Below are 115,343 nucleotides of genomic sequence, written 5' to 3'. Positions count from 1 at the left end.
CGATCGATTCCAACTCGTCGGCTGAGGGCGTCTGGATTTTCCCGAACTGCTTCCACGCTTGTGCATCTGTTCGCAAGTAGATTTCATGGAACTGTGAGATGTGTTCCGAGATCAACTGATGCACACTTCTTCGAACGCTCCCTTTATCGAGTTGGTGCATCAGGTTTTTGAGCTCTTGAAGCTCTCCTTCCCGGAGGACATGATCAATCGCCCGATCTTGAAGGTGCTCAGCTTCGATCTCATCCATCAACCTCCAACCGGGGGGAAGTCGCAACTCCAAAGAGAAGGAGCCGGCCAACCGTGAAAAGAAACCGTCAAGGGTACTGATTCGCAAGCGATGCAGATTTTGAGTCAATACTTTCAGGAGAGTCAGGCAATCCTTCTGAGTAATCTCGGGCGAACCGGTGAATGATTTTAAACTTTGGAAGTCAGCATCATTCAGCGCTGCCTGAGCAAGCCGCAATAGAATCCGATCTGTAATTTCTGCTGCCGCTTTCCGCGTAAATGTCGATGCCAGAATTTTGTCAGGCGTCGATCCTCGTAACAAGGTGAGAAATCGGTTGGAAAGCTGAAACGTTTTCCCCGTTCCCGCAGAGGCTCGGATAACCAGTTTGCGGTCGTCTTCCGGCAAATACGAGTGTGACTCCATTGCATGAATGGGAGAAGGTTTTTCTGGTTGATTCTTGACGAAGCCCTTTTCGTCGTCGAACAAGCTGCGTTGATTTGAGTGACTCATACGACCGCCTCCCTGCCGAAAACATCGTCCTGACAAATGCCGGAAAATTCCTGAAACCAGGTGATTGGCTTGTCGAGCTCGACCCAGAATTCTTCATTGATGATGTTCTCTGCAATTTTGCGAGCGACATCATCCGCTTCTTTCAGCTCGTCCTCTCCCCATTCGGCAATCTGATCTCGGATTTGTGGTGTTGTTCTCGGCAACGTGATGTAACCGAGCCTCACTTTTCCCTGCACGCCAAAGGGCTTCGCAAGATGTCGATACAGCGGAAGCTGCAAGTCGACCCACTCATCCTTGTGTCGATGTGTCTGTTCGGGGGACTGGGCTTTATCGCTGGTTTTATAATCGAATATGACCCATTCATTCAGCTTTGGATGATAATCAACCCGGTCGATTCGACCACGCAATGTGATAGGTGAACCGTCAGTGAGATTGAGCGTTGCATTTTTTCCGAACCCGATTTCGGTGTATTTCATTTCCCAACCTTGGCGAACCCAGTCGGCTTGCCATTGCGCAAAGATTTTCAATCGATGGCGGATTTGTTCAACCTGAATATGCACAGGGAACAGCGGGTCACTGCCGTATCTTTTGTGAACAAGCTGGTCGAGTTGACTGTTTAAAAACCGCGAGACTTGTACGGGGTCGGTTTGTAATGTTTCGTCGCTTTGTCCGAACTCCTGCAGCACATCGTGGATCAACGATCCAAAGCCTGCGGGATCGAGTTCGACGACGGAGTCGCTCACTTCGCCCAGCTTTAAAACGTGACGCAGGTAGTATCGATACGGTGAAACCAGATAATCTTTGAACTCTGTGACGCGGAACGACCGCTTCGGTTCATCCATTTTGACAGGCTTGGGAATCCGAAAGTCATGGTCTTCCCGTTGAGTGGAGAAGCCTGTTTTGATTGCTGGTAAGTCTTCCTCGCGATCGTCAAAAAAACGTACGATACGATGTGCAACTTTTTCGGGAGAGGCAGCGAACAGCAGACGACTGGGGGTGAGTGGCTCCTTACGAGCATCACGCTTGGCAGCGATGAGCTTCACTCGCTTTCGAGAGTGCAGAAGGACGCTGATTGCGTACGCGTCACGCGCGTAGCGTCGCTGGTTATCTTCAATCCCTAAATGTGTTCGTAAGCGGTTCGGCAAAAATAGATCGTGGTTAACGGCAGAAGGAATAAAGCCTTCGTTCATTGACGTTAAGATGGCAACGGGAGCATCGTCCAACGGAAGGTCGAGCCAACCAGAAAGTTGAACCGCATGCTCATCGACTGGCGCGGCCAGAAATTCGCTGCGGAGTTCGTCCAAAGTCAGCTCAATTGCCTGTTGTGCGGTGACGACCTGCTCAAGGGCTGCCGGGACGCGTCCGTGCTCCAAAGCAGCTTCGTGGATCTTTTGAGTTGCTTGAAGCAGCAGGCGGTCTTCTTGAACATCTGGGTTCAAATCTCTGCCGCCGTAAACCTGTAATAGAAATTTTCGCAGTGGTCCGACCCAGTCAGCCAAAGGTCGCGAAGACTCTTGGAACGGTTTGAGGAGTTCACCGATCACTCTCACGAGTTCTCGAGCGGTTTTTGCTGATCGACCTGATCCTAAGATAACCTGTGTGCGACGTTGAAGATGCTCAGTAACGTTTTCGTCCCAGCACGTCAGCCAATTGACGGGGAAGTCTTGTTGGCTGATCCAACTTGAAAGATCTGGATGTCGGATTAATTCCGAGAAATGGTCTGTTCGGTCCGCTTCCAGATAACTCGCGACACATTGCAACAGCCGATACGGTCCCGATTGCGGAAGTGTCTGTTCAATGACCCAATTCGTTGAGACCCCGGACATTGCCAGAAATCGTTCGATGTGCGGGACGATGCGATCGTCCGGAACGCCAATAGTGATTTCATCGATGGAGAAATTTGCTCCACAAGCTTCAAGCTCCAGGGCAACCTGTTCTGCCTGCTCTTGCGGTCCATCGACCACTTGAATTTGTGTTTCTTCGATCTCAATTGTGAAGTCATTCCATTCACCCGGCTGTAAATTTCCGAGTGGTGCAAACCGACTGGATTCTTCCGGCGGTGCATGAATCACAACATGAACATGTTCGGCGACCTGCTTCAGCATCGACTGCAATGTGTGATTCAGGTCCACTGTCCCGACCAGGAAAATCTCGGCGTCTGTTTGGCATTCGTTGCGGTCAATCGCAAACAAGCGGGCTGTTTGCTGATCCCAGAGTCCTGCTTCATCCAATTGTTGCAGGTACCTCTTCTGGACTTCTGCCAGAACGTTCCAGCGATCAGTTTCGTTAAAAGATTCAAGCGATTGGCCACGCTCAGCGACGTCAGAAAAGCTGAGACCGTCGGCAGCCAACTCTCGATGCTGTCGACGAAGAAGTTCACCAAGCCGCAACCAGGCATCTACGTCGTAATCTTCAGGAGGTTGAGGAATGACCACTTCCAGCTGATCTCGCTGAAGTCCTTTTAATGCCTCTGCCCAGGCAAGTTTCTGAGTCAGAGGTGAGGCGAATGGAAATTTCGGGAGATAGAGAAACTCGGGGAGTGTTCCAACGGTGATGATCCGCGGAGGGATTGCTTCACCTGCCGACTTGTCTGTCAAAATTTCCAGAAAACGTCGACCCGCCTGTCGACCGGGAAAGACAACAATGACATTTGAGAGGTCTACTTCTCGCCCGTCTCGGTAACGTTTAATCAACTCCTCGACAAAAGCTGGCAGAGCTGGTTGTGACCAGTTGAGAAATAGCCGTTCGTTGTTCATTCTCGTGTCCGTGAGATTCTGGCTTCAGTGAAAGTGAACGAAGTCGTTTCAATCACGATAGCGTTTAATGATGTCGCCATATGCGTCGATGCGGCGATCTCGCAAGAATGGCCAATGCGTCCGTTGTTCGTTGAGCATCGCAAAGTCACACTCAGCCATTAAGATCTCAGGCTGATCGACACTCGCTTTCTTCAGAATCGTCCCGCTGGGATTGCAAATGAAACTCTGTCCCCAGAATTCAATTCCCCCTTCTGAATCGCCCTCGTGCCCGATCCGATTCGCTGATGCCACGTAGACGCCGTTTGCAATTGCGTGGCTTCTTTGAATCGTTTCCCAAGAGTCGTGCTGTGCGGTGCCATACTCCGCTTTTTCTGTAGGATGCCAACCGATTGCAGTCGGGTAAAACAGAATTTCTGCCCCTGCGAGTGCCGTCAATCGAGCTGCTTCCGGATACCATTGATCCCAACAAATCAGCACACCCACATTCCCAAACTTCGTTTCAAAAATCTTGAAACCAAGATCACCGGGAGTGAAGTAGAATTTTTCGTAAAACAACGGATCGTCAGGAATGTGCATTTTGCGATACATTCCCAAATTCGATCCATCGGCATCAAGGACAACTGCCGTGTTGTGATAAAGACCAGCTGCGCGTTTCTCAAAGAGCGAAGCGACAATCACGATGCCGAGTTTTTTTGCGAGTTGTGAAAACGCCTCCGTGCTTGGTCCTGGAATCGTCTCCGCCAAGTCGAACTTCGCATGATCTTCACTTTGACAAAAGTACTGCGACCGGAACAATTCCTGTGTGCAAACAATTTGCGCCCCTTGCCTGGCAGCCTGCTCGATATCAGCAATGGTCGCTTGCAAGTTTTCCGTCGGGTCGAGAGTCGCCGCTCGCTGAATGAGTGCGACGTTGACATTTCTTGATTGAATTGGCATCGGAGTGATTGTCTCAGCTTCTTTTGGCTTTGTGTTTCTGGGGAGCGAAATGATCTTCCTGATTTATCAGGGACAGCTAATCGACTTCAGGGGGAACCGCCCCGTATGTCCAGGGAGCGGTAAACTCTGCTCGTAAAGGTCGAGTCGGGATTTTTCCTGGCTTGAATCTCTTTGAGAGTTCAACCGCAGCGTCGACCATTTTTTGACCTGCAGTAATTTCCAGGTTGCTGTAACCCGTCAATCTCGTTTCATAACCGCCGCCTCGTGGTCCGAAAGATTCTTCTGTTGGAACATATCCGACGCAACCGTTCGCCAATGAAACCGGGAAAGTCAGCGGAAACGGACTGCCCGCTTTGATATCCAAGCCGAACTGACAGAAGAACTCCGCTGGATCGGTGAGCAAGACAACGGGCCCAATCTGAATCGCCTGCACTTCAACATCCGCAACAGGTTCCTTCTTCAGAAGTGCATCGAGTAAGACAATCTCTTTGGCAAATGCCCACTCTGTTGCACCAACTTCGGCCGGTTGTTGTTTGACGAGTTCCAGACTTTTTGTCACGCGCTCTGGCCGAGGTGCTCTACGCGAAATTTTGAGCAGGGTCGAATCAAAATTGATCGGCGTGAGTGTTCCAGGTTCTTCTCGCAGAAGCACTTTTACGGCTTCTGCTCCTACTGTTCCTCCAACGAATCGAGATGACTGCTCCGCCTTTCGACCTTGATACTTCGTCAAGTTCTCGACTTGGGTGACATCTCCAGAGGCTCCAGCCAGAAAGACGACGACGACTTCATCACCGAAAACGCCACGGATAACCTGTTCCACGTAATAAATATAATTCGCAGAGATGCCGCCCGGGCTTGCTGTTGCGTGGCAGACGAAGTTAACAAGGCAGCCGGTCAAGTTGCCTTCAGCATCCCAGGCACCGATGACTCCCACTTCTGGATCGACAGGCCCGGCTGGCTCAATAATGTCCGGGTTCCCGGGACGAGGATGAGTTTGAGTGAGGCCTGATGTCATTCGGAAACGGCGATTGAATGCGACTCCTTCAGCTTTCCCTTTCCCGACACTACATTGAGTACTTCGTTGGTCTTCATTCGCGGCACAAACGGCATCCACAATTTGATTTTCAACGTGCACGAGATATTTTGGGTCAGCAGCCGATGACTTTTCGTAGGCCAGTTCCTGAACAAGTTCAGATGCATGGTCAAATTCTCCCGGATAAATCATTCCGGTCGGGCCCGATGAATGTGAATGTGTCGCGTGAATGAGAATAGCGCCAGCTGGAATTCCGCATTTTTCTTCGATCCGCTTCCGAGCCGTAAGAACCAATTCGCGACGGACCAACAAGGCATCAACCGAAACAACCGCGACGCGGTTTGTTCCATCACGAAACACCGCAGCCCGAACCTTGCATGGGTCATGTAAGCTTCGATGGAAAACCTTTCCGTAGCCCCCTGGTCGCTCCATTCCGATCTCAGGAGTAATGTCCCGCTCAGCGAATCCGGCGTGAGTAGTCGGCTCTGCAACGGCATCTTGCGAGAAGCTCTCTTGAGGGAGGAGAGTCAGAGATGTGAGTAAAATCATCAAACGCATGGAAGACATCATTGGCTCTTTCAAAAATCTGGTGAGTTCGCTGGCTAACGATAGCGAGGTCACTGAGATGACTTGTCTGTTCAGTGGATTGTAACCACGGATGGAGCGAATTCTACGAATAGAGCATCTTTCGCTTTGGTGTGCAGGCTCTGCTTCGTGGCGATCAGCAATTTTAGAACCAGTCCGAAAACCTCTGGAATCGTCGCTTTTCTCAACGTTTAAGAGAGCGATTTCAAGTTTCAGGACCAGTTCTATTGATGAAATGTGTGCTTCACGGGCACACGATAGAGCAAACTGCTCCAGAAAAAAACTTGCACGCTCTTCTTTGAAAAACGCGAATTTGAATTTGATTTCGAAAATGATTTGACCAAAGCAGATGAAACCTGGAATGAAAGATTCAATTCAGCGGATGTCCCTCGAATTGAATCTTCAAATAGTTTTGCAGTGGAACTGGTTTCCGCTTATCTCAAATTTAAGTTCCAAATTTTCTTGGTAGACCGACTCAATAAATCCGCTGCGAAATTCGTCTTGGATTTTTAAGCAGGCTTCAGCGATGTTGAAAGGCCCTTCCTTGAAAAAATCCAACCATTCTGTCGACGTTCTACCATCTGCTTGATTCATTACGTTGAGGTTCCCGTCACCGTCAGCTGATAATCTGCTTGATCGGTTGTACTGGTTCGACACCAACAAGTTTTTGATCGAGGCCGCTGAAGAAGTAGCTGAGGCGGTTGGGATCGAGGCCCATTTGGTTCAGGATTGTGGCATGCATGTGTTTAACATGAAGGCGGTTTTCAACAGCCTCTGCGCCGAGTTCATCTGTCGAACCGTGACTGACGCCGCCTTTAATACCACCACCCGCCATCCAGGTAGTGAAACCGTACGAGTTATGATCTCGTCCAGTTCCTTTCGCGTATTCAGCTGTCGGTTGACGTCCAAATTCCCCGCCCCAGACAATCAGCGTTTTGCTGAGAAGGCCCCGTTGTTTCAGGTCTTGAAGAAGGCCAGCGATCGGTTTATCAGTTTCGGCAGCGTGAAGATTGTGGTTCTTCTCCATGTCGGAGTGTGCGTCCCAGTTGTCATCGTTATGATTTCCGCCTGAGTAGATTTGAATAAATCGTACGCCACGTTCGACAAGCCGCCGTGCCAGAAGGCATTGTCGTCCGAAATGTGCCGACGTCGGATTATCCATGCCGTAAAGCTTTTGCGTCGCCTCTGTCTCCTCGGCGATATTCACCGCTTCCGGAGCATGAGCCTGCATATTGTATGCAAGTTCATAGCTCGCAATTCGGGCTGCAAGATTGGAATTGTCTTTGCGCGAATTCAGGTGTTCGTCGTTGTATTCTCGAAGGGTGTCAAGCATTACTCGCTGTGCTTCGACGGACATTCCTTGAGGTGGCTTCAGGTTCAGGATGGGATCGCCCTTGGATCGCATGACCGTCGCCTGGTAGGACGCTGGCATGTATCCCGAACTCCAGTTTTGCGAACCGGAAATTGGTCCGCCACGTGGATCAAGCATGACCGTGAATCCGGGGAGATTGCTGTTTTCTGTACCAAGCCCATAGTTCAGCCAAGATCCGAGACAAGGTGAACCACTCAGAACTTTCCCGGAGTTCATCATTAACATCGCAGATCCGTGGATCGGGCTGTCTGCTGTCATTGAGTGAAGAAAGGCAATGTCATCAACTTGCTCGCCGAGGTGTGGAAATAAGTCGCTGACGTACTTTCCACATTCTCCATACTGTTTGAACTTCCAGCGAGGTTCGATCAAACGTCCTTGATTGCGATGCCCGCCGCGACCAAACGTTTTGACTTCGACGGTCTGGTTGTCTCTTCCATACATTTCAGGTTTGTAATCGAAAGTGTCCATGTGGCTGGGGCCGCCATACATGAACAGGAAGATGCATGCCGTAGCATCGGGATCGTGGTGTGGCTGCTTGGGAGCTAGCGGATTTTCGAACTGAGTGACACCATCCGCTGCAACGGACTGTTTTGCGAAGAAATCCTCATCTAACATTCCTGCCAGTGCCGTCCCGGCAAATCCTGCTCCTGTTTGCCAAAGAAATTCGCGACGAGTTCTTCCGCAGAAATTTTGTGGCTTCGACATGAATTCCTCTGAGTGCAACCAAGTTTATTAATAAAGAGACTAACTCGTTCTAACAAAACCTGCACGTGGGCTTGAAAGCCCAGTGAATCAAAACGATTTCAGAGGTATTGTTAGCGATTCTAAATTCATTTTGGGAGATGCGACTGAAATAGACACTCCCTCAACGGGACAGCTTCTTCGATCTCATTCATATTATCAACAGGATTGCGATTCAAGTCCAGTTGCGAACCTTGAAGAAGCAAAGTACAAACGGTTTTTGATGTTCTTTCATGAGCCACGTTCTTGAATAAGCGACCAGAATGCCTCTTAGAATTCGCCTTCATACTGAATCCTCGATTCCAATTGAGGTTGATTCTCTGAAACTCGAGACAATACGAGAACAGTCTGCGAAAGAGGTCGCGAAGACTCTTGTCTATCGTGGAAATGAAAAAATTCCGTGTGGCGATTTCTTTGATGTATCCGACTCAGCCGCAGACGACAATACGGTTCTCTGGGAGGGAAACCTCCACAAAATCAAACTGATTGGCTCTCATCATTCAAGCGGAACGATCCGTGTCGAGGGAAATGTCGGAATGCACCTTGGTGCTGGGATGACAGGTGGCAAGATTATTCTCCACGGAGATGCCGGTGATTGGCTCGGCGCGGAAATGCGGAGTGGGACCATTCACGTACATGGCAACGTCGGAAACCTGGCGGGCGCGGTGTATCGCGGTGGGCGAAGAGGAATGCTCGGTGGCGAAATTCTAATTGATGGAAACGCAGGAAGCGAGATTGGTCACACCATGCGTCGCGGATTGATCGCCGTTGCTGGAAACACTGGCGATGCTGCTGGTGTGGGGATGATTGCCGGATCAATTATGATTTTCGGGGAGCCGGGAATTCGCAATGGTGCTGGAATGAAACGCGGGACAATTGCGTTGTGTCAACCGGGAGGACAGCCAGCAATTCTGCCAACATTCAAAAAGGCGAGTCTCTACCAACCATTGTTCTTGCAGCTCTATTTCCGACATCTTCAGGAAGCGGGATTTCCCGTCCCTGAAGAGTGCCTGACTGCGAATTATCAACGCTATTGCGGCGATCTGCTGGAACTTGGCAAAGGCGAAATCTTCACGCACGTCAGTTAAGACGGAACGGTAGAAGCTTTCGGTGCAATGCCTGCTGCAACAGTTGTTATCTGGAATACGGAACCTGTCTTAGGGAAGTTGAACACCAAGAACCCAGACGGGACTTTTTCCGCATTCATAGGTCTTCAGCTTGGTGAGAATCCCTGTTGATGAATTGCGACGATACACAACCAAGGTGTTCGCACCCTGTCCTGCCGCGACGAGATAGTCTTCATTGCCCGGGATCAAATTGAATGAGCGAGGAGTTTTAGCTGTCGAAACCTGACCGAGTGATGTCAGCTCCCCTGATGCTGCGTCGATTTTGAACTGCGCGATGCTGTCATGTCCTCGGTTGGAAGCATAAAGAAAGCCACCGTCAGCACTGATTTCAATGTCAGCACACGACCCCTGCGAGAGGTCCCATCCGTCTGGATGTGTCGACAAAGTTTTCTGTTTTTCCAGTTGCCCGGTTTTTGCGTCAAACAGGCAATGAGTCACGCTCTTGCTTTGCTCGTTGACCAGATACGCCCACTTTCCATTTGGATGGAATTGCATATGTCGCGGACCTGCCCCTTCTGCTCCGGGGAGAGTCGTTGGATCATTAAACCGAAGTCGCCCTTTGTCTGCATCAAATAGAAACTGCTGGACTTTGTTGAGTTCTCCCGCATGAGGGACAAATGCGAAGTCGTTGTTGGGGGAGGTTTGCACACAGTGAGCTTTTTGCCCAGTCACAATTTTCTGGACAGGTTGGCCTGTCACTTCTCCATCTTTGATTTTGCTCACAGTCACAAGCCCTTCTCCGTAATAAGCTGCGAGTAACCATTTTCCAGCCCGGTCTGCGTAAATGTAAGCTGCGCTTCCGGCACTGGGAGCACTGGAAAGATGGGTGAGCAGGCCGGTTTTGGGATCAACAGAGAGCGTGGCAAACTCGCCTTTTGACCTGATCGAAGCGTATAGTCGAGTTTGATCTGAACTCAAGCTCAGGCAACCCGGTGTCCCTTCGAATTCAACTTCTCCAGTGCGAGAGAGTTCCCCGGTTTCCTCATCGAGTGAAAAAATCCCGATGATGTTGTCCTGGCTTTCAGAAACATAAACATAAGTGCCAGCGTGTAAATGACTCATTGTAGATACTGTCAAAACAAGAAAAGTGATCATCAATTTCATGAGGTATCGCTCTCGGGTTTGTACGTCTGGGTTTATCTCGCTGATTGAAACGTGGTGACCGTGGATCAAAAGTGAAATCACTTCGCCCATCACCCGCTTCAAGACATTTACGAATCATGTTGAGTGACTCAACCTCTGATTTGTTTCAGGTGTGAGTTTGCGGTCTCCAAGTATGGCAGGTTCTCTTCAGTGGTTCGACCAATGTCCCCCATTCTCTTTTGCTCGTGATGCGGAGTGGTAAGGAAACGGGGCATCATTGTGAGGGAAAATTTGCAGCGAACAGCCTTTTGAGTTTGGCTTGCAATTCAACGTTTCAATGTTACCGGCAAGAAATGTCGGCGGTGATAGTTGACAGGGAATTTTTCTGACTCGAAGATGGCGTACCGCCCTCCCCTATCGGTCATCTCAAAATCCTCCATCTAAAATCAATTCTTTCAAATAGAGTTCCTGAATTATGAGCCAAGACGTAAATAAACTCCAGCCAGTCTCTCGCCGTTCATTTCTGAAGAGTTCCGTCGTTGCAGCTGGAACAACTTCGTTGTTGGCGAAAACGCTCAGCGCAGAGGCAACTGAGGGAAAGCAACCGTTGATGGCCTATGTCGGGACTTTCAGCGCTCCTCTTAAAGATGTGTTACCGACACAGGTCGACCTTCCGCCGGGGAACGGGCGAGGAATTCATCTCTTTCAGGTCGACCGTCAAACTGGCGCATTAGCTGAGGCCGGTATTAATGAAATGGGGACGAGTCCAAGTTGTTTAGCAGTGAATGCTGACGGAACTCGAATGTATTCCGCAAACGAAACGGACCATGTCGGGAAGACGAAGGAAGGAACAGTCAGTTCCTTTTCTATCAATCCGTCCGATGGAAAGCTGACGCTTCTCAATACGGTTCCATCGGGAGGCGCCGGGCCAACTTATGTCAGCATTCATCCATCAGGACGACACCTGTTCGTCGCCAACTACTTCGGAGGATCTGTTGCTGTTCTTCCAATTCAAGAAGATGGGCAACTCGGCAAAGCGACGGATGTAAAAGTCGATTCCGGAAAGATCGGCCCGACTCGTGCCACCAATGCACCTAAAGGAAGTTTTGCATTCAGCGGGCATGATCGAACACATGCTCACATGATTCAGTCAGATCCGTCAGGGCGTTACGTTTTGCATGTCGATTTGGGACTCGACTTGATTTACGTATGGAAGTTCGATGAGAAGACTGGCCGCCTGACACCAAACGACACGGCGACAGTTTCCCTTCCACCGGGAGATGGGCCACGCCATTTCCATTTCCATCCGAATGGAAAATGGTTTTATTCCATTCAAGAAGAAGGCTCAACAATTGTCTTCTTCGATTACGACTCAAAATCCGGGACATTGTCAGAGCGGCAAACGATTTCCACGCTCCCGCCGGAGTTTGCAGGGAGCAACTTCTGTTCAGAAATTTTGGTTTCGAGCGACGGAAAATTTGTCTACGCCGGCAATCGACTGCATGACAGTATCGGAATCTTTGCTGTCGGCCCCGATGGTCAACTGAGTTTCACTGGAGAGGTATGGACAAGAGGCAACTATCCCCGCAGCTTCAGCTTTGATCCAACGGGTCGCTTCTTGTATAGCTGTAATCAACGGGCGGACAACGTTGCAGTCTTCAAAGTCAATCGAAAAACAGGCGGGCTGAAGTTCACCGGCCAGTACGTCCCGGTCGGGAATCCATCTCACCTCGTCTTTGTGGATCTGCAGTCTTCTTGAGAATGGTGTACGCGTTCTGTATCAGAAGAGTTACACCACTACGGATTACGCTAGCCGCTGAGGAAGTCAGTTCAAGGCATTGAGGAGAGTTTGACCTGCTTAGCAGGTCAAACTCTTTTTGAAGGAACAAGTTGAACTGCTGTTCGAATCGCGGAGACCATGCCCGCTGTCTCCACCAGATTCTTGCCAGCGATGTCAAAAGCGGTTCCGTGGCTGGGGCTCGTGCGAACAATCGGCAACCCAAGTGTCACGTTCACCGCGCGTTGAAACGCAATCAGCTTGAGAGCGATGTGTCCCTGGTCGTGATACATTGCGACAACCCCATCGTATCGCCCCGCCACTGCTTGCTGAAGTAGTGTATCTGCTGGGAACGGTCCCATGGCGTTGATGCCAGTCTCAGTTGCATGTGAGACCGCTGGAAATATGAGTGTCGCTTCTTCATTCCCGAATAAGCCGTTTTCTCCCGCATGTGGATTCAACGCACAGACTCCAATTCGCGGGGCCTGACATCCAACTCGCTGCAGAAAGGAAGCAATCAGAGAAATCTTTTCGGCAATTGCTTCTGTTGAAAGCAAATCAGGGACGCTGGCAATGGAAGTATGCAATGTGACATGTGCGACGCCGAGACCGTACGGACCTCTGACGACTTCTCCCGCTGGCAAATAAAGCATCATCGCAAAATCTTCAACACCGCACTCCTTCGCCAAGATTTCAGTGTGCCCAGGATAGTGGTGTCCGGCGAGGTGCAGAGCTTCTTTATTCAACGGAGCGGTCACGATGGCATCGATTTGGTTCGCTAGTGCTGCCTGAGTCGCTGCCACGAGCCAGTCATAAGCTGCCTGCCCAGCAGCGGCATTCAGCTTCCCAACTGGAACAGACGCGGTTTCTGCACTCGTCGGGTTCCAACACGAAATGGCATCGGAATCCTGTGCTTCAGCGATCCCCTCAAGATCAGATACGACGCGGACTTGCGGTGCTTTCTCGTACTGTTTGAGGGCGCGCTCTAAAACCTGTGGATCTCCAACGACGACTGGGGTACACAATTGTTGAACATCAGTCGCAACAACTGCCGCAGCGACAACCTCCGGTCCCACACCCGCTACATCCCCCATCGTTAGTGCAACGACTGGTTTCTTCTGTAAGGCATAGTAGTTCTGTTGTGTGCTGGTCATCAATCAAAACATTCAAGCTGAGACAACGGGATTCCCGCGATGTCTTTTTCGGAGAGGATTGGCGGTTGATCGAGTCTCCAATCGATTCCGATGTCAGGGTCGTTCCAGAGTAACGTTCTTTCGAATTCTGGATGATACAGGTCAGTGCATTTGTAGAAGAAGTCTGCCGATTCACTAAGAACCTGAAATCCGTGTGCGAATCCCTCGGGGATATACATTGAACAACGATTCTCTGCGGAGAGAACCTGTCCGACCCAACGCCCGAATGTAGGCGAACTTTTGCGAACATCCACAGCGACGTCAAAGACCGCACCAGACAGGACGCTCACTAACTTGCCCTGTGGGTGTTGGATTTGAAAGTGCAAACCACGCAACACGCCCAGCTGCGACCGCGAGAGGTTGTCCTGGACAAACTCGGCTTGTAAACCTGCATCGCGAAACGTCCCTTGATGGTAAAGCTCCAGGAAAAAACCTCGTTCATCACCAAAAACGTTCGGCTGAATCAGTTTGACGTCTGGAATGCTTAGTTCGGTGATCTCCATATCCCAGTGATTCCCATTTAAGCGATCTGTTGAAGAAGTCGAATCAATATCGGAAAATAGGAATTGTATTGTCGCTGGCAATTTAAGTTAACTTCAACAGCGTTTCGAATTGAATTTTGAGAAAGCATTCCGATGCCGACTGTTTTTATCCCAGCCTCTTTACGGAAACATACTGGGGATGTCCGATCTGTTGTTGTTTCAGCTGGAAATGTCCGGGAAGTGATCGAAGAATTGGAGAAAAAATTCCCGGGAATCCGCGAGAAGATTTGTGAGGACGGACAGTTGCGAAAAGGGTTGTCTGTCGCCGTCGACTCGCGTGTTTTAAGCCATGGAATGCTGGAGAAAGTCTCTTCTGACAGTGAGGTACACTTCGTCCCTTCCGTATCGGGAGGCTGAACTCAACAAGAAGAATTCGACAAAACAGTAGAAATATGCGTATAATGATGGTTGAGATCTTCCCGACTTAGTCTCTACATGTTGCCCGCCTCGCTCTAAGTCGATTTCCTTCCTTCCGAATTTGGTGAGTCCTTGATTCGTGTCCGTTGTCGACATTGTGGTTCTCGATTCCAGCTCCGCTCTGAGGATGCTGGCAAGAAAGGGATGTGTCCTAATAAAGAGTGTCGACAGCCGTTTCGTGCACCAGCAAGCATTCCTGAGGAATCCGTTAAACCTGCGAAATCATCTGGTCGGATGCCGGCACGAAAACGCCCGGGCAAAAAACAGCCAGCTACAAGTCGACCAACGCCGAAAAGAAAGCAGACTCGAGGTAAACGGAAAAGGCGACAAAAACGATCGGTCTATCCGGTTGTTGCCGCAACTTGTTTTGGAGTTGTGTTCCTGCTCGGATTCTTCACGTTCTGGTTCCGTTCAGATAATGGGGATGCTGACCGAGGAACCATTGTCGCTGCTGACCAACTGAATCCACTCGCCAAGGTCGACTTCGAGAAAGAGATTACACCTTTCTTTCAGAAGTATTGTCTCGATTGCCATAGTGCGGACTTTCAGGAAGGTGACTTTAGTTTTGACCGCTACGCTGATGGCGATTCCATTAAGCGTGATCGTGAAATTTGGACAAAGGTTCAACAGCTCGTCAGACTGGGCGCCATGCCCCCAGCCGATTCGGATCAACCGTCCAAAGACGAGAGCCAGAAGATTATTGACTGGATCGATTATCAGCTCTTCTTTGTCGATTGTTCAGTCCCACATGATCCCGGACGTGTCACTGCAAGGCGGCTCAATCGGACGGAGTTTAACAACACCGTTCGAGATCTTTTAAACGTCGATTTCAGTCCTGCAGACGACTTTCCTTCTGACGATGTCGGTTACGGGTTTGACAATATCGGCGACGTCCTTTCTGTCCCGCCGTTGTTGATTGAAAAATACCTCACAGCTGCTGAGCAAATCGCAGAAAAAGCGATCATCACTCAACACCCGAAGTATATTTCGAAGCGAGCGTTCGGGAAGGAGTTGAAAGAAGAAGGTGCCGTCTCAAGTCGAGGAGACGGTAGTAAAGCAATTGTTTCCCGGGGACGAGTTTACCATCAGTTCAATTTACCTGAATCGGGAACTTATCGCCTGATCATCGAAGCTTCAGCAGATCAGGCGGGGGATGAACTCGCAAAGATGGAGTTGAAACTCAATGAGCGTGTCCTGAAGGTTCAGGAGATTCAAGGACATAGGGAAGAGAATCTGGTCCAGTTGGAATTCGAAGGGAGCGCAGGAAAGCAAACGCTCTCTGCTGCTTTCATTAACGACTTCTTTAACCCGAAAGCAGAGAAGCAAAAAGACCGCAACTTGATGGTGAGATCCCTTCGAGTTGAGGGGCCACTCGGTATTCCTGATTCGGTGCGGGAGTCAAACTCGCTGCTCAAAGTCTACCCTGAAAACGGCGTGTCAGTTTCCCACGCTGCTCAATCCAATTTTCGAGAGTTTTTGCCACGCGCGTTTCGACGACCTGTGACAGAAGCGGAAATCACTCAATACGTGTCGTTTGTCGAGATGGCCTCTGAGCGCGGAGCCTCATTCGCAGAGTCGATGCGCATTGGTTTACAGGCGATTCTTGTCTCACCGCACTTTCTCTTCCGTGTTGAAGAGAGTCGACAACAAGTTGGTGAGATGGAACAGCTCGACGATTTCGCACTCGCGACCCGCATGTCGTACTTCATCTGGAGTAGCTTACCTGATGAAGAATTGTTTCAACTCGCAAAAGAGAACCGTCTCCATGAGCCACAAGTTCTGAAAGAACAGACTGAGCGGATGCTGGCTGATCCGAAGTCTGAAGCACTTGTCAAAAATTTCTCCGGACAGTGGTTAGGTCTTCGCAAGTTGACGACGAACGAAGTCTCTCCCGATACTGCACTCTTCCCCGATTTTAATGAGAAACTTCGCCTGGACATGTGGAAAGAGACGGAGTTGTATTTCGGATCGATCGTGCATGAAAATCGAAGTCTCTACGACTTGCTCGATGGTCGATATTCGTTCCTGAATGAGCGGCTGGCGAAACTTTACGGGATTGAAAACATCAAAGGGGAGGATTTCCGTCGTGTTGAATTTAAGAATTCACAGCGGCTGGGGGTTCTCACACATGCCAGTATTTTGACGCTCACTAGCTATCCTGACAGAACTTCACCCGTGAAGCGTGGTCAGTGGGTTCTCGAAAACTTTCTCAACGATGCTCCACCAAATCCACCCCCAACAGTCCCCGGAATTGAAGAGACACAGTCGGCAAATCCGAATCTCTCCTTCAGGGAACAATTGGAAATTCACCGGAAAGATCCTGGTTGCGCAGCGTGTCATGTGACAATGGATGAAATTGGGTTCGGTCTCGAAAACTTTGATGCCATTGGGCGATGGAGAACACAAGACGGAAAATTTGAAGTCAACGCGAGCGGGACTCTCCCGACTGGTGAGTCTTTTAATGGTCCAGAAGAAATGATCGCTGTTCTACGAAGTCGAAAAACACAGTTTGGACGATGCGTAGCAGAAAAGATGCTAACATATGCGCTCGGTCGAGGACTAGAATATTATGATCGATGCGCTATTGACAAGATTATGATCGATCTCGATAGCGATGACCGATTTTCCGTACTTGTCACCGGAATCATTCAGTCGGCGCCGTTCCAACTGCGTCGAAACAACAAATAGTTGAAGGAAAACGGATCAATCAGCCGACGTTCAATGTAAGAAATGCGGCGAAGGCTCCGTCTTAATAGCTGATCTTTGTCGTGACACACGACAGAGTAGTTTTGAAAGGTATTCCAATGAAACCGATTTCACGAAGAACGATGCTCCAAGGTGTTGGTGCAACACTTGCCTTGCCTGTTCTGGATGCAATGCTTCCAAACGCAGCCTGGGCAGCGCCTGAGCAACTTGTGCAAAACCGGATGGGATTTATCTTCTTCCCAAACGGCGCCATCATGAAGGACTGGACCCCTGATGAAGTTGGCGAGAAGTTTTCACTTCCCAAAACATTGAAGCCTTTGGAAAAGCATCAAAAAGATTTTCTCGTTCTATCAGGACTCGCCCAAACCAAAGCCCGTGCAAACGGAGATGGCGGTGGTGACCATGCGCGTAACTCAGCAGCATTCTTGACAGGAGCACAGCCGAAGAAAACGAGCGGTGCCGATATTCAAGCTGGAGTTTCGGTCGATCAAATCGCAGCTGCAAAGATCGGAACTCAAACAAAACTTCCATCACTTGAACTCGGTATCGAACCGGGGCGGCAAGCTGGTCGTTGTGATTCGGGATATAGCTGTGCATATGTTTCCAATATTTCCTGGAAAACCCCGCACACCCCGATGGCCAAAGAAGTGAATCCGAAGCTGGTTTTCGAACGGATGTTCGGAAGCGGCGAAGATCAAAAAGCGATGGAAGAACGAAACTTCTACCGCAAAAGTATTCTCGACTTCGTCGCAAGTGATACGAAGCAACTCAAGAATAAGCTTGGTCGAAACGATCAGCGAAAACTGGATGAATACTTCGCCAGCGTTCGTGAGATTGAACAGCGTATCGAACGTTCTGAAGCTGAAGCCGATCTCGCACGTCCAGATGTCGAGATTCCAGAGGGTGTGCCGAAAGATTGGGCAGAGCACGTACGAATGATGTACGACCTGATGGTGCTCGCATTCCAGACAGACACAACCCGTGTCTGTACTTTCATGCTCGCAAATTCCGGCAGCAACCGAAGGTTCAATGAAATCGGAGTCAACTCCGGGCATCACCAGATTTCACACCACCGGAACGATGAGGCCCTTGTTGCTAACCTGCAAAAAATTGATGAGTACTCCGTCAAGCAGTTCAGCTATTTCCTAGACCGGATGAAGAGTGTCAAAGAAGGCGATGGGACTTTGCTGGACAACTCCATGTTGCTGTATGGATCTGCCATCAGCGATGCCAACCGACACACTCACCACGATTTACCAATTCTGTTGGCTGGTCAGGGAGGCGGAACTGTTAAAACGGGGCGGCATCTTCAGTACGAGAAAGAGACACCGATGAACAATCTCTTCTTGTCGATGCTGGATCGAATGAACGCTGGAGTCAAAGAATTTGGTGACAGCACCGGACGGCTCGATCAATTGTCATAACGGTGAGTCTGACTTCACCCATAGTTAAAAAACCCTGCGTCGAAGTTGAATTCGACGCAGGGTTTTTGCGAATACTTCAAGAAGTCGTTCCCGATTCATCAGAAGTCGATCGTCTTAAACTCTACGAGCTGACGCGTCCTTACACTTGCAAAATCCAGGGCGAGGTCTGTGTCTATTTATAGTGTCCTGCGTTCTGCTGATTTCATTAAGCTGCATGCTCTCGACGAGCATGCTTTGAAGAATCGATGGGTTCCGCTCAGTGAGTGATTGGACTCTCACTTCATCATGTTGTACTTCTTCATTTTGTTGTAGAGGGTCACTCGACTGATACCGAGTTCTTTGGCAGTGTTGGTTCGCGAGAAGTTATTCTTGAAGAGAGTCTGCTCGATGATCTCCTTCTCGCTGCATGCAACTTTTTGTTCAAGAGAATGGTCATGATCCTTCTGGCTGTGTTGTCCTAATCGGACAGATGGATCATTTGTTGGCCCGACCTGACCGGAAAGAATGTTTGGCGGGAGATGTTCACGGTTCAGGATGCCGTCCTTGCAATAAATGACCGCTCGTTGCATGACGTGTTCGAGTTCACGCACATTTCCCGGCCAGGGATAGCTGAGTATCGAATCAAGGAGCGAATCATCGATGCGATGTATTGGAATCCCATGTTTCTCCTGAAACTTTTTGATAAACATCTTGCACATTGGGATGACGTCCACTTTCCGCTTTCTCAGTGGCAGCAACTCGAACTTCATCATGTTTAATCGATAGTACAAATCTGGTCGAAATCGCCCCTGTTCAACCAGCGGTTCCAGGTCCAGGTTACTGGCGACGACCAGTCTGGCTTGTGACTGAAGTGTTTGATTCGAGCCGACCGGCTCAAACTCTCCTGTCTCAATGACTCGCAGCAACTTGACTTGTTGTTCCGGTGCAAGAACATCGATTTCATCGAGAAGAATCGTCCCTTTCCGAGCAGCGATGAACTTGCCTTCTTTATCAGCATGTGCACTGGTGAACGATCCTTTGACATGTCCAAAGAGTTCGCTTTCGATCAGGTCGCGTGGGAGTGCTCCGCAGGCAACGTGTATAAACGGTTCATCTCGGCGTGGAGACGCTTCGTGGACGAGGTTTGAGAGAAACGTTTTTCCCGATCCTGTTTCTCCAATTAACAAGATAGTCACATTGTGAGAGCCTGCGACCATCAAGTCTTCCAGCATTTGTTTCATTTCTGGCGAGCGCGTTTCAAAGTTTCGCGTAATGCCGGGAAACACAGCTTCGCCGAATCCAGAAGTGACGATCGGTGATGGACTCTCTGGTGCTTCCGTCGTGATTTCAGGTGGAGAAGCATTCGCGGGAGTCTCTTCATTTAGAGTCTGTTCTTCGGCGTTCTTCTGCTCAAGGCAACGCTGAAGAGTTTTTGTGACAGATTCTACAGAGATAATTCCGCTGAGAGGTTCGACATGTTTTGAATCGATGTGTGGCTGAAGCAGTGCAGGAACTTCGTTCCCCACAAACGCTAATGACACCGTTTGTGAAGAGTTCTGTTGTAGGTGGTTCAGAACCCGGTCGATCACCGCTCCATCACTGAATTCCCAACGCTGATCTGTCACCAACACGTCGATCTTCTCATCAACAAGCAACGGCAAGATGCTTGAGAGGTGAGTGGAAACCATGATGTCGTAATCTTTTTCGAGAACGTTTCGGAGTTGGCTTCCAAAGTTTTCATCGGGGCTGGAGAAAAAGAGTTTAAGTCGAGGCATCGGAATAATCTTTCGATGTAACTTGCGACAGAACATTTGTGAGAGCTGCGTACGATGTGAAACAGTCTGTCAGGCTGCATTCACATCAAGTCAACATCTCTTAATGATCAACTTCAGTGCCAGTGAGTCCGAAATCGGTGATCAGAAACGAAATCGTGTTCAATTCTTTTGACGACGTTCAACAACGACCCGGCGCATCCTTTGGAAATGTGCTCGTATTTCCAGAAGAAACCCATATTGAGAGCAATCTCTCAGCGCTAAGAGAACTTGGGAAAGAGCTCGAAAGTCACAGGAATATTAGAATGGTGATCTACGTCAACGTGGCGTTTAGGCATCATGAAGCAACACTCGATGCTGTCTTTTTGCAACAAGGAATCGTGCAGAGCTTCCAATTGTTGGCCAGAATATTGAGATAAAAGCGAAATCAATCAGCGGAGCGGTGCTTCCAGGCTCATGGGCTGACCGCATGCAAGCTGGATGATGCAATTTATCCACTCCCCTCTCCCTGCGCATTCGTCTGGGGGCCTTTGGTTTCTCCGAAATGTTTCGATCTTAGACAGTTTGCTCTACCGTGTGCCCGTGAAGAACGTATTTTTCCAGTAAAAATGCTGTTCGCCACGAGGCAGAACCTGCAAACCAATTCGAAAGATGCTCTAGCGAGGGCATGTCGATGAAACGTTTAGCTGTGGACAATAGTTCACATGACTGGTGATCCTCAGGAAAGAGATCGAACTCTACGAGGCAAGTTTGAATTTCGATTTCTGCGGAATCTTTCAGTTCGTGAACGATGATTTCGTGTTGAACAAATTGATGCTGGCGAGCGAATGATGAATGGAACTCAGTTTGTTGGGCGAATGCATTTGCTCCATTTATTCAGTGAACTCAGCCTCTCCGCTCGAAATGCATTTGACTCTCTCCCTGCTAGTGAATCTTTCACGCAGACTGTTTGCTGAAAGACGACACACCGGACGAGCAATGGAGAGATTGGGTGATCTGCGAGATTCACACAGCCTGCGGAGTCTTCTGACGCTGTTTGCAAATTTAGAAGATGAGTTTCGATAAATTCAAATCGTTGCTCCACGAGGGCGCGTGCGATTTAATTTTGAAACTTCTTTCGCGGCATTTTCAATGCCTGTCGTGCTGGCGAGGATCGATCCGAAGGTCACTTCGAGGACCTTACAAGTCGCTCTTCACGATGCAGAGTATAACGACCAGTCTTAGATCGCTCGGGGACTGGGATGCTACTGAGTCGCCAGATCAAGATGAATCTGCGGCAATGTTTGCGTAGCGACGTCGGAGCAACATTTACGGTTTATGAGCGAGGTGTTCCAAGCGTGAGAGAGCTGGAACTGTTGCGAGTTGTCTGTGTCCGGGAAGAGAGCTTTTCATATTATGAATAGCTCATTTCCGCGAGACAGATTGCACTTTTCAGAATGCCCTAGTAGACGTTGGCCAGAATGTCTTCTGATCCTGCAAAACTTTCATCGATCTCAGCTTGTCCGTCATCAAGAATTTCAAAACAAAGCCCGTCACCTTCGACAGAGACAATTGTCACTGTATACTCGCCAACATGAATCGTTTCGCCAACGGATAGTTCGATCAGATGTTCTTGCACAGTTTGTCTCCGTAGAACCGGATGAGATGTCATCAATGTGCGCATGACAGAAAGAGTCAGGCGAAACGGACTATACACCGGAGTTACAAACTCGCCAACTGAAAAACGACAAGCTGTTTCAAAATCCTTCAAAGATTTTCAAACTTTCATGACTCATGAACAAAAAGACATCTGGATGAAAATTCGAACTCAAGCTGCTGATTTTCGTGTCGAAGAAATTAATTCGATCCCAATTGGTCGTGACGGAAATTACGGCGTTTACGAAATGCGAAAAACAGGCTGGAACACACTCGACGCATTGAAGAGCATTGCCATTCAATGGAAGCGTTCACCTAAAGAATTGGCGCATGCTGGATTAAAAGATCGTCACGCCATTACGTCTCAAGTGATTACAATCTTCGATGGTCCAAGTCGCAACTTTGAAGATCATCAAGTTGCGCTTGAGTACCTGGGACAGTCAACAAGAGCCACGGTGGCAACAGACATTGTAGCGAATCGCTTCAGTTTAGTTCTCCGGTCACTCTCGTCTGATGAAGTGAACTCTGCGAAAAAGGCGCTTCCTCAAATTGCAGCCACAGGCTTGGCAAATTATTTTGACGATCAACGATTTGGTTCCTGGATTCCGGGACATCCGTTTATCGCTGAACATTGGATACGTGCCGATTACGAAGAAGCATTGCGGCTGAGTTTCGCGGAACCACATCCGATGGATGACGGAGACGAGCGAGAGCAGAAAGACATTTTGCGAAAACACTGGGGCGATTGGAAGCTTTGTAAACAGAAGCTCAGTCGTTCGCATCGCCGGAGTATCATTACGTTTCTGGATGATCGAAAAGATGACTTTAAAGGTGCCTGGGCTTGTGTCAATGCAGAAATGCGTGGACTCTACTTAACTGCATTTCAAAGTGATTTGTGGAACCATATCCTCAATAACTTTTTCCAGGAAACTTTCACCGACGATCAGCTCATACGATTTCGCATGAAGACAGGCGAACTCTGTTTACCAACGACAATGACTGCCGAGCAGAAACAACGTCTGCATAGTGCTGAAATCCCATTGCCTTCTGCGCGAATCAAAAACCTTGATGAATCGCTGCGCCCACTTGTCGAAAAGTCGTTAGCTGAGAAAGGCTGGAAACTGGAAGAACTCAAAGTTCGTCATCCACGTGACCGCTTCTTTCCGAAGGCTTCGAGAGCAGCCATGATTCCCGTCGCTGATTTGGAGTCTGAGTTCGGGGAAGATGAACTCTCTCCGGGTCTGGCGAAACTCAATGTTCAATTCACTTTGCCTCGGGGATGTTACGCAACGATGCTAGTGAAGCGTTTGATGATTGCGGAATCTCAAACGCAGAACTGACGATCTCTGGAATCGCGATCAATCGTCCTGTTTCCGTTGCCACAAAAGCCCAGTTCGTTTCTGCACGGGCAACGAGTTTTTCGGTCTTGCTGTTGAGGATTTCATATTTCCGGAGCGATGAATACTTCTTCATATCGTGAACCCAGGTTTTGATTACAACAGCATCTCCCTGAAAGACAGGTCGGCGATATTCGATGAAGTGCGATCTCACGACCCACGCCCAGCCATGCTCTTTGTACAGGTTCGTGTTCCAGCCTTGTACGTCTGAATGTGCGATAGCGGCGTTCTGCAACCACTTCAGATACGAAATATTATTCGCGTGCCCCTGACCGTCGATGTCTGTTTCGGTGACTTCGTGCTCAAACAAATATAGAGCGGGCATGATGACGTCTCCAGTAATGAGGCGATGTATTCGACAGTGGAATGTTTATTCGTGGGCAGTATCATACTGCTTTTCATTTGTCTCTGTTTCCTTCACCGACGCTCCGAAGTCGATCGTCGCTGACGGGAAGTTTTATGACGCTGCAGGTTCAGAAGACATTTGCACAAACTCTCAATGTGACGCAAGTCATGTTTTGGTAACTTTTGAACTTACGAAGATTCCGCGAAAGGGATCGTTGATGACTGACTCAGCACTTCAAGGTCAACTTGAGTCAATCGCTGACTGGCTGTTTGATTCCCAGTCAGCGATTGCGTTTACCGGTGCAGGGATTTCGACAGAAAGTGGGATTCCTGATTTCCGTTCACCGGGCGGTGTCTGGTCGAAGAATCGTACTGTCTACTTCAATGAATTCCTCAGTTCGGAAGCGGATCGATACGAATACTGGCGACAGAAATCGCAAACGCATGTCGAGTTTGAGGCTGCATCTCCAAACGCCGCACATCGCGTGTTGGCAGAATGGGAGACGGAAGGAAAACTTTCTGCAGTTGTCACTCAAAACATTGATGGTCTGCATGTTGAAGCGGGTAGCCATAACGTACTTGAACTTCATGGGACTGCTCGAGAAATCAGTTGCCTGAGTTGTGAGAAACGCTGGCCTGCTGACCCGTGGGTTCAAAAATATCTTGAAGAAGATCGAGTTCCTAATTGCCCGGATTGTAAAGGGCTTTTAAAGCACGCAACCGTTTCGTTCGGCCAGGCGTTACCCGAGGATGTTTTAGAACGTTCAATTACATTGGCAAGCAACGCAGACCTCTGCTTCGCCTGCGGTTCATCTCTTGTTGTCTATCCTGCTGCCGGGATTCCTGAAGTGGCAAAGAGAAATGGAGGTAAGCTGGTCATCATCAACCGTACGGAGACTCCGCTTGACCACCTTGCGGATGTCATCATTCGTGAGCCGCTCGGATCAACGCTGTCTCAGATCCATCAATTTTATATGGATCGTTGCTAGAGCATCTTTCGAAATGGTTTGCAGGATCTGCCTCGTGGCGAACAGCATTTTTACTAGAACCAGTCCGGAAACTTGTGGAATGGTGGCTTTTCTCAGTGTTTGAGAGCACAAGTTCAGGTTTCAGGATCAGCTCTAGAGAATGCGTTCTTCACGGGCAAACGGTAGAGCAAACTGCTCTAGAGAAAGCGAACCAGTCTTCCTTCCTGGATTGTTGTCAGTTCCGAAACTGATTCATCTTTCTTCAAAGAAAATTTGTGCAGTACAAGAGCGAGCGCGTGGATCATTTTTGGAACTGAGTCTTGGCCATTAATTTCTGCTCGCGAGGAGCTGTTTGTAAAGTCATGAAAACGAGCTTCATCGGAATGACAGTCATTGAATTGCGTTCTCTTCATTCAGAGACTCTCAAGGTTTCTGAGCAATGGAGTTTGAGCATTGATTGAACAGGATCAGCTTTCGAACTCTGGTCTTCATCGAAATCTCCGGCGTCCAGTCGTCTGGGTGGTGACGGCGTTGTCGATTGGGATTGTGACGGATCATTTCTCATCGCTGAGTTTGCCAGTGTGGGGAGGATTATTTGTTGTCAGTACTTTGGTGGCATTGATCAGCTTACCGTTTCAGAGATGCTCCTTCGTTGCATCGTTAGCAACGTTGCTTCTGCTCGTTGCAGTCGGTGGCGGGCGAAATCAGTTTTTTCATCACCATCGTCAAGCTGACAATATCCTGAGATATTCCACTGAGGAGTCACGGTCGGCGAGAGTGTCAGGCGTGATCGTATCAAGCCTCGATCTATATGAATCAGAACGTGGACCACGAATCCCTTCCTGGCTGGAAGTCGACAACAGCCGCTTCGTACTTAAGTGTGAACGATTACAAGCGGGGGACGAATGGAAAACTGTCTCGGGGCGTTTAAGTGTGGACGTCAAAGGTCATCTCGTCCATGCACGCATTGGCGATCGAATCGAACTTCTCGGGAAACTCTCCCGTCCTCAGCCAGTAAGGAACCCCGGCGGCTACGACTTTCAGACGGCTCTTTCACGTCAAGGGATTGATGGGCTGTTTCGGGTGAGCCACCCACAGGCGGTACAGGTTCTCGAAGATTCCGGTCCATTCCGGTGGCTGATTCCGCGATATCGAGAAACAACGCGTTTGCGTATCAAACAGCTATTCGTCCAGAACCTGTCGGAAGATTCATGTCGGCTTGCACTCTCGTTGCTTCTGGGGGATCGCACTCAACTTCAAGACGAGATGCGCGACCGTTTTGTTGATAGCGGGACGATGCATCTGCTGGCGATTTCGGGGTTGCATGTAGGGATTCTGGCCGGGCTGATTACGATCGTTTGTCGGGTCTTTGAATTTTCGCCGCGAACGACCATAACTTCCCTGATCTTGATCGTCATTCTATACGCAATGTTGACGAATCATCGCCCGCCGGTTCTGCGTGCCTCGATGTTGATTACAGTGATTTGTCTGGGGACAGCTGGAAATCGACGAATCGATCCGTACAGTGCGCTGGCGTTTTGTGCAGGGATTCTCTTGCTTTGGAATCCCGGCAATCTGTTTGATATCGGAGCGCAGCTTTCGTTTCTCGCAGTCGGAGGCATTGTCTGGAGCAGTCGGGCTTTGGAGGCGAATCCCTTTCGGGCACAATCACTTGGCGTTCCTGTTGCCGAAGAATGGCGTTGGGTGGGACGCCTGTCACCCGTTGCAAGTTACCTGTATCAGGGATACGTAGTGACCAGTGCCATTTGGCTTGTCACTTTACCACTGACTGTGGCGACGTTTCATCTGGTGACCCCCATCGGATTTGTTTTGAATGCGTTGCTCATTCCATACATTGGTGTCGTGCTTGGCCTGGGATATTTCTTTCTGTTTTGCGGGCTTCTGATTCCCTCGCTGACTCTCCTGGTTGGCGGCTTGTTCGATTGGTCGATGCAAGGTTTGCTTTGGATTGTTGATTGGGCTCATCACGTACCGTTGGGACATTTCTATTGTGGAGCGACTCCAGTTTGGTGGTTAGTCGTTTACTACTTACTCATCGCGTGGAATTGGAATCTTTATGGTTCGCGACAGTTCGTTCATGGACGGTGGAAAGTTCTTTCGGTTTGGATCATGGTCGGATTCGCGATCGGTCTGCAAACTCCGCAGCGTGATGGATTAAGGTATACGGTCCTCTCTGTCGGCCATGGATTGGCGACGGTTCTTGAACTTCCCGGTGGGGAAACCGTCCTCTATGACTGTGGCACTTTTGGAGATGGACGACGAGCTGAGAGGACCGTCGAGCAGTATTTGCGTTTACAGAAAATCAGTCACGTCGATGCGGTCATGATTTCACATGCAGATCATGATCACTTTAGCGGACTCTTTAAATTGTTTGAGCGTTTTTCAATCGGAACTCTGATTGTGACTCAGCAGTTTCTGGACTTTGAGCAGTCAAATGTTGAAGAGGTTTGCACAGCCGCAGCGATGCACGGGATTCCGATTCGGATCGTTTCTGCAGACGATGAAATTGGATTTCAGAAAACAGGAGATGCTGTTCAGTTCAAAGTTCTACACCCATCGAGTTCGTTTCATTCCAAATATGACAATGCGAACAGTCTAGTTCTGTCTCTGGAGTATGCGGGGCATCGCATGCTCTTTACCGGTGATTTAGAGAGAGACGGAGTTGAAGCAGTGTTGCGCAAATCGACAGAGCCTTTTGATGTCGTGATGGCTCCGCATCATGGTTCAAAGTTTTCGAGCCCGCAGCAATTTTTTGAATGGGCAAATTCCAGCATCGTACTGATCAGTACAGGAGACGCCTCGGTTGTGGCGCGACTGCAAGATCAGCTTGGTCCGGATATCCGTGTTTTCGCGACTCAAAACTCTGGAGCGTTGACGGTTGAAATCAAGGCGGATCAACCGCTTCATGTCACGCCGTTTCTGGAACAATGAACGAGGGCGTGAGTCTGCGAGTCGCTCTACAAATACTGAACCTGGGAACATCGCCTGAGAGACTCTAAAAGAGTCTACGACGCCGAAGTTGCGTCTCACTCAGAGACAGCATGCTGCTGAAGTTCCTCAAGTGATGCAAATTCAAGGGCTGACATGTGAGTTGCTTCCAAGACCACTTCGCAGGCGTGACCGGCATCGTAGGCATCTTTCCACCGTGCTGCACACACACACCACTGGTCGCCAGGATTTAAGCCCGGAAATCGAAATTCAGGAACCGGTGTCGAGAGATCATTCCCGGTTGACTTCGAGAATTCCAGAAAATCTTCCGTCACGCGACAGCAAATGACGTGCATCCCCATGTCCCCCGGACCGGTGCCACAGCATCCATCGCGAAACCAGCCCGTCATCGGATCTGTTGAACAGGTTTGAAGATCGCCACCAAGTACGTTTTTTCCGCGAGACATTTGTTTTCAGCTTTAAGCAGGGAGAGTGAGCAAGAGGAATAACCTGCAAGTTTAGCTGTACGTCCTAACTCTGCAACAGAAGACCCGATTGAGATTTCAGCAGGAACTCATCAAGACCTAATTTTTATGCATTTTCAACGCTTGCCGAGCTTGTGAAGAGCATCTTTCCAACTGCAAAGACTGCTCATCGCATAGACTGCTTTTCGTGAAGTAAAAAAAACAGCACCACTTTGAACTGGATGGATCTCTTTCACTCTTGTGCAGACTGAAAGTGAAACCATTCAGAATAGTGGTGCTGTCGAAATTAACAAGCCAATCTGGTGGCTTTACTCTGATTCAGGACGCTGAGGGCGATTTGGTTGGTCCCCTTCTCGCTCTGGTCGACCGGGGCGATCCCCATCAGATCCAGGCCGGCGGCCACGTGGTGGTCCACCTTCTGGACGGCCTTCTCCACCGGGACGACCACTTCGGAGCATTTCGCCAAGCTCTTTTGGGTCAATCTTTCCATCGGAGTTGGCATCAATGCGTTCAAAGTTTTCGCTGAGTCTTCCTGTTGCCTCCTCTTTCGAGATGGCTCCATCTTTGTCTTTGTCGAAGCGATCAAGAAACGCTTCCGGATTGAAACCACGGCGTGCTCCTTCCGGACGGTCTCCTTCCGGACGGTCTCCTTCAGGGCGACGACCTTCCTCGGGGCGGTCTCCACTTCGTCGGCGACCTTCTGGACGATCCCCATCCGGACGGTTGCCTTCCGGACGATCTCCAGGTCGATTCATTCTTTCTTGAGGGCCTCCTTCTGGGCGTCCGCTGAAGCCCATCAGTTCGCGACCATCCAGTTCACCATCCTTATTGTGATCGAGTTCATCGAAAAGTCTGGCGATTCGGAGTGCTTCACTTTGGCTGATTTTTCCATCCTCATTCGTATCGAGCACTCGCATAAATGCAAAGCCTCTTGGGCCTCCCATTCCTGGTTGTCCACCAGGGCCATCTGGACCACCGCCGAAGCGGGGGCGTCCTTCCGGACGACGTTCTTGGTCACCAGGTTCCCCATCTCGCATTGGGGGACGCTGACTACCACGTTCTGGTCGATCGCCCTTGGTGTCGCTGTCGCGATTCATCTCTTTTTTCGGACGGTCTACATCGGAACGTTCTTTATCAGAACTGCTTTTCTCCGGGGCCCTTCTCTCTGGGCGATCTCCATCGCGCTGGCCTCGCATTCGAGCAAGTTCTTCCAGCGAAATTTCATCAGTCCCGGCACGTTCAAACAGACCGGAGAGTCGTTCGCGAAGTTGCTCGGGAAGTTCGTCTTTTGACAATTTGCCATCTTTATTTTTATCGAGTTGAGCAAGGAAGTCTGAGTTGCCCGGACGTCCACCAGCTGCATCAGGCCGCCCTGAACGCATCATCTTGCCAAGGGCTTGACCAAATTCCTGCTTGCTGAGTTCCTCTTTCCCAGCTTCTTCGAAGATGCGTCCCAGTCGTCCACGGGCTTCTTCAGGAATTTCACTTTTCGTCAATTTTCCATCTTTGTTCGAATCGAAACGATCAAACATCGCACCTGGCTCGAACCGACCACGGGCACCACGCTCTCTTTCTCCGCGAGGTCCGGCGGGCGTCCCTGCAGGTCGCTCATCTTCTTTGAGTGTGGCCTGATATTCCGCGAGTGACAGCTTGCCATCCTCGTTTTTATCTCCTGCACGAACAAGGCGTTCAAAGAATCTCTGTTGAGACTCAGAGACTTCATCCGCAGCTAAGATTCCGTCGCCGTTCTTGTCGAGGCTTTTAAAGATTTCATCAGATTCCTGTGCGATCGCGGCAGTTGAAAGCCCACAGACAGCCAGAGAAGCTGCTAACCGGGTCAACGTTTTCATCAGTTTTATCCTATGTTTTCAAAATTCGTGAAAAGATATGACGGAGTCGCCATACGAATAGAAACACCTCAAACAACGAGAAGTTCCGAAAATGCTGGTGGTAACCCTGTTAATCTTGTCCGAATTAAGGAAATTTGTGTCAATTTTGCAACAATTCCAACTTCCGACTTGAGACGAACGAATCTGGTCGACGTATAATAACGCACAGTATTATGTGGAGTCGGGCGGTAGAATTTACCGCGTCTGTTTTTCATTTTTTCCAGCCTCCGCACTATTCCACAATTTTGGAGAGAGTTCAGAAATGGTTCAAACACTTGAACATGAGATCGAGTCGACCCAAGCCGCAGAACCAGATTCGCGACCCATTTCGGAGATTGCTCGGGAGTTCAGCGACTACAACGAATTCAGCTATCGGCCGGTGCCGGTGATTGCAGTCGTCGGATTTGTCCTGACACTGTTGTCCTCGATGGCTCTCTTCGTGTGGTTGGCGCTCCCGTTGTGTCTGATTGCGTTTGTCATCAGCAGTCTCGCACTGTTCGCTATCCGCCGAGAGAAAACGGCTTACAGCGGCACTTGGGTTGCCGTTGCTGGAATTGTTCTCTCAGCAAGCTTCTTCAGTTTAGGACTCGGATATCAGGTGTATACCTATCAAACGGAAGTCCCTGAAGGATACCAGCGTTATGACTTCCTGAAAGACATCTCCGAGAAGGGGTTTGTTACTGTGAACGGGCAGTCAAGTCTTCATCCCGATGTCCTTGACATGGAAGGGAAAGATGTTTTCCTCAAAGGATACATCTATCAAACCGGCAAGATGAAAGGGCTGGGCTCATTCATCTTGGTGAAGGATAACCAGGATTGCTGCTTCGGAGCTTCTCCCGCATTAACCGACCGGGTGGGTGTCGTGATGGCGCCGGGAAAAGAGATCGATTACAAAGCTGGAAAAGTCGCGATCGCTGGCAAGTTTCGGATCAATGAGCAATTTACAAATCAGGATCTGGAGCCCTTGTACGTTATCGATGGAGAATACTTCACGACACGAATTAGCGATTTTTAGAAATGACAGGTACGGTGACGTTGATCTGATGCCCAACATACGTTGTCAGTTCACATGTTGTTCATGGTAGAGCAAATTGTGAACGCGCGTTTGTTCGCTAAGACTGTTCGTTAAGTCATTCATCATTAAGACATCGTGCAATCAACCGCGCTGATGGCTCTTTTACATCCTGCATCTTTGAACTGACTTTTGAGTTAACAGCTGTTAAGTTGATCCGTTGAGACTGATTTCCTTAGACACAGATTTACCTCAACACTGGGAACCGCTAATTTAGCGGGCGCTGACTTATAGAACATTGACCTGTTCAATTTGTCCCATTCAACCGGGTGAGTTGCTTCAAGCCCGGAAATGTATCACAGTGATTCATTGTAGTGAGCACTTTCAGTTTGAAATGAGTGAATTCGAATGAGCACCGAAACATTAAAGTCAAGCAAGAAGCCGATGGCCTTGCAGTCCCTTTCGAGCTTGATCGTTCTCCCGTTAGTACTGGGCGTTGTCACTTTTTCCGGGTGCCAGAAGTCCGACAACCAGACCCGGGAGATCACTGAGGAAATCAGTTCACCGGTCGAGTCGCCTGCGAAGATGGATCTTGCTAAGGATTCTGAGACCACACCGCTTGATGCCGAGCTAACACCGAACTCCTCGGAGGAAACGTCTTCACAGAGTTCGAAACCGCTTGCAACTTCTGAAAAACCAAAATCCGCGAGTACCGACGCAGAGACAGCTGAGGAAAAGAAACCGGCTGAAGAGAAGACCGACGATAAGAACATGGTCAAAGATGATGCAAAACCAGCAGGTTCAGACAATGATCCTGCAGCAACATCATCTACCGAAGTTCCTGAAAATGCTTCCCCAGATAAAGCTTCTAAAATCGTCAGCCTGCAAGCGGAAATGGATCGTCAGAATCGTGAAAAGCTGTTAGGGCTGAATCAGGATTCTACTCCTGCTGAACCACGGGAGATCAAGCTTCTGGTGAAGGAGCGAGAATTCTCCAAAGAGAGCAAGCACGATGCCTGGCGAGTCACATTTGACGATATCGATCTACTTAAAACTTTGAACATGGAACCTGTTCCACTCAATGCAGAAGACTACTTGCCAGATTGGTTAACCGCCCTTCAAGGGCAGAAAATCATTCTGCGAGGATGGATGTTCCCCCCTGATGAATCTGAAGGAATTCGACGATTCATGTTTGTGCGGGATAACCAGATTTGTTGTTTCGGGCGGAAGGCCAAAGTGTACGACAAGCTGTGGGTCAAACTCCAAGATGGAGAGACATCGAAATACATCCAGGGACGACCGTTCGATCTTGTCGGGACATTCAAAATTGAATCTTGGCCTGAAGATGAACGGGACGAAAAGACCGGGGAATTTGTTGAAACCCTCGGACTTTTGTATCATATTGATGATGCAACGATTATTCAAAAATAATGATCGCCAAGATGTTGCACTCTAACGCAACACTATGGATCGGAATCTCAACTTCCAGGACTCAACGATGCGCCTCTACTCTCTCCTCTGCCGCCTCCCCAGCGTGTTCATCGCTCTAGCATGTGTCACTGCGACGGCACTTGCATGCCCATTCTGCGATGCCCCGTCATTGACACTCACTGAACAACTCAGCGCTTCGCAGGCTGCCGTACTTGTGCAGTGGGCCGGTGGTGAGGAGGCTGATCGCGAAAAGAGCTTCTCCGGAACGACCAGCTACGAAATTATCGAAGTCGTTGAGGATGAATCGAACAAGTTAGAGAAAGGGAAGACGATCAAACTGGATCGCTACCGAGCCTCAAAAAAAGGTGATCTGTTCCTCTTACTCGGGACACTCACTGACGACCGCATTGAATGGAGCAGCCCACTCGAAGTAACGGAAACCAGCTACAATTACATGAAGCAGTCGCCACCTCAGGATGCTCCCACACAGAAGCGTCTGGCTTACTTCATGAAGTTTCTGGAATATCCTGATGCGTTGATCGCAACGGATGCCTACTCAGAATTTGCCAACGCTCCTTACAAGGACATTGTTCCGCTACGCAACATTATGCCCCGCGAGAAACTCCGTGAATGGCTGAAAGATCCAGAAGGTGCTCCCAGCCGAGCGACCCGCACCGGTCTTTTTGGCCTGTTGCTGGGATTGAGCGGAAACGAAGACGATGCTGAGTTTATGAAGGCGAAAATTCTCGAAGAGTCGGATACTTTCCGTCTCGGGATCGATGGAGTGATGAGCGGGTATCTTGTTCTGACCGGTGACGAAGGACTCGACGTCATTGATGAACACAAACTCCGAAACCGTGAAGTTCCTTTCAGTGAGACTTTCGCAGCGATGCAGGCTCTCCGCTTCATGTGGACTTACGGCGATAACCGCATCTCACCGGACCGTTTGCGACAGTCGATGCGAATCCTGCTTGATCGTCCTACGCTGGCAGACCTGGTCATTGTGGACCTCGCTCGCTGGGATGACTGGGGTGTGATGGACAAGCTGATGGAACTCTACGACGATGAAGAGTATCAAGTCCCGTCGATCAAACGAGCCATCGTCCGTTTTATGCTCATCGCAGAAAAGAATAATGCGACTGCCGCAGAAGGTGAGGTCGCAGACCACGTAAAACAGGCGACTGCGAACCTGGAAAAACTTCGCAAAGAAGACCCCAAAACAGTGAAGTCTGCCGAACGCTACTTTTTCGATTAAGTAGAACAGTTTTTTGAATTAACGCCCCAGACAGCCCAGGTACTCCACCAGAGCTTTCTGGGGCTTATTTTGTTCAAAGATGAGCACACCGGTCGAATAGTGGCAAAATTGTGCTTCGAGGCTCAATGGATTGTCGATACCATGGATGGACGGCAATATTCGCAGGAGGGGAATCATGCGTTCGTTTTGGACTTCATTTACAGCTTTTCTACTGAGTGCATCTGTTTCGGCAGGTTCTCTTCTTGCAGCCTGCCCATATTGCGGAGTCACTCCACCTTCTCTGGCTGAACAGGTCGCCTCTCATGATGCGGTCGTTCTTGGAAAATTTCTGGAGGGGGACAAACCGAATCGGCAGAAAGAACTTTCTGGGGCAACACGGTTTGAGATCGTGAAAATCGTCAAAGGGGCTGACGAAAACCTCACTCAAGGTGGAACGCTCAGCCTGGACCGATATCGTGACGGATCAAAGGGGGATCTGGTCCTGATTATGGGCAACAAAGATGCAGATGCTGACGACGCCCTGAAATGGACTGAATTAATCAATATGACGGAGGAGAGTTTCGACTACATGGTCAAGGCTCCCGGTCTGGACGTGCCAGTTCAACAACGACTTGTCTACTTTCTGGGATTTCTGGAGCATCCAAATTCTGTGGTCGCTGCGGATGCGTTTTCAGAATTCGCAATTTCCGCTTATAAAGACATTGTTCCGCTGGCACCTTTGATGGAACCAGATCGTATTCGAAGTTGGTTAGAGAATCCGGAGACACCTCCGGATCGTGTGTTACGGACCGGCTTCTACGGCTTGATTCTGGGACTGTGCGGTGATGAAGAGGACGGGGAATTCTTAAAGAATAAACTACTGACATCGAGTGCTGACTATCAGTTCGGGATTGATGGGATGACGTCGGGATATATCCTGCTAACCGGAAAACAAGGCTTCAATGTTCTTGAAGAAGCCATGATTCTGAATCCCGAATCTTCACAAACAGATCTGTTTCAGGTTCTGCAATCGCTTCGTTTCATCTGGACCTATGACCGTGAGCGAATTCCTCAAGCCGATCTCTTTTCAGCGATGAGAGCAGTTCTGAAGCGTCCAGAAATTGCAGACATGGCGATCATCGACCTCGCCCGCTGGAAAGACTGGGAGGCGATGGATCAAGTTGTTGGCTTGTATGAAAAAGAAGGCTTCAACGATCCACCAGTCAAACGAGCAATCATCCGGTACTTGATGACTGCCAAAGGAAGTGCCGAACTCTCCCCGTCAGAAGGGGCGGATTCGCATGTTGAGAAAGCACAAAAACACTTAGAACGCCTTAAAGAAGCCGATCCAAGACTCTTCAAGGAAGTAGAACGGTACTTCTTTGAATAAGCAGGCGGAGTCCAGCTCATTCAGCTGGACAATCTTGCCCTCACGGCTGAGTCTCATGAATTGCACGTGATTCAGAGTAGTCTGTGAGACGTTCTTTTAAGTAGATTTGTAGCTGTGGATCAGCGATTTTAATCGCCAGCTGAAGCGTTTCGACAGCTTTCTCGAATTCTCCATGTTCCGCGTAGGCAGATGCCAGCGTGGAGATTATGTTTGGGTTTTCGAAGTTGGACTGTTCACAAGCCGCTTTCGCCAGAGAGATCGCACGTGGTGCGTTTCGTAGTGATTTGTCGTCGCAGACAATTAAATTCCAGGCCAATTCATTCATGAGAATTGGGTCAGTTGTAGATTCGTTCACCAAGCCTTCCAGAATTAGAATCGCTCTTCGGAAGTCTCTGAGTGCACCGTAACAGAAGGCCAGGCTTCGCTTCGCTTCTTCGTAGTCCGGCTTCAAGAGGAGTGCTTTTTCAAACTCTTTTCGCGCGGCATCGTACTGATTCAAATCTCGAAACGATTTGCCGTGCAGAAAATAGGCTTTCGGATGATAAGGATGAAGCTGAACCAGTTTTTGCGTGTAAACAAGAAGACTGTCCTCTTGAGAGACAGAGAGTTTTCGGAATCGTGGGTTTTCTAGGCGAATGCTCCGTGGGGTCAACTTGTCCGAAATGATTGTTCCGAAAGAGAGCATGTTTGTCGCAATCCCTGCCAGGTTTTCATCGTCAATCACGGGCTGATTATTGACGTACATTAAAGCACGGTCCGGCCAGACTTCGAGGCTCAAACGATAAGTATCACTGATGTGTAGAATCGGTTTTAGCTTTAAGACTTCACCATCTGGAGTTTGTGAATTGAGGTGGGCGACGTTTACTCCGTTCATGGTGATACCGAACTCAGCGAACTTCATTGTCCGAGACTCCGGGCTGCGTGATCCACCAAGAGCGATGGCAACACGATTCGTGGGAGAACGCAATGATTCAATTGCAAAGAGTTTGACAACCACTTCAATTTGATAGGGGGCTTCGAATTGAAAGTCAGGCCGCAGCTGGAGATTTCCGTGCTGTTGGAATTCGCGAAGCACAATAGCCTTGTCGCTCAAAATGTGAGTTTCGTCGGCATCGACGAACCATCCTGGCAGACCTTCCTGAAAAGTAAGGTCAACCCACTCCCCTTTCTCGAATTGTTCAGCTTGTGCCTGTTTGAGTCTTAGCGAGGTGGCAAACAGTGCGACTTCTGGCCGTGGGTCTTTTTCGAGGATCTGCTCCACGACTTTCTGATCGGCTGGGAGATGACTTGTCGTAAGGGCTTTGATCTCATTGGCTGCTGGTCCAGTCATTGCGAGAACTTCTCGGTGAAACGAGTCTCGATTCCGATGGGCCCATAAGAAGGCATCGTCGGTCATCCGCTTTCCATGCAACTTAAAGAGTTTAGCAGCCGGTTCGTAGTTTCCTGATTGAACAAGTATTCCAGTCAGTAAGCCGAGTTGTTGTCCAGTCAATTCTTGAATGGATTGCTGGTTTTGATTCTCGGTTTGCTCCAGATAGGCCGCCGCAAAGTTGCTGGCAAAACCTGCGATTTCGGGATTCTTTCCCAACTCTTCGTTCAACGGAGAGTCTTCCATAACATCTTCAATCGCGTTCAAACCGAAGCTTGGAACAGGCGTCTCCCAACGGGCTGTTTGCAGACAGGAACTGGCCAGTGAAAGAAGTTCGGCGTGTTGTGACTTCGATTGAAGAGATTCAAAGTAAGTGTTGTAAGCATCTTGATGATCAAATTCGATGCTGATGATTTCATGAAACCAGTCCGCAGACCTCCATCCAGGGGCATCAATCTGAACAGCAATTTTAAGCAGTTCATACGGGGCATCTGGGTTCTGTGGTTCGAGGTGCCAAGCTCGCAAGAAGTAAGGAACGGCTTGCAGCAAAGTTTTTTGTAGTTCCAATTCCTGTTGCTCTGGAGTCAACGGAGCGTCAGTCGGCTTTCGTTCTTCGCCCGCAAACTTCACTCGAAATTTGCCCATCGCCAGCTGTTTGTGATAGATCGGAATTTCTGGGTGTTGAAACAGAGCTTGTAAAAATTCGTTCCAGCCTGTGCGGTCGAGTTGGACGTTATTATCAAAAAGCAACCAGAAGAAGCGTTCTTGATCTTTTCGTTGATCGAGTTTTAAGAACTCGATCAGCGAAATAAGCATTTGTCGACGGCGAGTTTGAATGTTGTACTGGCTCTCTTCCAGTTCTTGCGAAGCGTTCAACAACCAGATTTGAAACATTGGAACGAGCGTCGGCGCGATCTGCAGTTGAGCTTCTTTCTGATGCAGATCGATCATCGCGTCCAGGGCTTCCTGCATTCGGTTATTTTTTAGTAATACCCCTGCATAGCAAGCTCGGATAGTGTCGTCATTCGAACCGTCTTCGATTGCTTTTTCAGCAAGTTGAATTATTTCCTGAGGGATGTTCTCGTCTGAAGATGAGGTCTCACATTCCCAGTTGATGAATGCAGTCAGAAACTTTTCGCTTGAGGGTTTTGCAGTTTCACTGTCCTTGGTCTGATTCAGGTAGTACTCGACAGCCTGAAGTTGAAACTGCTTGTACTCTTCAAGAAACTCCCGATGAAGATTGGCATCCGCAGGAGCGGGAAACAGGTTTTCCTGATCGGCGCGAGCTTGTTTTCGATCCTTGATAAAATTCAGGACGTGCTGCTCTGAAGCTTTCAAGTCGGCGTTCAACTCAGCGAAAGCTGATTGAATGACATTTGAAATGTTTTTCTGCTCACCAGCTTCTTGCTTCTGTGACTGGTCTTGATTTGCCGGACCGGGACTAAAGAATAGATGGCTGTAGCGAACAAAAAACGCCAATCCTCCGATGAGAAATAGCGGAAGGATCCACGTTGTGTTCCTTGTCACTTGTGTTCGCATTTTTGACCCTGTGTCCTGAGGCGATGTTACAATGTTTTTGTTGTGGATTTCATTGTTGTTCTGGCAGTGAATATCAGTCTGTGTGAATCAAGACGACTCAACGCGGAGACACATGAGGAGGTGCAGGATAATCATTACGGGCAGCAATGAGCAAATCGAAACGACTGAGTGTGACCGGGTTCAAAAAAACGGTCACCAGCGAGAGCAAATCCAATGTTGGTCTTAACGTTCTGCCTTGTGTTGTGCAGTCTATGAAGTCATGAAATTAATCTTCACGGGCACGACACGCATTGAAAAGCCGCTAACGGTTCGGAGCTGCGATCACGTCGATATGAATTGACATCTTCTCAGCTGCCATCTTTTGCATCATGCTTTTCGAGGCGGCTGGCGGGCGTTCAGGGTCGTAGTAATCTGGTCGAAGTTTGTTCAACTGGTCACTCGAATCTGCAGCTGAGACGTAGTACGTTGCCTTCGCCAAATGTTTCAAGTCCGAGCCCGCCTTATTTAAAGTGGATTCAAGCGATTGGTAAATATCGAGAACCTGCTCTTCACCGGATCCTGCTTTGCTGGCAAAAAGGCCGGAAATGTAAATGCGGTCTTGCCCGTGAATTCGAGCTACACGGCTGTAGACTGGTGAAGATCGCATTTCCGGAGGTGTTGCATAGCTCACGGACTTTTCTGATTCAGCGGCAGGTGCCCAGGCGACGAGTTCAATCTCGATCGCTCGCGAACCGGAGATCCATTCGACATGTGAAACCGGTGGGACTGCGGAGTCACCAAAAAACTTGGCTAACTCTTGATTCACGATGGCGACGTCTGACATGGGTGTAATGAAGCATTTGATTTGAACGACGTGTTGCTTGTCCAATTCAAGGAATTGCAAAGTCCTCTCCAGGGACAAAAGTGTCTCTTTCGTGCCTTCTACTAGATCGCCTGGTTCTGCCTGACCAGAGACGTACACGACATCTCCAGCGGGAAGTAAACTGGCATCAGCCGTACCATTCGGGTTCTCGTCAGCAGAGCCAGTCTTTTGAGAAAGAAGACGCTCAGAGGTGCGCTGTTTCGAAACGAAGACTGCGTCTAGCCCAACCTGAGCCTGCTCTACCGGAAGCGGAGTCGCGACCCAAGTCACGGCGGGGAGAGTGTCGTTAAACCAGTTTCGGATTTCTGCCTCAAAGACTTTGCGAGCTTTGACATCAGTGACATATGCGTTCAATTGAACCACGTGGGTTTTGTCTGAATCGACGTCTTTCAGGATCTGGCCCAGTCTACTGAGCACAGACTGGCATTGAGCGGCAATCGCCCCCGAATTGTTTTCGGGAAGAATCTGCGCGGTGTGACCGAAAGATTCGGCGTGGACACGAATCGCAGCGGGAAAGTCTTTGTTGTTCTCGGAGGGAATTCTCCGGATCTGATCGCTGTTCTTTTCGGCGTTTTGTTGAGCGTAACCTTGTGGGCTGCCAACAAGTGAAAACATGGCCAGCAGGCAGCCAGCAATGAGCATCAATTTCGGACGAACAACCATGGTCCTCGCTCTTTCTGTTGTCTTGAAAAATAAACCAACAGCACTTCAGATAGCGATGTGCTGTTGGTTAAGAATCAAACTCTCTGAACGGATTCTACTTTTTCTTCAGTGTGTAGATCCCTTTGCCGTTGTTTGTGACGATGCAGAAATAAATCTCGCCTTCGGCATCTTCACCGAAGGTGACGATCGGCAACTTTGGACTCGGGATAGCCAGATTGGAATTCACTTTTCCTTTTTCGGCATCATAATCGAGAGCCCAGATTTGACCAGAAACGTAGTCTGCATAAATATACTTGCCAACTAATTCGGGAAGTTTTGAGCCACGGTAGACAAGCCCGCCTGTGATCGACTTTCCGACACCGTGATCATATTCCCAGATTGGATCGATCACTTCGCTCGGGTTGGCGGTTTTCGAGCCAAATGGATGGGTTCCTTCCTTCATGTTCCAACCATAGTTTCCGCCCTTGCGAATGATGTTGATCTCTTCCCACAAGTTTTGGCCAACATCCGCACACCACAACGCTCCACTTTCGCGATCGAATGAAATCCGCCAGGTGTTTCGTAAGCCGTTGGCGTAAATCTCTGGTCGAGCCTCTTTATTCCTGACGAAAGGGTTGTCTGCCGGGATTGAATAGTTTTTGCCGTCTTGCTTGGCATTGACGTCGATTCGCAAAATCGAGCCAAGCAAACTGGAAAGGTTCTGGGCATTGCCGTAAGGATCATTCCCACTGCCGCCGTCTCCGAGTCCGATGTACAAGTACCCATCTGGCCCAAACGCGAGCGTGCCACCGTTGTGGTTCCAGAATGGTTGTTCGATCCGCATGATCTCAACTTCTGAGTTCGGATCGACTTGGTTTGGGTTCTCTTTGGAGACTGTGAACTTCGAGATTACCGAAATCTGTCCCGGGACTGTGGTGTAGTAAACGTAGACTTCGCCATTCTCTTTGTAGTTCGGATGGAAAGCCATCCCCAGGAAGCCTTCTTCGTTCTGGCGATCGGAGTAGTTCACTTTGCTTCGCAGGTCCAGAAAGACGTGAGATTCTGTGACCTTCGGATCATTCTTAAAGGTGTAAATCACACCATGCTGTTCCATCACGAACAGACGCCCGGATTCGTCACCGGCATACGTGACCACGACGGGGCGTATGGATTGTGGACGTCCTCGTTCGTCAACGGGCTCCCAGTTGGCCCATTTCAGATTTGGAAAAGCGAGGACAGGTTCGAGTTCAAGCGTTCCAGAGACTGGATTCTTGACAGCGTTCTCTTTCGAGAGGTCACGGATTTTGATGTTCCGAAAAGCGACTTCATTGCCATGGTCCTGCAGTGCGATATGCCCTGAGTTCGGCTTTCCGAAGTTTTCGAATTTCGCAAACTTACTCGCTGCGACTCGCTTGTTCCAATCGTCATCTCCTTTTTTGAAACGAGCATAACGGACGCCGTTCATATTGATTTCGGATTGGTTGGGAGTGATTCGAACATGCAGTTGATTCCACTCTCCGGCGGGGCGCGTCGCATCGACGGTTTCCCCTGTCGCAGGGTCTCCCGGAGGCTGGTAGAGTTGATACAGCCATCCCGATTTCTGAGGATCGTGCCCGTCGACATTGTCTTGAATTTGAATTTCCGGACCGGTTCGCCAGGGCGTCGCTTCTGTTTCTGTGACGTGGAACATCAGTCCACTGTTGCCTGCTTTGGAGATTTTGTAATCGAGAGTCAACTCGAAAGCGGAATATTGTTGTTTCGTGATGATGTCACCCGCACCGCCAGCGGCGCGGACTAAAGCTCCATCTTTCACGACCCAACCACTGTTAAGCGTATCTTTTTTGTAGTTGCGGAAATTCTCGGCGGTTTTTCCATCGAAGAGAAGTTCCCAACCAGACATTTTCTCTGAGAGGGAAAGTGTGTTCGGGGATTCTGCAAAAAGGTGGGAACAGGTGAGGCTTCCCAAGACGGTAGCCAGGAGGATTGTTTGCTTCATGATGGCCTTACCAAGTGTTAAGTTGCTTTATTAAAAATTCTAAGATTCCTGAGTCGCCCAGATGAGAAACGGAGTGCGAATTCGTTTAAGAATGAGCGAGCTCGAACTCATCTGAAACTGTGATCGTGTTCCCAGTGACTGATAACGAATCTCCGCATTTTTGATCGCGTTTCGTTAGAGCAAATTCGTCATTGCGAAGCCGAACTGATTCAGTAATGAATTGAACCTCTTTAACCTCGAGGGAATATCGCGTTGCATCGAGCTCGCAGAGGTGCTCAGTTGTGACTCACAATCGTATCGAGCAGCTTGCAACTCCGCAAAGCAAACAGTAGCAAAAACTGTGAGAGTTTGTTTCCTTTACAGTCTGTGATGAGTAGTCTGTAAGGGCGGAACACTCCAGTTGACGACGAATCGGAGGGGAGACTATGGCCCAGGCAATTGCAAATCCTGAAGAGTTGCGTGCCTTCGCATTAAAGCTGAAGCAGTTCAACAATACACTCTCTGATCAAGCGAATCTGCTCGCCGGGCAGTTAGATGCTCTCAGCACGACTTGGAGGGATCAGGAGAATACGAAATTCTCTGAAGAATTTAAGGAACACCTTCGACTGCTCGGGCAATTTGTCGAGGCGAACAACCAACATATTCCGTACCTGCTTCGCAAAGCGGAACGTCTCGAAGAGTATCTCAGCCAACGATAACAGGTCAGAGCATTTAAGCGTCAAGCTTCCGTTTCACCCCGAACCCGAATTCAGGAATTCAGTCGATGCGTCTCCTGTTGATTCTTTGCAGCCTTCTCTCTCTGGTTTGTTCGAATCACTCGCAGGCTCGGGAGAAACCAAATGTCTTGATCATCATGGCAGATGACTGCACGTACAACGACCTGCCGTTGTATGGCGGCGAAAATGCATTGACCCCGAACATTGACCGACTCGCTGCGCAGTCACTGACTTTTAATCGTGCCTACCTTAGTGAGGCGATGTGTCAGCCGTGCCGCGCCGAGCTTTTTAGTGGTCAGTATCCAATGCGAAATGGCTGTGCCTGGAACCACTCCGCGAGCCGTTCTGAGACAAAGAGTCTGCCACATTATCTTTCGCCTTTGGGCTATCGAGTCGGAATCGCAGGGAAGGTGCATGTCAAACCATCGCAAGCGTTTCCGTTTGAGAATGTCGCCGGTTTCGACAAGAACTGTGTACGCAATCCAACTCAGGATCACGATCTGGGAGAGGTTGCACAATTCATGACGCGAGACTCAGCAGAACCATTTTGCCTTGTCGTTGCGCTCGTTGAACCGCACGTTCCGTGGGTGATGGGAGATGCATCGCAGTATCCGCCGAAGAAAATTAAACTTCCTCCCAACATTGCCGACACCCCTCGGACTCGGGAAGATTTCGGGCGTTATCTGGCAGAGGTGACTTACATGGACGGACAAGTTGGAGACTTGCTGTCGGCTCTGGAACGGACAGGCAAAGCAGACAACACTTTGGTTCTGTTCACTTCGGAACAAGGTGCGCAGTTCCCCGGTTGTAAATGGACAAACTGGGATACAGGTTTGCATACTGCACTGGTGGCTCGCTGGCCGGGAAAGGTTCCAGCTGGAAAAAGAACCGATGCCATTATTCAGTACGCGGATATCGCTCCCACGTTGTTAGAACTCGCGGGCGGAAAACCTGAGGATGCCGAATTTGACGGGACCAGCTTTGTCAAAGTCTTGAAAGGAATTACCGACGAGCATCGCCAGTTTGCGTACGGTGTTCATAATAATATCCCTGAAGGTCCAGCTTACCCCATTCGAACGATCACCGACGGGAAATATCGATACATACAAAATCTCACTCCAGGCGAAATGTATATCGAGAAACACTTGATGGGCATCAATGGGAAAGGAGCACTCAACAATCCGTATTGGCAATCGTGGGTTTGGGATTCGTCGACCTCTCCGCGAACTTACGGTTTGGTGAAACGTTACATGATGCGCCCATCTGAGGAACTTTATGAAACCGCTGTCGATCCCTATGAACTGGACAATCTGGCAAACTCCCCGGAGTATGCGAATCAGAAGAAGCGCCTGTTCAATGAGCTCACTCGATGGCTGAAAGAACAAGGTGACCCCGGAATTCCGCAGGATACCTTTGAGGCGATCGAAGCTGCCCGGCGAGGTGAACATCTTTACGGACCTTCAACGACGAAATAAAAGACAACGTGGTTGCTCCTCTTCGATGAGGCCAGAGATCTGCTTCCCGGAGAGTCTCCTGCGTTTTTAAGCAAGCGAATAATTCACTAAGAAAGAGAGATGATGAGCGAACCGCAAAAATGTAGCACTTTAGGGCTGGCGCCAAGTTTTGGTTTTGGTGATCGAATTGGATTGGCAACACCGGGACATGTTGAAGCGATGAAACGGTCCGGGAATGGCATCGAGCCGATCTTTCCTCAGCAGTCGATTCGCGAAATGACGCGGACGCAGCGGACCGCTCAAGAAGTGATGGACGATGCTCTCAACGGAGCCAGGGCTGCCGGTTGGGAAGGCCGTACCGGAGCAGACGCTGATCACTTGAAAACACCAGAAGATGTTGACGTCACTGCTGCCGTTGGATTCACATTCTTTACAATCGACCCTTCTGATGATGTCGATCAGAAGGCGGACGACTACGACGAAGGAACGTTGCGCGAGAAGTTCTCTAATGCTCGGGAAACCGCACCTTGGTACGACAGCTATCTTGGGAAAACAGTCGATCTTCCGTCAGGAGCAAAAATTGAGCTGAGCGAAGAAGCCTGTATGCGTGCGGCAGTCAAGTATGGATCGGCGATCCAACGAACGCTTTCGATGGGCGACTACATCAAGTCAGTCCACGACGCGAAAGGGCTTGATTACGAAATCGAACTTTCGGTCGATGAGACTGATCAACCGACTACGCTCGCAGAGCACTACATTATCGCTGATCAATGTCTTCGAGGTGGTATGAAGCTGGTGAGCCTGGCGCCTCGCTTTATCGGTGAGCTGGAGAAAGGTGTTGATTACAAAGGAGACGTCGACGCTTTGGAAGCATCGCTGAACGATCACGCGGCGATCTCTGAATTGCTCGGACCTTATAAACTAAGTTTGCATTCAGGATCAGACAAAATCTCGATGTATGCTGCATTGGCGCGAGCCACGAAGGGCCGCTTTCATGTCAAAACGGCTGGAACCAGCTATCTCGAAGCATTACGAGTTGTCGCCCGACACGACGAAGCGTTGTTCCGTCGGATCGTCCAGTTCGGTCGCGATCACTATGATGTCGACAAGGCGACTTATCATGTCTCCGCAACCAACGCGGCTGTGCCGACTGGTGACGGCCTGGATGCAAAGAAACTGGAGCAGGTTTATCTTGAGTGCTGGGCGGACGTGCCTCAAGGTGTCGGCTTCACCGAGCCCGGTCGGCAAATTTTACACTGCACGTTCGGTTCAACATTGACCGACCCTGAACTTGGTCCCGCTGTCCGTTCCGTTCTCGAATCTCACCCCGAGACCTATACCGAAGTCTTGGCGGATCACTTTAGTCGGCATCTTGAAGCACTCGCTTCCGGAATGTAACGGACGCGGCTTTGCTGACAGTATTTCTCTCACCGGACACTTGAAAGTGTCTGGTGAGATTTCTCATTGATTGAGAAAGCGATTTCAGGTTCCGGATCTGTTTTTAGAGCAGTTTGCTCTAACGTGTGCCCGTGAAGATCGTGTTCACGGGCACGACAGGGATTGCCAATGCTTTAAAGATTACCGGGCTTCTCTTACTTTTCTGCCATCTGATCGAGTTCTTCCAGTTTGAGTCGGACGCTGACAATGAAGGGTTGTTCACCTTCAATCCAGTGACCGTAAGTGGTGGTGACGATCGTTCCATCGGGGAGGACTTCGACACCGGGGTAAGCGCAATCGGCACCCTTTTTGTTGTCCATCAATCGTACGCGATATTGCCCTTCCCGCCCTTCTGCGATGTCCTCGTACTTGCCAACCCAGGCAACCCAGTCTCCGGGAGTCGGGCTTTCAAGAGTTCGGTCTCGGAAGGAAATGAACAACCGCCCATCGGGAGTGTACTTCGCAGTGTGTCGGTCTCCAGTGAGGGAGGCGGGAAGTTCTTTCGGATCGGTCCATGTTTTGCCTTCGTCATTGCTGAAGATGACATAGGAATTTCGAAGTCGTCGGTTTTCTCGAAGCAAGACTGCGATTTGTTTTCCATCGGGAGAGCGAACTCCACCAGGTTCGCATAGATGAACATCCGAGCGGGCGAAAATTGCTTCCGGGAATGACCATGTCAGCCCGCCATCTTTAGAGAACGTTTTGAAGAGAGTGAAGGTCGGTGGTTTGGTTTGCTTCGGTTCTGGTTGCATGAATCTTCCATCGTCATGAAAGAATGCGATGTACTGGCCGGGAGTTTTTAACTCCATGACAGTTCCCATCACTACGATCCCGCCCCAGTCTCCGGCGCTTTTAAGTGGAGACCAATTCTTGCCGTCATCTTCACTGACAGCCAAGCGGGCAGGATACAATCCTGACCACATGATGAGTCTTTTGTTTCCTTGAGCATCGATTACAGGGTGAAGTGTTGGCGTTTCCTTGCTGGTTTCCCAGTTCTCCGGAGTCGGAAGACGGTCGCTCCAAGTCAGCCCACCATCGAGACTCCGCTTATAGAGAATCGCTCCTCGCCCGTGACCTTTGGGATAGACGCACAGAATCGTTTTCCCATCTTCCAGCAAAACTGTCGTTGGATGTCCCAGATATTGGCCCTTTTCGATGTCGACGATCACCTGTCGATCTTTTTGATCCGCCAGATCGAGAGTCGGAATCGTATAGCCACGGGGCGACTTCTCTTCGACCTCTCCGAGATTGCCAGTGATCTTCCAGTTGGCAATTTGCATCGTGCTGCGCCAAGGGCGGAACGCGATCGTATCAAATCCAGTTCCGGGATCTTCGACAGAGGTTGCTTCTTTTCCATTTAACAGAAAGCGAATCTTTTTACCGTCGCTGATCACCTGAAAGTCGAACCAGTCTTCGGACTCAAAAAAATCATCGGGATTTCCAATGAACTTCAGGTCTCCAAAAATTGGCCCATTGACGAACACCTGTTCAGCCGCCCCCTCAAAGCCGAAGTGGCTGTTGCCAAGTTGAAATGTCGCCGCTGATTTTTCCTGGCCGATGAGTCGGAGTCGAGCATCAACCTGAAATGGTCCCGGCTTAAGACTTCTTTCAGAAACAAGAAGCGTGTCCAACCCCTGCCCTTCGAACGCTCCACCTTTGGTTTTCCAGTCTTTTGATTGTGCCCAGGCGTTTTTCGGCTCTCCCTTTTCAACGAGGAAAACTTCTCCCTGTACTGACGTTGAAACTAGAGAGCATATGAGAGTTGCGAAGACAAAATGCTTCATTGTTGGTCAATCCTTGCAGGAAGTTTGATGCGTCAGGTTTGAACGAGTCCGGATCTCTGAGCTTGGCCTCTTGAGGGCTCTGAAAACTTTCACCACAGAGCTTTTCGAATCAGTGCATCATCATGTCTGAGTTCGATGAATCATGCAACGCGCTCGCTTTCGCTGACGTGAACAGCATGGTAAATTTCGCGTCTTAAGACTGCAGAATATTTCATCAACACAATTTTCCTGGAACCAGTCCGAAAACCTCTGGAATAGCCGCTTTCCTCAACGTTTGAGAGAGCAATTTCACGTTTCAGGACCAGTTCTAAATATAAAGCTGAACCATGAGTGAATTTGAATCTGTCAACGTCGTGAAGGCTGCCAACATCTACTTTGATGGCAACGTGTCCAGTCGCACCGTCAAATTTGCTGATGGCAGTACGAAGACACTGGGACTCATGCTGCCGGGTGTCTACCAATTTGGTACAGAGAAACCTGAGCTCATGGAGATTCTGTCTGGAAAGCTTGATGTTGTCCTTCCGGGGGAATCGGACAGTTTGAGTTTCGAAGGTGGTCAGGAATTCAATGTTCCGGGGAAATCGAAATTCAAAGTGACAGTCCACGAAGTGACTGACTATATTTGCTCATTTTTAGATGCTTGAAGAGTGGGAAACTGAATTCGCAGTTGTTGGTCTGAAGACAAGTCTGCGTGAGATGAATTTTCTATTCGAGTGGGGCCTTTCTAGCTTCACTTGCAAGGATCTATTTCAGGACAATTCAAGAGTGAGTAGAAGTTTGTGGCCGGTCTCGTAACACTTTTGCACATTCTCAGCCCAACTCAGCCCAATGAGCTCATCTCAACAATTTGTTCTCACTCAATGATCTATTGAAAATGACTCTTTCGAAATCAGCCTCCACGGAAAATCATCTTCGCTTACATGCCGAGCAGCAGTTTGCTCACGAGCTTGAGGCATTATCGAAAGTTGATGAACGTCAGAAGCCGCCGAACTGGAAGCTCTCCCCGTGGGCAGTGAAGTTATATTTGCTGGGAGGGACTCTGGAAGACGGGACAGAGATCACTGCGAAATACATCGGCAAAGAACGGTTGATTGAAATCGCAATTGCGACTTTAGCGACTGATCGAGCACTGTTGCTGTATGGGATTCCGGGGACTGCAAAAAGCTGGGTGAGCGAACACCTCGCCGCTGCGATTTGTGGGTCGTCGACGCTTCTTGTTCAAGGGACAGCCGGGACTGATGAATCGGCGTTACGATACGGATGGAACTACGCGCGCCTGCTTGCGGAAGGACCATCGCCAGCAGCCCTGGTCGAAAGTCCGATGATTGACGCCATGCGAACCGGCCGCATCGCCCGCATCGAAGAAATGACTCGCATCCCCAGCGAAGTGCAGGACGCGCTCATTACGATCCTTTCGGAGAAATCATTACCAGTTCCCGAACTCAACAGTGAAATTCAAGCGGTCAAAGGTTTCAATGTGATCGCTACGGCGAACAATCGAGACAAAGGGGTCAACGAGCTATCGAGCGCCTTGATGCGTCGCTTCAACACCGTGGTTTTGCCAGTTCCCGACTCGTTCGATGATGAGATCCAAATAGTTCAAAGTCGAGCCGACCAACTTGGACGAGCCCTGGAGCTTCCAGCTGAGAAGCCTGCACTGGAAGAGATTCGACGAGTGGTGACGATCTTCCGCGAGCTGCGGAATGGAGTGACAGAAGATGGGAAGACGAAACTGAAAAGCCCCAGCGCGACCCTTTCCACGGCTGAAGCGATCTCTGTGGTCTCCAACGGAATGGCCATGTCGGCTTATTATGGTGATGGAGAAATGAAGGCGGGCGACATGATTTCGGGACTCACCGGAGCGATTGTCAAAGATCCGGTTCAAGATCAACTTGTCTGGCAAGAGTATCTGCAAACAGTCGTCAAAGAACGTGACGACTGGAAAGACCTGTACCGAGCCAGTCGCGACTTCTCGGGGTAACACATAAGAGAGCAAGTCCGAACACTTTGGGAATGGTCGCTTTTCTCCGTGTTTGAGAGAGAAAATCGAGTTTTCAGATCAGTTCTCAAGTGTCTTCATTGCTTGACGTACCGGTGAAGGTCACTTTTATGACATCATAGACTGCACATCCCGAGGCAGAGCATTAAGACCAATGTCGGGTATGCTCCAGATGTAACAATGCCCAAATAAGTCCTTGCCCACCCGTGATTCAGCTCGATGAGAGGGGGGCTGATAGAGTTTCTTATGGCATCTGATCGACTTCGTTCCCGATTGATTATTGAAAGTGCACATCGTGAGTCAGAGCACGGTATTTGGAATTCGACATCATGGGCCGGGATGCGCTCGGAGTGTTCGTGCTGCGCTTGATGAATTGAAACCAGATGTGGTGGCACTTGAGGGGCCTGCCGATGCGGAAATCGCACTTCCGCTGGTCAATCATGATGAGATGATCCCTCCCGTTTCGATGTTGATCTATCCGAAAGATGAACCTCGACGGTCTGTCAGTTTCCCGTTGACCGATTTCTCTCCGGAATGGCAGGTTTTGAAGTGGGCTGGGGAGAATCAGGTTCCGGTCCGGTTGATGGACTTACCGATGTCGCATCGCCTGGCGCTCGATAAGCAGCATGATCAACAGAACGAAAAGAAGGCTGCTGAATCTCCCGAACCAGTTGAGGAGAAGGTCTCCGAGTTTCGCGCTGATCCAATTGCTTTACTGGCAGAGGCAGCTGGCTATGCGGATCATGAACTCTGGTGGGAAGAGCAGATCGAACGTCGCGATGATGCGACCGGGCTCTTTGAGGCCATTCTCGAAGCGATGCAAACGATACGCGAGGAGTACCCGGAAACTCGCGAAAGTGACTTGCTTCGCGAAGCGTTCATGCGCAAGACAATTCGAAAAATCCGCAAAGAAACTGTCGGGCATGTTGCGATTGTTTGCGGTGCCTGGCATGGACCGGTGCTTACAGAAGAAGCCCTCAATGGGAAGATTGACGGTTGCAAAATCAAAGATGATACAGCCCGGCTGAAAGGTTTGCCGAAGCTGAAGACGACGGCCACCTGGATTCCGTGGACACATTCTCGCTTGAGCTACCGCAGCGGCTACGGAGCGGGAGTCGATTCGCCCGGATGGTACTCGCACATCTGGGAGTCTCCACAAGATGCTCCTCTTCGATGGCTGACAAGTGCTGCCCGACTGTTGCGTGAAAAGGATCTCGACGCCTCCTCTGCAAGCGTGATTGAAGCATCGCGGCTTGCCGAAACTCTCGCTGCCCTTCGCGATTTAAGATCGCCGGGGTTAAGGGAATTGAATGAAGCGATCCTGACTGTTTTCTGCCAAGGTGACGACAGCCCGCTCAGGCTGATTCGGAAAAAATTGGAAATCGGCGACAAGCTAGGATCAGTCCCCGATGAAACACCTTCTGTTCCACTCGCAGAGAACCTTGCGAAACTGCAAAAAACGCTGCGAATGAGGCCTTCGACGGAGAAGAAACTTCTGGATCTCGATCTGCGCAAGGAGATCAGTCGAGAGCGAAGCCACCTGCTCCACCGACTCAACATGTTGGAGGTTTCGTGGGGAGTCTGGGAAGAATCGGGCGGCGGCGACTCGACGTTCCATGAAATCTGGCAACTCGAATGGCAACCTGAATTTGCTGTGTCCATAATCGAAGCGAATGTCTGGGGGAATACTGTTGAACTGGCTGCGACCCACCGCACAGTGCAGCGTGGACGCGATGCTCAGAACATTCAAGAACTGACTGAGCTTCTTTATGCTGCCATACTGGCCAACTTGCAATCCGCGATTCCTGAGCTTCTCGACATCATCGGTGTTCAGGCGTCGGTTTCGGCAGATGTTCGTCATCTCATGGATGCTGTACTTCCACTAGCCAGAATCGCTCGTTACAGCGACGTCCGCAAAACAGAAGCAGCGAATGTCTTACCAATTCTCGACGGGATGTTTGATCGGATCCTAGTTGGGCTGGTTTCGGCTTGCCTGGCACTTGACGATTCAGCAGCAGAGACAATGCTCGAAAGCCTGTTGAAGGCTCAGCAAGCGATTGATTTGCTCGGTGACGAAACATTGCAGTCTGACTGGAACATTCAGTTGCGAAAATTGCTTCCCAGCAAAGTGAATGGATTGTTGCGTGGCTGGGCGTGTCGACTGCTTCTGGAAAAAGATGAAATTGAAAAGGAAGAATTTGACCGGCTGACAAGGCTCGAACTTTCGCCAGTAACGGAGACCTCGGTGGCAGCAGCGTGGTTAACCGGCCTTCTCAAAGGAAGCGGACTGCTTCTCGTTCATCAGGAAACACTTTGGTCGATTTTCGACGAATGGCTTCGCCGGCTCAAACCTGAAATCTTTGTTGAAATGCTTCCCGTGTTGCGTCGGGCGTTTAGCGATTTCAGTTCTGCGGAACGACGCCAAATGGGTGAGAAAGTGAAATTCCTCACTGATCGGCAATCGTCGATCGTCGACTCTGGTGAAAACGAAAATGGGGGCGAGATCAACCATGAACGAGCTGCCAAAGTGCTTCCAGTTCTCACAGAGATCATGGGGGGAAATTTGAAATGAGTCAGCCGCAACGATCCTCTGAAGAACATGAACGGCTTAAGCGCTGGCGCTTAGTGCTCGGGGCGGAGTCCGAGTCTGATCCCGGTCAGAGTGTGCCGGGAGGGATAGAAGGTCTGGATGTTCAGTTGGAAGGTGACGAACTGCAAATGGACAAAGTCTTGCAGGCATTGTACGACTCTGACCGGAAATCAGGACTGGGGAAAACGTCGCCCAAGGTCAATCGATGGCTGGGAGATATTCGAACGTACTTCAGTTCTTCAAACGTACGTATGATGCAAAAGGATGCTCTCGAACGGTTGAAACTTCATAAGATGCTGCTGGAGCCGGAAACCCTGGAGCATATCGAAGCGGATGTTCATCTCGTGGGGACGTTGGTTTCACTGAAAGGGATCATCCCACAGAAAACAAAAGAGACCGCCCGCAAGGTGGTTCGAAAAGTCGTCGATGAAATCGAACGCAAGCTCCGCAATCCATTACTTGAGGCGGTTCGCGGAGCGTTGAGCAAAGTGACTCGCTCGCAACGTCCACGTTCGAAAGAGATCGACTGGGACCGCACAATTCGAAAAAACTTACGAAACTATCTCCCCGAACAAAAAGCGATCATTCCAGAGCGGTTGGTTGGGTACGGTCGTAAACAATCTTCTCTGAGAGACATCATTCTTTGCGTCGATCAAAGTGGATCGATGGCGACTTCAGTAGTCTACTCCAGCATCTTTGCTGCTGTATTGGCTTCTATGAGAGCAGTCAGCACGAAGCTTGTTGTCTTCGATACCGAAATTGCTGACTTGACGGAGTTGCTCGAAGATCCAGTCGATGTTCTGTTCGGCGCTCAACTCGGGGGTGGGACGGATATCAATCGGGCGATTGGATATTGCCAGCAGCTTGTTGAACGCCCCGACCAGACGATTATGGTACTCATCACTGACCTCTATGAAGGGGGGGATGTTTATGGGTTACTTGGGCGAGTTGCACGGCTTGTCGCTTCAGGTGTGACTGTTGTATGTCTGTTGTCTCTAAGCGATGATGGGGCTCCAATGTATAACGATCAGTTAGCTGCGAATTTCGCAGAACTCGGTGTCCCAGCGTTTGCGTGTACTCCAGATCTTTTCCCGGATCTGATGGCGAATGCAATTCAAAAACAGGATTTGAATTCCTGGGCAGCGATGAACAATATCGTGGTTCGAGGACAAGAAGAAGTTTTTCACCACGACGAGTAGTCATGCATGTGGTAGACGTGCGGGACTTTGGAACAAGATGCTCGTCGTTATTGGTATTCTCTCATCCCTTTTACAATAAGGAATCATTCAATGGCTCGTTCAACTGGAAACTGTATCGCTGATTCGCTTCAACTCAGTTTGGGATATGCCGAAAGACTTTTGAAAGACATCCCGGCTGAATCGTTCGGTCGCTTTGCAACTGTTGGCGGGGAGACTGTTAACTCCAACCATCCGGCATTTATTCTCGGTCATCTCAGTTTGTACCCGATTCGAATTCTGAGAGAACTCGGACAGGACCCGGCCGATGCAACAACGCCAGAGAACTACGAGGAACTCTTCAGCGACAAAGTCAGTTGTCAGGATGACGTCGACGGAACGCTTTATCCTCCGATGGAAGAGATCAAAGAATATTTCTTCAAGGGCTACGGAGCTGCTTTAGAGAAACTGCGAGCTGCGGACGATGAAATTTTCCTCCAAGACAACCCCGCTGAGGGGCGCCTTAAGGAACTCTTCCCATCGATCGGATCGATGCACGCCTTTTATGTCGGTGGGCATGTTATGGTGCATCTCGGACAATTGAGTGCATGGCGTCGTATGCAGGGGATGGGACCTGCATAGCGGGAGCAGGCACATTCGCCGACTGGTACGTACTGCCAGGTTGCCAGGATAAAATATTGCTGAATAGAGATTCCCGAGAGTTCGGAACTTTCGGGAATCTCTTATTTTAAGGGGGGACGGCCCTGCAGTCTGCTCACGATGTTCATCGTTTTTTTGGATCACGGTTGATTCAAATGAGTCAGTCGGATACCACATGAAAATCTAATCAATGCCGACTGATGGAAATTACCTGCGATGAGTTCTTCGAACGCCGATCCTGTCTACGTCCATTCAAAAAATGAAGCCTATCTAATTTTGATTGTTTGGGGGCTCAGCTTTGCCTGGACAGTACCTTACTGCTACTTCACCGGATACCAGACGACTAACGAGAACTGGGAGTTGACGCTGACGATGGGGATCCCTTCCTGGATCTTTTGGGGCGTTGCATTCCCCTGGTGCGTCTCTGGTCTGTTGTCGATTTTGATCTGTCTCTTCTTCATCAAGGATGATGATCTCGGTCAAGCCGACGACGAACTTCCGCTCGATGAATAATTCACATCATCTGATTCGCCCTGACAAAATCTGAATAAGCAATTGGAATCGCTGCGAACAACAATGATTCCTGAACTCTTGTTCTTATTTTTAAATTCTTCTCTCCACCCCGCCCTGCCTTTCGGGAAATACTCAATGTCTTCGATATCCAATTTTCAGATCCTCGCCGTCAACGCTTCCGATGCTGCGATCTGGACGTTTGTGGTTTATACGCTTCTTGTTTTTGTCATTGCCGGCTTTGCAAATAATCTTCTCAAAGGGCGAAGTTTTCTAAGTGAATATTTTCTGGGAAGTCGCGGGTTGGGAGTTTGGGCATTCGCTTTAACATTTGCTGCAACGAGTGCTTCGGGGGGAAGCTTCACTGGGTTTCCTGCCAAAATTTACACTCATGGTTGGATTCTGGCACTCTGGATCGCCAGTTACATGGTCTATCCGTTATGCACGATGGGACTGTTAGGGAAACGTGTGAACCAGGTCGCTCGGAAAAGTGGAGCGATTACGATTCCGGACGTTTTACGAGATCGTTTTGACAGCCGCAGCTTCGGTTTGGTTGCAACGCTCTTGATCGTCTTTTTTCTCTCGTTCAATCTCATTGCACAGTTCAAAGCTGGAAGTGTGATTCTGCAAACGCTGATTCAGGATGTCGACGCTTTTAAGGGCTTGAGCGGATTCGTGGGGAGTTCGGTGAGTGGGATGGATTTCTTCTCGGAGGTCGATCCCGGATATTTTACTTGCCTGGTTCTCTTCGGTGTTCTCGTCATCGTGTATACCACGTACGGCGGGTTCCATGCAGTTGTTTGGACGGATGTCATGCAAGGGGTCGTCATGATCGCTGGCGTTGCCATCATGCTGCCGTTAACTCTCTCACAAGTTGGTGGACTCAGGTCGGGAACCGAGCAAATGGCGAGGATGGTTCCGCCACGAATCGGAACTGCTTCAATCGAATTGGCTGCTGCCACTGATTCATCGAGAGCGCTCACGAACATCTGGATCGCGCAAACCAATACAGACGACATTCGGCAGGTTTATCGGCTCAGCGGATCGATTGCCATTCCAGCTGGAGAGAGAATTATTGACGACATTCCCGTCGTGGAAATTCGGACTCCCGAAGAGATCGAAAGGTTGTGGGAGAAATTTTTCTCCGACTTGCCAGAGAGTGCGTGGCATCAAATTGGCCCATCAGAGGCGAATATCCGACAAACAGCTGTTGAGGGAAATTCCGTTTTGGGAGCAACAGAATCTGGACTCGGTATCATCTGTACGTTCGGAGAGTTTCAAGACTATCAATATGGGGCCGATCGGACTGGTCACTATGTATCCGGTCCTGCTCCAATGCCACCGAAATCTGAGCAGGATGATGGTCCCACCGATGCAGAAGTTGCTGCCGCCGCCGGATTCCTCCCACTTGGTATGGCGATTTCCTTCTTCTTCATGTGGGCGATTTCAGGAACCGGACAGCCGCAGTACATGGTTCGGTTGATGGCGTTCAAAGATTCGAAAACGCTTCGTCGAGCGATTATTACCGTGACGATTTATTACGGACTCATCTACTTTCCGTTGGTTGTCATCTTCTGTTATTCACGAATTCTTCTGCCCGGGATGGAGAATGAAGCGGACCGAATTATGCCTGCAATGGCGGTCACTCTTACAGAGAATGCGGGTTATGGCTGGTTGGCAGGACTCCTTATCGCAGCTCCGTTTGCTGCAGTGATGTCGACTGTCGATAGTTTTCTGCTTGTGATTTCATCTGCACTTGTTCGAGATGTCTATCAACGAAATATCAGCCCCAATGCGAGCGAGACAACCATCAAGCGTCTCTGCTATCTGACTACGCTTGTGATCGGAACGATTGCCCTTGTCTGCGCCATCAATCCTCCTGCATATTTACAGGACATCATCGTCTACGTCGGTTCAGGGTTGGCGGCCTGTTTCCTGTTCCCGGTCGTAGCTCTACTATTCTGGAAGCGATCGAATACTGCTGGTTGCCTGGGAAGTATGCTGGTTGGTTTCGCGACACACCTGTTCATGCACGTTCTCAGCTGGTGGCGAGGTGGTGAGTTTACTGATCCGGTCAACCTCTTCGGATTTTCACCAGTAGTCGTTGCACTGGCGACGTCTCTCATTGCAGTGCTTGTGATTACTCCGATTACCCCGAAACCTCCTGAACACCTCGTGAAGAAATACTTCGAGAAAGAATAGAGCATCTTTCGAATTGGTGTACAGGTTCTGTCTCGGGGCGAGCAGCAGTTTTATTGATGAAACGCGGTCTTCACGGGCACACGGTCAAGCAAACTGCTTTGAGCCACTTATCGGTACAGGAATGACACCTCACAGCAGGCAAGTCATTAGCTCGTTGACTTGCCTGCAGACTGTTACCTAACCTGCCAAATCAGGTTGGGTAAATCCGTAGTGGCAGCGTATTTTCTGTCAGGCAACGTTCTACTTTACTGGTATCAGTTCAGCAGTGGCGCGTGTGGACTGCAGACTCAAGTCGGTTCAGTCAAGACCGTTCAGTAAAGAACCAGAGTAGAGTTTCTGCTTCGCAGTACGCATCTGCCAACTCTCATTGAGAAGTATCTCATCGGTGAGATCATTTTGGCGAACTGGTGCGGTCTCGGTAGTTGAGTGGAGGGAGTTGATCAGGGGCGACGAGAGGTTTGTATTTTCGCTCTCCGAGGCGTCTTTGCAGTTCCTCATTAGCTTGTTGCACGATCTCGGGAGAGTGAAAGAGGTCGTAAGCCGTCGCTGCCAGAGTTCGGGCGGCGAGCGTCATTCCATACTTGGCAATTGGAGTGTTGCCACAGGCAACAGCTTGCCAGGAGTGACCGGGAGTCCCCGGGACCCAACAGGCTGCGTTAAATCCGGTTGTCGGAACAACCCAGGAAACGTCACCCACATCTGTCGACCCTTGTCCCGTTTCACCACGTGTATTGACTACGATTTGAATTGAATCCAATGATCTCGGGGCAGACATGGTCTCCTGAAGTTTGATTGCGAACTTGATGTCTTCATCGGTGTACTTCAGGTTGTTTAATTCCTTGAGGTTTCTTCGTGTCACTTCGGAAAGAGCGTTATTCGGCATGATCTCGACGATGCCACCTTCGTTGCGAATTTCGAGCCGTGTTTCTGTGGCCAGTGCTCCTGCTTCGGCACACTTCACGACACGTTCGTAGATGTCCCGTACGACATCTGAACTCGGGTGCCGAACATAGTAATAGACTTCCGCGAAGTTTGGCACAATGTTTGGAGCGTCTCCGCCAGAGGTAATGACATAGTGGATGCGAGTTCCGTCAGGAACATGTTCTCGTAGCAGCTGAGTGCCGAAGTTTGTGAGCTCAACGGCATCAAGTGCCGAGCGGCCTTGGTCAGGAGCAGCGGCTGCATGAGAACTCGTTCCATGGAACCGGAATTTGACGGCGATTCGGGCGAGTGATGATCGGTCGCCAGCTGCGTTTCGGCTACTCGGGTGCCAATGCAAGGCAAGGTCGACATCATCGAACAGTCCAGCTCGGACGAGAAACACTTTCGCGCTTCCACCTTCTTCCGCCGGGCATCCATAATAACGGAGCGTTCCTTTGATGTGACCTGCCTGAATTTGCTTCGCCAAAGAGATCGCGGCTGATGCAGAGGCGACACCAAACAGGTGATGTCCGCAGCCGTGTCCGTAGTATTTTTCGTTGGGTTGATCCTGATATGGGACAGCGTTTTGTGCCAGTCCCGGAAGAGCATCATATTCACCAAGAATAGCAATAACAGGTTTTCCTTCACCGATCGTCGCGGTGAAAGCTGTGGGGATTTCTCCAACTCCGTGCTGAATTGTGAACCCCTCAGCTTCGAGCCAGTCGGCAAGCAACTTCGACGATTTCTCTTCCTTGTAACCAGGTTCTGCCCACTCCCAGATTTGCTGTGCATTCTCCCATGCGGTCGGTTCTAAAGCCTCGACCGAGGAGAGGACATCTTTTTTATTTTGAGCGAGAACCGGCTGTGCCAATAATGAAAAGAACATCAAGATGGCAGCGTAACGAAGAGAGATCATTTTGAATCCTGCATTTCTGTCTATGATCAGTGTCAGCAGCTTCTCATTTCAGAGGTCGCTGATGAAGACTGGAGACCCTCGACCGATTCAGCGGAACTGCTAATCTACGAGTCGAATCCGAAAGAGAATACAGTTTCTCCGTCAGAATACGCAACGATCTTCGTGAAAGTGATGATAAAGTGAAATTCGTTGCGGTTCGTTCAGGATTGGCACTTACACGGAGCATGATTCTCCGTCAGAATAGATCAGTTGTACGTCACGCGGAAGCCTCTTTTTTCTAAGTGATCGTGCAGAACGAGACAGCTTTCAGGGGGAGGTCGCCTGCCCCTGTCTTGCTGTCTCGATTTTGTTTAAGATCACCATCTCTACTGCGGATACTATCACCAACAAATAAGACAGGTTGTTCGATTCCCTGAACTCCCTGCGAAGATAAAGCGACCTCGATCCTTCGCTGATTGAGGAATACCCCATGGCAGAACGGAAGAAAAACAAGTCCACGAAAAATATCCCGGCTCTCGATCTCTCTTCGGACGGGATGCGAGAAGCGTTGGGGTATCTCAATTTTAGTAGTGGAACCTCTGATCCCTCTTTTCTGAAAAGCTTAAACTCGATTTGGAGTCAGCTTTCGAATCAGAAGAGCTACGTTGAACAATTGAAGGATGCCCTGCTCAGCAACCTGAAAGAGATTCCAGAAGTCGAAAGTGCCTTTTCCGATACAACTCAGGCTGAGAGCGTCATCACCCTTGGGGTCGATGGTGTTTTCCCGGCCTACCTGGAGTATCACCGCGATTTGCTTTTTCACGTTGAAGCCGAAGAGCTGGAGAATCCATTCTTTCTGGGGAAAATTTTCGAATCGGTTCTGGCTCAGGGCGGTCCATGGAATGAGACGGATCGAATTGTTGAGTTCTCTTTGGCGACGCTGAATGACTTTGTCGGCTACCGCCCGATCGCTGTGCTGGAAAACGGTCGCAAGATGGAGATCTACGCTCACGAACGTCATCGTCCTTTGCCGCTATATTATCCAGAAGCAGGTGTCGCCCAGGGACGGTATGAAGAGCTGATCTCTCATTCCATTCAGTTTCTGAAAGATGCTCCACAGGATCTGCTGGAAGAAGCATATTTCTCTTTGGATCAGCTTGAAGAACTTTCTTGTGATCTGCGGGCTTATGATCACGTCAATCCTGCCTTTAAACGCACAAACTATATGTTTGGGGAATGGGATCCACATCGGATCGATTCCAAAGGGAACTATCGCCGTTTTGTTATTCGGCAGATTGTTCTCGATTCGCTGCTGGAATGGGTGAACGGGAAACATAGCAAGACTGCCAGAAAAGAGCGGTTGTTTGATGCGGCTGCCGCTTTGTGTGGCACGATGATTATGGCCTCTTCGATCAGTGGTGCAGGACCGGGAACGCACGACTCGACGATTTCATTAACGACGCTGCTGCCGATTGTGGCTCGTCGTCGGGATGAATTCTATGCGCGAATTATGTCGAACGCGACCGGTGCGAGAGCGAAACGATTGCACGACGAAGCTCAGAAAACGCAACAGCCATTCGGCCACATTCGACAGTTCCTCAATATGCAACTCGCAGGGTACGGAGCACGGCAGGTGCAGCACCGGGAACTGGCTCACCTTTACGCTGCGATGGGTTACGCTGAGGCCAGCCGGACACAGGCCAATGCTATTCCGGCCTGTTCAATTCGTATCGAATCTGAAATCGAATGTTCGGTTGCTTCAATTCATCAGTCGCTGGACGACAATGAAGTTGAGCCGGCTGTTGCAATTCTCCGGGAGCTTCCCAGGCTTGTCACTCGCGGGATCGAATGCGGAGCTTTGGTCGACCCGTGGAACATCCTTGGTTTTCAGGGGCAGTATCCACTGTTCTCTGCTCGTGAAGATGCCATTCCTGATACACGTATCGAGACGTTGCTCGGCTTAATGGAATCGTCGTTCAATGCCTTTTCAAGAACATTAAGTGAGACCGGGGCGAAAGGTCTCGATCAGCTTCGTGAAGAAGTGAGTGTCATCTATCAGGGTTTCGCAGATTGGTGGGACCGGTTTGGAAGTGATGTCATCGAAGATCTTCCTGATGTGGATGGTCACGAGAGTTGGGAATCTGCGACGCATGTCTCGGAGATTATGAGTGAGTGGAGGAAAGCGGGCGAAGCTTCCGGTGATATTTCATTTTGGCGAGATCGCGTCGAGAAATTTCAGTCTGCGCAGTCATATGCCCTCGTTGTCGATGCACTGCTCAGTAAAGAAGACAAAGTCGCTTCGATGGGACTGCTGATGCAATGGTTGAGTCAGTTGGATGAGGTCGGATTTGAATGCCCTCAGCATTCAGTCTTCTCGTTGCTGATTCGTTGGATGAAGCTTGCCACAAGTCAGCGTTCCGACGAGAGCACATTCGAACAGCAAGCCACAGCTATTCGTCGCATGTTTGCATTCCTCGAAGCGAATGCCGAAGACTGGTGGGCCGTGCCGGTTCTCGGAAATGGATTCGATGAAAGCGATAGCCTTCCACCAACCGATCTTCTCTTCGGTGGCGAGTTCGATGAAGAGAATGATCTCGAAGAGGAAGAAGGCGAAGATGACATTTTCAGTGCCGCGTACGATGAAATGGTCTTTCGCGATAGCGCCGAGGATGGAAATTGGGGCGACACCGTTGAAGGAAACACAGGATTTCAGAACGGTGAATTCGAATCTCTCAATCGTGAGCTTGAGCCACGGCTCAAGTTTCTGAATGCTGTTGGTCAGCTTTGGCAAATGGCAGCTGCTTCCTTTGCCGGAGAGATGTTTAAGAATCAAGGGGAACAGGTTCTCGATGCACAAATGGTAGACGCTATCGTCGGTTGGCATCGTCAGTCTCAACGCTGGCAGATCGATTTAGCGGAACTGATGGAGAATGTCTGGGATCGTGAACTCTCCGAGCCATTTGGTGACCACGATGGGAATGTGGAATATGATGTTCAGTTGCAGGTTAAGTTTTATCTTCTGCACCAAATCATCAGTACACTAATCTGTCTGCAAAATTCAGAGCGACTTCTGAACGGGATCATTCCTGACGATGTCACGATCCCGCGTGGAAGCGAACAAGATCGACGATTGGCGAAAATCTATCGGTCGGTCGTACAGCGTGATATTGAAGGTGTGCGCGAGTTGCTTCCGGGACTTCTGTCGCGGCTTTCTCGTAATCCGTTATTGTATGTTCCCTTCGAAAATGGAGGAGAGCCGGGACAGATATTGCGAACTCAGGCGCTGCAGTCGGTGATTCGATTCCTGCTTCGCGAACTCCCACAAATGGGGATGCTGCGCGAGACTTGGCATCTGCTCTATACCGCGTTTCGAATGGAACGCAAATGGCGTCCTAAAGGTCAGGCAATTACAGAGTTTGATCGACTGTTCTCGATTGCGCTCAAGAGTTCACTTGATTCACTTGTGAAAAGTGTTCGCAGTTGGTCCAAAACCGAGATCGATACGGAAGATCTCATCGATGCTCTGAGTAAGGTTCTTGACCCATATCAATGGCTTTGGTCCGAGCACAGTCGGACGATGCGTATCTCCGCAGTCGATGGGATGCGAAAGGACTCCGAATGGGAGGAACTGACGCAATTCATTCAAAATTACGGAGGAGATTTATTCCACGCCAGTCAATTGACATTGGGCAACGTTCGATCGATTTTGCATCACGGAGTCGATTGGTTCCTCGACTACCTTGAAGAAGAGCAAGATCCGATTCACCCGATCAAATTGCTCGGTGACCTCGACAGCGGAAAGTTTGAAAGATCCGACGCCGAGTGGGCACTCGAACAAGTCTACTCAATTGTTGTGGATCGTTTCGATCGTTTCCTGGAATACAACACGACCACCACTCAGTCCGATTATGGCGAGATGATTTACTGTCTGTTTGAATTCCTCCGCCTCGAAGCCAGCTACGACCGCGATGCATGGAATCTCACCCCCTTGACTCTGGTTCATGAAGTTCTCGTTCGTAATTCCTTACTCGACGCGGCCGACATTTGGGAATCGACGTTTGAAATGCAAACTTCGGACTTGGCAGATCAGCATTTGCGAGATTTGCGGCGTTTACAGAAACGCTACGGGATGAGAATGCCGACAATTACTGATCATCTCCGTGAGCGTTTCGTGAAGCCGTTGGCTGTCAATCGAATGCTCTCGCTTGTCGAAAAAGCCGTTCAGGATTCGAAGACACAACACATCAACTCCGAATCGTTCGAAATGCTCTCGGAAGAAGTCGACGATTATCTCGATGATTCGTGGGGATCGGGTGTCGATCTTCCCGATTGGCTACGTGCATTGGAACGTGAAGTGACTGAAGCTTCGCAACCTGATGAAGGAGGTCGACCAGCCGCTGAAGCCGATCTGGATGTTCCAAGCGTTCCGATCTCCCGAACCGATTTTCAAAAACAGGTCTTGAACTGGAAAGAGGGACTCGGTAAACGGAACCGCAGCCGCACTCGAAAGAAAGATACAGAACTCAAATCAGAAGATCCTGGAGCAAATGAGACAGAGAACCCAAACGAAGAATGAGATTGATTCGTAGTGACGGTGACGGATTCGAAACCCCGGTGCAAAGACTCGGGTTTTGTTGGAGAATCAACACGAATGTTGCTGCATTACGAGAAGAAAGAGTGAGGATTGCGACAAGCCTGACTATACATACAAGACTAGAGCAGCTTGCTCGACCATGTGCCCGTGAAGAACGCGTTTCACCAGCGAAACAGCGGTTCGCCACGAGGCAGGACGCGAACATCAATTCGAAAAATGCTATAGGTAGCTCCAGAACAATAGTATGACGTTTCTGAACTCCTCGATTTTGATTGGGCTTGCCTTTGCGTCTGTCCCTGTCATTTTGCATTTCCTGATGAAACAGAAGCCCAAAAGGCTGCTGTTTCCCGCACTGCAGTTGATTGTGCAACGTAAACGTCAAAGCGTTCGCCGGATGCGATTGAAGCATTTCTGGCTGTTGCTGCTGCGTGTTCTTGTTCTCATCATCATTGTGCTGGCGATCGCACGGCCGTCGTTACCACCGGCGAATTATCGTTTGTCGGGAATGGAAATCGGCATCTTGTGTGCGGTGTGCGTGATCGGCATTGGTTCCTATCTCTTTTTCTTACATCGTCTTCGGCAAGAGCTTCAGCCGAAATTTCAACAGGAAGAACGTCAGTCAAAACTTCGAAACATGACGACAGTCAGCACTCTTTTGGCGATCGCTGCTTTTGTCGGCTTTCCCTATCAACAGCGCATTTCAGGTGAACTGACAAACCCACGTCCTGTTCAGGATATTAACCTTCCTGTTGCGGGAATTATGTTGTTCGACACCAGTCTGAGTATGTCGTATTTACAGGAAGGAAAAACGGCTCTCGATCAGGCACGAGATATTGCGAAAAAACATCTCCAGTCGTTACCGGTCGGCAGCCGAATCGCCATTGCCGACAGTTCTAATGACAATCCGATTCTTTTCCAGTCGACAATGCTTTCCGCACAATCTCGATTAGACAGCTTGGAAGTCCAGACTGTCTCGTTGCCGTTGGATGAACGACTCCAACTCGCATTGAAATCTCACGAAGATGACAGAACGCGAACACTCTCTGACCAATCAAACGTTCAAACGGATGCTCGCAAGGATCGGTACATCCGCCGAGTTTACGTCTTTACAGACCTTGCGAAGTCCGCTTGGAAAACTCGAACTTCAGATTTGCTCAAAGGGCAGATTCAGGATGCGACTGGAACAAATTTGTATCTGGTCGATGTGGGACAGGAAGATCCTCAAAACATCGCGATCACTGATGTGGAGCTTTCCCGAGAACGGATTCCGGTTGGGGGAGATTTAATCGTCTCGACGACGCTCTCTGCAACGGGGAAAGATGTCCCAGAGCAAACCGTTGAGTTGCGTCTGCAAAATTCTCAAAACCAATCTTCGAAGGTTGGGCAAATCAGTTCTCCAATTGACGCGGGAATCCCGGTTCAACTTTCGTTCTCTCCTCTGAGTGATCTTCAAAATCGGTCGTTGCATGGAGAAGTTCGACTGGCGACCAGCGATCCGCTTGCGTTCGATAACGTTCGCTATTTTTCTGCCGAAGTGATTCCCGCACCGAAAGTTCTTGTGGTGGGGCCAGAGTACGACGACGTCAACGAGTGGATACTGGCGCTGGCTCCACACGATGGTCTCGACGCTGGCAAAAACAAATTTGTTCCGGAGTATGTTCCCATCGGGCAATTGAAGGATCAGCAACTCTCCGAATATACAGCGGTCACTCTCATCAACTGTCCAGGGAGAAGCCTCAGCGATGATCTCTGGTTTCAAATTGGGAAGTACGTTGAAAATGGTGGCGGACTGATTGTGATTCTGGGAGATACTGATCTGAAATTGAACCCTTCTTACTACAACCGGGCACGTGCTCAGGTGTTTCTTCCTGCCAGTCTCGATGTCTACCAGTCGAAGAATCTGCGTACTGGCTGGCGAATGAGTATCGATAAACGGAGCCATCCGATGTTCTGGAAGTTTCGTCAGTACGAGAACTTTGGCACATTTTCGACGATGGAAAACCTCGTGAGAATTGATCGATTCTGGAAGGTGGACCCGGCTGAGGGTTCAAACGTTTTGGCCACCTATACGAATGAAGAGAGATCCCCAGCACTGGTTGAAAGAACCTATGGTCGTGGTCGAACGGTGATGCTCACCACTGATGCGAGTAATCCTGAAACTCGCGATGGCTGGTCGACTTTGGCCAGTTTGAACACTTCAACAATGTTTCTCATGTTTGTTCAGCAGGTGACAGAATACGTCTCACGCTTTACAGATGTGGAACACAACTACCTTGCAGGACAAATTCCGGTTGTCCCTCTCGAGCCAAAAGATCGAGACCGGACGATCTTTCTCCGGGAACCCGGACTCACACAGTCTCGTTCAACTCTCGCGGCTGCAGCTCCTTCAATTGTGTTGAAGCCGACTAGTGAAGTGGGGCATTATGACTTGTATGAACAAGGTTCACGCGTTTCGTTGCGGGGATTCAGTGTGAATCCTGCTTCCTCTGAAAGCGATTTGACGCGTCTGACCGACTCTGAGTTGGACGAACGCTTCGGAGAAGAAAAATACGAAGTCGCCAGAAATATCGAAGAACTCAAAGACAATATTAATGCTGCCGATATCGGCCAAGAAGTTTTTCCGATGTTGCTAATGCTGGTCGTTGTGATCTTCATCGGAGAGCACATCGTTGCGAATCGCTTTTATTCCAACCAAGACCAAACCGCCGATCTCTAGAGCAGTTTGCTCTACCGTGTGCCCGTGAAGAACGCATTTCTCCAGTAAAAATGCTGTTCGCCACGAGGCAGATCCTGCAAACCAATTCGAAAGATGCTCTAAAGCAAATCTAAAATTCGTCTTAACCGTTCTGTCTCGTGACATCAGCGAATGGGCTTGTGAACTTCATTAACGAGACTGCTCTGATCGCGGAAAATTATCGACTGCACGCTACTTTCGTTTCGTTGGATATGCAGGAGCAAGTCGGTTTTCGAGTTGACTAATTTCTTGCAGCCGGTTTGCCGCTTCGTTGAGATGTTCTTCATCTGAATTTGTACGCAGTATTCGATATTTTCTTTTTGTAATCGCGTTTAAGAACTCAGTGATTCTGGAATTCATGTCGCTCAGAAACTGTGTAAGATCAGCTGGCGCAAGGTTAGTACGATTGAGTGTCGTTGATTCAGATGTCCTTGTTCGCACCAAGCGTGCGAGTGTATGACCTTGCGTGCGAAACAATGCTCCATCTTTGTAAGCTCGTAGTAACAGATTGTGCGAATCGTAGTGGAAGCAGGGATCTGGACCAAAATAGAGGGATAGCCGATTGTCTTTGCGAATCCCCAGCACAATTGGCGAGTCCTCGTGTGTGAGTTCCAGCTCCCATTTTTTTGTCGCGGAGCGGAATTCTTCGTAAAGATCCTCTCGATCTGCTTCGGTACGCGCCATAGTCTTTGAGCATTCGAAAAAATGGTTTGAAAATGTTTAACAGGTGTGAGATTTCATACCTTTTACTGGTTTGTCCTGCCTTGCGATGGTATTCTCAAGACATATCAAGTCCAGTTCATGCGAACGTCGTATTATTCAAAATCCAATCGGAATCGCGTTTGCAAATTCAGCTGTAAGGATTTAGAGCATCTTTCGAGTTGGTTTGCAGGTTCTGCCTCGTGGCGAACAGCATTTTTATTAGAGAAATGCGTTCTTCACGGGCACGTGGTAGAGCAAACTGCTCAAGAAGCTGATCCAGAAGTTTGGGTTTTGTTTCTTAAGTAGTGAGGCAGTCCTGATCACAGTTGTTACGCATAGGTGTTCAATGTCTTCGACCGCGTTATCGCCGGATCATCCAGTCTCATCGGGAGAGATTCAAGCTATAGACATTGGACGCGTAGAAGAAATCGAGCGAAAACACGCCTTGCTGGTTGAGTATCTCCGTCTCAATAACTTTGATGCACTTCTGATTCAACACCCTGCAAATTATGCCTGGTTGACCGCTGGAGGAACCAACCTTCGTGAAGCTGGTGGTGAACCGATCGCTGCAATTCTGGTAACCGCGGAAGCTCGCGTTGTTTTGTGTAACAATGTCGATTCCGGCCAGATTTTCGATCTCGATTTGATGGGGTTGGGATTCTTGCTGAAAGAACGACCTTGGACAGAAGACCGTCTCGTCCTGCTGAATGATGTCTGTCGCGGGCGCCGGACCGCCTGTGATATCGAGTTTCCGGAGACCATCAACGTCTCGAAAAATTTACAGCCGTTCCGCATGCACCTGGCTGAAGAAGAATTAAAGCGGCTTCGCGAATTGGGAATGGAAGTCTCGCATTCACTCGAAGCAACGGGACGGAATTTTTTCCCGGGAGCAAGTGAAGCAGAAATCGCAGGGCATCTGGCTCATCGATTGATGAAAAACAAAATTCAACCGGTGCAGATTCAGGTGATGGCAGACGGGCAAGGCTGGCGTTATCGCCACTGGGGATATGGTGAAGATCGCGTTGAGCGTCACTGTGTCATTTCCGTGATTGGTCGCCGACATGGACTTCATGTTGGAGCGAGTCGGACAGTTTGCATGGGAGCGCCGTCGACGGAACTGGAAAGAGTTCATGAAATCGCCACGCTTGTCCAATCAACTGGCATCTACTTCTCGCGCCCCGGATGGGAATTCGACGAAACCTGGCGACGTGTTGCGAGGATTTACGAAAAGTTCGGCGTTCCGGACGAATGGAGATCAGCGGAGCAGGCGCAACTCATGGGGTATCAATCCAACGAACGAAATCTCGTACCAGGGTTTGGGCTGAAACTTGAGCGGGGACACATCGTGCATTGGCATCCGTCCGTACGCTCGTCAAAAGTGGGAGACAGTTTCCTGATTACTGAGACAGGCATCGAGAACCTCACCCCGGTTGAAAACTGGCCCGTGATCAGCGTGAGCGTGAAAGGTTCCAAAGTGGACCGACCGGGAATTCTAATTCGCAAAGACTCCACTCAATAGCGGTTTCATCTCGGAGTATCAGTAATTCTTGAAGTCATGAAAGCGAGCTTCACAGGCAAGGCAAGCATCTAGAGCAGTTTGCTCTACCGTGTGCCCGTGAAGAACGCATTTCTCTAGGAAGAATGCTGTTCGCCACGAGGCAGAACCTGCAAACCAATTCGAAAGATGCTCTAAAACACTCTGTCGCTCATTCTCTTCGCGATTAAGTCGACAACCTGGCCGATCTGTTCAAGACCGACTCTCAGCAAGAATCGCGAACTTCGACCATAACTCTTCGAGCCAAGGATGAAGAAATTCGGTTCTGGATTGATGAGCGTGCTTGCTCCCGGTGAGGCTTGTGTCAGGCAATCCGCTGAACTTTCTCCCATTAAGGCGGCTGCAAGTTTCATCGGACCGTGTGAAGCGTAGCATTCATGAATTTGCAGTTCCTCGTAAATCGATCTCTCTGGATGAAACCCAACATTTGCCAGAATGCGATCAACGAGAATGGTTCGAATTGAGTTCTCGCTTCCCACAATTAACGTTACTTTCAGCTGGCTCGATCCTGGCTCAGCAAGAATTGAATCGACAACGGCCCCGCCAATCCAATTGACAACTGAAGATTGGGTCGCAAGTTGATTGGCCTGTTGCGTGAGTTGTTTTCGTTCAGGGAGAGCATCTTCCGGGATCGGGGTGAGTGGTGCATCGCCGACTTTTCTGGTCACCCAGTAGAGAGTTGTCGATGGGGCTTCATGATGCAAAGACGCCAGTGAAACAATGTTCGTCGCTGCCGAGTACCCGCTTCCAACGACGAGCGTTGCGAGACCTGAATAGTTTTGGCGATCTTTATTGAGGAGATCTGGAAGATCGTATTGAATTCGGTCAGCGAACTGCCTCTCCCCCAGACAGGGAATTCCGCCACGTCCGAGCCAATTGTGGTTGCCGAAAGTTCCTGTGCAATCGAGGACGAAATCGGCTGTGACATATTTTTCGATCCCGTTTGATTCGAGCAAAAGACGAAACGGCGAGTCAGCTCGCTGATCCGAGCCAACATGATCCCCCTTGAGTTGCATGTCGCGAGAGATGTGGCGAACAGTTGTTTCAGTCACCAGAGCTTCGGCAATTTCTGGAATTTCGGAGAGCGGTTTCAGGTATTCGCTGATGTAGTCATCGCTACGTAAAAGTGCCTCTTCAGCAGGGAGAGTTCGCCCACATTCTCTGAGTTTCCTTGCTCCTCGCTGAGAGTGATTGAGTTGAAATGGGCTGAAAAGACGTACATGTCCCCACTTTTGAAGATTCTCTCCAACATTTCCTCGTTCATAGATGGTGACATCCCATCCCCGTTCAAGGCAGGCCAAAGCAGCTTCAATCCCGATGGGGCCAGCCCCTAAAATCGCAATTTGTGAGTGTTTCATGGAGAATTTGGTGATTTGAGAAAATCTGATTTGCTCATTTTCGAGCATTGTTAAAAACAATATATGCATTCAGTCTGCTGTCAAAGAGTCTTTCCCTGACAAAAGACATTCTTCACAGCAAGAGAAACGCGAAAGTGTACTGATATGAATCGAGTCAAATCTGTGAAGAAAATCACGAATTGAAGGGCTGGGAAGCGCTATAGATCCATCTTCATAAAGCATGATAAACTCTGAGTCTCAGCGAGAATATTTCCAATGACTGTCATGCCCGTAAAGCTCACTTGCGTGACTTCATAGGCTGCTCACCACGAGTCTGAACGTAAAGAGGACTAATTGATGACCTCAGTTCAGGTGACCAGTTCAGACTCGAATTTGTATTCGTCAATTCATCAATATGAAAATTTCCCCAGGATGGGATCATGGCATCGAAGGAGTTTAAGATGCAATTCACGACCCGAATCTCAGGGGCGTTCTTATTGTGCGCCCTGTTGGCAGCTGGATGTAGCCAGGAAAAGACAGCTTCTTCACAGGGCGAAATTGTCGAGGAATGGGGAACTCAGGCCCCGGACAAAAACGTGGTTCGCTCGCTCGAATCGGCAAATCAGTCTCAGTTAAAGCTGAAGTTGAAGCCAGGAGATCGTTTCCCACTTCGTAAAGTTGTGGAGCAGGAACTGAACCAGGATTCGCTCAGTGGCTCGGCGAATCGAATCCACACTCGGCTGGAGTTATTGTTCGCGATATCGGTTGTCGACAAGGCTGACGATCGGACAAAACTCCAGGTACGGTATGATCAGGTGAAGTATTCGCATCGGATTGGAGAGGAACTTCTCGAGTTCGATTCGACCCGGCCGGCAGGGAATCTTCCAGTTTCGGTGAAAGCCTATCAAGCGATGGTTGGGGACGGCTTCAGCTTCTGGATTGGTAAAGAGAATCAAATTGTTTCGGTGGATGGCTTTACCGAATTTCTTAATCGATGTTTGCAGAATGTCCCTGAAAGTGATCGAAGCAATGTCGTTCTAGGGATCGAAGCAGGATCGGGCGAATCAGGCATCGCCAATTTCATAGACAATTCGATTGGACTTTTACCTTATGGGGGAGTTCACAAACCGGGAGATTCCTGGGAACGTCCCAGCCATATCGGTCGGCCCGTTCCGATGCACGTGAACACCCAGTACACGCTCAAGCAACTCGATCCTCATCTGGCAACGATTGAGATCCGCGGGCAAATTACACCATCGACAACAATGACCGCCCAGGACGCGCAAACGGGGGTGAGAGTGACTGTTCGAGGAGGAGAGACTCAAGGTTCGTGTACAATCTTCCGTGAAACAGGTTTGCCGCAACGAAGTCACGTCGAGCAAAATATCGACATGACTGTCATGATGTCCGGGGCGCTTCAGTTCAATCAGCGGAAGAAAGTGACCACCACAATCGAAGCTTTTCCAGTGGGGGCCACATCTGCTCCTGCGAGGATTCAACTCGGTCGCCACAGCGAAGGGGCTTCGAGTTCGCAAAATATCCGGCGAGTCAGCGGGCCTTAACAAGTCTCTCCGTTTCCAAACTCATTTCGTGAGACAGTTTTCGTCGCTGAGAAGACTCAAAAAACATGCGACAGTTCTTTGTGATTTCTGGTCTACTGGTAGGCATCCTCGTGATGGGGACTGTCGGCATCTACTCGCTCACCGGTGAGGATGTGTCTTGGCTGGAATCAGCTTACCTGGCGGTCATCACGCTTACGACTGTTGGATCCCGAGACGTTCCACATTCCCCACAGGGGATGATTTTTATCATGGTCTATTTGATCAGCGGGATTAGTGTTTTCACTTATTGTGTTTTTCAAATGGGCCAGTTAATCGTCAATGCTGACTTTCGAGAGATGTGGGAGAAGCGTCGCATGGATCGTGAATTGAACAAATTGAATGATCATTACATCGTGTGCGGTTTGGGGCGTATGGGAAACTCAATCTGCGAGCACCTCGACTCCAAGAACCAGCCTTTTGTTGTCATAGACAGCAGCGAAGAAGTGATCTCGCAGACATGCAAAGAGCGGAAGTGGCTTGGTGTTCATGGTGATGCCACCGATGACGAAGTTCTGATGCAGGCTGGAATCGAAAGGGCGCAGTCGATCGCAACTGTGTTGGCTACCGATGCGGACAATGTGTATGTCGTCTTGTCGGCGCGGTTGCTCTCGAGTTCGATACAGATTGTGGCTCGTGCCAGCGACACGAGTGCTGTTCAAAAGCTTCAGCGTGCAGGAGCGACGCGGGTCATCAGTCCATTCAGCAGTGGTGCGAAAAAAATGGCACGGCTCATGTTGAGCCCAACTATCGAAGACTTTTTAGAGATTACTGACGAGAGTGGGAGTGATCTTGAATTGGCTGAAATCCAGATTCGAAACAACAACGATTACGTTGGCAAGTCTCTTGCGAAGACTGACCTTCGAGAGCAGGGAATTATGGTCATCGGGATTCGCCGAACTGATGGTGAACATGTCATCGCTCCCGAGGGTTCCGTCTGTATCGAGTCCGGTGACAGCCTCTTCGCTTTCGGAAGTCCAACAGCAGTGAATGCGTTGGCCGCAAAATGTGCTTAAGAGGAAAACGCTCACAAAGTGATCATTGAACGCTTGGCAATATCGCAAAAAGATGTGCAATTGCCACGAGGAACTCTGCTGCTCCGCCGATGACTCTGGCTTTGAGATCGATCGCTGAGTTGAATAGCTGGGACAGCATGAGAATTGGACACCCCCAGAAGATGATCAATATTACTATCCCAACGATAGGAGAGCCCGCTTCGAAAGTGATTGAGGCAAGCCAGTTGGAGATCGTGGAGGAAAGAAACAGTCCGCGATCTGCCAGGCTTAAGCAGACGGTCAACGCAACACCCGCAAGATGTATGTAAACAATCCAGCGGATTTTAATTGGACTGTTGCCGCGGTCGTAGAGTTCGAAAGGTTCAAGGGGCATCGGACTGGGACCAAAGGATTATCTGGAAATTTTAAGTCCCCTGAAAAACTTGCCTTCGAAATGTTTTATTCCCGCAATGGTTGTTGCGGGTTCACTTTTTTACCGGATTTTCTTCCGGTTGGTCGGTTTGGATTGTAGTCCGGATTCGGTTGTGTCGCCTGGGCGTCGACTTTCTTTCTCCACGTTTCTAATTCGTTGTGCAATTGCTTGGCGATCTCTCGATTTTCACTCGCGAGATTGCGGTCTTCGTGAATGTCGTCCTGGAGATTGTAGAGTTCACTGGGGCGTTCATCGAAAAACTCGATCAGTTTCCAATCGCCGGAGCGGACGGCGCTGTAGGGGATTGCTCCCATCATGTGGTAATGAGGGTAGTGCCAGTACAGGTTTCTCTTAGCGAGTGAGCTGTTCTTTTGAGTCAGTAATGGGACAAGCGAAACTCCATCGATGAGAGGCTTGAGTTGTGCTGGAACTTCTACGTTAGTTGCCTCAAGAATTGTTGGAAGAACATCCATCGAAATGATTGGTTCGCTTGAGCTTTGATTGGATTTTGTTTTTCCAGGCCAACTCACGAAAGCGGGGACCCGGACGCCTCCTTCGTAAATGGAACCTTTGCCTTGTCTCAAGGGAAGGTTTGAGGTGACAGGCGGGCGCCCTTTTGCTCCAGTCAGTCCTCCGTTGTCGGATGTGAAAATGATCAGGGTGTTCTTGTCAACTCCTTGGTCCTGAAGAGTTTTTACGAGTCGGCCGACTGAGTCGTCAACAGAGTGGACCATGGCAGCGTACACGGGATTTGTATGTCTTTGGTCCGTGGGATGATCTTTGAGTTTCGTTTTGTAATGTTCAACCAGTTCTGGTTTGGCTTGCAGAGGAGTGTGGACATTATAGTAGGCGAAATAAAGGAAAAATGGGCTCCCCTTCGCGGTTGACTGTTCGATGAATTTCACAGCCTCGTCAGTTAACTGGTCGGTGAGATACGTTCCTTCCGGATAGTTTTCTTTTGAATCGGGAAGTGTCGCGAAGAGGTTGTTCTGTTTGCGGGCGTCGCCTTTTCCTCTTCCGTATGGCCAGAAGTAACTTCGAGGAGCCCCTGCTTCATTGCCACCGATGTTGACGTCGAAACCTTGCGACTGCGGATAGAATTCAGGGAAGTTTCCATCGGAGTTCACGTCATTGGTCGCGATTCGTGGCGTGAGATGCCACTTGCCAACATGGGCAGTTCGGTATCCATGCTCTTTGAGAATTTCGGCAATCGTGAGATGTCGATGTTCGAGCTTTTGCGTCCAGTCTGGAATCTGTTGAGGAAGGTTCTCGAGTCTGTGTCCCGGAATGAAATCGGTCACATTGACGCGTGCGGGTGACTGTCCCGTCAAGATTGCAACTCGAGTTGGAGAGCAGACTGTGCAGGCTGCATAGGCATTTGTGAATCGCATTCCAGTGGCAGCGAGACGATCGATGTTCGGCGTTTCGTAAAGATCACTGCCGCAATATCCCAAGTCGGTCCATCCCATGTCATCGACCAGCAGGACGATCACGTTGAGCTTCTCGGCACTCTGAGCAGGTTGCACGAAAACGCTGGAAACGAAGGAAATCAAGATGAGACCGAAAATGCGGTGACCGAACATTGTGAGCTTTCGAAGAGACAGTGTTGGTTTCAAATTGTTGGCTGCAAGGTCCTGATTTCAATGCTTTGGCTGAAAAGGGAATTTGAGAGTCATTCAGCCTGGGGCAGCCTGAATGCGCTGCATCCAGTTTTCATCATGTTGATCGATTCGTACAAGGCCGTCGGTGTTGTACAAGTGGTTGTACTTAACTCCCGTTCCGGTATTAAACAGAACAATCCGCTCATCGCTGTTGAGCCAGCCCTGTTCGAGAAGCTTTTCGGCAGCTTTCCATACGGCTCCCCCTTCTGGACAGGCAGCGATTCCCTGCCATCGACAGACTTCCTCAGCCCCAATCATCAGCTCTTCATCGGTGACGGAAATTGCAGTTCCCTGACTTTCGCGAAGTGCATCGAGCATCAGAAAATCACCCACAGCGATCGGGACGCGCAGCCCCGACGCACATGTCTGTGCATTGGGAAATAACGGCGCGTGATCTTCATTCTCTTGAAACGCTTTTACAATCGGCGCACAGCCTTCCGCCTGAACTGCAACCATACGAGGGCGCTCGCTGCCGATCCAGCCGAGTCGCTCCATCTCGTTGAACGCTTTCCACATCCCGATTAAGCCTGTTCCGCCACCAGTCGGGTAGAAGATGACATCGGGGAGTTTCAGCTCGTCAGTCTCGTCGACGTCAGCCATATCGAAGGCGAGTTCGTACCCCATCGTTTTTTTGCCTTCAACACGGAACGGCTCTTTCAGAGTCGACAGGTCGAACCAGCCATGCTCATCGCAAGCCTGCCGACACAAGCGACCGCAATCGCTGATCAGTCCATTGACGAGGTAGACGTTTGCTCCTCCTAATTTCGACTCAATGATATTCGCTGGAGGAGTATCTTCCGGAACGAAAATATGGCAGTCGAGCCCAGCTCGGGCAGCGTAGTAGGTTGCTGCACCGGCGGCATTTCCGGCAGAAGGAAGTGCAATTGCTTTGACGCCGAGCGCTTTGGCACGCGTAACTGCGGCAGACATTCCACGAGCTTTGAAGCTTCCAGTGGGATTGAACGACTCATCTTTGATGAACAGATTTGAAAATTTCTCAAATGGACCGAAGGGAGTCGCTTTAAGAAGTGGACATCCCCCCTCCCCCAGCGAGACAGCTTCGTTGGGAAAATCGACGGGCATCACTTCCCAGAATTTCCACATCGATCGCAGCCGACGAGAGCGTACGGCCTCGGGAGTAAATGAGTGCCGAATGGAGTCGAGATCATACTCCGCCAGTAGCGGCTTTCCTGCCGAGCTCAAATTGTGGAGTTGATCGACGGGGTAGTCTTCACCCGTTTTGGAACAGACAAGTTTCGTGTGCATCGCAGGCCATTAGTCACTGGGTTTGAAAAGAAATTTCAGATCTTGAGCATCATCGGAAATCGTATGCAGCGAGCTACCTCGTGGAATTCAGTGTTCATTTTGAGAGAACGGTTTCTTCGTGGAGATTGAAAGAACGAAGACGTTCGTAGTTTGAAGCATTCAGCAGCGAAGAGCAATCTCAGGGAGTCCGAACCTTATTTCATTTTCTTCTGTTGAGAGATCGGAATCAGTTTTCGCGGTATCGTGACGATGCGCGGAGCGATGGGATCGGGGATCACAAGCTCAGTGTCGCTTAGCATGTCCTCAATCCGAATAGGCATCGAAACGGAACTTGGTTGTGCAGGTGAGACCTCTTCTTTGAGTGCAGCAGGCAATTGGCTGTAGCGCTTCACTTCCGATTGAAAGACGTAATCGGAGAGTTCACTCAGTCGTTTCAACGACTCCAGAGCTGCCGGAATTTGCTCAGCTTCGTAAGCGATCTCTTTTCTTAAGATCTGCAATTGATGGACCGTCGCTCGGGCACGGGCAAGTTCTTCGTGCTGAGATTTCAGGTTTTCGAGTAGCGAGTTCGTCTGACGAATTGTGGTACGTGACTTCGCAATTTTTTGAAGAGTCGTATCAATGCCATGCAGTTCGGACTCAAGCCGCCCTACTCGATCGACAAGTGGTCGAACGACTAGAAGATGCATCGATAAGACAGACATCAATATTCCAACGATGCGTATTGGTCCGCTGATTTTTTCGAGAAGTGACCACAATCGATTCTTGAGCGAGAGTCGATTGATTTGTCCACGAAACAGTTTCACCAAGTTCTCCCCAAATTTTCAGAACGATGTGTGAGGCAGTCTCGACGACTCGTTCCTCGCTGAACCTTGTCGTCCGCAAAGTCTCCCTGCCTTTCCTGTATCGCCCAGAGTGTAATTCTTACTATTGTGAAACTGAGGAAGGTCTGACGATTCCTGAATGAGCGGCCGTGAAACTTGTGTATTGAGTGGAATTGTTGAGATCCGCCGGAGCGAGAAATTCGTCGAAATTAGGATTACCGGAAGCTCTTACGTTCAGGGGCAGGTGTAAGTTCCTACTGCTGAATGGTTTACGGTCATTGTTTGTGGCTTTGGAATTCTTTCAATTATTCGCTAAGAACGACGCGTCGTCAGCGAATAACCCCTTGAGCGATGAGATCTGCCATTCCGGTAGACCTCACAAACCGAATTGATCGAGGAGACAAAAGATGATTAAGAAAGCCGCTTACGGGACATTGGCTGTGATGACCATCGGTGGGATGGTCTTTGGAACGGACGTCTTCAGTTACGCACGAACTGGATTCCACTCCGCACAAAGCAAAATTCGCAGCGAAGTTCCTCTCGAATTTGAAATTGAACGTGCTCGCCAAGAGGTAGCACAGCTTCTTCCTGAAGTTCGCAAGTCGATGCACGTGATTGCTGAAGAGCAGGTTGCGGTTGCGAATCTTCGAAAATCGATTGAAAAGAGAGAGTTGGCTCTCGAAAATCAAGAAGAGGCGATCCTTTCACTGACTTCCGATTTGAAGTCGGGTGACTCCCGTTTCGTCTATGCCGGACACGCTTACACTCAGCGTGAAGTTGAAAAAGACCTTTCAGAGCGGTTTAACCGGTTCAAAACTGCTGACGAAACATTGAAGAGAGAACAGGAACTTTTAACTGCGAAAGAGAAGGCTCTCACGACTCACCGTGAAACCCTCGAAGGCATGCTCTCACAGCGGAAAAGCCTCGAGGTTGAGCTGGAGCGACTGGAAGCCCGACTCAAGACTATTAATGCTCGAAAACAGATCGCGAGCATCGAAGTTGACGATTCACAGTTAAATCGAGTGAAGTCTCTCATTCAAACGATCGACAAACGACTCGACGTCGAAGATGCTGTCCTGGCAGCGGATGGAGATTTCATGGGACTGATTCCTGTTGAACAGGAAGTTCAGGTCGAAGATGAAAACATCGCAGATGCGGTGAATGAATACTTCGGTCGCAGTGGCGAGATTGAAGTCGTCAAGAAGTAACATGATGTGAGATTCGGTCTGCTCAAAGTCCGCTCGCCCTGGAAACGGTCTCCAAGTCCGATGTCATCCAAACTCGCATCAGGCTTGGGACAACTCCAAAAGGCGAGCGGAATTTTCAGCATTCACAAGGATTGAGAACTGATTCAAAAATCCTGATCTTTGCGTCTCAAAGATTGAGAATGAAATAAGGAAGCTCGCAGTCTCAGATATTTTTTAATTCATTTCACTGAGAGTGGTGCTCTCCACTTAAAAGCGATTCAGCAAGATGCCCTTGAATCTTTCGCAACCTGTTTCAGCATGCAAACTCTGGATTGATGGAGTTGGATGTTGGATGTTGTGCCTGGAGAAACGAATCACGATTGGGAATCCAATTCCTGTTGCGGATGTTACAAAAATTTCAGTCGTTGCAGATCTCAGAACCGAGCATGCAACAATCGAGTTTGACGATTCAAGTTACTGGCTCACAGAAAACAAAAGCGTCACTCCAGTTGAAGATGAATCTTTCGATCGGCGAAGTTTAAGTCATGGAACAATGCTCGCTTTGGGGCTGACCTTGGAGAACGAAGTTCAGATACGATTCGAGCAGCCCTCTTCACTTAGCTTGACTTCCACTTTACAGATCGAAAGCGGGCATCGATTTGCGGACGGAGTTGATGGAGTTGTCTTGTTTCGAAAAACCTGTCTCCTTGGAGCGGGAAAACAAAAGCACATTCAATGCAGAGACTGGTCGGAAGATGTCGTCTTCTTTGAACGCGACAGCCAACTGTTCTGCAAGTCTACAAAATCACCGATCACTCTGGACGGAGTTCCGAGCGACAGGATTGTCAAAGTTCACAATGGTGCTCATCTGGCGGGGGAGGATTGGTCAATGCGTGTTGAGGCAACCTGAGTCAGCAATGCCTTGGGAGTACGAAGAAAACTTCAGATGTTGCGAATTTTGAGGCGGTCTTGATTGACTGAAATTGCGATTTGTCGACCAAGTTTTGCTAAAGTGAATTCATGAAAAACTGGATCGAATGAGGAACTCAAGAAGAGATTGATCCAATGAACGTTTTTTTGCGTTAAGAAGAATAGACCGGAAAGATGACTACGTCGAAACTGAACGACCTCTGGTCATGATGAATAATTCCCTAACGGAATTGCGAGCCAGACAATGAAATTCACCTTTACTCCAGAATCACGACCTCTTGAAGGCTTTACCATCAAGCGCGCGATTTATCGTGGAGGATTTGGTGAGGTCTACTACGCGAAGTCAGATGCAGGACGCGAGGTTGCGTTGAAGCTCTTGCAAAACAACGCTGACATCGAACTTCGCGGAGTTCAGCAATGCTTGAACTTGTCTCACCCGAATCTCGTCACCATTTTTGATGTTCGGCAGGATGGAGACGGGGACCACTGGATTGTAATGGAATACGTTTCCGGCCTGACGCTGGATACGGTATTGAAAAATTCTCCCACAGGGCTTCCGATGGAGACTGTCCGCAAATGGTTGCAGGGCATGACCGACGGGCTGTCGTATTTGCACAGCAGAGGTTTGGTTCATCGAGACATGAAACCGGCGAACGTTTTCATGGAAAACGGTGTGGTCAAAATTGGGGATGTTGGACTTTCAAAGTACATTTCCCCAAGTCGTCACAGCGCGCAAACACAAAGTGTCGGAACAGTACACTACATGGCACCCGAAGTGGCCAAAGGTAAATATGGCCGAGAAGTCGATGTCTATGCAATGGGCATTATTCTCTATGAGATGCTGACGGGAGAACTCCCTTTCGATGGTGAATCGACTGGTGAAATTTTGATGAAGCACCTCAGCGAAGAACCGGATCTTGAGAAGCTTCCGCCACGACTGAAAGGAGTTGTCGCCAATGCCCTCATGAAAGATCCCGGCGAGCGGTATTCCAGTGTGGAAGCATTGAATCGCGCATTCGGGGATGCTGTTCTTGGAGTTTCAAAAGAACCTGAAAAATTGACTCCTCCGGCCGATCAGACCGAACCCTTGAAAGAGGACGTTCAATCCGTTCTTCCGAAGTCCTCTGCGTCGAATACAGGTCTGTTTTCGATGTACACGCTCGCCGGGATGTTCAAAGGTGGACTCTTCGGGCTCGTGATTGCGTATCTTGTCGCTTTGTCCGGAGTTTCAGTTGTGAGTGCCGGGCAGTTTGTTCTGCTGGGAGCCATTGCTGGAGTGTTTTGGCAAAGAGCAAGAACTCGCACGTCCCAGGCTGGTTCAAAAAGAGCAGTTCAAGCGACACGCGTTCAACCTTCCAGGAAATTTCCCCAAGCTGCGTCGAGAAGTGCAGATGCGTTTGGTTCATTGTTTGCCGCGGTTCCGATATCGGCATTGTTGATCGGCTGTCTGGCAATTTTGAAGCCGACACTGCTCGGGACATCAAGTCATATTGAAAGTCTCGACCTCGGCTTGCTGGGTATGTTTTCCACTGTCACTGTCCTGGCAAGCTGGGTGATTCTTCTACTCCCATATTTTCGGAAGGAAATTCGAAAAGGTAAGAAGGTCAGTTCCTTTCACTTTGCTCTCGCCGGCGTAGTCATCGGGGTCCTCGCTTACGGCGTCGAGAAATTCCTGATGCTGGAGCACCTTGGAAAGCCTTCTGATGGAATGTTTAAGCAATTGGGAGACCATCTCCTGGTGAATAATGGGATGCCTTCGATTTGTGGTTACATTGCCTTCTTTGCAGCATTTCTTGGATTCCGCAACTGGCAATTGATGACTTCTCCGTTTCGAGCGAAACGGTTCAGTGTTGGAGCTGTAATTGTCACTGTCTTTGTGGCGTGGTTGGCGACTGCGATCTTCTCATTCCCGAGTGAAATTGCTGTTGCCTGGGGAGTGATCATTGCATGTGTCACTCAGCTCGCATCCCCATTAAATGAACGTCCCTCACGGCATCGAAGAGCATAGTAGACTGCCTGTTTTTAATGAGAACCTTCAAAAATTCTATTCGTGTCGTTGCGATTCAATTGGATTTCGATGGTTTGTTCAGAGTTCCGTAAGAGCGAATAAGTCATTTTGAGATGTTCAGAGAATAGGATTTGACCATGACATTCGGCGCCATTGAATTGTTGTTACTCATCTGTCTGCTGCTTGTTGTCCCGGGCGTCATTGGGGGGGCAGCATTGTCAGGAACTTCGAATCAGTCACGCAGCCGCGTCGATTGGTCGAAGGTGTTTTTTGTCTTTCTCGGAATTCCGTTTCTCTTGATCGCAGCTGTTGTGGGACTGTTTCTCGTACGGAGCAACCAGGTCCAGCATGCTCATGTTGAACAGAGTCGATCAGAAGCGAAGCAAAACTTGGCTGTTGTTGCAGAGCAAATTCGAGCTGGCGAATCAAAGGCTTTGCATCAAGATGAAGATAGTGAGCATCATGATCCTGATTCACATTCCGGGCAGCATGAACATGATGGCGGACATACCAGTTACAATTCGCATGGAATGACTGACTTCAGCCCCCGACATGATAGTGAAGTCGTTTACGACAATTTTACCAAAGCAACTGAAAAACATTCGAGTTGGGCGATGATTTTCGCTTCAGGAGTAATTGGACTGATTGTGCTCGGCAGTCTTGTCTGGTTCGGGAGGAAGAGGCCAGTACTTACGGTTTGCTGTTTTCTTGGGATAGCCGCTGTAGGGCTACTCGGGGGATATAGCGCTACAGAGGTTTCTTCTGCACGGCAGGTAACTCGTCTTGTTGAGACACCTCGCGAGTTAATAGATGCCGAAGATGTCTCCACTGCAGCTGACGATCTGATCCCTGTCAACGAAGAAAACGAACAGGGAAACGAAGAGGGGCCATTAGCTATTCGAGAAGTGACTTACCACTTTCAAGGGACAAACGGGACTCGTACTCAAACGCTCTCGGAGATTCCAGATTGGGTTGAAGAGGCGAACGGACAGAATCTTGTTCGCCCTAAACAGGGAGAGATCGTACTGATCTCAAAACGATACTCATCTCTAAATGAAGCAAGGACTGAACTGAAACCACTTGCGAACTCCTTAATCCAGTCGGAACTGGCGAGGTCTTTTCCAGACATGCGGGGGACGAGCTTTTCAGTTGAGAACTTTCTCAACAGTAAAGTTCTGGAGCAAGAGTGCGAGATCACGTGGCCTTTTAAAGTTCGAGAATTCACCGGAGAAATGAAGCAACTCGCCTGGAAGCTCGACATCAGTGAGTCGACGAAAAAGAGACTCTATGCGCAATGGCAAGACAGTGCGCGCCAGGAACGATTAGCGATTCTCGGGACCGGTCTCGGACTGCTCACTCTGTTCTTCGGGGCCGGTGCGATTGTGACCCGGCGACGCAATTCGAGTCGTCTCTCATAGCGAAGGATTTACAGCCGATTTGTGAAGCGTTCTGTCCTCTCACTCATCTGATCCAATGTCTCTGTATGTTGAGGAGATGTGCTGTCTACTGTTTCTCTCTCGAAGAGTATCAGATCAATCTGCTACAATAGTGTTCTGTAAGACCCAACCGGAGCAGAACGATGTCGAGACAGTCGGTACATTTCGCACAACTTGAGCAGTTAACCAGACGGCACTTTCTCAAAGAGAGTACGGCTGGCTTGGGAGGAATTGCACTCGCTGGCTTATTGGGCGCGGACTCGGCAACCGCTCAGACTCGTGTTAATCCATTGGCTCCAAGGCAACCGCACTTTGCAGCCAAAGCGAAGAACATCATTTATCTGCACATGGCTGGCTCGCCACCCCAGCATGATCTCTTCGACTATAAGCCAAAACTTGTCGAGATGACTGGCCAGCCCTGCCCTGAGGAGCTAACACAGGGAGAACGGTTTGCGTTCATTAAAGGAACGCCCAAGCTCTTGGGGACACCACATCATTTCTCTCAGCGTGGGGAAAGTGGAGCTTGGATTTCAGACCTGCTTCCCAAGATTTCTGAACAGGCAGACGATCTCTGCTTCGTCAAATCGATGTACACCGACCAGTTCAACCATGCTCCCGCGCAGCTACTCCTCTATACCGGTTCGCCTCGTCAGGGGCGACCATCAATGGGTTCGTGGGTGACATACGGACTAGGGGCGGAAAATGAAAACCTGCCCGGATTTGTTGTTCTGATTTCTGGGGGAACTTCTCCAAGTGCCGGAAAGAATGCCTGGGGCAGCGGGTTTTTACCTTCGGTGTACCAGGGTGTTCAATGTCGCTCGAAAGGTGACCCGGTGCTTTACGTCAGCAACCCGGAAGGAATGGATCGGAGCACTCGAGAATTGACGATTGACTCAATTCGTCAGCTCAACGAGCTTCAGGCTCAGCAATTTGGAAGTCCGGAAACGTTGACCCGTATCGCTCAATATGAACTCGCATTTCGAATGCAGATGTCTGTCCCGGAAGTGATGGATCTGAATGCCGAGCCCAAACATGTTCAAGAGGCCTACGGTGCAAAACCCGGCGAAGCGAGTTTCGGAAACAATTGTTTGCTGGCACGTCGGCTTGTTGAGCAGGGAGTGCGGCACGTGCAACTCTTCGATTGGGGCTGGGATTTCCATGGAAATTCGAAGGGGAATGATATTAAAGATTCACTTCCTGGTCGCTGTCAGCCTATGGATCAAGCGGTCGCTGCGCTGATCGCCGATTTGAAAGACCGCGGTTTACTGGATGAAACGCTGGTTGTGTGGAGTGGAGAGTTTGGGCGGACACCACTCAACGAAGAACGCAATGGCTCGAAGTTTCTTGGGCGAGATCACCATCCTCACTGCTTCACAATCTTCATGGCTGGAGGTGGAATCAAACCGGGAATGACATACGGAGAGACCGACGAATTTGGGTATTTCGTGACTGAGAACAAAGTCCATGTTCATGATCTTCAAGCGACAATCATGAACCAGCTCGGCTTCGATCACACCCGCTTGACGTATCGATTTCAGGGCCGTGATTATCGATTGACTGACGTTCACGGTCATGTTGTCGACGATTTATTGGCATAAGTACGGTGTCTTCTCGACTCTGTTGATTCAGACTATTGGTTCATATTTATTTCATATTCAAAAGGTATGGGAGTTGTTAATGTCAGATGTGATGGCGGTTGTTTTGGCGGCTGGGAAAAGTCAGCGGATGAAGTCAGAATTGCCGAAAGTTCTTCATGAAGTTTGCGGGCGCTCAATGGTGGACCATGTGCTTATTGCAGCGCGAGCAGCTGGCGCCAAGAAAATTGTCGTCGTTGTGGGACACAAAGCCGAAGAAGTTCAAGCGGCCCTTGAACATCAGGAAGATGTCCACTTCGCTCTTCAGGAAGAGCAACTTGGAACTGGTCACGCGGTGATGTGTTGCCGCGAACACTTGGCTGGTCATGAAGGGCCGGTCCTCGTGCTCACCGGGGATACTCCCCTGCTCCGTGGGGAATCTCTTTCTGCACTCATTGATGAAATGAACCAGCTGCAGGCCGCATGCGTTGTGGGGACAGCGAAGACTGAGAACAACAAAGGGCTTGGCCGAATAGTCCGGGACGAGCAGCAACGGTTCTTACGCATCGTGGAAGAGAAAGATGCCTCGGAGGATGAAAAGAAAATTACTGAGATCAACACCGGATGTTTTGCATTTGATGGACCATCACTGGTTTCAGCGCTCGATGACGTGAAACCTAATAATGTTCAAGGAGAGTATTATCTCACCGATTGCGCTGAGATTCTCCGGACACGTGGAAAGACGGTCGCTGCGGCGTGCCGTTTAGATATCGCCGAAGCGATGGGTGTGAATACTCAAGAACAGTTGGCGGAAGTTGAAAAGGTCATGAAGCAACGGATGCAGTGACTTTTCTCCAGTATCAAGGAGTTCGAATTGAAAACATTTGTGAATCTATTAGACGATTTCGAAAAGCTGGCGACTCAGATTTGGAGCAACCTCGAATCTTCTGCGGGCGAACCGGATCAGCCTTGGTCTCTTGCTCAATTTGCTTCACTTAGTAAACAGGGCCCTGAACTTCGGACACTCGTCCTTCGGCGTTGCGAGCCAGAGAGTCGCACGTTGACTTGGCATACCGATTTACGATCTCCGAAGTGTCAGCAAATTCTCAAAGATTGCAGGACCTCAGTTCTGTTTTGGGATCCTGCCGAGCGAGTCCAGCTGACTCTGAGGGGAACCAGTGTTGTCCGTTCCATTGGGCCACGCGTTGATGAGGCATGGGAACAAAGCAAGTTGATCAGCCGCCGAGCCTATTTGGGGAGCTTGTCTCCCGGGACAAAGCAAGAACAAATGAGCGTCAACTTTCCGAAGGAGTTTGCCGATTCTCCTCCATCTGAGGAGGAATCGGAGGAGGGAAAGACGAATTTTGGAGTCATTACAACTCGAATTCAGGAAATGGACCTCGTAATTTTGCGACAATCCGGAAATGTGCGAGCTAAGTTCTACTGGAATGCCGAAGAGTCAGGAAAGGGAAACTGGGAAGCGTCCTGGGTTTGTCCATAGTTCGTACTGAGAAAGTTCGTACTGAGTAGAAGTGAAAAGATAGGGATGCGATGAAGCAAGTTGTAAAGAAGGGAATCATTTTAGCCGGTGGAGCGGGAACGCGGCTACATCCGATGACTTCGGTGATCAGTAAGCAATTGCTGCCAATTTATGACAAGCCGATGGTCTACTATCCGCTGAGCGTCTTGCTTCTCTCAGGTATTCGCGAGATTCTGCTCATCAGTACTCCAGAGGATCTTCCGAATTATCAACGACTCCTCGGCGACGGTTCTCAGCTGGGAATCTCGATTCAATATGTGCAGCAGGATGCACCTCGGGGACTGGCAGAAGCCTTCATCCTGGGAGAAAAGTTCATCGGATCCGATTCTGTTTGCCTCGTACTCGGAGACAATGTTTTCTATGGGCACGACTTTCAGAAGTTGTTGATCAGTGCCGCGTCACGGAAATCCGGAGCGACCGTCTTCGCGTACCGTGTTCGTGATCCCCAGCGTTATGGTGTTATCTCATTTGACCGGGAAGGGAAACCGGTCGATATCATCGAGAAGCCAGAAGCTCCGAAGTCTCGCTATGCGGTTACCGGTCTTTATTTTTACGACAATGATGTCATCGAGGTCGCAAAATCGGTGCAGCCGTCCGCTCGTGGAGAGCTCGAAATCACATCCGTTAATCAGCATTATCTTGACGCTAAAAGGCTGCATGTAGAGATGATGGGGCGGGGTTATGCCTGGCTCGATACCGGAACACCTTCAGCATTGTTGCAGGCCTCTGGATTTGTGGAAGCTGTGGAAATGCGTCAGGGACAGAAGATTTGTGTCCCCGAAGAAATCGCATGGCAACTTGGGTTCATTACTGATGATGAATTGATTCAGCTCGCTGAGCCGCTGAAAAAAAATGCTTACGGCGAATATCTTCTTGACTTGCTCAAACAAGGACGCGATGAAAGCGTAATCCGGTTAGAGCAATAAGTTCCACTGCGTCTCATTTCTGGCTGCGCTGAGTGATTGTTGCTATTCTTGTCAGCAAGATCAGAGTGACACACGACCGGTTTTCAAGAAATGACGCCGAGGATTGATGTTTCGTTTTGCGATAAGAAATTTGCTAAGCCGACCATTACGGACTGCGTTGTCCGTATTGGGGTTAGCAGTCGCAATTAGCGGAATGGTCGGGCTGTTTTCAATTGCGGGTGGCATTGATCGTGTGGTCTCTCAAACATTCGATCAAATCCCCGGACTGCTCGTACAACAGCAAGGGGCTCCGATCCCGTTATTCTCGACCCTGCCCGCCAGTTGGCAGGATGAATTGGAATCGATCCCCGGTGTAGGAGTTGTGGACCCGGAAGTCTTTTGCCGAGTCAATCAACTCGACACGAAGATGGTGATCAATCCACCACGCTTTGCCGTGGGGATGGAGATTCAATCCCGGTTGAAGTTGAAACGGAGCATCTATCGAGAAAATGTTGTCGAAGGACGTTTTTTCGAAATGACAGACCGGTCAACGAATCACTGCCTCGTCAGCCGAGAGATTTCGATAAGTAGCCAAAAGGGAGTTGGCGAGACGATCACTCTTAATGGCGTGGAGTTCGTGATTATTGGAGTGTACGAAACCGGTTCGCTAATGCTTGATGTCAACATCCTGATGGACATCGCAACTTGCCGGTCACTTGGCCGCATTGATGAACAGACTGTGGGCTGCTTCTACGTTGAACCGGATGGGACGATTGACGACATTACGTTGAAAGAGAATATTCAGAATCATTTTCGTGGAAGAGATTTAAGCGACTGGATGCCAGCGTCTACGAACGTCTTCTCTGAGTTCGTAAAGTCGGTCGGGCAAAGTTTTCAAAGTCCTGCAGAGAAAAACATAGCTGGCAGAGAGTCATCTTCGAAGAAACAGGATGCAGCGGAAAAGCTGGCATCGACATCATCCCCAATTGAAGTTCGAACAGCGGATGACTGGGGCAAGAGGATTGCAGAGTTCAGTGGCGACTTAAATATCTTTTTAGGTTTGATGACTGCGATCGGTGTTTCCATCGCGACGCTGAGTATCGTCAACACGATGATGATGAGCGTCACCGAACGAACGACAGAGTTTGGTATTCTTCGGGCGAATGGATGGTCCCAGCAAAACATCATCCGATTGATGACTCTTGAAAGTGGATTAATCGGTTTTTGTGGAGGAGCGATCGGTGTATTCGTCGGCTGGCTGGCGACGATCATCGTGAACATCGGTTGGCCGGGACGACTGCAATTGCACGCTGGAGTTTTACTACTGCTGTTTGGTTTGGCTTTCAGCGTTGGGCTGGGGCTCATCGGCGGGCTTTACCCAGCCTGGCGAGCCTCGCGACTCTCGCCCATGGAGTCAATTCGCCGTGGATGATAACCCTTCAAACGAAACGCAATTCAGGCTGGTCGAGGTAAAAGACCTCACCAAGACTTACCATCGTTCCAAAGTCGATACGCACGTTCTTCGCAATATCAGTTGTGAAATTGATAAGGGAGAGTTTGTTTTTATCGTGGGACCATCAGGAAGCGGGAAAAGCACGTTGCTTTATCTCCTCGGGGGACTCGATCAACCGACATCGGGGCAAATCCTGATTGAAAACAAGCCGCTGTCGAAGATGTCCGCTACAGGACTGGATTCGCTACGCCGCGAAGATATCGGGTTTATTTTCCAGAGTTTTAATTTGCTCAAAACGCTGAACTGTCTCGACAATGTTCTGGCACCGTTTATCCCGACCGGTCAAGCAGGAACAAAACGAGACGAAGCAATCGCATTGTTAGAGAGAGTGGGATTAGGGGCGAGAATTCATCATCGTCCAAATGAACTCTCTGGAGGAGAGCAGCAGCGAGTTGCTATCGCACGTGCGATATTAAAGAAACCGAAGTTGATTCTTGCGGATGAACCAACAGGAGAACTTGATACGGAGACTGGTCATGAAGTCTTCGAAATTCTTCGTGAGTTGAACAAAGATCTCGGGACAACAATTGTGACTGTCACACACGACCATCGGTATATCTATGAAGGAGATCGCCTCCTCAGAATGCAGGATGGAAAATTTCTTTCTTCCGAAATCCCTCAGCACCGAATTTGAAACTTGCTTCCGTGTCCGTGATGAGCGCGTTTCACGGACACGGAAGCCACGTAAGTGTTCTACAGTGTCTGTGAATCCAGTGGCTGTTGCGGTTTCGAATCTACGACAAAGCTGTCGACGATATCTGGATGCTTCTTCGCAACATTTGTTGATTCAGACGGGTCACGTTCCAAGTCATAGAGTTCGAGTTGCTTCTGTCCCTCTCTGAGGATGACCTTCCAGCGACCACGACGTGCGACCTGATCGCCGTCTTTCATTTTCCAATAGAGGAGCCTCTCGACATCCAGGTCAGATCCTTGGATTTCTGAGATGAGTGAAACTCCATCGATTCCTTGCGGAGTCTTTCTGGCGGCAGCAACATTCATCAAGGTTGGAAGCAGGTCGATCCCAGTGCAAGGGAAGTCACTGACACTGCCACGTTTCGCTCTACCAGCCCAGAAGACAATCAACGGAGTCCGCAAGTTCCCTTCATTGGTTCCGGACTTTGAGTATGTCAGTTTCTCATCGACGACAGGAAGGTTCTTGTCAACATCAGCTGCGATCTGATGGCTGGTTTCTCCTGTGACAATCAAACAGACCCTGCCCGCCAGGCCGAGAGTGTTGAGCGAATCGACAATCTGTCCGATTGCGTTGTCGACTTCCTGTATGTTCTCTTCAGATTTCACTCCCTGCAAAAAGGGAATCCCGACGTGCAAATAAAACTGTCGCGAACTTCGTTGATGACGCTTTAGGAAACTCGTGACTTCGTCTGTAATTAATTGATGAGACGTTGACTGTGCAGAATCACTGTCGCTCATGATTTTTGCACGAGTCGTTTGAGTAAAGAAGAACTCAGGGTAGCGAGCCACAACTCCAGAGCTTGAAGGGAACCCTGTCCAATGATCGTAACCGAGTTCAACAGGGTGTTGGTTGCTGGCCCATGTTCCAATCAGGGTGGTTTCGTAGCCTGCTTGCCAGAGTGATTCAGCGAGCGATTCTTTTCGGTTCAATCGACCTTCGGCAGGAGACTTGGCGGCCAGATTTCCCGTCAGATAACTCCATCGTGATGAAGTGAGGTTGTCTGCAGGTGCGTAATAATTCGTGAATGTCATCCCGCTATTTCGGATTCCAGAAAGACGAGTCATCGATGTCAGTTGGTCAAAGCGAAGTTGTGGGATTGTGATCACGACAATGTGCGGGCTTTGTCTGGCAGTGCCGACACGAACTTGTCGATTCATGCCGCGGATTGCTTCGCGGTTACTTTGGCGAATCTCTTTGTAAGCTTTCTCTGCACGGTTCAAACTTTCTACGAGGCTCTCTGTTGCATCGTTGTCGTCGAAAGCAGGTGAGTCACCAATGATCCCTCTAATTCCATCAAAGAATGTCGGTCGATCATCTTCGGTTTGTGGTTGTGCGACTGGCCCCTGTGCAAGTACCAAGTTGGAATCTGCGGACTTCTGCTCTGTCGAGGATTGCACAATTGCCTGCTCGGCAGAGATCGCTCCAAACATGATTGGAATCAACGCGAGTAGTCCGATTGAAATCCGAAGTCGCATCATGAAAATATCCATCATCTAGTGTCAGAGAAAAGGCCGAGCGTCTTCAGTTCCTATCTGGAACAGAACTGAAAGGCTGAGTCGTTTCTGGAACAGAACCACTGACTTTTCAGTGAATTTGGTGCGTCATAGCGGTGTGCATCTGATGACTAAGCAATTCATGTACCGAATGAGTTCCAGGGTATGGATTTTACGGTGAGGCAATAAAAAAGGCTGGCCACTTTTTCAGGTGGTCAGCCTTTTGGGAATCAATCTCATCCAGCAGTTTTAATTTTGGAGCAGTTCTTCAAGGTTTGGCAGAAGTGACGCTCCTGGAATCATGTCCATGGTCGGAGTTTCTTCGACAATTTTTGGATTGGTCAGGTAGTAGTTGTCGTAGATGGGCTCAAACAAGGCAACTGAGTAAGGATGGTTCCGCTCGCCACCAAGTCGCACGATCACTTCTTTGTGCTCAAGAACGTTAGTGTAGTTGTAAGGACGATAGTAGTAGTATCCGTGATGTGCGGGGTAGTATGCATAGTGCTGATACATGTCACCAGTTGTCCAGACGCGACACCATTTCAGTTTACCGCTTTTCGTACGGTAGTGAATACCAGGCATGTAGCAGCCCTCATGTCCACAGCAGCAGCACCGGTAAGCATTTGCGTCACAGCATGCGGCGGATGTATCGCAGCAGGTGGCACCGGTGTCACAGTATTCGCCGCTGTATGTTGCGTCAAATGCCTCATTGTATTCTCCAGAGGGAACTTCTGTTCCTTCTCCGGCAGAAACCGGTAATGGCATCGGTGCTGGTACCGACACATCGTTGATTTCGGTTTCAGGAATAGCTTCAACCGCAGGTGGAGCTGGAGCAAGTTCCTGCGCTTTAAGTTGCGTAATGATTGCGAAGGTTGCGAGGAAGCTGGTCGTTGCAAACAATTTTGCATATCGCATGACATTGATCCCGTGAAAAAGTAGGAGTTGGGCTGTCCAAATTAAGATGGTCAGTTTCAAACTATGAGATCTCACAAGCAACTAATGTCGCCTACGCAATCCGTTCTTATCAGATTGATCGGACCAAAACAGCACTCAACATTGACAGGAATCTGTGATCATGAATGATCGGATTAAGCGGAGGATTCGTCAAAAGCGTTACAGTTTAACACGGCCTTTTCTTGTTTCCTTTACTTGTCACTGTTGACGCTCACTGACAGAAGATCAATCGCCAGGAGATCGGCTTGAATACGGCCACGTCGATCCGTTTTTGAGGCAGCAGCTTGCTGAAGTGTGTTCCAATCCTCCTGAAACGCTTTCTTCGAATCTTTATTGGCAAGTTCGGGGGCTTCTCGCTGCAGTTGTTGAAGCCGCTGGCGTAGCAGTATCGAGTTTGTTAATTGATGAAGTGGTGCGGTCCCATTTTTGAAGTATTTCACTGAAGTCTGAAAATGTTGGCGGCTTGCTCTATCAAGCGATGCCATTTGAGCGGCGATTTCTTTCGGCTCGCCACTCTTCAGTGTTTCCTGGAATGTCAAGAGGTTCTGTGCGACCTCTGTTTCAAGAATTTTATCAGAGCGACCAATACCAGCCCCTCGTTGATTCCATACCTCCTGCATCGCTTTCACATCTGCAAGCTCTCCCAGGCGACGCTCCCGATCGGCATCGTTGCTTGCAAGGTAACGATCTTTGGCATAAGTCAAATCAGAGAGTGTTGACATGCCAAGTCCATAATCGAACTCTGTTTGTGAGAGGAGTTGTTGTGAGGCCTGTTGAGCTTCACTCGTTGCCGATGCCAATTGGACTGAGTTCTCCTGCAACTCTGCGAGTCGTTGATCGGCTCGGGTGATTGCATACTTCGCCCAGGCAAGTTCAGAAGCCCACCCTGTTGCCCCCGGCTGATTGAACTGCTGCATCCTCGGGACAATTTCTGCAATTTGGGCCCGATATTGTCCCCATGCTTCAATCTTCTGCTTTTGGGTGAGATCGCTTCCTGAAAGTCGAGCATCACGGGCCATCGCCAGGTAGCGGAGATGGTCTTCCAGCGGCATAAGTGACCTTAGGAAGGCTGACTGGCTGGCAGCCTCAAGCTGTTGTGGAGATTGTCCGTATAGACGCTTTGCCTGCAGTGCAGTCGGCAGGTTCGTCGGGATTTTTTTCTCAGAAGGATTGTAGTCCTTTGGCTTTTCCACTTTTTTCTGGCTGAAGACTTCAGAAGGTGATGCCAAGACCACAGCTGAACAGCAGAGACAAAGGACAAGTGAAGAGCGGTACATGTTTGGACCTCGAATTCCGTTTCTGAAAGAACGCAAGCTGAATGCGCTAATCGAAATTATCGTCGAGGAAACCGACTATGACCAGTCCGATTTCGGCTGAACGTGCTGACTCACAAAGATTAAAGCATCTTTCGAATTGGTTTGCAGGATCTGCCTCGTGGCGAACAGCATTTTTACTGGAGAAATGCGTTCTTCACGGGCACACGGTAGAGCAAACCGCTCTAAAGGTGTTATTATCGCCCAGAACCGATCAGTGCCAAATTTTCAGTGAACCAGAACGATTCCCGAAGTTTTGTTAGCGGTTCTTGAAGAAGGTTGCTCGACAGGCTCAGCGAACAGTACCAATGCGATCATTCGCCAGCTTTGCATACAGGGCGTGAAACTGGCGACCCCTCAAACGCAACTCACCTAATATCGAGTGCAATTAACCCGCAGCCACGCAGACTTTCGCAAGAACCAGCACAGTTGTGGCTACGAAGACTGGGAGTGCAAACGCGACGGTATGCTTCCCGGTTTTCGCATTTTGTGAAATGGCTTTCATCATTGCACTGAAGACGAGAAGTAGGAAAATCATCCCGGTTGCGAGTAAAAAGACAGTGATAATTGTCTGCACTCCAACCCAAGCTCCCAAAGCTCCCATCAACTTGACGTCGCCACCTCCGCCTCCGCCAGTCGCGAAGAGGATAAACAGAATCCCAAAACCGACTGCGAAGCCTGCCAGCGACATCTGGAAGCCTGCGAATCCCCCCATCCACGTATTCCAGGCAATTCCAACAGGAATTGCGGAGAGTGTGAGCCAGTTGGGGATGCGGTTTTCTCTAAAGTCCCAAAGCGCAGCTGTGGCGACAAGAGCGATCGTGGCGATGGCGGTAACAGTATCCATTGAGAAACCTCAATTCTGAGTATGATTCAGGTCAATCACGAGGTCTCTTCTGAAGAGGTGGCCTCGGTCTTTTTCACCGTTTCAGTGCTGGTCTGATCAGGTGATTTTTTTTGTTTCTTCTTGCTGCGTATCGATCGGGCGATCAAGTGTGTCGAAAGTAAAACAATAAAGGAAACAACAGCGAACTTAATAAACCACGCTGTGAATCGTTGTAAGACTTCTTCCATGACGGTTTTTGCCTGCTGAGTTCGAAGTGGGTGACCGTTATTACGAGCAATCGTAACAGTCAGGCATCTTACTCCAAGCTCGCTCTGGACGTCATCTCAAACTTTGACCCCGCGAGTGAAAAACCAAATGACGCGAGCCAGTCTGGGACTGGTCCGTCGATTCCACTCGGATTAGCGGAATCTACGAACTCAAAGCACAACGTCACAACAACTTCGTCGATATCGGGTGGTGGACCCGTTCTTGAACAGCCAATCACGGCCCCAGACTGATTCATTGATCCACCTGCTGGGCGGGTCACCATCATGCCGTTTCGTTCGATTACGACTGTCGCGTTTTGTTTTTTGGGGTCATCGGTCACAAAGCCATTCACTGGATCGACGACTTCAATGTTGTAGACATTCAAGTGTTCGTTAATGGCTGCGACAACCTTATCCGCAATATCGTTGTCGTCACCAAGAGTGTCCAGAGGATACGATGAGGGGTATAGTTCGGCGGCTCTTCGAGTTCCTTCATGTAAAGCTGTTGCTCCACCCTCAATGATGAGGATGAGAAAGAAGAATTCGACAATTGCTAGCCCGGCGATAAAGACGATCGGGAACGCAATAATGAACTCCAGAGTCACTGAACCGCTTCGTTCGTGACCTGAGGTCGATCGATCATGTTGCCGAACACGTAACAAGCATCCACTCCAATGGAGAATTAACTCAGCTGACTGACAGGCTGAGTTGAGCACATTGCTCTTTCCAGAAAACGCCATCGTATTCGTGACTGAGATCTCTCAGACTTTGAATACGGTTTTCAGTTGGTTGTGTGTTAAATGTTAATGGCGTTGATAGCGTTTGCCAGATCGTTCAATTCATTCACTAATGCGACCCGCACGGTGGCGAGTCCGACCAGGACGCCAATTCCGACAATTGTCAACAATAGGAGGTACTCAACGAAAATCGATCCGCGACGTTTTTCGTTCGCTTTAGCGACTGTTTTTTTCATCAAATTGACCATTGTGGACTCTCTTTTCACCGTTGCTAGCTGCGAGTTCCGATATTCTTCCTTGAGTGATCGCCCCACTCCCAACCGGACAAATCCGGGAATTGTGAAAGGAATGCACACGATCTCATCTCGCTATTCGGCAATCTTTGTGCCGGTGATACGGTCTGTCGGAAAAATTTCCCAGTCGAGGCCTGATTTCTTAGGCAAATTGACTTGCAACGCTAGAGTTTTCGACGCAGAAAGAAATCCAGACTTGACGTAAATTCTTGCTTGTCCATCCGTGTAAAGAAGTTGCCAATCTTCTCGCTTTTCCAAATAGCTGACAGGGCCTGCTTCGTCAGACAAGAGTACGATTTGTGTCGGATATTGATCTAAAAACGGCGTTTTCAGCGGAAGCGTCTGCCCAGATCGCTGAAATTCCAGGAAATCGGCCTCTAAAGTCGGGTTGTACACGGTCCGATAGCGTCCATCAAAGGCGACTCGACTTTCCGGAAACGTTTGCCAGATCACGAATTGCGCCCATCCATAGTCGGTCAAAATGTTCCCGAAGATCTCATTGTCATTGAGGAATCGAACCGCACGCGTAGGCATGCCTGGGGCACCGCTCGTTGTTTCCACCACGATTTCCGTCGGTAGCAGTCCAGCTTTCACGATTGGGGTCGCTCCCCGCAGTCCCAGCAGGAACAGGAAGAAAATTGATGCAGCGACTCCAGCTTGTCGTAAGCGGAAGGATTCAGGCGCTCCCCATCGTTGACACAAATGGGGAAATGTTCGTTGCAGGGCATCCGTCAATATTGCCGGCAAGAAAACGACTTCCGCTAAGCAGAGAAGAGCGATGTGTCGTAAGTGCATGACAGCTTGAGCCGCGATGACCGCCATGGTGAAGAAATCAATCCATTTCCAGTTTCTGCCAACACCAAATGCAAAGGCTAAAATGAGAAATGGAGCTACATACACCCACGAAAATCCAACTTGGAAGACGGATTGCCATTCACGAACGAGTTGCTCCGTCCCCAAATGGGTCACCAGCATCGAATGAAGTTCAATGCCGTATGGGGTGATCAAAGTCGACAGAATCGAAAGCCCACAGACCGCCGACAGTTGGGAAGCGAGTCGGAAATCTTTTTTTTGTAACACTGCCCGGCCCCAAGCCATCACCGCATAAAAACCGATTAAAGCGATCCCGGCCAGGAACCCGCCATGATGATTCACCCAGACCATGGTGAGAACCGGGAGGCTCCAGATGAGACGCGTTGGTCGCTCCCAAGCAGTTCGGAGAATTATCAAAACCAGCGGAAAGAATAGAAATGTCACCAATTGCGGACGGATATAGACCATGAAGTTGCCGAGGCAGAGTGTCGTGAAGGTCACCAGCATGACCCGAGCCCCAAGGTTCGAGTCAGATCGACACAGGCTCCAGGTCAGCATTATGCTTAGCAAGGTCAGGATCACGTATTTCCAAAGCAGCAGGCCGTGATTCCCAAATTGTGTCCACAAACCACCGAATTCGTACTCTGTCGCCCATTCATGATTGACCCATCGATCCCCCGCTGCGGTGAACGAGAAAGGGTCGGTTGCCTCTGTGAGTACCCCCTGCTCGATCGCACGTATTCCGTAAAGGGTATGCCCCCAAAGATCGGGATCGGCCATTGTGAATGAACATAGAAACAGCCACGACATGAGTCCCAGTAGAATCGTGGCAATCGTTTTCTCTTGATTCAAATTCGTTTCTGGCATGTTCAAGTTGTTCATCTGTAAAAATCGCAGCAAAAGTGTAAACGCCTGGCTACGCGCATCCGGTTCTCAACAGTTTTTTTATCGACAGTGGATGGTTCCGCACTTGCGAGATCATGCGGCACGTTTTGTGCTAATACTTATATCGAGTCTGGATCTTCTTCTAGAGCACTTTTGACTCAGATGGAAGCATTCAGCTTGGTGAAATGAGTGATTGAGCAGATGGACAACGCTCAATGCGAATAAAGAAACTGCGATAACGTCCCGAAATTGATCCAGAATGTGCCTGATGAGGCATCACTCGGAAAAGATTCAAAGACGATCAGAATTTCGACCAACGGAGTGTTCGACACACTCTCTCCAAATATATTTTGCAAATCGAATTGGTGTGAGATGGCTAAGACTCGACGAAACATCACTCAAATCTGTGTGATTACTGGAGTTCTCTTTGCAACGCTTTCTCAATCGGGCTGTGCAAAATCCCCGAGTGAATTACTTATTGGTCGTTGGTATTCTGGGCAGATGACCATTCGTTTTCGAGAAGACAATGCTGTCATCTGGAACTCCCCTCAAGGTTTAGCGCTGGGGCATTTCGAATTCCGCGGGAAGGCAAAACGCGCCAAAGACAGAGAGTTGGTTCCCAACCTGTTCGTTGATGTCATCCGCAACGACGAGCGTCAGAAGTTTCAGTTCGAACTCCACTTCATGGGGCAGGATCGAATTCGAATGGAACTGGTTCCCTATGGGAAAGCTAGTTCTGAGAGTGGCACACCTCGCGGACTCGTTCTTCGTCGTGCCAACGACAACACACTTGGCGGTGGCCCCGCGAAAGTTGCCAGTCGGTAATTAGTGTAGAAGAAGATACTCAGCGAGCGAGTGAAAGCGACACCAGTGAGTGAACGTCGCCGGATGACTGGCGTCACTGCTCGGCTTGATTGAAATCGAAATCAAACGCATCCTTCTTTTTCACTTCTTGCTTGTTCATATCAGTAAAGCAGCTTGCTCTACCGAGTAGAACGTCAAAACCGATTTGAAAAGACTTTCATTCTTGGTTGAGAGAAACTTCTCTGACTCCTTCCGTTTGATCAGCAGTTGTTGATGAACGTGGAAAAAGAGCGAACTTCTTCGATTTCCAGCAACTCACCCAACTCTTCGATTGTGACAGACGGGGAGAATTCGTTAAATAGTTGCGAATTGAGCAGCTATCGGAACGAACATTCTGAAGCGGAGCCCTCTCTGTTCCGATGTGTCGACTTGCTCGATAGAATCTTAGAAGTGAAAGATTGTCCGCGCTTCGCTCATCCTTCGAAAATTCCAACACCTGATATCCAATGTCTCAACGAATCAATAATTTCTCAGCTGGTCCTGCCGTTCTTCCTGTAGAAGTACTCGAAGAAGCTCAAAATAGTCTGCTCGATTTCAATGGGACCGGAATCGGCATCATGGAGCATTCTCACCGTGGTGCTGCTTTTAGTGGAGTGCTGGCCCAAACGATTGCAGATTGTCGGAAACTTGCCGGGATTCCTGACGACTATCAGGTCTTGTTCGTTCAAGGTGGAGCATCCTCGCAATTTTTCACTCTCCCCATGAATTTTCTCAGCGAGGGAGAGACAGCTGATTATCTCGTGACAGGTGCCTGGTCGAAGAAAGCTGTTGCTCAGGCAAAACGTTTCGGGACGCCACACGTCGCCAGCACCAGCGAAGACCGCAATTTCTGCTACATCCCAGAGTCAGCTGAGTACTCTGCGAACCCGAAGTATGTTCACTTTACTTCGAACAACACAATTTTCGGGACTCAGTTCTATAATGAGCCTGAGGCCCCGGCCGGAGTCCCTTTGATTTGCGATGCAAGCAGCGACATCTTCTGTCGTCCGCTCGATATTAAGAAGTATGGAATGATCTACGCCGGAGCGCAGAAGAACTTAGGGCCATCTGGCGTCACACTGGTTATTGTGCACGACGATCTGGTTAAGGCTGGCAAACTCGACATCCCGGAAATGTTGCAGTATCGAACCTTTGCTGAGAACGATTCTTGTTACAACACGCCGCCGACATTTGGAATCTATTTCATGGGGCTCGTTTTCAAATGGATCATGAAGCAAGGTGGCCTCAAGGAAATTGAAATTCGCAATCAGCAGAAGTCAGAAGTCCTCTATTCCTATCTCGACAATAGCAACCTGTTTCGCGCCACCGCAGACCGGGGAAGCCGCTCGCTGATGAACGTCACTTTCGTAACCGGAAACGAAACGATCGACAAACGATTCATCGAGCAAGCTACGGCTGCCGGATTCGACGGTCTTAAGGGTCACCGAAGTGTGGGCGGAATGCGTGCGTCTCTCTACAACGCATTTCCACCAGCAGGTGTTAAAGAACTCGTTGACTTTATGACAGAGTTCGAAGCCAAAAATAGCTGATTGGCGACACCTCTGAAATCGCCTCAAAAGCTGAGGCAGAAAGTTGTACAGGTGGTTGATCCAGAATGTTCGGGAGGCTTCTATAAGGGAGCGCTCCCGAACATTATTTATGCCGATGCTCAGCCCGCCAACTTTGACCAAGCAACCGTCTTGGTGGTGCGGGGAGATGCCTGAAGCAATTCAAGTGATTGCTCAACCGCCAGAAGCTCATTGAGCGTTTGAGATATCTTTTCGGAGTTTCTGAGCATCTCTTAAGTAGACGTGATTCATTTCCGTCTGGTGTTTGTCGCTGTTTAAATGCAGCAGAATGCGAATCACTAAGGGTAAGGCTCCGGGGACATCGATCTCGGATGCGCACAGCAACGGAACGGACCCCATCCCTAATTCCCTGGCAGCTTCTGCTGGAAACGCGGCGGTCAAATCTGTCGTTGTCGTAAAGATTGCAGAGACGACTTCAGAAAAATCATTCAGCTCATTGCGCGCAATGATTTCTTCCAGCAATTCACGTGTTGCTGAGAGAATCTCAACTTTCGTGTTCGCTTCGACAGTGATCGCGCCTCTTACGCCTCGTACGGGCATTAGTCTTCCGTTTTTAGAGAATTGGGGTGAAGTGCCCAAGAGTGTAGCGAAACATTAGAGTCACATCATCCGTGATTTCAAAATTTCAGCTGGTATTTGAATGGAGCCCAAAACGGCCTTTCTGAGGCAATTCCATTTTTGGCTTTTGTGTCCCGCTTTGGGGGAAGCAAGTCTATCAATTCATGAAAGTGACCTGACGGGGGCGACAAGGGGTGAAAGATGATCAAGGAAGACTTTCGTCTTTTTTGTGCCCGTGGAGAGCGTGGTTTATCTTTAATATGGCTGTTCAACACGGGACAGCACTCGAACACCATTTCGAAAGTGCCATCGATTCAGCCATCTTGAGAGGGGTGTTCAGTCTTCCCATTGCTGGAAAGGGTGGACCGACAGATTGGAATTGTGATACCGCATGTCACTGGAGACTTCTTCTCCGATCCATGGAGGGAGGTCGAACAGTTCGTCCTCTGAGTTGAGTTCGATTTCGGCGACAATCAGTCCCGAGTTATCGCCAAGAAATTCATCGACTTCCCATACATGTTTGCCATGGGGAACTCGCCAGCGATATTTCTCAACGATGGAGCCAACACACAAAAGCAAAAGTTCCTGCGCGTCCGGCAGAGGAATCGGATACTCAAATTCCTGCCGTGAGAAGTTTTGCGTCGAGGATTTGATAGTAATCCAGGCACTCTCTCCGGCAACCCGGATGCGAACAGTCCTGCCTGGTTCTCTCGACAGATATCCTTGTCGGTAAAGGATTGGCTCCCCTTGCTGGTACGATTTCAGTACAAGAAACTTTCGTTCGATTTCAACTCCCATGTCTGCTTCGCCTGTTCTTTTTGATTTCGAAATCGAGTTTCTAGAGCAGTTTGCTCTACCGTGTGCCCGTGAAGAACTTATTACTCTAGGAAAATTCTGTCGCCACGAGGCAGAACCTGTAAACCAATTCGAAAGATTCTCTAACGCAAATCCAATACTCGTCTTTACGTTCTGCTTTGTGGTGAGCGGTCTATGATGTTGTGAAATTGAACTTCAGAACCATGCCGGACGCCTTCGTTATTTTCAATACGGTTCTATGCTGTCACTCTTTTTGCGACAACTGCTTTTGTTTTTCCTTGGAGTCTGGCAATGAAAAGCGTTGCTCGTCCCTGACCTTTGAGAGGAAGTTTCTTCCTTAGCTGATCGGCATTTGTCGGGACGTGCCGGCATTTGATTTCGACTTCTCCGACAGGGTGATCACGGAAATATTTTCTCATTTCCTTCGTGTTGTTCGGGAGAGTTGCCAGGACGCGAAAGGGAGTGGCTGCTGGAGTTGAAATGAGTTCGGCGCTGGTCAGGTACTCTTCTGCGTCATCAAGACGAGTCAGGCTAATTTGATCTGCAAGGGCGTCGAGCAGTCCGGCACGAACGATTGCCGGGTCTGGATCGTACATGTAATTATTGAGTTCGCCCACTCGAGGGTAATAGTCCCAAGGGTTTGCCGTAAGCGTGTAGCCAGCGGGAAGAATTGTCGCGGTCCAGTCACACTCCCCTGCTGCATCTCCATACCAAACGGTCGCCTCTTTGCACTCTCCGTTGAGACTGATGAGTTCGATCTCACAGTTCTGAAACTTTCCGCCGAAGTTGCTGGCCGGAGAGAGTTTCATCGCTCCAGCGGGTGTGGATTCTGTGAGTTGTTGCAGGAACTCTAATGGAGGTTCATAGTCTTCCAGCCGAATCGCCCGCTTTTGGCTCGATCTTCGATCTGGGTCGATGTGAATCCAATGCCCATTGAGGTCCAGACTTCGTACGTCACAGGCTTCTGTTGTGATTCGATCCTGAACGCCATAAATCGCAGCGTTGAGCATTGTGCGAATTCCGGCAACAGGCATCTCGTCGACACTGTGCACGATCTGTCCTGTTGACGCCATCGCGATGGAGTCAGAGCCGATCCCGGAACAGAGGTCGTAAATTGGCGATGTTGCGTGTTGAAAACGCTTCGCTTTGTGATTTGCCACCGCTTCAGGTGTCGATTGCTCGAGCCCTTTTCGGTCGAACCACATCTGAGCCCCTTTCGAAAATTTTTCGTGGGCTTTCGATCTTAACTCACAAAGTGTCAGAGCAGCCCGGACGAGTTCAGCGGGATATTTTTCGCGCAGGGATTGCTGCCGTTTGAATTCCGATTCATCAGAAGACTCAATTGCGGCGAACAGCTCCGGATGTTTTTGTAGCTGGAGAAGTATTTCAGATTCAGGATCTTGCAACGTCACGTCAATGATTTCAGCGTTTATGGTAGTGATGGAATTGGGCGATGAAGGATTGGATAAAGAGGACTGAAAGAGAAAGCCTCCTCCCTGTTAAAGAGAGGAGGCTTTCATATGGCTTGTCAGGTCTTGAATTCAGACTTGGTTCCAAAACCTCTCCAAACCTGTGGGCCCGCTCATCAACCGCGCGGAATTTCGTTTGGTTGAATTGAGCCACTAATTGACTGAGTTTCTCCAAGGGAAGCTGGCGATCAGGGCAAGTTCCCGGGTTGGGACTTTGCGACTGCCTGCTGAGTATTGGAAACCATACATATTTACAATTCCGGAGTTGAGTTCACCGATGTAAATACAGCCATTCGCAGGAGGGACAGATCCAGTTGACTGAAACTGTGCACGTGCAGAAACCATGACGTACTGGGCATTATCGGTCACCCTGAAATCAGCTGTCAGATTTCGTGCGTAGGTTTGCGTGAACGTATTTGATTGTGAGTTGTGCCCAGCTCCCAGCAAACGACCGGTCAGGTTATCGAGAATGAAGACTGCTTCGCTCTGTCCCGCGAGAGTTGGGACTGTACACATTGAGAATTTTTCGTTCCCCATCGCGGTGTCCGCGTAGGCTGGTTCTTGCGGGCAGTAATAGGCAATCGCCATTCCTAACAGGGTTCCGGCAGCCAGCCAGAATGTCTTTTTCTCAGTCAGTTTTTCTTTCACGAGCTAATCTCCTGTTTGATTGTAGACACCTGAATACACAGTCTTATCTGTTGATCTAAAACGACCTTTGTTGAACATCATCAACAATGCTCTCACATTGATCATACAAGTCTTCAGGGATCAAGACCAGTTGCAGGACTCCCGATCGTTAATAAAAAACTTGTAACTCTTTTTGATCACAAATGTTATCACGATTCTCTCTGAACTACTGCTGTCGCTACTGCTGTCTGTTGAGCTCTTCGATTTCAGTTTTACTGAGCAAGCGACCGTTGGCCCCTTTCCGCTGATCATTGACGGGAACGTTGTCTGGAAAGATGAGTTGAAAACGACTTTTCGGCAGCTTGGCGTTCACGATCCAGTTCGAGTAAGTTCCAACATATCCGTCGGAAAATTCTTTCGGATCATCGGGCTTTTTCACGAGAAATGAATACTTGCGGTACTTCAATGGAAGCCAAACTCCCGGTGAAATTTCCTCATGGTTTGACCCAGCCCAGATGGCGTATTCTATCCAGTCCTTTTCAGCCTGTTGCTTCATCAGGTACGCGGTTTTGACCAGCGTGCCACGTTCCATGTCGAAAAGGATTCGGCGATTCCAAAACCATCCGCTGCGTTCAATTGTTTCTCCTTCGATCTTTAGCACTTCGCGATCTTGATATTCCTCTCGACCAACGACTTTGTACTCTCTTTTCTCGAGAATCTGGTACAGGCTTTCCCGCCCACCAAGAACCGTGAATTCCGTCGGAAGAATGCTGTAGTAAGAGGAATGGTCCGCGACCTCTCCCGAGAAGATTCTCGTCAGGTCACGGCTGAGGTATTCGAGAGATCTTGCGTACGTTCCATCAAAAGCGAACTCTACTTTGAACGGATTTGTTGTTACGGAATTCGCCATGAAACGAAGCGTTTCTCCGGTCGCGATGTAGTGTTTTTTTCCGTCTGCTGTGATCGTCCACTGGCACTCACGATCCATCTCGTAGATCTCGTCTCCCTCTTTGAGGTCTCGTTGACGGCAAACGGACTTCTCGATGACTTGCAAATTCTGGATGAGGGATTCGGTTTGCTGAATCCGTCTCTTGACCGCTTCGATATCGGGAAGGCTCTCCTCCGCCTGCAGCGCAGGGGAAAAAATGAAAGCAATGAGCAGGCTGCATTTTCGCAGTTGCTGCAGCAAATTTAAAACAATCGGTTGATTCACTTTTTGTGTCAGATCACTTTTGAACAGTCGTATCATATTCTTTTAAGACCGGAGTTTCTTGAGCATTGCCTCGATTTATTTTGTCGCGTTCAAGTCATCCAGGATTTTGGTGATTAAGTTGGGGACATAAGACTTACCTCGATCGGGAACCCAGTCCCCGTCTCGCGGGAGAGCTTCGATTTCTTTTTTGATCGGTACTGCTCGATCGTCCATGAAGTCGATTGCGTTCAACGCCAGCATGGCAACGAATTGCCCATGATTTTCCGAGTTGGCACATTCAATCAGTCTGTCCAGAGCGAGTTTGACATCCTGTTTGTCGCCGTAGCGACCTAACGCTTCGGCGGCAATCACTCGGACACTTTGGGAGTCATCGCTTTTCACGGCTTTTCGTAAGGATGCCTGACCTTCTGATGTTCCGCGTTCTCCACGAATCAAAAGTCCCATTGCCGCCCAGTAGCGAATGGCTGAGTTTTCATTACTGAGCATTTCGATCAGGAACGGAATCTGTTGTGGATCATTTGAAGCAGCGATGGATGCGACGTGTTGGATTTGTTTGAGAGGATAGATGGCTGGTCCAGAGTGACCGATCTCGTAGGGAGTCATGTCCGGGAATTTATTGTGGAGTTCATCTTCGGGCAGGAAGCCAACATCACGAACTCGCATCACCCACTTTTCGTGTTCGTCACGAAGCTCATTCAGCATGTTCTGGTGATCCGCCGAGCTGACCAGATTTTTGACTTCATCGGGATCAGTCTGGAGATCATACAGCTCTTCGTAGGGTTTGGTTTTCCAGAAGAGGCTCTGAGCGTCGGTCAGTTCTCCGGCGTCGTAGAGTTCTTCCCAGACGCGAGTTGTCGGGGTTCCGAACATGTACTGAATGTATTGTCCGTAAACTTTGTGGGGCATGTAGTTTCGAATATACACATAACGTTTGTTTCGCGTGGTTCGAACCAGGTCGTAACGTTCATCCATTCGCCCGCGAAACCCGAATCCGTATTTCTGTGCCGGTTCTTCGAACTTGCCGAGAAAAGCATGCCCCTGCATATGTTGCGGGGGCTTCGCACCGGCAAGACTGATGACGGTTTGAGCATAGTCAATGAATCCGACAATGCGATCTGTTTTTGCGCCTGGCATGTACTCTTCAGGTGCCAGATCTTTGAACTTCTCGGGAATGTGGATGATCAGCGGGACTCGCAAGCCAGAATCGTAAGGCCAGCGCTTGTGCCGGGGCATCCCGGAACCGTGGTCTCCGTAGAAGAAGACGATTGTATCGTCTGCCAGTCCCTGTGCTTCGAGTTGATCAAGTTGTTCACCGAACCATTCATCCATCTTAGTAATGTTGTCATAGTATTGAGCCCAGTCCTGGCGAACTTCCGGAGTGTCAGGATGATATGCCGGAATGCGAACGCCGGCTGGGTCATGAATCTGTTTGTGCGGTCGAGTACGAATTTTAGATTCGTGGGTGTTTGTCTGATTGAGGACCGCCATGAACGGTTGCTTTTGCTTCAGCTGTTTCCAAATCTGCTTTTTGTTGACATCATCCCAAACTTTTCCGACCTTCTGTAAGTTGTAATCTTCCTTGCCCGGATTCACGCAGAAGTAACCCGCTTCTCGCATGTAGACCGGATACATTTTGAACTGCTCTGGCAGCGAGGCCAGGCTTCTCATGTGTTCTGAACCTGTGCTGGGTGGGTACATCCCGGAGATCAGAGTTGTTCGAGCGGGAGCGCAGACAGGAGCGGTGGACCAGGCATTGAGATAGGTCAGGCTGCGAGTTGCAAATTCGTCCAGCTTGGGGGTGTCCGCGTAGTCGTCTCCATAGCATCCTAAATGAGGACCGATATCCTCAGCCGTGAGCCAGAGGATGTTTGGTTGATCTGCCGCAGGCAAAAGCGAGCAGTAGAGGCCGATGAACAGGGATGCGAGTACGGCGGACGATCGGATCATTGGCTTTCACCAGAACAGGTTGTAAACGGCTCACTCGATCCAGCGTTGGGCTCTGTACAGTCCTGCGAATGGTTCGTTTGTGTGATGTTGTGAGCGTTGAGTGAGAAAACGTTCTGGCATCATGAATGTGAAAGAGGTTCTTCGCAAGTGAATGCAGCGAATTCAGTCTTCTCGATCCTGCTGAAGGCGCTTGCTCACAACTTAAACGAGGGCGTGCTTTTCTTATAGAAACGGTTCTCTCTAGATCATATGGACCCCCACGGAGCCGATCGCGAATACGATTCACGAGCACGATTTTCGGACCTCCTGCCGATGAATTCTTACCGTTTCTTATTTGAATGACGCCCTTCATTGAGCACTTTCTCTGGAACCGTTTTTAGATTCCACACGATTCCAAACCAGGAAAGCACTTTGAGGACGTTGTAAGTCATGTCGATTTCCCACCAGTAAAATCCCTGTCGGGCAGAATTCTGATAATAATGGTGGTTGTTGTGCCAGCCTTCTCCCCAAGTCACCAATGCAATCCAGAGATTATTTCGACTATCGTCGCCGGTTTCGAATCGCTGGGTTCCGATCAGATGTGCCAGCGAATTCACGAAGTAGGTGATGTGGTAAAGCGAGATCGTTGAGAGTAAGAACCCCCAGACAAGCATTTGCCATGGGCCTGTTCCTAAAGCTGGCCATTGAGTCTGCAAGATTGCTCCCAGTGCATACATCGACAGCGCCATGAAAATTGCAGGGAGTAGATGATACCGTTCCAGCCAGCGGAGTTCGGGGAACTTCATCCAGTCTTTGACGACACGCTCGTCAGTCTCGGCGTTCTCGTGAGTGAGGAACCACAGCAGATGGCTCCACCAGAATCCGTGCTGACGAGGAGAGTGAACGTCAGCCGGTTTGTCAGAGCGGCGATGATGATGCCGATGGTGAGCGGCCCACCAGACAGGGCCACGTTGGGCTGCACTGCATCCAATGAACCCACCGAGAAACTGGACAACTCGGGACGTCTGGAATGCTTTGTGGGAGTAATAGCGATGGTAAAATGCTGTGAGCGCGAAGACTCGCAGGTATAAAGCCAGTATGAAGACAATCACCGCAACTGGGCTCACGCCAACCCAGAAAACGGAGAAGCAGAGTAAATGCAAGATGAAGTATGGGACCGCAGTCCCCCAGTCGACGTTAGATAAACCAACGGTCGCTGCAGGTTCTGGGGACTTTGAATTTGGCTTCTCTTGGTCGAGAACTGCAGACTCTGAAGGGCTCATATACGAACTCATTTCGTAGCAACACATTCCAGGAGCACTTTGGTGCTTTCTGTGTCCGAGAAACACAAACCTCTTCTCGGGACAACATCAACGATTTTGGTTCGAGATGTTACTGTATTTGCGACCCCACAGCATTGTCGAAAGTCTCAAAAGTATCGAACAGATTCGAAAACCTTGGACAACTGTCCAAGGTTTCGAAAGCTGGTCCGATCAGCAAAGACTGTTTAATGGATCACCGGAGATCACCGGAAATTGAGCACATCTCTGAAAGTCGCTGATCCGGCGCCGTGCGAGGCTTTAGAGCATCTTTCGAATTGGTTTGCAGGATCTGCCTCGTGGCGAACAGAATTTTTAGTAGAGAAATGCGTTCTTCACGGGCACACGGTAGAGCAAACTGCTCTAAAACCGCTTGATTGCTCCGACTGAAATGGCGTGAGTCACCGCTCCGTGTCTGGCGTTATTGAAGTCTCCGCCCACAAGTTGACTGTTTGTGACATGGACATCTTTTCCGATTGTCAGCATGTAAGCGAGGTCGATTTCAACACCATGGAATACGAATCCATAGCCCGTTGAAAGTCCATGTTCGGTGATCGCTTGAATGAGTGGGGTGATGGTCGTTCTGGGAATAGGATTCCGATGATAGACATACCCGAATCGCAATGTTTGACAGCGACCAAGATCGATTTCATGCCCCAGGCGTATTGAGACGGTGTCGCTCCAGTCGAGTGGAAGTGTTTCGTTCACTTCGGGATAGCCAGGTGTTTCTGGTCCGTTCAATGCGATGTTCAAATCTTTGAATGCACTTGACCAGTCGAACCAGATGACATCTGCCGAAAATGTTCCGCGACGAGTCAACTGATGCTTCACACCAACCCCAAGTGAACGAGGCCATTTGATTTTGATATCGGCGTCGTATCGACTAGAGCCCATTGTCGGAATGGCGACATGTGCGCGACCATCCAGTTTGAAATCGCTTTCGCTCTGGTAAGTCAATCCGAAGGTCGTTGCTTCGCTCAATTTGTACTGCATCCCTGCTGACCAGATGAGCGTGGCACCGGTTCCTTGCAGGTCGAGCAGCGTTGGTGTTCCTTGCAGTGGTCCCGGGCTTTGCAGGAAGTAGGGAGATTCCACCTCGACGTGACTGACACCGACTCCCAAAGTTCCACCAAAACTGAAACGATCATTGGGAGCGTAAGCGAGTCCGGGAAGAATCTTTGTGAGTGACCCAAATGAATCGTAACTTTGCGGGCCCAGGAACGGGAACGAACCGTTCATTCGATAAGACTCAGAGAAACCAGCTGGAGTGAAAACTCCGAATCCGTAAGCCCAGTGACCATCGGCACTCTTGCGGATCATGGAGATTTGCGGAAGCGGGGTCCCGATCGAACTACTGGCTGTGCGAGTGTTCTGCTCATCCTGATACTCGAAATCTGTGATCAGAATATCGACTCCGACTTCGTTCAGCCAATGGCCCTTGATGTTGGTCATCGCAGCCGGGTTGTCGAACAGGATTGCCCCGTTATCGCTGTGTCCGATGTTGGTTCCACCACGTCCAATTGATCGAGGTGAGACTCCATTCAGAAATAATCCGTCGGCTTGAACTTGACTGGAAGCTGAGAAGATCAACAGCGTCACGAGTAGATATTTGTGACGGCTCATGAATAGGACTCCTTGCCTGTAAGCCCGGTTTTGTGAATTCTGCAGGATCATTTGAACATGTCGATACTGCTCAATTCGGACGCTCATGAGCGTCGCAACATAGAATCCGCACGTTCCGATGTTGATCTTTGGATGTGAAACACTAATCAGCACTGTGGTTCCGGTTATTCCGGTTTTGTGGTTGGCCAGCCCACATCAGCTCTGTACGAAATCGCAATTCCAAAACGTGTGTATTTGTTCACGAAAGTGGAATTTGGACTTTCGTAACCACGCCAATCCAGATAATCCGAACTTTGATTTCAAAACTGAGGTAAGTTTTCTGTAAACAAGGAGTTTGACTGGATCAGAGTGCTACGGTTTCAATGTGGAGTTGGGAGGCATAATCAACCAGCCTCGCATTCAATGAAGTTCGTTTATGCTTGAAAAGAGTCTGTTGAAAATGTCTCACGAAACATTTCAGTTTGAGCAATTGTCCGAAAAGTGCCTGGGAAATCAGGAACTCGTACAAAGGCTCCTTGATCGGTTTCAGGCCTCGTTGTCGCAGGTTGTCCACGAGATTGAAGATGCCGTGAAACGAAATCGGCAGACGCAAATCAAGGAACTCGCACATCACCTGAAAGGCGAAGCCGGAACGATGTGTGCGACGGAAATCAGTTCGCTGGCTTCACAAATTTATGATGCAGCTGATGCTTCAGCCAATGGGCAACTCCCGAGGCTGGTTTCAAAGCTTTCAGACGAAGCTTCCAAAGTTCATCGAATCGTCAATGAATATCTCACGGTCGAGGTTCATTAGAGATCATCGAGAAACGAAATCACCATTCCCCCCTCACTGGTGTTTGACTAACTGGATACAAAGTCGTGCAGATCCTTGTCGCAGATGACGACACCATTACAGCAGAAGTGATCGCTCATGCGCTGAGAAAATTCGGCTATGAGGTCACCGTTGTCCACAATGGACTCGATGCGAGCGAACTCCTGCGTACTGGTCGATACAAAATCCTGATTTCCGACTGGCAAATGCCCGGAATGACCGGTTTGGAGTTATGCGAAGAGATTCGCAGTCGCCGATCGGGCGGGTACATCTACGTCATTCTTCTGACATCACATGGCGGAATCGACAACGTTGTTTGCGGGTTAGAAGCCGGAGCCGATGACTTTCTGACCAAGCCTTTTGACCCCACGGAACTTCTCGTCCGGGTGCGTGTCGGCGAACGTGTGCTCAACTTGGAAAGTCGCGAGTTAATGATCTTCGCCCTCGCGAAACTGGCTGAATCACGAGACCGGGAGACCGGGGCTCACTTGGAGCGAATGCGAGAGTACGCCCGTGTTCTGGCAGATGAACTGACGAAACAAGATGCGTTTTGTAATATCATCGACGGGGAATACGTGAACCTGATTTACCTCACGACGCCTCTCCATGACATTGGGAAAGTGGCGATCCCGGATCATATATTATTGAAAGAGGGCTCGCTGACAGAGACTGAGTTTGAGATCATGAAGACTCACACTCTGCTGGGGGCTCAGACTCTTCGTGAAGTCTCACAGCACAGTCCTTGTGCAGGCTTTCTGCAAATGGCAACTGATATCGCGATCTCTCATCATGAGAGATTCGACGGGACTGGCTACCCGTATGGGATTAGCGGTGAAGATATTCCATTGTGTGGCCGAATCACAGCCGTGGCTGATGTCTATGACGCATTAACGAGTAAACGGGTCTACAAAGAAGCTTACTCTCATCGCCTGGCAAAGAAGATCATTCTGGAAGGTGCCGGAGCCGCTTTTGACTCTCGGATCGTCGAAGCCTTTCTTCAACGCGAAGCGGACTTTATCTCGATTCAGGAAACCTTGGGTGATCATGCCGATGTGCTTGAGTCTCATGAATTCGACACTTACGAGGCTCATAAATCCTAGATTGAGTTCTCGATTGCAAAATTGAGTTCAACTGTTCACTCTGTTCACTGTTTGAATCATCAATCAGCAAACCGAGCAGGTCAACAGAAGTCTCATGAACGCAATGCGTGCCGAATACCGAATTCATCATCCCGAGAAAATCTTAAGTCCAGGATTTGTCGTTTTTCGCGAACTTGTTGAGCACAACCTCAACACAATGATCGAAATTGCCGGTGATATTGGGCGGCTGAGACCACATTGCAAAACTCATAAAATGCCTGAGTTGACGAAGCTGCAACTCGCAGCAGGGATCACGAAACAGAAGGCAGCGACATTCGCAGAGTCGGAAATGTTGGCGGATGTTGGCGTTAAAGACATTTTTCTCGCGTACAACCTCGTTGGCCCAAACATCGCACGCGGAGTCAATTTTCGGACAAAGTATCCCGATGTCCGTTTTGCTGTCACTGCAGACGATCCTGCAAATATCACCCAGCTTGGTGAAGCAATGACCGCAGCAGGGACAGAGATTGATGTTCTGCTTGACGTCAATCCCGGTCGAGACCGAACTGGCCGTCCCGTAGGTGATGAGGCTTACGAACTCTACAAGCAACTGGCAGAAACACCGGGCATCCATCCAGCCGGGTTTCATCTCTACGACGGCCATTTGCATGATTCGGAACTAAAAGATCGTCAGGCGGCTGTCGAAGAATACTGGACTCTGATTTCGGCATTTAGAGATCGTCTTGAAGCTGATGGCTATCCGGTTCCGAAAATTGTCTGTGGGGGAACTCCAACATTTCAGGCTTATGCACCGATGACCGATCCTGTCATTGAGCTTAGCCCGGGTACTTGTACGTTTCATGATATCGGGTATGACACTGCTTATCCGGACCTGCAAGTCTTCACACCTGCAGCAGCGGTCTTGACGCGAGTTATCAGCCGGCCGACTGAAAATCGAGTCACCTTTGATGTCGGGACAAAAGGAGTTGCGTCTGACCCTCCGATGGGACAGCGCGTCTATCTTCCTGAACTTCCGGACGGCAAGCAGGTTCTACAGAATGAAGAACATCTCGTAATTGAAAGCGATGATGCTGGAAAATTCCAACCAGGCGACTGGACACTTGCATTCCCGCGACACGTCTGCCCGACCTCGGCTTTATACAAAGAGGCGACAGTCATTGCTGATGGAGAAATTGTGGGCCACTGGGAAGTTGTTGCCCGTGATCGGTGCATCACGATCTGAGGTTCGGTGCCAGAACTTTCGTTCTGTTTTCTGCAGGCACGCAGCAGAAATGCTGCGGGCAATTTGGAGATCGGTGGCAGGTTCGAGGCGTTCGTCAGAGCATGTTTCATTTAGAGCAGTTTGCTCTACCGTGCGCCAGTGAAGAACGCGTTTCATCAATATGATTGCTGTTCGCCACGAGGCAGAACCTGTACACCATTTCGAAAGTTGCTCAAGGTATCCAATGTCCCATTTATCTCTCGGTGATTCACCACCGAGGGGAGAGATGACTGCCATGGATGAAGCGAGATGACTGCAGATCGACCTTAAACATGCGATGGATTCGCTTTCATCCCAGAAAAAACAGACTGAGAAACAGTCACGATGAGATGTGGGACTCGCTCACATTTTTTTTTGGTAGACTGTTGAAGTGTCCACTTTCTCGAATCCAGCAGTGGAGATTGCTTGAAGTGCCGTTGGATGATCCTGTGCAACGTGAACTTCCGCACGTGTCGTAAAGTTCGACTTCAGTTGCCTGAGTGCTTCAACGACAAGCAAGGTTGCGTATCCCTCTCCGCGATGGCTTGGCTCGACGTAAACATCGACCAGTCCAACAACACGTTCTCCCCAACGCTGGATAAAGTGGTCCAGATTGACGGCAGTCAGTGAGGCAATCTTTACCTTCGTCTTTTTGTTGACCACCGTGTAGAGCATCGAATCAATATTTCCGAAGTGTGTCAGCCACCAGTAACTGGGGTCTTCAGGCTGATCGGCGATTTGTAACTCGGTGATCCGTCTGAGCTTCATGATTTTGAGGTTCATCGGATCGCGAGTTGAAGTCAGATCCCGTTGGAAGACATCCGTGTTCTCAATCGGTTCGTAACCGACACTCTTCAGAAAGGGGGCTGCCATTCTGTCGGATTGGAGGAATCCTGAGCATCGAGCTCCTCCGTAAAGACCAAAGTAGAAAGGATCACGGTATCTGGACTGCCCTGCCTGAATCGATGTCGCTCCTCGATTCAACAAGTATTCTTCACCAAGTTGAATGAGCTGTTTTCCGATTCCGCTCCGCTGATGCTGCTGTGAAACAACCAGCCAGCAAATGACTCCTTTTGTCTGATCCAGTGAGTTCAAATCGTCGGAAAAGCCGAAGCCTGCATGGACAAAACCTGCGATTTTTCCATTTTCTTCAGCAATGATCAGTCCTTCAGGGTCAAAGTAGGGAAGACCATAGACAGCCAATTCAAATGCGTGAATCGATTCCGGCTTTGCCGCGCCGCGGCCAAGTTCCACTTGTCGGCATAACGAGAACAGCTGCGGCGGATCATCATTCCTGAATGTGCGAAATCGCATTAGAGGATCACCTCAAAATGAAATCTGGTTTCAGGCTGAGGTTGCGCGAAATTTTGTTGAGAAGATCGCTTCATCAAAATTCTTGTTCGATGTGGCGAGATTTTCTCAGAACGGCGAGATGGACAGGAAGCTTCTTCTCGCCGTTCGATCCTGTTGGGAGCCAGGAATCGGCACAGCATTTGAAATCGCCTCGATCGTTTTTGAAACCGAATTGTCACCGGTTGGATTCTTTGTCTTTCAGAGTCATGGATATTCAGGAATGTTTTCTGATCTGCCCTGTCAGGCGGGGATGTCTATTGAGTCGAGAATTTTGTCTCGGGCAAATCAGTCAAATTTATTCAATCGAAGTTTATCAATAGTGAAATTTCGTTTTTGTTTTTTGATCCCGTTTCGTTTTCGCCTGCTCCACTTCTTTCTCTTCCCTGTCAATTTTCGTACTCGTCCTCGTCATCGTTTCCGGCATTGACGCTCATGACGGGGAACTTCGTCCGCAAAGGGAGTCAACGTTCAGTGTGAACGCTGACTACTAACAAACAGCTACGAACAATCACTGTTCCATCGTGTCCACCTGATGTTTCCCACTTGAGTGCCCAACTCTTGAGGGAATTGTGTTGCAGGATCGCCCTGCCACAAGGATTCGCATAAAACGATGACTTGGGAAAATTTGATCGGACGCTGATTTCATTCTCGGCTTCATGTTATGCTACAGTGAACGAAAATCGGCTGCAATCTTCTCATGAGACAGAATCAAAAACCAGATCGTATTCAATCATGTCAGATTCCCCCCTTTCTGATGAAGAACTCCTGGCGTATCTTGACGAGATGCTCCCCACAGATCGTTCTGCGGAAGTCGAGCAGATTCTGCGCGAACAGAGCGATTTGCGGCACCGTGCCGCTTTGCTTTCGAGACGTCGAGACAGCGGAGGCCACACTCTCGGTGAAATCTGGCGCCGCCGCCAACTAAGTTGTCCAACACGGGAAACACTTGGGACCTTTGTTCTGGGAGTTGCCGAACCGGACGTCGAAGACTATATCATCTTCCATACAGAAGTTGTTGGCTGCCGAATCTGCAATGCCAATTTGCACGATTTGAAATCTCAACACGAAGCATCTCAAGAAACCGTAACACGACAAAAACGTTACTTTGAATCGTCTGCCGGTCTTTTGCGTTCACAACATTTCGATTCGAATTCCTAACTCCCCTGCCCTCGTACTCACTGCTCAGTTTCCGTTGACACGGTCGCTGTTAGTGCGATCTCAGTTGACACGGTCTCAATCTGCTCACACAAAACATCGCTGTTTTCATCATGATTTTTGTTCTCGATAATTACGACTCGTTCACGTACAACCTCGTTCAGCGACTGGGCGAGATTGATTCTTCACTAGACATTCAGGTTCGTCGCAACGATCAAACTTCATGCAGCGAGATCGAGTCCTTGAATCCCGAGCGAATGATTATTTCGCCCGGTCCATGTACGCCTTCTGAAGCGGGACTGTCATGCGAATTGATTAAGCATTTTGGGCCGAAAATTCCTCTTTTGGGTGTTTGTTTGGGGCATCAATGTATTTCTGAAGCTTACGGTGCCCAAGTTGTTCGGGCGGATCGATTGATGCACGGAAAAACGTCCCAAATCCATCATGATAATCAAGGAGTTTTTGCTGGGATCCCGATGCCAGTCACAATGACCCGGTATCACAGTCTCGTTGTTCCTGAGGAATCTTTGACTGAGGACCTTATTGCTTGTGCCTGGACGCGTGACGACGATCACCCTGCGGAGTTAATGGGGGTTCGACATCGTAAGTATCCGATTTATGGAGTTCAGTTCCACCCTGAAAGCTTCCTGTCTCCTTCTGGAACTGACATGTTACGCAACTTTCTGAATCTGTAACTTTCGAGATCAGTTCCTCAATCAACTGCGAATCAAAGTCAAAGAAGACATTTCTCGACGATGCTCACTCAATTCGACGATATCCCGGAACTTGCAGATCTCCAGTCGGGGCGATCGCTAATTCGAGTCCCGGATGAACTGAACGTTCCATTTACCCCGAGAGTTCGAGCACTTGTCGACACTGCCGAATTTCAACGCCTGAATGACATCAGTCAGCTGGGACTTGTCTCAAAAGTTTATCCCGGGGCCCGGCATACACGGTTCGAGCATGCACTGGGTGTTTATCACAATGCTTTGCGATATCTCCAACAACTTTGCAAGGATGAACGTTTTCAAAAAATCGTCGACCCGCATTCTGCTGAGCTGTTGATTGTTGCGTCACTGCTGCACGATTTGGGACATTGGCCTTTTTGCCATCCGATTGAAGATCTCGGTATTGAGGGGCTTGTTCCTCACGAAGCTCATGCTGCCCGCTACCTGGCCGAAGGGTCCGAAATTACGCAGGTCTTAAAAAACGAATGGAACATCAATTCCAGCGAAGTGCTTGACATTCTTGATCCGAAAACGGATGCCCCCAAGCTTCGATTACTGAGATCTATCCTCTCTGGACCGATCGATGTTGACAAGATGGACTACCTGGATCGAGACAGTTTGCATTGCGGAGTTCCCTACGGGCGGAATTTTGATCGGCAACGACTGATCCAGTCACTGATCCTGAACGAGAAAGGTGATGGTTTGGCCATCACTGCCAAAGGGAAAACGGCAGCCGAACTCATGGTGTTCGCGCGGTATGTCATGTTCAGCGAAGTTTACTGGCATCACGCCGTCCGCTCGGCAACGAGTATGTTCGCTCGCGCATTTTATGAGTTGCACGAACAGATCGATCTCCCAGCCATGTTCGGTTCGACCGATGCCGAAATGGTTTCCGAACTGCGAGCGACTGCCACCGGACAGCCAGAAGAGGAACTTCTGGATTCTTTGTTCGGTCCGAATCGTCGACTCTACAAGCGAGCTGTTGAATTCAGTCACGATCAGGAATCGCCTGTTTACAATTTGATCGCTGGTCGACCATATTCCGAAATTACGAAAATCTCGAATCATGTCGTCGGTCAGATCAAAGCAGAGTTGAGCCTCGACATGACTCATCTCGACTTAATTATTGATGCTCCTCCACCGCATCGCGAAGTTGAGTTCGCGATTGATGTCTATTTCCCGAAAGAAAAGAGCTATCGTCCGCTTCGACAGGTTTCCCCAGTCATTGATGCGCTTGCAACAACGCAGTTTGACGACTGGGTGAAACGCGTGCGAGTTTTCGTCGCACCGCAGTGGCGCGAAGCAGTTTCGAGTCTCGATTGGGAGAAGCTTTTATGCCAAGCCGTCGAAGGCTGATTGCGGTGGTTCTGCAATTTGATTCAATACGCTTTGAATGACTTCACAAACTTTGTCGATGTCTTCATTCTGAATTGCGAGCAAAGGTGGGAGCATACGGACCCGTGTGGGGTTGGCCCCTGCGGGAAATGCGATCACACCAGCATCAAACAAGGCGTTGAGGAACTCTTTGGTCCGTTTTGGACTTCCGTCAAAGACTGTAAACGCCACCATTCCCCCCACTCCATAAGGTCCAGTGATCCGGTCCGGGGTTGCAGTGTGCAGCTTTTCGAAATGGGCTGTGAACCTGTTGTGGATCTCTTGGGTTCGTCCGTTGTCGCCCAAAAACTCTCCATCCTGAAACTGCTTGAGAATAAAACGGGCAGCATGAATGGAGGAAGTCGCTCCGGTAAACGTTTGGCTGATGAGACCGGGACGAGGTTTCATCTCGTCGCTGAAAAACGTGGCGCATACCTGGCTCATTTTTCCGATAGTGACCAGATCCACATATTCATCGAGCCCCAGGTGTTGAAACGCGAACATGCGAGACGTTCGGCCAAATGTTTGAATCTCGTCAATGAAAACCGGAATCTGATGTCGTCGTAAGCATTCAAAGAGTGCAACAAAATATTCACGTGGTGCGGAATAATAGCCCCCTTCTCCTTGAATCAATTCGAGGCACATTCCCGCGTGTCGATCAGGGTATCTGTCGAGGAATTTTTGCAGAGCGTCCACGCTGCGTTTGGTGCTTTCTTCGGGATCGTTCTGATCGAAGAACGGGACATAATCGACGGAAATCGTCTCTGGAAGACCATCACGGTTTCCGGGGCGGTCGGTCAATTGAGCAAGTGCCATGGTGCGACCGGAAAAACTGTTTTCGAAAGTCAGCATGCGATCCGCAGGAGAC

General features: G+C 49.5%; 86 protein-coding genes (2 of these 86 running past the window's edge). 45 read left to right on the top strand and 41 right to left on the bottom strand.

What is annotated here, in order from left to right; translation table 11 throughout:
• From ACN0YR_RS02105 to ACN0YR_RS02085, 5 genes are all read right to left on the bottom strand, one after another.
• A protein-coding gene (locus tag ACN0YR_RS02105) for a UvrD-helicase domain-containing protein (RefSeq protein WP_417847553.1) crosses the window boundary here: on the bottom strand, positions 1 to 736 show its beginning. 2,552 nt of this gene lie to the left of the window's left edge; only the first 736 of its 3,288 coding nucleotides appear in the window; its start codon is at positions 734 to 736; its stop codon lies off the left edge, out of view.
• Entirely contained in the window at positions 733 to 3,492 is a 2,760-nt protein-coding gene (locus ACN0YR_RS02100; RefSeq protein WP_417847552.1) for a PD-(D/E)XK nuclease family protein, read from the bottom strand. Before ACN0YR_RS02100 ends, ACN0YR_RS02105 begins: the two co-directional genes overlap by 4 nt.
• A gap of 48 nt (positions 3,493 to 3,540) precedes the next feature.
• Positions 3,541 to 4,428: a carbon-nitrogen hydrolase gene (locus ACN0YR_RS02095; RefSeq protein WP_417847551.1), complete on the bottom strand. Its 888-nt coding sequence runs from the start codon at positions 4,426 to 4,428 to the stop codon at positions 3,541 to 3,543.
• A gap of 76 nt (positions 4,429 to 4,504) precedes the next feature.
• Complete coding sequence (locus ACN0YR_RS02090; RefSeq protein ID WP_417847550.1) at positions 4,505 to 6,019, bottom strand: hypothetical protein; 1,515 nt, start codon at positions 6,017 to 6,019, stop codon at positions 4,505 to 4,507.
• A gap of 643 nt (positions 6,020 to 6,662) precedes the next feature.
• Entirely contained in the window at positions 6,663 to 8,123 is a 1,461-nt protein-coding gene (locus ACN0YR_RS02085; RefSeq protein WP_417847549.1) for a DUF1501 domain-containing protein, read from the bottom strand.
• A gap of 299 nt (positions 8,124 to 8,422) precedes the next feature.
• On the opposite strand from ACN0YR_RS02085, the gene ACN0YR_RS02080 reads away from it, so the two are divergent.
• Positions 8,423 to 9,247 carry a formylmethanofuran dehydrogenase subunit C gene (locus ACN0YR_RS02080; RefSeq protein ID WP_417847548.1) on the top strand — a complete coding sequence of 275 codons (825 nt, stop codon included), beginning with the start codon at positions 8,423 to 8,425 and terminating at the stop codon, positions 9,245 to 9,247.
• A gap of 69 nt (positions 9,248 to 9,316) precedes the next feature.
• On the opposite strand, the gene ACN0YR_RS02075 is transcribed toward ACN0YR_RS02080, so the two are convergent.
• Positions 9,317 to 10,348: a lactonase family protein gene (locus tag ACN0YR_RS02075; RefSeq protein ID WP_417847547.1), complete on the bottom strand. Its 1,032-nt coding sequence runs from the start codon at positions 10,346 to 10,348 to the stop codon at positions 9,317 to 9,319.
• Between the two features lie 496 nt (positions 10,349 to 10,844).
• Here ACN0YR_RS02075 and ACN0YR_RS02070 point away from each other — a divergent pair, with 496 nt between their 5' ends.
• The gene (locus tag ACN0YR_RS02070) at positions 10,845 to 12,128 is read left to right on the top strand and encodes a lactonase family protein (RefSeq protein ID WP_417847546.1); all 1,284 of its coding nucleotides are present in this window, start codon (positions 10,845 to 10,847) and stop codon (positions 12,126 to 12,128) included.
• Positions 12,129 to 12,235: 107 nt separating this feature from the next.
• Here the strand turns inward: ACN0YR_RS02070 and pdxA are convergent, their stop codons facing one another.
• The gene (gene pdxA / locus ACN0YR_RS02065; protein ID WP_417847545.1) at positions 12,236 to 13,300 is read right to left on the bottom strand and encodes a 4-hydroxythreonine-4-phosphate dehydrogenase PdxA; all 1,065 of its coding nucleotides are present in this window, start codon (positions 13,298 to 13,300) and stop codon (positions 12,236 to 12,238) included.
• Positions 13,300 to 13,842 carry a dTDP-4-dehydrorhamnose 3,5-epimerase gene (gene rfbC, locus ACN0YR_RS02060; protein ID WP_417847595.1) on the bottom strand — a complete coding sequence of 181 codons (543 nt, stop codon included), beginning with the start codon at positions 13,840 to 13,842 and terminating at the stop codon, positions 13,300 to 13,302. Before rfbC ends, pdxA begins: the two co-directional genes overlap by 1 nt.
• Before the next feature lie 132 nt (positions 13,843 to 13,974).
• On the opposite strand from rfbC, the gene ACN0YR_RS02055 reads away from it, so the two are divergent.
• The 3 genes from ACN0YR_RS02055 to ACN0YR_RS02045 all read left to right on the top strand — a co-directional run bounded on the left by ACN0YR_RS02055 (position 13,975) and on the right by ACN0YR_RS02045 (position 18,428).
• Positions 13,975 to 14,238, top strand: coding sequence for a MoaD/ThiS family protein (locus ACN0YR_RS02055; RefSeq protein ID WP_417847544.1), 264 nt, complete (start codon positions 13,975 to 13,977; stop codon positions 14,236 to 14,238).
• A 294-nt stretch (positions 14,239 to 14,532) separates the two neighbouring features.
• A complete protein-coding gene (locus tag ACN0YR_RS02050; RefSeq protein WP_417847543.1) occupies positions 14,533 to 16,986 on the top strand; it encodes a DUF1592 domain-containing protein in 2,454 nt (817 codons plus the stop codon).
• 116 nt (positions 16,987 to 17,102) lie between these two features.
• Positions 17,103 to 18,428: a DUF1552 domain-containing protein gene (locus ACN0YR_RS02045; protein ID WP_417847542.1), complete on the top strand. Its 1,326-nt coding sequence runs from the start codon at positions 17,103 to 17,105 to the stop codon at positions 18,426 to 18,428.
• A gap of 275 nt (positions 18,429 to 18,703) precedes the next feature.
• Here ACN0YR_RS02045 and ACN0YR_RS02040 read toward each other — a convergent pair whose 3' ends face one another.
• Both ACN0YR_RS02040 and ACN0YR_RS02035 read right to left on the bottom strand, forming a co-directional pair.
• Positions 18,704 to 20,182 carry a sigma-54 interaction domain-containing protein gene (locus ACN0YR_RS02040; RefSeq protein WP_417847541.1) on the bottom strand — a complete coding sequence of 493 codons (1,479 nt, stop codon included), beginning with the start codon at positions 20,180 to 20,182 and terminating at the stop codon, positions 18,704 to 18,706.
• A gap of 1,438 nt (positions 20,183 to 21,620) precedes the next feature.
• Positions 21,621 to 21,797, bottom strand: coding sequence for a hypothetical protein (locus ACN0YR_RS02035; RefSeq protein ID WP_417847540.1), 177 nt, complete (start codon positions 21,795 to 21,797; stop codon positions 21,621 to 21,623).
• 175 nt (positions 21,798 to 21,972) lie between these two features.
• On the opposite strand from ACN0YR_RS02035, the gene truD reads away from it, so the two are divergent.
• On the top strand, positions 21,973 to 23,154 hold the full coding sequence (truD, locus tag ACN0YR_RS02030) for a tRNA pseudouridine(13) synthase TruD (protein WP_417847539.1): 1,182 nt from the start codon (positions 21,973 to 21,975) through the stop codon (positions 23,152 to 23,154).
• Here the strand turns inward: truD and ACN0YR_RS02025 are convergent.
• On the bottom strand, positions 23,078 to 23,536 hold the full coding sequence (locus ACN0YR_RS02025; protein WP_417847538.1) for an acyl-CoA thioesterase: 459 nt from the start codon (positions 23,534 to 23,536) through the stop codon (positions 23,078 to 23,080). The genes truD and ACN0YR_RS02025 overlap by 77 nt on opposite strands.
• Before the next feature lie 238 nt (positions 23,537 to 23,774).
• Between ACN0YR_RS02025 and ACN0YR_RS02020 the strand changes: the two genes are divergently transcribed.
• Together ACN0YR_RS02020 and ACN0YR_RS02015 are read left to right on the top strand one after the other, a co-directional pair.
• On the top strand, positions 23,775 to 24,545 hold the full coding sequence (locus ACN0YR_RS02020; RefSeq protein ID WP_417847537.1) for an SIR2 family NAD-dependent protein deacylase: 771 nt from the start codon (positions 23,775 to 23,777) through the stop codon (positions 24,543 to 24,545).
• 432 nt (positions 24,546 to 24,977) lie between these two features.
• The gene (locus tag ACN0YR_RS02015) at positions 24,978 to 27,476 is read left to right on the top strand and encodes a DNA internalization-related competence protein ComEC/Rec2 (protein ID WP_417847536.1); all 2,499 of its coding nucleotides are present in this window, start codon (positions 24,978 to 24,980) and stop codon (positions 27,474 to 27,476) included.
• Positions 27,477 to 27,571: 95 nt separating this feature from the next.
• Here the strand turns inward: ACN0YR_RS02015 and ACN0YR_RS02010 are convergent, their stop codons facing one another.
• Positions 27,572 to 27,940 carry a DUF2237 family protein gene (locus ACN0YR_RS02010; protein ID WP_417847535.1) on the bottom strand — a complete coding sequence of 123 codons (369 nt, stop codon included), beginning with the start codon at positions 27,938 to 27,940 and terminating at the stop codon, positions 27,572 to 27,574.
• Between the two features lie 326 nt (positions 27,941 to 28,266).
• Entirely contained in the window at positions 28,267 to 29,808 is a 1,542-nt protein-coding gene (locus ACN0YR_RS02005; protein ID WP_417847534.1) for a hypothetical protein, read from the bottom strand.
• Between the two features lie 301 nt (positions 29,809 to 30,109).
• On the opposite strand from ACN0YR_RS02005, the gene ACN0YR_RS02000 reads away from it, so the two are divergent.
• From ACN0YR_RS02000 to ACN0YR_RS01985, 4 genes are all read left to right on the top strand, one after another.
• Positions 30,110 to 30,862 carry a hypothetical protein gene (locus ACN0YR_RS02000; RefSeq protein ID WP_417847533.1) on the top strand — a complete coding sequence of 251 codons (753 nt, stop codon included), beginning with the start codon at positions 30,110 to 30,112 and terminating at the stop codon, positions 30,860 to 30,862.
• A gap of 405 nt (positions 30,863 to 31,267) precedes the next feature.
• On the top strand, positions 31,268 to 32,290 hold the full coding sequence (locus ACN0YR_RS01995; RefSeq protein WP_417847532.1) for a hypothetical protein: 1,023 nt from the start codon (positions 31,268 to 31,270) through the stop codon (positions 32,288 to 32,290).
• A 67-nt stretch (positions 32,291 to 32,357) separates the two neighbouring features.
• On the top strand, positions 32,358 to 33,545 hold the full coding sequence (locus tag ACN0YR_RS01990; protein WP_417847531.1) for a hypothetical protein: 1,188 nt from the start codon (positions 32,358 to 32,360) through the stop codon (positions 33,543 to 33,545).
• A 175-nt stretch (positions 33,546 to 33,720) separates the two neighbouring features.
• Positions 33,721 to 34,914, top strand: a complete 1,194-nt coding sequence (locus tag ACN0YR_RS01985; RefSeq protein WP_417847530.1) for a hypothetical protein — start codon at positions 33,721 to 33,723, stop codon at positions 34,912 to 34,914.
• Between the two features lie 40 nt (positions 34,915 to 34,954).
• Here the strand turns inward: ACN0YR_RS01985 and ACN0YR_RS01980 are convergent, their stop codons facing one another.
• From ACN0YR_RS01980 to ACN0YR_RS01970, 3 genes are all read right to left on the bottom strand, one after another.
• Complete coding sequence (locus tag ACN0YR_RS01980; protein ID WP_417847529.1) at positions 34,955 to 37,822, bottom strand: tetratricopeptide repeat protein; 2,868 nt, start codon at positions 37,820 to 37,822, stop codon at positions 34,955 to 34,957.
• A gap of 301 nt (positions 37,823 to 38,123) precedes the next feature.
• Positions 38,124 to 39,347 (bottom strand): RidA family protein, encoded by a 1,224-nt coding sequence (locus ACN0YR_RS01975; RefSeq protein WP_417847528.1) that lies wholly within the window; start codon positions 39,345 to 39,347, stop codon positions 38,124 to 38,126.
• A 94-nt stretch (positions 39,348 to 39,441) separates the two neighbouring features.
• Positions 39,442 to 41,322, bottom strand: a complete 1,881-nt coding sequence (locus ACN0YR_RS01970; RefSeq protein WP_417847527.1) for a family 16 glycoside hydrolase — start codon at positions 41,320 to 41,322, stop codon at positions 39,442 to 39,444.
• 425 nt (positions 41,323 to 41,747) lie between these two features.
• Between ACN0YR_RS01970 and ACN0YR_RS01965 the strand changes: the two genes are divergently transcribed.
• The 3 genes from ACN0YR_RS01965 (at position 41,748) to ACN0YR_RS01955 (ending at position 44,890) form a co-directional block, all read left to right on the top strand.
• Positions 41,748 to 42,020, top strand: coding sequence for a WXG100 family type VII secretion target (locus ACN0YR_RS01965; protein ID WP_417847526.1), 273 nt, complete (start codon positions 41,748 to 41,750; stop codon positions 42,018 to 42,020).
• Between the two features lie 65 nt (positions 42,021 to 42,085).
• The gene (locus ACN0YR_RS01960) at positions 42,086 to 43,513 is read left to right on the top strand and encodes a sulfatase (protein ID WP_417847525.1); all 1,428 of its coding nucleotides are present in this window, start codon (positions 42,086 to 42,088) and stop codon (positions 43,511 to 43,513) included.
• A 99-nt stretch (positions 43,514 to 43,612) separates the two neighbouring features.
• Positions 43,613 to 44,890 (top strand): tagaturonate epimerase family protein, encoded by a 1,278-nt coding sequence (locus ACN0YR_RS01955; RefSeq protein ID WP_417847524.1) that lies wholly within the window; start codon positions 43,613 to 43,615, stop codon positions 44,888 to 44,890.
• Positions 44,891 to 45,084: 194 nt separating this feature from the next.
• Here the strand turns inward: ACN0YR_RS01955 and ACN0YR_RS01950 are convergent, their stop codons facing one another.
• The gene (locus tag ACN0YR_RS01950) at positions 45,085 to 46,713 is read right to left on the bottom strand and encodes a sialidase family protein (protein WP_417847523.1); all 1,629 of its coding nucleotides are present in this window, start codon (positions 46,711 to 46,713) and stop codon (positions 45,085 to 45,087) included.
• 326 nt (positions 46,714 to 47,039) lie between these two features.
• On the opposite strand from ACN0YR_RS01950, the gene ACN0YR_RS01945 reads away from it, so the two are divergent.
• The 7 genes from ACN0YR_RS01945 to ACN0YR_RS01915 all read left to right on the top strand — a co-directional run bounded on the left by ACN0YR_RS01945 (position 47,040) and on the right by ACN0YR_RS01915 (position 55,849).
• Entirely contained in the window at positions 47,040 to 47,357 is a 318-nt protein-coding gene (locus ACN0YR_RS01945) for a pyrimidine/purine nucleoside phosphorylase (RefSeq protein WP_417847522.1), read from the top strand.
• A 230-nt stretch (positions 47,358 to 47,587) separates the two neighbouring features.
• Positions 47,588 to 48,694, top strand: a complete 1,107-nt coding sequence (locus ACN0YR_RS01940; RefSeq protein ID WP_417847521.1) for an AAA family ATPase — start codon at positions 47,588 to 47,590, stop codon at positions 48,692 to 48,694.
• A 313-nt stretch (positions 48,695 to 49,007) separates the two neighbouring features.
• The gene (locus ACN0YR_RS01935) at positions 49,008 to 51,284 is read left to right on the top strand and encodes a DUF5682 family protein (RefSeq protein WP_417847520.1); all 2,277 of its coding nucleotides are present in this window, start codon (positions 49,008 to 49,010) and stop codon (positions 51,282 to 51,284) included.
• Positions 51,281 to 52,501 carry a VWA domain-containing protein gene (locus tag ACN0YR_RS01930; protein ID WP_417847519.1) on the top strand — a complete coding sequence of 407 codons (1,221 nt, stop codon included), beginning with the start codon at positions 51,281 to 51,283 and terminating at the stop codon, positions 52,499 to 52,501. The genes ACN0YR_RS01935 and ACN0YR_RS01930 overlap by 4 nt, the downstream gene beginning before the upstream one ends.
• Positions 52,502 to 52,591: 90 nt before the next feature.
• Positions 52,592 to 53,119 carry a DinB family protein gene (locus tag ACN0YR_RS01925; protein ID WP_417847518.1) on the top strand — a complete coding sequence of 176 codons (528 nt, stop codon included), beginning with the start codon at positions 52,592 to 52,594 and terminating at the stop codon, positions 53,117 to 53,119.
• A 234-nt stretch (positions 53,120 to 53,353) separates the two neighbouring features.
• Positions 53,354 to 53,650 carry a hypothetical protein gene (locus tag ACN0YR_RS01920; protein WP_417847517.1) on the top strand — a complete coding sequence of 99 codons (297 nt, stop codon included), beginning with the start codon at positions 53,354 to 53,356 and terminating at the stop codon, positions 53,648 to 53,650.
• 135 nt (positions 53,651 to 53,785) lie between these two features.
• Positions 53,786 to 55,849, top strand: coding sequence for a sodium:solute symporter family transporter (locus tag ACN0YR_RS01915; protein ID WP_417847516.1), 2,064 nt, complete (start codon positions 53,786 to 53,788; stop codon positions 55,847 to 55,849).
• 391 nt (positions 55,850 to 56,240) lie between these two features.
• On the opposite strand, the gene ACN0YR_RS01910 is transcribed toward ACN0YR_RS01915, so the two are convergent.
• Positions 56,241 to 57,686: an amidohydrolase gene (locus ACN0YR_RS01910; protein WP_417847515.1), complete on the bottom strand. Its 1,446-nt coding sequence runs from the start codon at positions 57,684 to 57,686 to the stop codon at positions 56,241 to 56,243.
• Between the two features lie 469 nt (positions 57,687 to 58,155).
• Between ACN0YR_RS01910 and ACN0YR_RS01905 the strand changes: the two genes are divergently transcribed.
• Together ACN0YR_RS01905 and ACN0YR_RS01900 are read left to right on the top strand one after the other, a co-directional pair.
• Positions 58,156 to 62,241: a hypothetical protein gene (locus tag ACN0YR_RS01905; RefSeq protein ID WP_417847514.1), complete on the top strand. Its 4,086-nt coding sequence runs from the start codon at positions 58,156 to 58,158 to the stop codon at positions 62,239 to 62,241.
• A 262-nt stretch (positions 62,242 to 62,503) separates the two neighbouring features.
• Positions 62,504 to 64,975 (top strand): BatA domain-containing protein, encoded by a 2,472-nt coding sequence (locus tag ACN0YR_RS01900; protein ID WP_417847513.1) that lies wholly within the window; start codon positions 62,504 to 62,506, stop codon positions 64,973 to 64,975.
• 210 nt (positions 64,976 to 65,185) lie between these two features.
• On the opposite strand, the gene ACN0YR_RS01895 is transcribed toward ACN0YR_RS01900, so the two are convergent.
• Positions 65,186 to 65,677, bottom strand: a complete 492-nt coding sequence (locus ACN0YR_RS01895) for a hypothetical protein (RefSeq protein ID WP_417847512.1) — start codon at positions 65,675 to 65,677, stop codon at positions 65,186 to 65,188.
• A gap of 364 nt (positions 65,678 to 66,041) precedes the next feature.
• On the opposite strand from ACN0YR_RS01895, the gene ACN0YR_RS01890 reads away from it, so the two are divergent.
• On the top strand, positions 66,042 to 67,214 hold the full coding sequence (locus ACN0YR_RS01890) for a M24 family metallopeptidase (RefSeq protein ID WP_417847511.1): 1,173 nt from the start codon (positions 66,042 to 66,044) through the stop codon (positions 67,212 to 67,214).
• A gap of 170 nt (positions 67,215 to 67,384) precedes the next feature.
• Here ACN0YR_RS01890 and ACN0YR_RS01885 read toward each other — a convergent pair whose 3' ends face one another.
• Entirely contained in the window at positions 67,385 to 68,608 is a 1,224-nt protein-coding gene (locus tag ACN0YR_RS01885; RefSeq protein ID WP_417847510.1) for a hypothetical protein, read from the bottom strand.
• A 440-nt stretch (positions 68,609 to 69,048) separates the two neighbouring features.
• Here ACN0YR_RS01885 and ACN0YR_RS01880 point away from each other — a divergent pair, with 440 nt between their 5' ends.
• Together ACN0YR_RS01880 and ACN0YR_RS01875 are read left to right on the top strand one after the other, a co-directional pair.
• Positions 69,049 to 70,149 carry a DUF6263 family protein gene (locus ACN0YR_RS01880; RefSeq protein WP_417847509.1) on the top strand — a complete coding sequence of 367 codons (1,101 nt, stop codon included), beginning with the start codon at positions 69,049 to 69,051 and terminating at the stop codon, positions 70,147 to 70,149.
• 65 nt (positions 70,150 to 70,214) lie between these two features.
• Positions 70,215 to 71,201, top strand: coding sequence for a potassium channel family protein (locus tag ACN0YR_RS01875; protein WP_417847508.1), 987 nt, complete (start codon positions 70,215 to 70,217; stop codon positions 71,199 to 71,201).
• 22 nt (positions 71,202 to 71,223) lie between these two features.
• Here ACN0YR_RS01875 and ACN0YR_RS01870 read toward each other — a convergent pair whose 3' ends face one another.
• The 4 genes from ACN0YR_RS01870 to ACN0YR_RS01855 form a co-directional block, all read right to left on the bottom strand.
• Complete coding sequence (locus ACN0YR_RS01870) at positions 71,224 to 71,574, bottom strand: hypothetical protein (RefSeq protein WP_417847507.1); 351 nt, start codon at positions 71,572 to 71,574, stop codon at positions 71,224 to 71,226.
• Positions 71,575 to 71,639: 65 nt separating this feature from the next.
• A complete protein-coding gene (locus ACN0YR_RS01865; protein ID WP_417847506.1) occupies positions 71,640 to 73,229 on the bottom strand; it encodes a sulfatase in 1,590 nt (529 codons plus the stop codon).
• Between the two features lie 60 nt (positions 73,230 to 73,289).
• Complete coding sequence (locus ACN0YR_RS01860; RefSeq protein ID WP_417847505.1) at positions 73,290 to 74,540, bottom strand: threonine synthase; 1,251 nt, start codon at positions 74,538 to 74,540, stop codon at positions 73,290 to 73,292.
• 194 nt (positions 74,541 to 74,734) lie between these two features.
• A complete protein-coding gene (locus ACN0YR_RS01855; protein WP_417847504.1) occupies positions 74,735 to 75,346 on the bottom strand; it encodes a hypothetical protein in 612 nt (203 codons plus the stop codon).
• A 425-nt stretch (positions 75,347 to 75,771) separates the two neighbouring features.
• Here ACN0YR_RS01855 and ACN0YR_RS01850 point away from each other — a divergent pair, with 425 nt between their 5' ends.
• The 10 genes from ACN0YR_RS01850 to ACN0YR_RS01805 all read left to right on the top strand — a co-directional run bounded on the left by ACN0YR_RS01850 (position 75,772) and on the right by ACN0YR_RS01805 (position 87,091).
• Complete coding sequence (locus ACN0YR_RS01850; protein ID WP_417847503.1) at positions 75,772 to 76,572, top strand: hypothetical protein; 801 nt, start codon at positions 75,772 to 75,774, stop codon at positions 76,570 to 76,572.
• 265 nt (positions 76,573 to 76,837) lie between these two features.
• Positions 76,838 to 77,461, top strand: coding sequence for a hypothetical protein (locus ACN0YR_RS01845; protein ID WP_417847502.1), 624 nt, complete (start codon positions 76,838 to 76,840; stop codon positions 77,459 to 77,461).
• Between the two features lie 264 nt (positions 77,462 to 77,725).
• Positions 77,726 to 79,489 (top strand): serine/threonine protein kinase, encoded by a 1,764-nt coding sequence (locus ACN0YR_RS01840; RefSeq protein WP_417847501.1) that lies wholly within the window; start codon positions 77,726 to 77,728, stop codon positions 79,487 to 79,489.
• Between the two features lie 137 nt (positions 79,490 to 79,626).
• Positions 79,627 to 80,907: a hypothetical protein gene (locus ACN0YR_RS01835; RefSeq protein ID WP_417847500.1), complete on the top strand. Its 1,281-nt coding sequence runs from the start codon at positions 79,627 to 79,629 to the stop codon at positions 80,905 to 80,907.
• A gap of 161 nt (positions 80,908 to 81,068) precedes the next feature.
• On the top strand, positions 81,069 to 82,523 hold the full coding sequence (locus tag ACN0YR_RS01830) for a DUF1501 domain-containing protein (protein WP_417847499.1): 1,455 nt from the start codon (positions 81,069 to 81,071) through the stop codon (positions 82,521 to 82,523).
• Between the two features lie 79 nt (positions 82,524 to 82,602).
• Positions 82,603 to 83,346, top strand: a complete 744-nt coding sequence (locus ACN0YR_RS01825) for an NTP transferase domain-containing protein (protein WP_417847498.1) — start codon at positions 82,603 to 82,605, stop codon at positions 83,344 to 83,346.
• 27 nt (positions 83,347 to 83,373) lie between these two features.
• A complete protein-coding gene (locus tag ACN0YR_RS01820; RefSeq protein WP_417847497.1) occupies positions 83,374 to 84,000 on the top strand; it encodes a pyridoxamine 5'-phosphate oxidase family protein in 627 nt (208 codons plus the stop codon).
• A gap of 50 nt (positions 84,001 to 84,050) precedes the next feature.
• Complete coding sequence (gene rfbA / locus ACN0YR_RS01815; RefSeq protein ID WP_417847496.1) at positions 84,051 to 84,965, top strand: glucose-1-phosphate thymidylyltransferase RfbA; 915 nt, start codon at positions 84,051 to 84,053, stop codon at positions 84,963 to 84,965.
• Between the two features lie 106 nt (positions 84,966 to 85,071).
• A complete protein-coding gene (locus tag ACN0YR_RS01810) occupies positions 85,072 to 86,376 on the top strand; it encodes an ABC transporter permease (protein WP_417847495.1) in 1,305 nt (434 codons plus the stop codon).
• Entirely contained in the window at positions 86,369 to 87,091 is a 723-nt protein-coding gene (locus ACN0YR_RS01805; RefSeq protein WP_417847494.1) for an ABC transporter ATP-binding protein, read from the top strand. Before ACN0YR_RS01810 ends, ACN0YR_RS01805 begins: the two co-directional genes overlap by 8 nt.
• Positions 87,092 to 87,150: 59 nt before the next feature.
• Here ACN0YR_RS01805 and ACN0YR_RS01800 read toward each other — a convergent pair whose 3' ends face one another.
• The 7 genes from ACN0YR_RS01800 to ACN0YR_RS01770 form a co-directional block, all read right to left on the bottom strand.
• Positions 87,151 to 88,629 carry a sulfatase-like hydrolase/transferase gene (locus ACN0YR_RS01800; RefSeq protein WP_417847493.1) on the bottom strand — a complete coding sequence of 493 codons (1,479 nt, stop codon included), beginning with the start codon at positions 88,627 to 88,629 and terminating at the stop codon, positions 87,151 to 87,153.
• 264 nt (positions 88,630 to 88,893) lie between these two features.
• Complete coding sequence (locus ACN0YR_RS01795) at positions 88,894 to 89,559, bottom strand: hypothetical protein (protein WP_417847492.1); 666 nt, start codon at positions 89,557 to 89,559, stop codon at positions 88,894 to 88,896.
• 230 nt (positions 89,560 to 89,789) lie between these two features.
• Positions 89,790 to 90,875 carry a hypothetical protein gene (locus ACN0YR_RS01790; protein ID WP_417847491.1) on the bottom strand — a complete coding sequence of 362 codons (1,086 nt, stop codon included), beginning with the start codon at positions 90,873 to 90,875 and terminating at the stop codon, positions 89,790 to 89,792.
• 424 nt (positions 90,876 to 91,299) lie between these two features.
• Entirely contained in the window at positions 91,300 to 91,758 is a 459-nt protein-coding gene (locus ACN0YR_RS01785; RefSeq protein ID WP_417847490.1) for an A24 family peptidase, read from the bottom strand.
• Between the two features lie 295 nt (positions 91,759 to 92,053).
• Positions 92,054 to 92,743 (bottom strand): TadE/TadG family type IV pilus assembly protein, encoded by a 690-nt coding sequence (locus ACN0YR_RS01780; RefSeq protein WP_417847489.1) that lies wholly within the window; start codon positions 92,741 to 92,743, stop codon positions 92,054 to 92,056.
• Between the two features lie 56 nt (positions 92,744 to 92,799).
• A complete protein-coding gene (locus ACN0YR_RS01775; RefSeq protein WP_417847488.1) occupies positions 92,800 to 92,976 on the bottom strand; it encodes a hypothetical protein in 177 nt (58 codons plus the stop codon).
• Between the two features lie 132 nt (positions 92,977 to 93,108).
• On the bottom strand, positions 93,109 to 94,713 hold the full coding sequence (locus tag ACN0YR_RS01770) for a hypothetical protein (RefSeq protein WP_417847487.1): 1,605 nt from the start codon (positions 94,711 to 94,713) through the stop codon (positions 93,109 to 93,111).
• A gap of 390 nt (positions 94,714 to 95,103) precedes the next feature.
• On the opposite strand from ACN0YR_RS01770, the gene ACN0YR_RS01765 reads away from it, so the two are divergent.
• Together ACN0YR_RS01765 and serC are read left to right on the top strand one after the other, a co-directional pair.
• Positions 95,104 to 95,556 carry a hypothetical protein gene (locus ACN0YR_RS01765; protein WP_417847486.1) on the top strand — a complete coding sequence of 151 codons (453 nt, stop codon included), beginning with the start codon at positions 95,104 to 95,106 and terminating at the stop codon, positions 95,554 to 95,556.
• Between the two features lie 485 nt (positions 95,557 to 96,041).
• On the top strand, positions 96,042 to 97,124 hold the full coding sequence (serC, locus tag ACN0YR_RS01760) for a 3-phosphoserine/phosphohydroxythreonine transaminase (protein ID WP_417847485.1): 1,083 nt from the start codon (positions 96,042 to 96,044) through the stop codon (positions 97,122 to 97,124).
• Positions 97,125 to 97,331: 207 nt separating this feature from the next.
• On the opposite strand, the gene aroH is transcribed toward serC, so the two are convergent.
• From aroH to ACN0YR_RS01720, 8 genes are all read right to left on the bottom strand, one after another.
• Complete coding sequence (aroH, locus tag ACN0YR_RS01755) at positions 97,332 to 97,703, bottom strand: chorismate mutase (protein WP_417847484.1); 372 nt, start codon at positions 97,701 to 97,703, stop codon at positions 97,332 to 97,334.
• Positions 97,704 to 98,057: 354 nt separating this feature from the next.
• A complete protein-coding gene (locus tag ACN0YR_RS01750; RefSeq protein ID WP_417847483.1) occupies positions 98,058 to 98,519 on the bottom strand; it encodes a CYTH domain-containing protein in 462 nt (153 codons plus the stop codon).
• Positions 98,520 to 98,773: 254 nt separating this feature from the next.
• Positions 98,774 to 99,949, bottom strand: a complete 1,176-nt coding sequence (locus tag ACN0YR_RS01745) for a class I SAM-dependent methyltransferase (protein ID WP_417847482.1) — start codon at positions 99,947 to 99,949, stop codon at positions 98,774 to 98,776.
• A gap of 210 nt (positions 99,950 to 100,159) precedes the next feature.
• Positions 100,160 to 100,654, bottom strand: a complete 495-nt coding sequence (locus tag ACN0YR_RS01740; protein ID WP_417847481.1) for a hypothetical protein — start codon at positions 100,652 to 100,654, stop codon at positions 100,160 to 100,162.
• A gap of 217 nt (positions 100,655 to 100,871) precedes the next feature.
• Positions 100,872 to 101,882, bottom strand: a complete 1,011-nt coding sequence (locus ACN0YR_RS01735; RefSeq protein ID WP_417847480.1) for a hypothetical protein — start codon at positions 101,880 to 101,882, stop codon at positions 100,872 to 100,874.
• Positions 101,883 to 101,921: 39 nt separating this feature from the next.
• Positions 101,922 to 103,793 (bottom strand): sulfatase-like hydrolase/transferase, encoded by a 1,872-nt coding sequence (locus tag ACN0YR_RS01730; RefSeq protein WP_417847479.1) that lies wholly within the window; start codon positions 103,791 to 103,793, stop codon positions 101,922 to 101,924.
• A 320-nt stretch (positions 103,794 to 104,113) separates the two neighbouring features.
• On the bottom strand, positions 104,114 to 105,055 hold the full coding sequence (locus ACN0YR_RS01725) for an acyl-CoA desaturase (protein WP_417847478.1): 942 nt from the start codon (positions 105,053 to 105,055) through the stop codon (positions 104,114 to 104,116).
• A 399-nt stretch (positions 105,056 to 105,454) separates the two neighbouring features.
• Positions 105,455 to 106,714 (bottom strand): OmpP1/FadL family transporter, encoded by a 1,260-nt coding sequence (locus ACN0YR_RS01720; RefSeq protein ID WP_417847477.1) that lies wholly within the window; start codon positions 106,712 to 106,714, stop codon positions 105,455 to 105,457.
• 439 nt (positions 106,715 to 107,153) lie between these two features.
• Here ACN0YR_RS01720 and ACN0YR_RS01715 point away from each other — a divergent pair, with 439 nt between their 5' ends.
• From ACN0YR_RS01715 to ACN0YR_RS01705, 3 genes are all read left to right on the top strand, one after another.
• Positions 107,154 to 107,507, top strand: a complete 354-nt coding sequence (locus ACN0YR_RS01715; protein ID WP_417847476.1) for an Hpt domain-containing protein — start codon at positions 107,154 to 107,156, stop codon at positions 107,505 to 107,507.
• Positions 107,508 to 107,572: 65 nt separating this feature from the next.
• The gene (locus ACN0YR_RS01710; RefSeq protein WP_417847475.1) at positions 107,573 to 108,625 is read left to right on the top strand and encodes an HD domain-containing phosphohydrolase; all 1,053 of its coding nucleotides are present in this window, start codon (positions 107,573 to 107,575) and stop codon (positions 108,623 to 108,625) included.
• Between the two features lie 94 nt (positions 108,626 to 108,719).
• A complete protein-coding gene (locus ACN0YR_RS01705; protein WP_417847474.1) occupies positions 108,720 to 109,847 on the top strand; it encodes a D-TA family PLP-dependent enzyme in 1,128 nt (375 codons plus the stop codon).
• A gap of 381 nt (positions 109,848 to 110,228) precedes the next feature.
• On the opposite strand, the gene ACN0YR_RS01700 is transcribed toward ACN0YR_RS01705, so the two are convergent.
• A complete protein-coding gene (locus ACN0YR_RS01700) occupies positions 110,229 to 111,179 on the bottom strand; it encodes a GNAT family N-acetyltransferase (RefSeq protein WP_417847473.1) in 951 nt (316 codons plus the stop codon).
• Between the two features lie 771 nt (positions 111,180 to 111,950).
• Between ACN0YR_RS01700 and ACN0YR_RS01695 the strand changes: the two genes are divergently transcribed.
• The 3 genes from ACN0YR_RS01695 (at position 111,951) to ACN0YR_RS01685 (ending at position 114,457) form a co-directional block, all read left to right on the top strand.
• A complete protein-coding gene (locus tag ACN0YR_RS01695) occupies positions 111,951 to 112,376 on the top strand; it encodes a hypothetical protein (RefSeq protein ID WP_417847472.1) in 426 nt (141 codons plus the stop codon).
• 110 nt (positions 112,377 to 112,486) lie between these two features.
• Positions 112,487 to 113,068, top strand: coding sequence for an anthranilate synthase component II (locus ACN0YR_RS01690; protein ID WP_417847471.1), 582 nt, complete (start codon positions 112,487 to 112,489; stop codon positions 113,066 to 113,068).
• 60 nt (positions 113,069 to 113,128) lie between these two features.
• Positions 113,129 to 114,457, top strand: a complete 1,329-nt coding sequence (locus tag ACN0YR_RS01685; RefSeq protein ID WP_417847470.1) for an HD domain-containing protein — start codon at positions 113,129 to 113,131, stop codon at positions 114,455 to 114,457.
• Here ACN0YR_RS01685 and ACN0YR_RS01680 read toward each other — a convergent pair.
• On the bottom strand, positions 114,434 to 115,343 hold the 3' portion of the coding sequence (locus ACN0YR_RS01680; RefSeq protein WP_417847469.1) for an aminotransferase class III-fold pyridoxal phosphate-dependent enzyme. It continues 530 nt past the right edge of the window; the window shows 910 of its 1,440 coding nt (coding positions 531-1,440); the start codon falls outside the window, past its right edge — the gene reads right to left on this strand; its stop codon occupies positions 114,434 to 114,436. The two genes, ACN0YR_RS01685 and ACN0YR_RS01680, sit on opposite strands and share 24 nt — an antisense overlap.

It is taken from the genome of Thalassoglobus sp. (assembly GCF_048270125.1).
Lineage (GTDB): Bacteria > Planctomycetota > Planctomycetia > Planctomycetales > Planctomycetaceae > Thalassoglobus.
Note: the sequence above shows the minus strand (reverse complement) of the source record. Positions and strands in the feature narration are given on the sequence as shown.

What these genes read in the sequence shown, in the direction of transcription:
- ACN0YR_RS01770 (WP_417847487.1), bottom strand. Translation starts at nt 94,713, where the DNA reads ATGCCAGAAACGAATTTGAATCAAGAGAAAACGATTGCCACGATTCTA.
- ACN0YR_RS01920 (WP_417847517.1), top strand. Translation starts at nt 53,354, where the DNA reads ATGAGTTCTTCGAACGCCGATCCTGTCTACGTCCATTCAAAAAATGAA.
- aroH (WP_417847484.1), bottom strand. Translation starts at nt 97,703, where the DNA reads ATGCCCGTACGAGGCGTAAGAGGCGCGATCACTGTCGAAGCGAACACG.
- ACN0YR_RS01720 (WP_417847477.1), bottom strand. Translation starts at nt 106,714, where the DNA reads ATGAGCCGTCACAAATATCTACTCGTGACGCTGTTGATCTTCTCAGCT.
- ACN0YR_RS01900 (WP_417847513.1), top strand. Translation starts at nt 62,504, where the DNA reads ATGACGTTTCTGAACTCCTCGATTTTGATTGGGCTTGCCTTTGCGTCT.
- ACN0YR_RS01700 (WP_417847473.1), bottom strand. Translation starts at nt 111,179, where the DNA reads ATGCGATTTCGCACATTCAGGAATGATGATCCGCCGCAGCTGTTCTCG.
- ACN0YR_RS01975 (WP_417847528.1), bottom strand. Translation starts at nt 39,347, where the DNA reads ATGGTTGTTCGTCCGAAATTGATGCTCATTGCTGGCTGCCTGCTGGCC.
- ACN0YR_RS01825 (WP_417847498.1), top strand. Translation starts at nt 82,603, where the DNA reads ATGTCAGATGTGATGGCGGTTGTTTTGGCGGCTGGGAAAAGTCAGCGG.
- ACN0YR_RS01985 (WP_417847530.1), top strand. Translation starts at nt 33,721, where the DNA reads ATGCGTTCGTTTTGGACTTCATTTACAGCTTTTCTACTGAGTGCATCT.
- rfbA (WP_417847496.1), top strand. Translation starts at nt 84,051, where the DNA reads ATGAAGCAAGTTGTAAAGAAGGGAATCATTTTAGCCGGTGGAGCGGGA.
- ACN0YR_RS01790 (WP_417847491.1), bottom strand. Translation starts at nt 90,875, where the DNA reads ATGTACCGCTCTTCACTTGTCCTTTGTCTCTGCTGTTCAGCTGTGGTC.
- ACN0YR_RS01780 (WP_417847489.1), bottom strand. Translation starts at nt 92,743, where the DNA reads ATGGCGTTTTCTGGAAAGAGCAATGTGCTCAACTCAGCCTGTCAGTCA.
- ACN0YR_RS02095 (WP_417847551.1), bottom strand. Translation starts at nt 4,428, where the DNA reads ATGCCAATTCAATCAAGAAATGTCAACGTCGCACTCATTCAGCGAGCG.
- ACN0YR_RS01845 (WP_417847502.1), top strand. Translation starts at nt 76,838, where the DNA reads ATGCCCTTGAATCTTTCGCAACCTGTTTCAGCATGCAAACTCTGGATT.
- ACN0YR_RS02075 (WP_417847547.1), bottom strand. Translation starts at nt 10,348, where the DNA reads ATGAGTCATTTACACGCTGGCACTTATGTTTATGTTTCTGAAAGCCAG.
- ACN0YR_RS02005 (WP_417847534.1), bottom strand. Translation starts at nt 29,808, where the DNA reads ATGAAAACGTTGACCCGGTTAGCAGCTTCTCTGGCTGTCTGTGGGCTT.
- ACN0YR_RS01940 (WP_417847521.1), top strand. Translation starts at nt 47,588, where the DNA reads ATGACTCTTTCGAAATCAGCCTCCACGGAAAATCATCTTCGCTTACAT.
- ACN0YR_RS01785 (WP_417847490.1), bottom strand. Translation starts at nt 91,758, where the DNA reads ATGGATACTGTTACCGCCATCGCCACGATCGCTCTTGTCGCCACAGCT.
- ACN0YR_RS01990 (WP_417847531.1), top strand. Translation starts at nt 32,358, where the DNA reads ATGCGCCTCTACTCTCTCCTCTGCCGCCTCCCCAGCGTGTTCATCGCT.
- ACN0YR_RS02080 (WP_417847548.1), top strand. Translation starts at nt 8,423, where the DNA reads ATGCCTCTTAGAATTCGCCTTCATACTGAATCCTCGATTCCAATTGAG.
- ACN0YR_RS02085 (WP_417847549.1), bottom strand. Translation starts at nt 8,123, where the DNA reads ATGTCGAAGCCACAAAATTTCTGCGGAAGAACTCGTCGCGAATTTCTT.
- pdxA (WP_417847545.1), bottom strand. Translation starts at nt 13,300, where the DNA reads ATGACCAGCACACAACAGAACTACTATGCCTTACAGAAGAAACCAGTC.
- ACN0YR_RS02025 (WP_417847538.1), bottom strand. Translation starts at nt 23,536, where the DNA reads ATGCCCGCTCTATATTTGTTTGAGCACGAAGTCACCGAAACAGACATC.
- ACN0YR_RS01810 (WP_417847495.1), top strand. Translation starts at nt 85,072, where the DNA reads ATGTTTCGTTTTGCGATAAGAAATTTGCTAAGCCGACCATTACGGACT.
- ACN0YR_RS01945 (WP_417847522.1), top strand. Translation starts at nt 47,040, where the DNA reads ATGAGTGAATTTGAATCTGTCAACGTCGTGAAGGCTGCCAACATCTAC.
- ACN0YR_RS02020 (WP_417847537.1), top strand. Translation starts at nt 23,775, where the DNA reads ATGACTGACTCAGCACTTCAAGGTCAACTTGAGTCAATCGCTGACTGG.
- ACN0YR_RS01750 (WP_417847483.1), bottom strand. Translation starts at nt 98,519, where the DNA reads ATGGGAGTTGAAATCGAACGAAAGTTTCTTGTACTGAAATCGTACCAG.
- ACN0YR_RS01735 (WP_417847480.1), bottom strand. Translation starts at nt 101,882, where the DNA reads ATGATACGACTGTTCAAAAGTGATCTGACACAAAAAGTGAATCAACCG.
- ACN0YR_RS01880 (WP_417847509.1), top strand. Translation starts at nt 69,049, where the DNA reads ATGCAATTCACGACCCGAATCTCAGGGGCGTTCTTATTGTGCGCCCTG.
- ACN0YR_RS01890 (WP_417847511.1), top strand. Translation starts at nt 66,042, where the DNA reads ATGTCTTCGACCGCGTTATCGCCGGATCATCCAGTCTCATCGGGAGAG.
- ACN0YR_RS01905 (WP_417847514.1), top strand. Translation starts at nt 58,156, where the DNA reads ATGGCAGAACGGAAGAAAAACAAGTCCACGAAAAATATCCCGGCTCTC.
- ACN0YR_RS01955 (WP_417847524.1), top strand. Translation starts at nt 43,613, where the DNA reads ATGATGAGCGAACCGCAAAAATGTAGCACTTTAGGGCTGGCGCCAAGT.
- ACN0YR_RS02050 (WP_417847543.1), top strand. Translation starts at nt 14,533, where the DNA reads ATGCCGGCACGAAAACGCCCGGGCAAAAAACAGCCAGCTACAAGTCGA.
- ACN0YR_RS01695 (WP_417847472.1), top strand. Translation starts at nt 111,951, where the DNA reads ATGTCAGATTCCCCCCTTTCTGATGAAGAACTCCTGGCGTATCTTGAC.
- ACN0YR_RS01795 (WP_417847492.1), bottom strand. Translation starts at nt 89,559, where the DNA reads ATGCGATATGCAAAATTGTTTGCAACGACCAGCTTCCTCGCAACCTTC.
- ACN0YR_RS02040 (WP_417847541.1), bottom strand. Translation starts at nt 20,182, where the DNA reads ATGCCTCGACTTAAACTCTTTTTCTCCAGCCCCGATGAAAACTTTGGA.
- rfbC (WP_417847595.1), bottom strand. Translation starts at nt 13,842, where the DNA reads ATGGAGATCACCGAACTAAGCATTCCAGACGTCAAACTGATTCAGCCG.
- truD (WP_417847539.1), top strand. Translation starts at nt 21,973, where the DNA reads ATGAAAATTCGAACTCAAGCTGCTGATTTTCGTGTCGAAGAAATTAAT.
- ACN0YR_RS01830 (WP_417847499.1), top strand. Translation starts at nt 81,069, where the DNA reads ATGTCGAGACAGTCGGTACATTTCGCACAACTTGAGCAGTTAACCAGA.
- ACN0YR_RS01925 (WP_417847518.1), top strand. Translation starts at nt 52,592, where the DNA reads ATGGCTCGTTCAACTGGAAACTGTATCGCTGATTCGCTTCAACTCAGT.
- ACN0YR_RS01910 (WP_417847515.1), bottom strand. Translation starts at nt 57,686, where the DNA reads ATGATCTCTCTTCGTTACGCTGCCATCTTGATGTTCTTTTCATTATTG.
- ACN0YR_RS02045 (WP_417847542.1), top strand. Translation starts at nt 17,103, where the DNA reads ATGAAACCGATTTCACGAAGAACGATGCTCCAAGGTGTTGGTGCAACA.
- ACN0YR_RS02000 (WP_417847533.1), top strand. Translation starts at nt 30,110, where the DNA reads ATGGTTCAAACACTTGAACATGAGATCGAGTCGACCCAAGCCGCAGAA.
- ACN0YR_RS01835 (WP_417847500.1), top strand. Translation starts at nt 79,627, where the DNA reads ATGACATTCGGCGCCATTGAATTGTTGTTACTCATCTGTCTGCTGCTT.
- ACN0YR_RS01885 (WP_417847510.1), bottom strand. Translation starts at nt 68,608, where the DNA reads ATGAAACACTCACAAATTGCGATTTTAGGGGCTGGCCCCATCGGGATT.
- serC (WP_417847485.1), top strand. Translation starts at nt 96,042, where the DNA reads ATGTCTCAACGAATCAATAATTTCTCAGCTGGTCCTGCCGTTCTTCCT.
- ACN0YR_RS01970 (WP_417847527.1), bottom strand. Translation starts at nt 41,322, where the DNA reads ATGAAGCAAACAATCCTCCTGGCTACCGTCTTGGGAAGCCTCACCTGT.
- ACN0YR_RS01965 (WP_417847526.1), top strand. Translation starts at nt 41,748, where the DNA reads ATGGCCCAGGCAATTGCAAATCCTGAAGAGTTGCGTGCCTTCGCATTA.
- ACN0YR_RS01875 (WP_417847508.1), top strand. Translation starts at nt 70,215, where the DNA reads ATGCGACAGTTCTTTGTGATTTCTGGTCTACTGGTAGGCATCCTCGTG.
- ACN0YR_RS01950 (WP_417847523.1), bottom strand. Translation starts at nt 46,713, where the DNA reads ATGAAGCATTTTGTCTTCGCAACTCTCATATGCTCTCTAGTTTCAACG.
- ACN0YR_RS01860 (WP_417847505.1), bottom strand. Translation starts at nt 74,540, where the DNA reads ATGCACACGAAACTTGTCTGTTCCAAAACGGGTGAAGACTACCCCGTC.
- ACN0YR_RS01960 (WP_417847525.1), top strand. Translation starts at nt 42,086, where the DNA reads ATGCGTCTCCTGTTGATTCTTTGCAGCCTTCTCTCTCTGGTTTGTTCG.
- ACN0YR_RS01915 (WP_417847516.1), top strand. Translation starts at nt 53,786, where the DNA reads ATGTCTTCGATATCCAATTTTCAGATCCTCGCCGTCAACGCTTCCGAT.
- ACN0YR_RS01775 (WP_417847488.1), bottom strand. Translation starts at nt 92,976, where the DNA reads ATGAAAAAAACAGTCGCTAAAGCGAACGAAAAACGTCGCGGATCGATT.
- ACN0YR_RS02055 (WP_417847544.1), top strand. Translation starts at nt 13,975, where the DNA reads ATGCCGACTGTTTTTATCCCAGCCTCTTTACGGAAACATACTGGGGAT.
- ACN0YR_RS01715 (WP_417847476.1), top strand. Translation starts at nt 107,154, where the DNA reads ATGTCTCACGAAACATTTCAGTTTGAGCAATTGTCCGAAAAGTGCCTG.
- ACN0YR_RS01895 (WP_417847512.1), bottom strand. Translation starts at nt 65,677, where the DNA reads ATGGCGCGTACCGAAGCAGATCGAGAGGATCTTTACGAAGAATTCCGC.
- ACN0YR_RS01685 (WP_417847470.1), top strand. Translation starts at nt 113,129, where the DNA reads ATGCTCACTCAATTCGACGATATCCCGGAACTTGCAGATCTCCAGTCG.
- ACN0YR_RS02090 (WP_417847550.1), bottom strand. Translation starts at nt 6,019, where the DNA reads ATGCGTTTGATGATTTTACTCACATCTCTGACTCTCCTCCCTCAAGAG.
- ACN0YR_RS01870 (WP_417847507.1), bottom strand. Translation starts at nt 71,574, where the DNA reads ATGCCCCTTGAACCTTTCGAACTCTACGACCGCGGCAACAGTCCAATT.
- ACN0YR_RS01995 (WP_417847532.1), top strand. Translation starts at nt 31,268, where the DNA reads ATGAGCACCGAAACATTAAAGTCAAGCAAGAAGCCGATGGCCTTGCAG.
- ACN0YR_RS02070 (WP_417847546.1), top strand. Translation starts at nt 10,845, where the DNA reads ATGAGCCAAGACGTAAATAAACTCCAGCCAGTCTCTCGCCGTTCATTT.
- ACN0YR_RS01765 (WP_417847486.1), top strand. Translation starts at nt 95,104, where the DNA reads ATGGCTAAGACTCGACGAAACATCACTCAAATCTGTGTGATTACTGGA.
- ACN0YR_RS01725 (WP_417847478.1), bottom strand. Translation starts at nt 105,055, where the DNA reads ATGAGCCCTTCAGAGTCTGCAGTTCTCGACCAAGAGAAGCCAAATTCA.
- ACN0YR_RS01980 (WP_417847529.1), bottom strand. Translation starts at nt 37,822, where the DNA reads ATGCGAACACAAGTGACAAGGAACACAACGTGGATCCTTCCGCTATTT.
- ACN0YR_RS01730 (WP_417847479.1), bottom strand. Translation starts at nt 103,793, where the DNA reads ATGATCCGATCGTCCGCCGTACTCGCATCCCTGTTCATCGGCCTCTAC.
- ACN0YR_RS02010 (WP_417847535.1), bottom strand. Translation starts at nt 27,940, where the DNA reads ATGTCTCGCGGAAAAAACGTACTTGGTGGCGATCTTCAAACCTGTTCA.
- ACN0YR_RS02100 (WP_417847552.1), bottom strand. Translation starts at nt 3,492, where the DNA reads ATGAACAACGAACGGCTATTTCTCAACTGGTCACAACCAGCTCTGCCA.
- ACN0YR_RS01800 (WP_417847493.1), bottom strand. Translation starts at nt 88,629, where the DNA reads ATGATGCGACTTCGGATTTCAATCGGACTACTCGCGTTGATTCCAATC.
- ACN0YR_RS01840 (WP_417847501.1), top strand. Translation starts at nt 77,726, where the DNA reads ATGAAATTCACCTTTACTCCAGAATCACGACCTCTTGAAGGCTTTACC.
- ACN0YR_RS01690 (WP_417847471.1), top strand. Translation starts at nt 112,487, where the DNA reads ATGATTTTTGTTCTCGATAATTACGACTCGTTCACGTACAACCTCGTT.
- ACN0YR_RS01850 (WP_417847503.1), top strand. Translation starts at nt 75,772, where the DNA reads ATGATTAAGAAAGCCGCTTACGGGACATTGGCTGTGATGACCATCGGT.
- ACN0YR_RS01930 (WP_417847519.1), top strand. Translation starts at nt 51,281, where the DNA reads ATGAGTCAGCCGCAACGATCCTCTGAAGAACATGAACGGCTTAAGCGC.
- ACN0YR_RS01705 (WP_417847474.1), top strand. Translation starts at nt 108,720, where the DNA reads ATGAACGCAATGCGTGCCGAATACCGAATTCATCATCCCGAGAAAATC.